Annotated in this window: 100 protein-coding genes, 1 pseudogene and 1 riboswitch (1 of these 102 running past the window's edge); of the genes and pseudogenes, 57 read left to right on the forward strand and 44 right to left on the reverse strand. The window is 60.1% G+C overall.

The features are described 5' to 3' along the window. The 14 genes from AC1DVE_RS06310 to gspM form a co-directional block, all read left to right on the forward strand. A partial coding sequence (locus tag AC1DVE_RS06310) for a hypothetical protein (protein WP_477783847.1) occupies window positions 1-203 on the forward strand: 203 nt, incomplete at its 5' end. 209 nt (window positions 204-412) lie between these two features. Beyond that, window positions 413-1,729 (forward strand): group II intron reverse transcriptase/maturase, encoded by a 1,317-nt coding sequence (gene ltrA, locus AC1DVE_RS06315; RefSeq protein WP_263290229.1) that lies wholly within the window; start codon window positions 413-415, stop codon window positions 1,727-1,729. A gap of 323 nt (window positions 1,730-2,052) precedes the next feature. Next, complete coding sequence (gene gbpA / locus AC1DVE_RS06320) at window positions 2,053-3,519, forward strand: N-acetylglucosamine-binding protein GbpA (RefSeq protein WP_223542832.1); 1,467 nt, start codon at window positions 2,053-2,055, stop codon at window positions 3,517-3,519. Between the two features lie 58 nt (window positions 3,520-3,577). After that, window positions 3,578-4,132: a type II secretion system protein N gene (locus AC1DVE_RS06325; protein WP_317848687.1), complete on the forward strand. Its 555-nt coding sequence runs from the start codon at window positions 3,578-3,580 to the stop codon at window positions 4,130-4,132. An 8-nt stretch (window positions 4,133-4,140) separates the two neighbouring features. Continuing rightward, the gene (gene gspD / locus AC1DVE_RS06330; RefSeq protein ID WP_223534698.1) at window positions 4,141-6,057 is read left to right on the forward strand and encodes a type II secretion system secretin GspD; all 1,917 of its coding nucleotides are present in this window, start codon (window positions 4,141-4,143) and stop codon (window positions 6,055-6,057) included. 4 nt (window positions 6,058-6,061) lie between these two features. Further along, a complete protein-coding gene (gspE, locus tag AC1DVE_RS06335) occupies window positions 6,062-7,534 on the forward strand; it encodes a type II secretion system ATPase GspE (RefSeq protein ID WP_223457642.1) in 1,473 nt (490 codons plus the stop codon). A 3-nt stretch (window positions 7,535-7,537) separates the two neighbouring features. After that, entirely contained in the window at window positions 7,538-8,746 is a 1,209-nt protein-coding gene (gspF, locus tag AC1DVE_RS06340; protein ID WP_223457644.1) for a type II secretion system inner membrane protein GspF, read from the forward strand. Between the two features lie 3 nt (window positions 8,747-8,749). Next, entirely contained in the window at window positions 8,750-9,205 is a 456-nt protein-coding gene (gspG, locus tag AC1DVE_RS06345) for a type II secretion system major pseudopilin GspG (protein ID WP_223457646.1), read from the forward strand. A gap of 3 nt (window positions 9,206-9,208) precedes the next feature. Then, on the forward strand, window positions 9,209-9,676 hold the full coding sequence (gspH, locus tag AC1DVE_RS06350) for a type II secretion system minor pseudopilin GspH (protein ID WP_223457648.1): 468 nt from the start codon (window positions 9,209-9,211) through the stop codon (window positions 9,674-9,676). Beyond that, the gene (gene gspI / locus AC1DVE_RS06355; protein WP_223457650.1) at window positions 9,669-10,052 is read left to right on the forward strand and encodes a type II secretion system minor pseudopilin GspI; all 384 of its coding nucleotides are present in this window, start codon (window positions 9,669-9,671) and stop codon (window positions 10,050-10,052) included. The genes gspH and gspI overlap by 8 nt, the downstream gene beginning before the upstream one ends. Beyond that, on the forward strand, window positions 10,045-10,587 hold the full coding sequence (locus tag AC1DVE_RS06360) for a type II secretion system protein GspJ (protein WP_223457652.1): 543 nt from the start codon (window positions 10,045-10,047) through the stop codon (window positions 10,585-10,587). The genes gspI and AC1DVE_RS06360 overlap by 8 nt, the downstream gene beginning before the upstream one ends. Next, window positions 10,584-11,435, forward strand: a complete 852-nt coding sequence (locus AC1DVE_RS06365) for a type II secretion system minor pseudopilin (RefSeq protein WP_223534701.1) — start codon at window positions 10,584-10,586, stop codon at window positions 11,433-11,435. The genes AC1DVE_RS06360 and AC1DVE_RS06365 overlap by 4 nt, the downstream gene beginning before the upstream one ends. Beyond that, on the forward strand, window positions 11,432-12,538 hold the full coding sequence (gene gspL / locus AC1DVE_RS06370) for a type II secretion system protein GspL (protein ID WP_223534702.1): 1,107 nt from the start codon (window positions 11,432-11,434) through the stop codon (window positions 12,536-12,538). Before AC1DVE_RS06365 ends, gspL begins: the two co-directional genes overlap by 4 nt. Then, window positions 12,535-12,966, forward strand: coding sequence for a type II secretion system protein GspM (gene gspM, locus AC1DVE_RS06375; RefSeq protein ID WP_223534703.1), 432 nt, complete (start codon window positions 12,535-12,537; stop codon window positions 12,964-12,966). The genes gspL and gspM overlap by 4 nt, the downstream gene beginning before the upstream one ends. On the opposite strand, the gene AC1DVE_RS06380 is transcribed toward gspM, so the two are convergent. After that, entirely contained in the window at window positions 12,959-14,197 is a 1,239-nt protein-coding gene (locus AC1DVE_RS06380; RefSeq protein WP_411741673.1) for an MFS transporter, read from the reverse strand. The two genes, gspM and AC1DVE_RS06380, sit on opposite strands and share 8 nt — an antisense overlap. 150 nt (window positions 14,198-14,347) lie before the next feature. Between AC1DVE_RS06380 and AC1DVE_RS06385 the strand changes: the two genes are divergently transcribed. The 3 genes from AC1DVE_RS06385 (at window position 14,348) to AC1DVE_RS06395 (ending at window position 16,353) form a co-directional block, all read left to right on the forward strand. Beyond that, complete coding sequence (locus AC1DVE_RS06385) at window positions 14,348-15,250, forward strand: LysR family transcriptional regulator (protein WP_223447451.1); 903 nt, start codon at window positions 14,348-14,350, stop codon at window positions 15,248-15,250. Window positions 15,251-15,774: 524 nt separating this feature from the next. Further along, a complete protein-coding gene (locus AC1DVE_RS06390; RefSeq protein ID WP_223534707.1) occupies window positions 15,775-16,041 on the forward strand; it encodes a DUF6124 family protein in 267 nt (88 codons plus the stop codon). A gap of 75 nt (window positions 16,042-16,116) precedes the next feature. Further along, window positions 16,117-16,353, forward strand: a complete 237-nt coding sequence (locus AC1DVE_RS06395; RefSeq protein ID WP_223534709.1) for a helix-turn-helix domain-containing protein — start codon at window positions 16,117-16,119, stop codon at window positions 16,351-16,353. Between the two features lie 52 nt (window positions 16,354-16,405). On the opposite strand, the gene AC1DVE_RS06400 is transcribed toward AC1DVE_RS06395, so the two are convergent. Together AC1DVE_RS06400 and AC1DVE_RS06405 are read right to left on the reverse strand one after the other, a co-directional pair. Continuing rightward, entirely contained in the window at window positions 16,406-16,660 is a 255-nt protein-coding gene (locus AC1DVE_RS06400; RefSeq protein ID WP_223534712.1) for a hypothetical protein, read from the reverse strand. A 69-nt stretch (window positions 16,661-16,729) separates the two neighbouring features. Further along, window positions 16,730-17,077, reverse strand: a complete 348-nt coding sequence (locus AC1DVE_RS06405; protein ID WP_223534714.1) for a DUF6124 family protein — start codon at window positions 17,075-17,077, stop codon at window positions 16,730-16,732. 462 nt (window positions 17,078-17,539) lie between these two features. Here AC1DVE_RS06405 and AC1DVE_RS06410 point away from each other — a divergent pair, with 462 nt between their 5' ends. Both AC1DVE_RS06410 and AC1DVE_RS06415 read left to right on the forward strand, forming a co-directional pair. After that, on the forward strand, window positions 17,540-18,136 hold the full coding sequence (locus AC1DVE_RS06410) for a helix-turn-helix transcriptional regulator (RefSeq protein ID WP_477783848.1): 597 nt from the start codon (window positions 17,540-17,542) through the stop codon (window positions 18,134-18,136). Continuing rightward, window positions 18,129-19,001: a queuosine precursor transporter gene (locus AC1DVE_RS06415; protein ID WP_477783849.1), complete on the forward strand. Its 873-nt coding sequence runs from the start codon at window positions 18,129-18,131 to the stop codon at window positions 18,999-19,001. Before AC1DVE_RS06410 ends, AC1DVE_RS06415 begins: the two co-directional genes overlap by 8 nt. Before the next feature lie 41 nt (window positions 19,002-19,042). On the opposite strand, the gene queC is transcribed toward AC1DVE_RS06415, so the two are convergent. From queC to AC1DVE_RS06520, 21 genes are all read right to left on the reverse strand, one after another. Continuing rightward, window positions 19,043-19,741, reverse strand: a complete 699-nt coding sequence (gene queC, locus AC1DVE_RS06420) for a 7-cyano-7-deazaguanine synthase QueC (protein ID WP_477783866.1) — start codon at window positions 19,739-19,741, stop codon at window positions 19,043-19,045. Window positions 19,742-20,002: 261 nt separating this feature from the next. Beyond that, window positions 20,003-21,229: a beta-ketoacyl-ACP synthase gene (locus AC1DVE_RS06425; protein ID WP_477783850.1), complete on the reverse strand. Its 1,227-nt coding sequence runs from the start codon at window positions 21,227-21,229 to the stop codon at window positions 20,003-20,005. Continuing rightward, window positions 21,229-21,957, reverse strand: coding sequence for a 3-oxoacyl-ACP reductase FabG (gene fabG / locus AC1DVE_RS06430; RefSeq protein ID WP_223532283.1), 729 nt, complete (start codon window positions 21,955-21,957; stop codon window positions 21,229-21,231). Before fabG ends, AC1DVE_RS06425 begins: the two co-directional genes overlap by 1 nt. Further along, the gene (locus tag AC1DVE_RS06435) at window positions 21,957-22,415 is read right to left on the reverse strand and encodes a hotdog family protein (RefSeq protein WP_223457687.1); all 459 of its coding nucleotides are present in this window, start codon (window positions 22,413-22,415) and stop codon (window positions 21,957-21,959) included. The genes fabG and AC1DVE_RS06435 overlap by 1 nt, the downstream gene beginning before the upstream one ends. Beyond that, on the reverse strand, window positions 22,412-23,608 hold the full coding sequence (locus tag AC1DVE_RS06440; protein ID WP_223457688.1) for a beta-ketoacyl-[acyl-carrier-protein] synthase family protein: 1,197 nt from the start codon (window positions 23,606-23,608) through the stop codon (window positions 22,412-22,414). Before AC1DVE_RS06440 ends, AC1DVE_RS06435 begins: the two co-directional genes overlap by 4 nt. Further along, window positions 23,605-24,135 carry a hypothetical protein gene (locus AC1DVE_RS06445; RefSeq protein ID WP_223457690.1) on the reverse strand — a complete coding sequence of 177 codons (531 nt, stop codon included), beginning with the start codon at window positions 24,133-24,135 and terminating at the stop codon, window positions 23,605-23,607. Before AC1DVE_RS06445 ends, AC1DVE_RS06440 begins: the two co-directional genes overlap by 4 nt. Next, window positions 24,135-24,860, reverse strand: a complete 726-nt coding sequence (locus tag AC1DVE_RS06450; RefSeq protein ID WP_223457692.1) for a class I SAM-dependent methyltransferase — start codon at window positions 24,858-24,860, stop codon at window positions 24,135-24,137. Before AC1DVE_RS06450 ends, AC1DVE_RS06445 begins: the two co-directional genes overlap by 1 nt. Next, the gene (locus AC1DVE_RS06455; protein WP_223457694.1) at window positions 24,857-26,104 is read right to left on the reverse strand and encodes an NAD(P)/FAD-dependent oxidoreductase; all 1,248 of its coding nucleotides are present in this window, start codon (window positions 26,102-26,104) and stop codon (window positions 24,857-24,859) included. Before AC1DVE_RS06455 ends, AC1DVE_RS06450 begins: the two co-directional genes overlap by 4 nt. Then, a complete protein-coding gene (locus AC1DVE_RS06460; protein WP_477783867.1) occupies window positions 26,091-27,248 on the reverse strand; it encodes a sodium:proton antiporter in 1,158 nt (385 codons plus the stop codon). Before AC1DVE_RS06460 ends, AC1DVE_RS06455 begins: the two co-directional genes overlap by 14 nt. After that, window positions 27,248-29,587: an MMPL family transporter gene (locus tag AC1DVE_RS06465; protein ID WP_477783851.1), complete on the reverse strand. Its 2,340-nt coding sequence runs from the start codon at window positions 29,585-29,587 to the stop codon at window positions 27,248-27,250. The genes AC1DVE_RS06460 and AC1DVE_RS06465 overlap by 1 nt, the downstream gene beginning before the upstream one ends. Then, window positions 29,571-30,275, reverse strand: coding sequence for an outer membrane lipoprotein carrier protein LolA (locus AC1DVE_RS06470; protein WP_477783852.1), 705 nt, complete (start codon window positions 30,273-30,275; stop codon window positions 29,571-29,573). Before AC1DVE_RS06470 ends, AC1DVE_RS06465 begins: the two co-directional genes overlap by 17 nt. After that, a complete protein-coding gene (locus AC1DVE_RS06475; RefSeq protein ID WP_223457699.1) occupies window positions 30,272-30,697 on the reverse strand; it encodes an acyl-CoA thioesterase in 426 nt (141 codons plus the stop codon). Before AC1DVE_RS06475 ends, AC1DVE_RS06470 begins: the two co-directional genes overlap by 4 nt. Next, window positions 30,690-32,234, reverse strand: a complete 1,545-nt coding sequence (locus tag AC1DVE_RS06480) for an HAL/PAL/TAL family ammonia-lyase (RefSeq protein ID WP_223542827.1) — start codon at window positions 32,232-32,234, stop codon at window positions 30,690-30,692. The genes AC1DVE_RS06475 and AC1DVE_RS06480 overlap by 8 nt, the downstream gene beginning before the upstream one ends. Next, window positions 32,215-33,156: an LpxL/LpxP family acyltransferase gene (locus AC1DVE_RS06485; RefSeq protein WP_223457703.1), complete on the reverse strand. Its 942-nt coding sequence runs from the start codon at window positions 33,154-33,156 to the stop codon at window positions 32,215-32,217. Before AC1DVE_RS06485 ends, AC1DVE_RS06480 begins: the two co-directional genes overlap by 20 nt. After that, window positions 33,153-33,887: a glycosyltransferase family 2 protein gene (locus AC1DVE_RS06490; protein WP_223457705.1), complete on the reverse strand. Its 735-nt coding sequence runs from the start codon at window positions 33,885-33,887 to the stop codon at window positions 33,153-33,155. The genes AC1DVE_RS06485 and AC1DVE_RS06490 overlap by 4 nt, the downstream gene beginning before the upstream one ends. Then, on the reverse strand, window positions 33,880-35,559 hold the full coding sequence (locus tag AC1DVE_RS06495) for an acyl-CoA synthetase family protein (protein ID WP_223457707.1): 1,680 nt from the start codon (window positions 35,557-35,559) through the stop codon (window positions 33,880-33,882). Before AC1DVE_RS06495 ends, AC1DVE_RS06490 begins: the two co-directional genes overlap by 8 nt. Next, a complete protein-coding gene (locus AC1DVE_RS06500; protein WP_223457709.1) occupies window positions 35,556-36,101 on the reverse strand; it encodes a COG4648 family protein in 546 nt (181 codons plus the stop codon). Before AC1DVE_RS06500 ends, AC1DVE_RS06495 begins: the two co-directional genes overlap by 4 nt. Continuing rightward, window positions 36,098-36,352 carry an acyl carrier protein gene (locus tag AC1DVE_RS06505; protein WP_007992314.1) on the reverse strand — a complete coding sequence of 85 codons (255 nt, stop codon included), beginning with the start codon at window positions 36,350-36,352 and terminating at the stop codon, window positions 36,098-36,100. Before AC1DVE_RS06505 ends, AC1DVE_RS06500 begins: the two co-directional genes overlap by 4 nt. A 9-nt stretch (window positions 36,353-36,361) precedes the next feature. After that, window positions 36,362-36,622 (reverse strand): phosphopantetheine-binding protein, encoded by a 261-nt coding sequence (locus AC1DVE_RS06510; RefSeq protein ID WP_008047930.1) that lies wholly within the window; start codon window positions 36,620-36,622, stop codon window positions 36,362-36,364. Beyond that, a complete protein-coding gene (locus AC1DVE_RS06515) occupies window positions 36,603-37,412 on the reverse strand; it encodes a lysophospholipid acyltransferase family protein (protein ID WP_223457712.1) in 810 nt (269 codons plus the stop codon). Before AC1DVE_RS06515 ends, AC1DVE_RS06510 begins: the two co-directional genes overlap by 20 nt. Further along, complete coding sequence (locus AC1DVE_RS06520) at window positions 37,388-38,113, reverse strand: beta-ketoacyl synthase chain length factor (RefSeq protein WP_223457716.1); 726 nt, start codon at window positions 38,111-38,113, stop codon at window positions 37,388-37,390. The genes AC1DVE_RS06515 and AC1DVE_RS06520 overlap by 25 nt, the downstream gene beginning before the upstream one ends. 356 nt (window positions 38,114-38,469) lie before the next feature. On the opposite strand from AC1DVE_RS06520, the gene AC1DVE_RS06525 reads away from it, so the two are divergent. Beyond that, entirely contained in the window at window positions 38,470-39,240 is a 771-nt protein-coding gene (locus tag AC1DVE_RS06525; protein ID WP_008016979.1) for a ParA family protein, read from the forward strand. A gap of 121 nt (window positions 39,241-39,361) precedes the next feature. On the opposite strand, the gene trxC is transcribed toward AC1DVE_RS06525, so the two are convergent. The 5 genes from trxC to AC1DVE_RS06550 form a co-directional block, all read right to left on the reverse strand. Next, on the reverse strand, window positions 39,362-39,796 hold the full coding sequence (gene trxC, locus AC1DVE_RS06530; protein ID WP_223457718.1) for a thioredoxin TrxC: 435 nt from the start codon (window positions 39,794-39,796) through the stop codon (window positions 39,362-39,364). A gap of 73 nt (window positions 39,797-39,869) precedes the next feature. Further along, the gene (gene selO, locus AC1DVE_RS06535; protein ID WP_223532277.1) at window positions 39,870-41,333 is read right to left on the reverse strand and encodes a protein adenylyltransferase SelO; all 1,464 of its coding nucleotides are present in this window, start codon (window positions 41,331-41,333) and stop codon (window positions 39,870-39,872) included. Between the two features lie 48 nt (window positions 41,334-41,381). Then, window positions 41,382-44,732 (reverse strand): mechanosensitive channel MscK, encoded by a 3,351-nt coding sequence (mscK, locus tag AC1DVE_RS06540; protein WP_223457722.1) that lies wholly within the window; start codon window positions 44,730-44,732, stop codon window positions 41,382-41,384. A gap of 34 nt (window positions 44,733-44,766) precedes the next feature. After that, window positions 44,767-46,509 (reverse strand): potassium/proton antiporter, encoded by a 1,743-nt coding sequence (locus AC1DVE_RS06545; RefSeq protein WP_223457724.1) that lies wholly within the window; start codon window positions 46,507-46,509, stop codon window positions 44,767-44,769. A 318-nt stretch (window positions 46,510-46,827) separates the two neighbouring features. Beyond that, entirely contained in the window at window positions 46,828-47,253 is a 426-nt protein-coding gene (locus tag AC1DVE_RS06550) for a hypothetical protein (protein WP_223457726.1), read from the reverse strand. A gap of 578 nt (window positions 47,254-47,831) precedes the next feature. Here AC1DVE_RS06550 and AC1DVE_RS06555 point away from each other — a divergent pair. From AC1DVE_RS06555 to AC1DVE_RS06570, 4 genes and pseudogenes are all read left to right on the forward strand, one after another. Continuing rightward, a complete protein-coding gene (locus AC1DVE_RS06555) occupies window positions 47,832-48,041 on the forward strand; it encodes a hypothetical protein (RefSeq protein WP_095943263.1) in 210 nt (69 codons plus the stop codon). Continuing rightward, window positions 48,038-48,340, forward strand: coding sequence for a cell division protein ZapA (locus AC1DVE_RS06560; RefSeq protein ID WP_150754767.1), 303 nt, complete (start codon window positions 48,038-48,040; stop codon window positions 48,338-48,340). Before AC1DVE_RS06555 ends, AC1DVE_RS06560 begins: the two co-directional genes overlap by 4 nt. Window positions 48,341-48,485: 145 nt before the next feature. Next, window positions 48,486-49,514: pseudogene (locus AC1DVE_RS06565) on the forward strand (HAMP domain-containing protein); the annotation flags it as partial. A 132-nt stretch (window positions 49,515-49,646) separates the two neighbouring features. Next, entirely contained in the window at window positions 49,647-50,378 is a 732-nt protein-coding gene (locus tag AC1DVE_RS06570; protein WP_411741674.1) for a methyl-accepting chemotaxis protein, read from the forward strand. 142 nt (window positions 50,379-50,520) lie between these two features. On the opposite strand, the gene AC1DVE_RS06575 is transcribed toward AC1DVE_RS06570, so the two are convergent. Continuing rightward, a complete protein-coding gene (locus tag AC1DVE_RS06575) occupies window positions 50,521-52,323 on the reverse strand; it encodes an acyl-CoA dehydrogenase (protein ID WP_223457730.1) in 1,803 nt (600 codons plus the stop codon). 258 nt (window positions 52,324-52,581) lie between these two features. Next, window positions 52,582-56,532, reverse strand: a complete 3,951-nt coding sequence (gene putA / locus AC1DVE_RS06580; RefSeq protein WP_223457731.1) for a trifunctional transcriptional regulator/proline dehydrogenase/L-glutamate gamma-semialdehyde dehydrogenase — start codon at window positions 56,530-56,532, stop codon at window positions 52,582-52,584. A 461-nt stretch (window positions 56,533-56,993) separates the two neighbouring features. Between putA and putP the strand changes: the two genes are divergently transcribed. From putP to AC1DVE_RS06605, 5 genes are all read left to right on the forward strand, one after another. Next, window positions 56,994-58,478 carry a sodium/proline symporter PutP gene (gene putP / locus AC1DVE_RS06585; protein ID WP_223457733.1) on the forward strand — a complete coding sequence of 495 codons (1,485 nt, stop codon included), beginning with the start codon at window positions 56,994-56,996 and terminating at the stop codon, window positions 58,476-58,478. Window positions 58,479-58,752: 274 nt separating this feature from the next. Then, a complete protein-coding gene (locus tag AC1DVE_RS06590) occupies window positions 58,753-60,174 on the forward strand; it encodes a PAAR domain-containing protein (RefSeq protein WP_223457735.1) in 1,422 nt (473 codons plus the stop codon). After that, the gene (locus AC1DVE_RS06595) at window positions 60,171-60,554 is read left to right on the forward strand and encodes a hypothetical protein (protein WP_223457737.1); all 384 of its coding nucleotides are present in this window, start codon (window positions 60,171-60,173) and stop codon (window positions 60,552-60,554) included. Before AC1DVE_RS06590 ends, AC1DVE_RS06595 begins: the two co-directional genes overlap by 4 nt. Window positions 60,555-62,071: 1,517 nt before the next feature. Continuing rightward, a complete protein-coding gene (locus AC1DVE_RS06600) occupies window positions 62,072-62,395 on the forward strand; it encodes a hypothetical protein (RefSeq protein WP_223532266.1) in 324 nt (107 codons plus the stop codon). Between the two features lie 231 nt (window positions 62,396-62,626). Then, window positions 62,627-63,466 (forward strand): 23S rRNA (adenine(2030)-N(6))-methyltransferase RlmJ, encoded by an 840-nt coding sequence (locus AC1DVE_RS06605; RefSeq protein ID WP_223461449.1) that lies wholly within the window; start codon window positions 62,627-62,629, stop codon window positions 63,464-63,466. Between the two features lie 166 nt (window positions 63,467-63,632). Here AC1DVE_RS06605 and msrA read toward each other — a convergent pair whose 3' ends face one another. The 5 genes from msrA to aceE form a co-directional block, all read right to left on the reverse strand. Continuing rightward, window positions 63,633-64,298 carry a peptide-methionine (S)-S-oxide reductase MsrA gene (msrA, locus tag AC1DVE_RS06610; RefSeq protein WP_477783853.1) on the reverse strand — a complete coding sequence of 222 codons (666 nt, stop codon included), beginning with the start codon at window positions 64,296-64,298 and terminating at the stop codon, window positions 63,633-63,635. Between the two features lie 63 nt (window positions 64,299-64,361). Further along, window positions 64,362-67,055, reverse strand: coding sequence for a putative bifunctional diguanylate cyclase/phosphodiesterase (locus AC1DVE_RS06615; protein ID WP_223461453.1), 2,694 nt, complete (start codon window positions 67,053-67,055; stop codon window positions 64,362-64,364). A gap of 229 nt (window positions 67,056-67,284) precedes the next feature. Next, window positions 67,285-68,679 carry an alkaline phosphatase D family protein gene (locus AC1DVE_RS06620; protein WP_223461455.1) on the reverse strand — a complete coding sequence of 465 codons (1,395 nt, stop codon included), beginning with the start codon at window positions 68,677-68,679 and terminating at the stop codon, window positions 67,285-67,287. Between the two features lie 272 nt (window positions 68,680-68,951). Then, window positions 68,952-70,904, reverse strand: coding sequence for a dihydrolipoyllysine-residue acetyltransferase (aceF, locus tag AC1DVE_RS06625; RefSeq protein ID WP_223461457.1), 1,953 nt, complete (start codon window positions 70,902-70,904; stop codon window positions 68,952-68,954). Window positions 70,905-70,915: 11 nt separating this feature from the next. Further along, entirely contained in the window at window positions 70,916-73,561 is a 2,646-nt protein-coding gene (gene aceE, locus AC1DVE_RS06630) for a pyruvate dehydrogenase (acetyl-transferring), homodimeric type (protein WP_223461459.1), read from the reverse strand. A 383-nt stretch (window positions 73,562-73,944) separates the two neighbouring features. Between aceE and glnE the strand changes: the two genes are divergently transcribed. The 15 genes from glnE (at window position 73,945) to AC1DVE_RS06705 (ending at window position 91,937) form a co-directional block, all read left to right on the forward strand. Continuing rightward, window positions 73,945-76,884: a bifunctional [glutamate--ammonia ligase]-adenylyl-L-tyrosine phosphorylase/[glutamate--ammonia-ligase] adenylyltransferase gene (gene glnE, locus AC1DVE_RS06635; RefSeq protein WP_223461461.1), complete on the forward strand. Its 2,940-nt coding sequence runs from the start codon at window positions 73,945-73,947 to the stop codon at window positions 76,882-76,884. A gap of 194 nt (window positions 76,885-77,078) precedes the next feature. Continuing rightward, the gene (waaF, locus tag AC1DVE_RS06640) at window positions 77,079-78,113 is read left to right on the forward strand and encodes a lipopolysaccharide heptosyltransferase II (protein WP_046039741.1); all 1,035 of its coding nucleotides are present in this window, start codon (window positions 77,079-77,081) and stop codon (window positions 78,111-78,113) included. Window position 78,114: 1 nt separating this feature from the next. Next, the gene (waaC, locus tag AC1DVE_RS06645) at window positions 78,115-79,176 is read left to right on the forward strand and encodes a lipopolysaccharide heptosyltransferase I (protein WP_223461463.1); all 1,062 of its coding nucleotides are present in this window, start codon (window positions 78,115-78,117) and stop codon (window positions 79,174-79,176) included. Beyond that, the gene (locus AC1DVE_RS06650; protein WP_223461465.1) at window positions 79,176-80,297 is read left to right on the forward strand and encodes a glycosyltransferase family 4 protein; all 1,122 of its coding nucleotides are present in this window, start codon (window positions 79,176-79,178) and stop codon (window positions 80,295-80,297) included. Before waaC ends, AC1DVE_RS06650 begins: the two co-directional genes overlap by 1 nt. Next, window positions 80,298-81,104, forward strand: a complete 807-nt coding sequence (rfaP, locus tag AC1DVE_RS06655; protein WP_223461466.1) for a lipopolysaccharide core heptose(I) kinase RfaP — start codon at window positions 80,298-80,300, stop codon at window positions 81,102-81,104. Then, window positions 81,104-81,838 carry a lipopolysaccharide kinase InaA family protein gene (locus tag AC1DVE_RS06660; RefSeq protein ID WP_223461468.1) on the forward strand — a complete coding sequence of 245 codons (735 nt, stop codon included), beginning with the start codon at window positions 81,104-81,106 and terminating at the stop codon, window positions 81,836-81,838. Before rfaP ends, AC1DVE_RS06660 begins: the two co-directional genes overlap by 1 nt. Next, window positions 81,835-82,587: a lipopolysaccharide kinase InaA family protein gene (locus AC1DVE_RS06665; RefSeq protein ID WP_223461469.1), complete on the forward strand. Its 753-nt coding sequence runs from the start codon at window positions 81,835-81,837 to the stop codon at window positions 82,585-82,587. Before AC1DVE_RS06660 ends, AC1DVE_RS06665 begins: the two co-directional genes overlap by 4 nt. Next, window positions 82,587-84,038: a lipopolysaccharide kinase InaA family protein gene (locus AC1DVE_RS06670; RefSeq protein WP_223461470.1), complete on the forward strand. Its 1,452-nt coding sequence runs from the start codon at window positions 82,587-82,589 to the stop codon at window positions 84,036-84,038. Before AC1DVE_RS06665 ends, AC1DVE_RS06670 begins: the two co-directional genes overlap by 1 nt. Window positions 84,039-84,184: 146 nt before the next feature. After that, window positions 84,185-84,520, forward strand: coding sequence for a YceK/YidQ family lipoprotein (locus tag AC1DVE_RS06675; protein WP_223461472.1), 336 nt, complete (start codon window positions 84,185-84,187; stop codon window positions 84,518-84,520). Window positions 84,521-84,686: 166 nt separating this feature from the next. Continuing rightward, window positions 84,687-86,444: a carbamoyltransferase family protein gene (locus AC1DVE_RS06680; protein WP_223461474.1), complete on the forward strand. Its 1,758-nt coding sequence runs from the start codon at window positions 84,687-84,689 to the stop codon at window positions 86,442-86,444. Next, the gene (locus tag AC1DVE_RS06685) at window positions 86,428-87,558 is read left to right on the forward strand and encodes a glycosyltransferase (protein ID WP_223461475.1); all 1,131 of its coding nucleotides are present in this window, start codon (window positions 86,428-86,430) and stop codon (window positions 87,556-87,558) included. The genes AC1DVE_RS06680 and AC1DVE_RS06685 overlap by 17 nt, the downstream gene beginning before the upstream one ends. Continuing rightward, entirely contained in the window at window positions 87,558-88,454 is an 897-nt protein-coding gene (locus AC1DVE_RS06690) for an antimicrobial resistance protein Mig-14 (RefSeq protein ID WP_223461476.1), read from the forward strand. The genes AC1DVE_RS06685 and AC1DVE_RS06690 overlap by 1 nt, the downstream gene beginning before the upstream one ends. Before the next feature lie 8 nt (window positions 88,455-88,462). Then, window positions 88,463-89,905, forward strand: coding sequence for a PIG-L deacetylase family protein (locus AC1DVE_RS06695; protein WP_223532258.1), 1,443 nt, complete (start codon window positions 88,463-88,465; stop codon window positions 89,903-89,905). Next, window positions 89,902-91,056 carry a glycosyltransferase family 4 protein gene (locus AC1DVE_RS06700; RefSeq protein ID WP_223461480.1) on the forward strand — a complete coding sequence of 385 codons (1,155 nt, stop codon included), beginning with the start codon at window positions 89,902-89,904 and terminating at the stop codon, window positions 91,054-91,056. The genes AC1DVE_RS06695 and AC1DVE_RS06700 overlap by 4 nt, the downstream gene beginning before the upstream one ends. Next, window positions 91,053-91,937: a glycosyltransferase gene (locus AC1DVE_RS06705; RefSeq protein WP_223461482.1), complete on the forward strand. Its 885-nt coding sequence runs from the start codon at window positions 91,053-91,055 to the stop codon at window positions 91,935-91,937. The genes AC1DVE_RS06700 and AC1DVE_RS06705 overlap by 4 nt, the downstream gene beginning before the upstream one ends. A gap of 70 nt (window positions 91,938-92,007) precedes the next feature. On the opposite strand, the gene AC1DVE_RS06710 is transcribed toward AC1DVE_RS06705, so the two are convergent. Together AC1DVE_RS06710 and AC1DVE_RS06715 are read right to left on the reverse strand one after the other, a co-directional pair. Continuing rightward, the gene (locus AC1DVE_RS06710) at window positions 92,008-93,231 is read right to left on the reverse strand and encodes an acyltransferase family protein (RefSeq protein WP_223461483.1); all 1,224 of its coding nucleotides are present in this window, start codon (window positions 93,229-93,231) and stop codon (window positions 92,008-92,010) included. Continuing rightward, the gene (locus AC1DVE_RS06715; RefSeq protein ID WP_223532256.1) at window positions 93,228-95,093 is read right to left on the reverse strand and encodes a bifunctional O-antigen ligase/aminoglycoside phosphotransferase family protein; all 1,866 of its coding nucleotides are present in this window, start codon (window positions 95,091-95,093) and stop codon (window positions 93,228-93,230) included. Before AC1DVE_RS06715 ends, AC1DVE_RS06710 begins: the two co-directional genes overlap by 4 nt. Before the next feature lie 154 nt (window positions 95,094-95,247). Here AC1DVE_RS06715 and msbA point away from each other — a divergent pair, with 154 nt between their 5' ends. The 4 genes from msbA (at window position 95,248) to hldE (ending at window position 100,061) form a co-directional block, all read left to right on the forward strand. Further along, window positions 95,248-97,050: a lipid A export permease/ATP-binding protein MsbA gene (gene msbA / locus AC1DVE_RS06720; protein WP_223461487.1), complete on the forward strand. Its 1,803-nt coding sequence runs from the start codon at window positions 95,248-95,250 to the stop codon at window positions 97,048-97,050. Between the two features lie 184 nt (window positions 97,051-97,234). After that, window positions 97,235-97,939: a sulfotransferase family 2 domain-containing protein gene (locus AC1DVE_RS06725; protein ID WP_223535228.1), complete on the forward strand. Its 705-nt coding sequence runs from the start codon at window positions 97,235-97,237 to the stop codon at window positions 97,937-97,939. Beyond that, window positions 97,932-98,537: an adenylyl-sulfate kinase gene (gene cysC / locus AC1DVE_RS06730; RefSeq protein ID WP_223461491.1), complete on the forward strand. Its 606-nt coding sequence runs from the start codon at window positions 97,932-97,934 to the stop codon at window positions 98,535-98,537. Before AC1DVE_RS06725 ends, cysC begins: the two co-directional genes overlap by 8 nt. A 102-nt stretch (window positions 98,538-98,639) precedes the next feature. Continuing rightward, complete coding sequence (gene hldE, locus AC1DVE_RS06735) at window positions 98,640-100,061, forward strand: bifunctional D-glycero-beta-D-manno-heptose-7-phosphate kinase/D-glycero-beta-D-manno-heptose 1-phosphate adenylyltransferase HldE (RefSeq protein WP_223461493.1); 1,422 nt, start codon at window positions 98,640-98,642, stop codon at window positions 100,059-100,061. 64 nt (window positions 100,062-100,125) lie between these two features. Here hldE and AC1DVE_RS06740 read toward each other — a convergent pair whose 3' ends face one another. The 4 genes from AC1DVE_RS06740 to AC1DVE_RS06755 all read right to left on the reverse strand — a co-directional run bounded on the left by AC1DVE_RS06740 (window position 100,126) and on the right by AC1DVE_RS06755 (window position 103,558). Next, window positions 100,126-101,091 (reverse strand): metal ABC transporter ATPase, encoded by a 966-nt coding sequence (locus AC1DVE_RS06740; protein ID WP_223461495.1) that lies wholly within the window; start codon window positions 101,089-101,091, stop codon window positions 100,126-100,128. A 32-nt stretch (window positions 101,092-101,123) separates the two neighbouring features. Continuing rightward, the gene (locus tag AC1DVE_RS06745; protein WP_223461497.1) at window positions 101,124-101,936 is read right to left on the reverse strand and encodes an aldo/keto reductase; all 813 of its coding nucleotides are present in this window, start codon (window positions 101,934-101,936) and stop codon (window positions 101,124-101,126) included. Continuing rightward, entirely contained in the window at window positions 101,933-103,108 is a 1,176-nt protein-coding gene (locus tag AC1DVE_RS06750; RefSeq protein WP_223461498.1) for an NAD(P)/FAD-dependent oxidoreductase, read from the reverse strand. The genes AC1DVE_RS06745 and AC1DVE_RS06750 overlap by 4 nt, the downstream gene beginning before the upstream one ends. 117 nt (window positions 103,109-103,225) lie before the next feature. Beyond that, the gene (locus tag AC1DVE_RS06755; protein WP_223461500.1) at window positions 103,226-103,558 is read right to left on the reverse strand and encodes a DMT family transporter; all 333 of its coding nucleotides are present in this window, start codon (window positions 103,556-103,558) and stop codon (window positions 103,226-103,228) included. 103 nt (window positions 103,559-103,661) lie between these two features. Between AC1DVE_RS06755 and AC1DVE_RS06760 the strand changes: the two genes are divergently transcribed. Both AC1DVE_RS06760 and waaA read left to right on the forward strand, forming a co-directional pair. Continuing rightward, the gene (locus tag AC1DVE_RS06760) at window positions 103,662-104,564 is read left to right on the forward strand and encodes a LysR family transcriptional regulator (protein ID WP_223461502.1); all 903 of its coding nucleotides are present in this window, start codon (window positions 103,662-103,664) and stop codon (window positions 104,562-104,564) included. An 11-nt stretch (window positions 104,565-104,575) separates the two neighbouring features. Further along, entirely contained in the window at window positions 104,576-105,853 is a 1,278-nt protein-coding gene (gene waaA / locus AC1DVE_RS06765; RefSeq protein ID WP_223461504.1) for a lipid IV(A) 3-deoxy-D-manno-octulosonic acid transferase, read from the forward strand. 83 nt (window positions 105,854-105,936) lie between these two features. On the opposite strand, the gene AC1DVE_RS06770 is transcribed toward waaA, so the two are convergent. After that, the gene (locus AC1DVE_RS06770) at window positions 105,937-107,376 is read right to left on the reverse strand and encodes a TolC family outer membrane protein (RefSeq protein ID WP_223461506.1); all 1,440 of its coding nucleotides are present in this window, start codon (window positions 107,374-107,376) and stop codon (window positions 105,937-105,939) included. A gap of 204 nt (window positions 107,377-107,580) precedes the next feature. Next, window positions 107,581-107,686: riboswitch (TPP riboswitch) on the forward strand. A gap of 165 nt (window positions 107,687-107,851) precedes the next feature. On the opposite strand from AC1DVE_RS06770, the gene thiC reads away from it, so the two are divergent. Both thiC and cytX read left to right on the forward strand, forming a co-directional pair. Continuing rightward, window positions 107,852-109,741, forward strand: coding sequence for a phosphomethylpyrimidine synthase ThiC (thiC, locus tag AC1DVE_RS06775; protein WP_223461508.1), 1,890 nt, complete (start codon window positions 107,852-107,854; stop codon window positions 109,739-109,741). 188 nt (window positions 109,742-109,929) lie between these two features. Beyond that, complete coding sequence (gene cytX / locus AC1DVE_RS06780; protein WP_223461509.1) at window positions 109,930-111,222, forward strand: putative hydroxymethylpyrimidine transporter CytX; 1,293 nt, start codon at window positions 109,930-109,932, stop codon at window positions 111,220-111,222. Here cytX and AC1DVE_RS06785 read toward each other — a convergent pair. Further along, complete coding sequence (locus AC1DVE_RS06785; protein ID WP_223461511.1) at window positions 111,191-111,937, reverse strand: RsiV family protein; 747 nt, start codon at window positions 111,935-111,937, stop codon at window positions 111,191-111,193. The genes cytX and AC1DVE_RS06785 overlap by 32 nt on opposite strands. Window positions 111,938-112,163: 226 nt before the next feature. Here AC1DVE_RS06785 and AC1DVE_RS06790 point away from each other — a divergent pair, with 226 nt between their 5' ends. The 5 genes from AC1DVE_RS06790 to parE all read left to right on the forward strand — a co-directional run. Next, complete coding sequence (locus AC1DVE_RS06790) at window positions 112,164-112,781, forward strand: NUDIX domain-containing protein (RefSeq protein WP_008016925.1); 618 nt, start codon at window positions 112,164-112,166, stop codon at window positions 112,779-112,781. Next, window positions 112,772-113,224 (forward strand): DUF1249 domain-containing protein, encoded by a 453-nt coding sequence (locus tag AC1DVE_RS06795; protein ID WP_007977461.1) that lies wholly within the window; start codon window positions 112,772-112,774, stop codon window positions 113,222-113,224. Before AC1DVE_RS06790 ends, AC1DVE_RS06795 begins: the two co-directional genes overlap by 10 nt. Window positions 113,225-113,336: 112 nt before the next feature. After that, window positions 113,337-114,152 (forward strand): 3',5'-cyclic-AMP phosphodiesterase, encoded by an 816-nt coding sequence (gene cpdA / locus AC1DVE_RS06800; RefSeq protein ID WP_223461513.1) that lies wholly within the window; start codon window positions 113,337-113,339, stop codon window positions 114,150-114,152. A 206-nt stretch (window positions 114,153-114,358) separates the two neighbouring features. Beyond that, on the forward strand, window positions 114,359-114,967 hold the full coding sequence (locus tag AC1DVE_RS06805; RefSeq protein WP_223461515.1) for a YqiA/YcfP family alpha/beta fold hydrolase: 609 nt from the start codon (window positions 114,359-114,361) through the stop codon (window positions 114,965-114,967). Window positions 114,968-115,017: 50 nt separating this feature from the next. After that, window positions 115,018-115,343, forward strand: partial view of a DNA topoisomerase IV subunit B gene (parE, locus tag AC1DVE_RS06810; protein ID WP_223532248.1) — the beginning only. The gene runs 1,579 nt beyond the window's last position; the window shows 326 of its 1,905 coding nt (coding positions 1-326); its start codon is at window positions 115,018-115,020; its stop codon lies beyond the right edge, outside the window.

Consider the following 115,343-nt stretch of genomic DNA (forward strand, 5'->3'; position numbering starts at 1 on the left):
TGACCACAGCGAACGAAGCGAAGCGCAACTGTGACCACAGCGAACGAAGCGAAGCGCAACTGCATGAGGGCGACCGAGTGTGGGGAGGAAGCGTGGAGCGAAACCGCGAGCCGATGAACAAGAACCGGATACAAGGCGAAGCCGATCAGGGCGAGCGAGCCATAAATCGCGAAGCTCTTGTGGTCAAAGATCAGGCTGCGTAAATCCGGCGGTTGTGCGGGGAAGGATTGCGTTCTTACCTGGGGAGATCTCGCCTTGTGCCTGAAAGGGCGACGGTGCARGCCGGAGCGAGAAGTCAGCAGAGGCCGTAGTAGTCTTTTTTTTTTTTGACGAAGGGCCGAACGAGAGAAAGCGTCATAGGCCATGTTGATACGAAAGACCGGAAGTCAGATGCCTGCCAAACGCGGGGCGGATGCAGGCTACGAGCGGTGAAACCGTGAGGAATCCCATCAGCGACGAGGTCAATCGTCCGCAAAATGAACCCTATAACGCAGGGCAAGGGCTGCTGGAGCGAGCCTTTGCGAGAGAAAACCTGAAACGGGCGTGGAAACGGGTCAAGGCCAACAAAGGKGCAGCGGGRGTCGAYGGTCTGGACATTGAACAGACGGCCGAACATCTRCTGACCCAGTGGCCAGCGATTTGCGAACAGCTTCTTTCGGGCGTCTACCGGCCCAGTCCGGTACGACGTGTGGTCATCCCCAAGCCTGACGGCGGCGAACGTGAGTTGGGTATTCCAACGGTCACCGACCGCTTGATCCAGCAAGCGCTGCTGCAAGTCTTGCAGCCACTCCTTGATCCGACTTTCAGTGAACACAGCTACGGCTTTCGTCCGGGACGTTGTGCGCAGGACGCCGTTCTGGCGGCTCAGCGCTACGTGTCTTCAGGGCGCAAAGTGGTGGTGGATGTAGATCTGGAGAAGTTCTTCGACCGGGTCAATCACGACATCTTGATTGATCGTTTACGCAAGCGGATTGCGGATCGGGCGGTTATCCGGCTGATTCGCGCGTATCTGGACGCGGGAACGATGATTAATGGCGTGGTCGAGAAAAGCCGCTGCGGGGCGCCGCAAGGCGGCCCGCTGTCGCCGTTGCTGGCGAACGTGCTGCTGGACGAAGTGGATCGGGAGCTTGAACGTCGAGGTCATTGTTTCGTGCGCTATGCCGACGATGCGAATGTGTATGTTCGCAGCCGCAAGGCTGGGCAGCGGGTGATGTCTTTGCTGGAGCGTCTGTATGGAAAGCTGCACTTGAGCGTCAACGAGAGCAAGAGTGCGGTGGCGAGTGCATTTGGTCGCAAGTTTCTTGGGTACGCCTTTTGGGCGTCGCCCAAAGGTGTCAAAAGAGCGGTAGCGGTCAAGGCGCGCAAGCAGTTCAAGCAACGGATACGCGAGCTCACCCGTCGCTCAGGCGGTCGCAGTCTGCGACAAGTTGTCGAGAATCTACGCCCTTATCTTCTGGGCTGGAAAACTTACTTTGGGTTGTCACAAACGCCGAGAATCTGGCGAGAGCTGGACGAGTGGATGCGGCACCGATTGCGAGCGATCCAGCTTAARCARTGGAGGCGTGGWCCGACGATCTACCGTGAACTGCGGGCGTTGGGAGCCAGCAGCCAAACGGCCCGGAAAGTGGCGGCCAACTCTTATAGTTGGTGGCGTAACAGCCGCTTTGAGCTCAATCGAGTGCTGGATGTGGCGTGGTTCGACAGGCTGGGTCTGGTGCGACTCTCATAACCTCAATCTCTCGAACCGCCCGGTGCGGACCCGCATGCCGGGTGGTGTGGCAGGGGTACGGCCTATGAAGGCCGTCCCCTATGCCGATTCCTACAGAAACACGGCCGGATAAAGCGTTTCCTCCTGTAAGAGTGTTTCCTTTCTTTGTGGGAAAACCGAAGGGGCAGACTATTCCCTCCTGGTTCGATGATTACTCCTACATAGAACTCTTCGTCATCCCCGTAAGGTTCCAGACCCCTGTTCAGCGCAATTCTGAACAATAACGAAGGGAACATCGCTGCCTGCAAGGTGCGTTGTTTTCGATAAGCAGTCTGGAATACGTCATGAAAATTACATTTGATAAAAGAAGTGCTTTAACGGCCTGCACTTCATCGATGATCCTGTTATCGGCAATGCTGGCCTCTCAAACCGTTTCCGCCCATGGCTATCTGGAAGTGCCGCCTTCGCGTGCGCTGGCTTGCCAGAAAGGTTTGAACACCAACTGCGGTGGCGCCCAGTACGAGCCGCAGAGTGTCGGTGAAACCTTCAAAGGCTTTCCGGCAGGCGTCGGCGGTGCTCCCTTGCAGGGGCCGGTCGATGGCAAGATCGCCAGCGGTGGTCACTCGCTGTTCTCTGCCATGGACGCACAGTCCGCCACCCGCTGGCACTTGACGGAAATCAAGGACCGCAACATCGATTTCAAATGGCATTACACAGCGGTTCACCCAGCGACCAAGCACGAGTATTTCATCACCCGCAACGGCTGGAACCCGAATGAGTCGCTCAAGCGCGCCACCTTTGAAAGAACGCCGTTCTGCACCATCAACGGCGACAATCAGCGTCCGGAGTCCAGCGACAAGCACAACTGCAGCATTCCGACAGACAAGTCTGGCCATCACGTCGTCCTGGCCATCTGGACCGTGGGCGATACCGATGCCGCGTTCTACAACGCTACGGATCTGAACATCCTGGCGGAGCCTGAGCTGCCTGGCGGCTGGTCCTCCGTAGGCAGCATTGCTCCTTCGACTGCGTTGCTGGTGGGCGACAAGGTCAAGGCCCGCGCGTTCACCGCCAATGGCGAGAGCCCGGACTACAGCGTCGAAATCAGCATCGATAACGCTGAAGACGGCACGCCGCAAAACTGGTCGTTCAAGCTGGCCGAAAAAATCAACCAGACCCACACCCTTGTTCGCGCCGGTATCCGCGACGAGAGTGGCAATGTCGAGCCGGTCAAAGGCACCAACAGCCTCTACGCACAAAAAGAAAGCGGGGTAGTCCGCTACGAAGTGCAACTGGACATGAAGGAAGACACCGCTGCGCGCATGACGGTAGCCTCGCAGCAAGCCGAATACGTTCTGGATAAAGGCCGGGCGAAGGTCGAGTTCAGCATGATTGCGAACCGTGCGATGAACGTCGAAGCCACCTTGCTCGACCAGAACAACAAACCGGTAGGCGCCACCTCTACACAAGTGGCCAGTGGCTCCACCTCGCTGTCCATGGATGTGAGCAGCAACCCGGGCGCGCACACTCTGACCCTGGTCGGCACCACCCTGGATGGCCGCACGACCCGTCAGGACACCCAGACCACTCAACTGACTGGTGAAGGCGCCGGTATCGAATACGACTTCGTGTTCCCAGAAGGCCTCAGCGGCTACACCGCCGGCACCAAGGTGTTGCAACCGAAGACCAACGAAGTCTTTGAGTGCAAGCCATTCCCCCAGTCGGGTTATTGCAAGCAGTACAGCCCATCCGCCAACGGCTTCGAACCGGGTAGCGGTGCTCACTGGCACATGGCGTGGGACAAGTTGTAAGTCCTCGCAACTGGCCTCAGGCGACCTCAAAAAGGTCGCCTGAGGCCAGGCGCCTCTGTTGAGTACCGAATTGAAAATGAAGGTTTCGAATTTCTCCGTACAACGCTTTCGGGCGTGCCTGAGCAGCGTTTGTTGGCTCGCGTTGCCAGTGGGCGGTGCAGTGTTTCTGGCGTGGCAGGAAAAGGAATTTCGCGAGCATCTGGCTTCACCGTCGTCCGACATTGCAACCCTGGTGACGGTGCCTGTACGTGAGCCGCTCGAAACAGCATCGATTGCCATCGTGTTCGGCCTGACGACGGAGACCACACCGCAGCCCAGCGCCGAGCCGCTGACTTTGCAAGCGAGCTTTGTCAGCAACGGATTATCCAAGGCACTGCTGGCCAATGCACAAGGCTCTCGTCTCTATCAGGTGGGTGAGCGCTTGCCTGGCGGCAGCGTCCTGCGTCGTATCGAGACCCACCAGGTTGCACTGTGGAACAAGGGGCGAGAAGAGCTGCTAACGCTCGTGCCTTCTGGCGCACGTTTTCTGAAGGGACTCGAATCATCCGTCGATTCTCAACCGGTTAACACGACCACGCGTTTTTTACGCCCGCTCTCCGGGCAACCAGAGTGATGAATTTCATGAACAGCTTTGTCGGTGTGCATTGGTTGCGCTCCATGTTTCTGCTTGCCGTTTTGGCGGCTGCAGCCTTTTCGGGCACGCTTCGCGCCGAAGAAAAATGGCAGCTGGCGATGAACAACGCAGAGCTGCGCGACATCGTCGAAGAGATTTCCAACATTCTCGGGACCACCGTGGTGCTGGACCCAAAAGTCTCCGGTCGAGTCACGGTCATGTCCCGGCAGGCCCTCGATCGTGAAGGGGTGCGTCGGTTGTTCTATTCGGTGCTCGACGCCCACAACTTCACGGTGATCGATGAGGGCGACCGGATCCTCATCACCCCGGTTGCCGAGGCCAAGACCCGGGCCGGCCAGGGCACGGTGAAAACCACCACGGCGTCGCAGTTCGTGACCGAAGTCATCGGCTTGAACACCAGCAGTGCCTCCGATATTGCCGGGCTGGTGCGACCGTTGGTGTCTGCCAATGGTTATGTCGGCCCTTCGGTGTCGGCCAACGCCTTGGTGCTGACCGATACGGCTGCCAATGTGAAGCGTATCGCCCGGGTGATACGCGAGCTGGACTCCGGTCAGAACAACCTGCACGCGGTGGTTCAGCTCAAGCATGCCCAGGCGGGCGATGTCGCGCCGGTGATCGAGGCGTCCATGGGCAAGCGCAATGCCGAGTCAGCCATACAGGTACTGGCCGACACCAGGACCAATCGCCTGATTTTCATCGGCCCGCCGGTCGTTCGCCAGCGCTTGATCGAACTGGCCCGAGGTCTCGATACGCCGGCCACCACAACGCTCGACAATGCCCGGGTGATTCGCCTGCGTCACAGCGATGCCAAGCAGTTGGCCGAGATTCTGGAGTCGATGGGGCAGGGCAGAAAGCAGACATCCGCCGCCGGCAGCGCCAAGGACACGTCTGGTGGTGCAACCTTCATGATCAATGCCGACGAAAGCCAGAACGCGCTGGTGCTGATCGCCGAGCCGGCGCAGGTGCGGACCATCGAAAACATCGTGCGTCAGCTGGACCAGCCACGAGCCCAGGTGTTGATCCATGCCGCCATCGTCGAAATTTCCGGCGACATCGCCGAGGCCGTCGGTGTGCAGTGGAATCTCAACACGGGGGACGCCAAGGGCTTCATCAACTTTCCCGGCACCGACATTCCGATCGTCGGCGGGCTGAAGTTCGACGAGAAAAGATCGGCGCCGGAAGGGGCGATCCTGCAACTGGGCAGTGACCGCTTCGGCGCGCTGATTTCGGCCCTGGCCAGCAACACCCACAGCAACCTGCTGTCCACGCCAAGCCTGTTGACCCTGGACAATCAGGAAGCCGAGATCATCGTTGGCCAGAACGTGCCGTTCAAGACCGGTTCCTACGCCACCAACAGCAACGGCGCGGAGAATCCGTTCACCACCGTCGAGCGCAAGGACGTTGGCATCAGCCTGAAGATCAAGCCTTACATCAACGAAGGCTCGACGTTGCGCCTGGAGGTCGAGCAGGAAGTGTCGGACATCGCACCGTCGGTGTCGGGCATCGATTCCTCGGACCTGATCACCAACAAGCGAGCGCTCAAAAGCACCATCCTCGCCGACGATGGCGAAATCATCGTGATCGGCGGCCTGATCAGGGACAGCGTGCGCACCCAGAAAAGCGGCGTGCCGCTGCTGCGTGACATTCCCTACCTCGGCGCGATGTTTCGCTGGAGCCGCGACACCCAGACCAAAAGCAACCTGATGGTGTTCTTGCGCCCGACCATCGTGCGCAGCAAGGAAGATCTGTCCCAGGTCAGCCAGCAGCGTTACAACGCGCTGCGTGACTTGAGCAAATCAGGGGCGGGGGAAAACAATTCGTTGTTGCTGCCATCCGAGGCGCGCGGGTTGTTTGAACCGGCCAGCGATGCGCCAGTGTTCGATTTGCGCAGCAAGGCGCAGTAAATCCATGAGCGAACTCTGCGAGCAATTGCCCTTCGGCTTCGCCCGGCGTTTTGGCGTGTTGCTGGAGCATGACGGCGACGACTTGCGCCTTGCCCTGCGTAGCGATGCGCCGCTCACCGCATTGGCGGAAGCGCGCCGGGTGTGCGGGCGGGCATTGCCGTTTCAGATCGTCGGGGTCGATGAGTACGCCTCGCGTCTGGCAGCGGCCTATCGCGAGGGGCACAGTGCGGTGGAGCAAGTTGCCCAAGGGCTGGACGAAGAACTGGACTTGCTCAGCCTGGTCGATCAGGTCCCGCAAACCGCCGACCTGCTGGAGCAACAGGGCGACGCACCGATCATTCGCCTGATCAACGCACTGCTCGGTGAAGCGGTGCGTGAGCACGCCTCGGATGTGCACCTGGAAACCTTCGAGCAGTACCTGTCGGTGCGCATGCGGGTGGATGGTCAACTGCGTGAAATGCTCAGGCCCAAGCGCGAACTGGCGACGCTGCTGGTGTCGCGGATCAAGGTCATGGCGCGTCTGGACATCGCGGAAAAACGCGTGCCCCAGGATGGGCGAATGGCCTTGCGCCTGGCCGGGCATGAAGTGGATGTGCGGGTCTCGACGCTGCCTTCGGCCCATGGCGAACGCGTGGTGCTGCGCCTGCTCGACAAGCAGGCCGGACGCCTGGATCTGCAACGGCTGGGCATGCCGGACGACACCCTGGCGGCCCTGCGCCAGTTGTTGGGCAAACCCCACGGCATCCTGTTGGTGACCGGGCCGACCGGTTCCGGCAAGACCACCAGCCTGTACGCCGCGCTGAGCAGCCTGAATGACCAGACCCGCAACATCCTGACGGTCGAAGACCCGATCGAGTATCACCTGCCGGGTGTCGGCCAGATGCCGGTCAATCCGAAGGTCGACATGACCTTCGCCCGAGGTCTGCGGGCGATTTTGCGCCAGGATCCGGACGTGGTGATGGTTGGCGAAATCCGTGACCGCGAAACCGCCGAGATCGCTGTCCAGGCGTCTTTGACCGGGCATCTGGTGCTCTCGACCCTGCACACCAACAGCGCGGCCGGCGCAGTCACGCGGCTTGTGGACATGGGCGTCGATGCCTATCTGCTGGCGTCCTCGCTGGTGGGTATTCTGGCCCAGCGCCTGCTGCGCACCTTGTGCCCCCATTGCAAGGTTTCGTACCTCGCCGACGCAGCGGCCTGCCAGCGCCTGGGGCTCGACACGAGCACGCCGCACACCCTGTTCAAGGCCTCGGGCTGTGAACAGTGCCAGCACGGCTATCGCGGACGCGTCGGCATTTACGAACTGATCAGCGTGACACCCGCCGTCTCGGCGCTGATCCATCAGGGCGCCCGCGAGCAAATCCTCGTCGACGAAACGCGCAAGGTCTCGCGCAGCCTGTTCCAGGACGGGCGCCAGCGGGTGCTGGACGGATTGACCAGCCTCGATGAGTTGCTGCGTGTGACCCAGGAGAACTGACCGGTGCCGACCTTCGACTACCGCGCCCACGACGCCCAGGGACGATCCTGCAGGGGACGATTGGAGGCCGATGGACCCCGCCATGGGCGACAGTTGTTGCGTGAGCGTGGATTGTGGCCACGTGTCTTGATCGAGGTGAGGGTCGGCGGCGGTGCGGGCCAGCAGTCGCGAGGTGGACGCCTGAGTGCTGCTGATCTGGCGCTGTTGACGTTGCAACTGTCAACGCTGGTTCAGGCCGGACTGCCCCTGGAAGAAGCGCTCGATGCGGTGGCGAAGCAGAGCTCAAAGCGCAAGGTTGCGGGTTTGCTCTCGGCGGTCAGGAGCCGGGTCATGGAAGGCCACGCCCTGGCCTCGGCACTGGGGCAATTTCCACGGGCCTTCCCCGAGTTGTTCCGCGCCACCGTGGCCGCTGGAGAACGCTCGGGGCATCTGGGCCAAGTGCTGGAGCAACTGGCGGCCTACACCCAGGCCCGCCAGGCCTCGCGGCAAAAGATCCAGATGGCTCTGGTGTATCCGTTGATCCTGATGTTGGCCAGTGTGGCGATCGTCGGTTTTCTGCTCGGTTATGTGGTGCCGGATGTGGTGAAGATCTTCGTCGACAGCGGCCAGCCGTTGCCCTGGCTGACCCAGGCGCTGATCGGCGTGAGTAACGGCCTGCGCGACCATTTCCTGTTGTTGATGAGCGTACTGGCGACGCTGTTCGGCCTGTGGCGCTGGAGCTGGCAGCGGCCGCAGTGGCGTTTGCGCTGGCATCGTTGGGTGCTGAATGCGCCAGTCATCGGTGAAGTGCTGCGTGCCATGGAAGCCGCGCGGTTTGCCAGCACCCTGGCAATCCTCGGCAAAAGTGCCGTGCCCTTGGTGGATGCCCTGGAAATTGCCGCCGCGGTCATCGGCAACCTGACCATCCGCGCGCGGATGGTCGATGTCGCCCGCTCGGTCCGTGAAGGCGGAACGCTGACCCGTGGCCTGGAACTGAGCGGGGACATCCCGCCGATGATGCTGCACATGATCGCCAGCGGCGAACGTGCCGGTGAACTCGACCGCATGCTGGCCCGGGCCGCCGAACAACAGGAAAGCAGCCTCGCCGCGCGCATTGCGCTGGTGGTGAGCCTCTTCGAGCCAGCGATGCTTGTACTGATGGGCGGCGTCGTGCTGCTGATCGTCATGGCCATCCTGCTGCCGATTCTCAGCCTCAACCAATTGGTGAATTGATCCATGCAACCTGTCCGCAAAAACCTTTCCCGTGCGCAACGCGGTTTTACCCTGATCGAAATCATGGTGGTGGTGGTCATCATCGGCGTGCTGGGGGCCATTGTGGTGCCGCAGTTCATGAGCCGCCCCGATCAAGCCAAGGTCACCGCCGCCAGAATCGATATCCAGGCCATCGCCACTGCCCTGGAAATGTATCGCCTCGACAACGCCCATTACCCTTCGACCCAGCAAGGCCTGGAAGCGTTGGTCAAACGTCCATCCGGACTGCCCGCGGCACGGGGCTGGAACCCTCAGGGTTACCTCAAGAGCATGCCGGTCGACCCGTGGAACACGCCTTATCAGTACATCAATCCGGGTGTGCGATCGGTAGACGGCACTTACGATCTGTATTCCCTGGGCGCCGATGGCGTAGCGGGCGGCGAAGGGTTTGCAGCCGAAATCGGCAATTGGGGGCATTGATCCGTGGGCTACCGCTGCCGGGGGTTTACCTTGCTGGAATTGATGATCGTGATTGTACTGGTCGGCGTTTTGCTGGGCATGGTGAGACTTGCCGGTGGGGGCAGTCCGGCGCGTGAGGTGAAGCAGGAAGCCGAGGCGATGATGCAGGTGATCCATCAGTTGCGTCAGCGCGCCGTGTTCGAAGGTCAAGAGTACGGCCTAAGGCTGAGTACCGATGGCTACCGGGCGATGCGTCTGGAAGTGCGCGGGTGGGAGCCGGTGGCGGCGCTTTCTCGCTGGCCCCGGAACGTGCGAGTACGTTTTCAGCAGGACGGCTATGCGGTAGAGCCGGACGCTGAAGAAGGACCACCGCAGTTGCTGTTGCTCAGCAACGATGAAACCAGTGCCTTCACGCTGACATTCGAGTCCGGCAACAGGACCTGGCTGAGCCTGTCCGGCGATGGCATCGGCGAGGTGGCGATCGATGACTAGCCGGCCATCATTGTCGTCCATGGACGGCTTCACGCTGCTGGAGATCATGGTGGCCCTGGCGGTCTTCGCGACACTGGCGGCAGCCGTGCTGTCGGCCAGTCAATACGCGGTGAAGCAGCGCGGCGCCGTTGAGACTCGCCTGTTCGCGGCATGGCTGGCGGACAACCGGTTGAACGAGTTGCGCCTGCAACCCGGTTTGGCGGCCGGCCAGCAGCAACAGGTCGTGTCGATGGATCAGCGTGACTGGGTGCTGCATCAGCACATCAGCGCCACCCGCGATCCGCGTTTGCTCCAGGTCGACATTCAGGTCAGCCCGGCGAACAGTGCGCACGCCGTGCATCGTGCCAGCGGCTGGATACTCGCGGTTCATGAATAAGCAGCGCGGATTCACCTTGCTGGAGCTGGTCATCGCCATGGCCATCTTCGCCGTGCTGGGGCTGGCCAGTTGGGGCTTGTTCGATAGCGTGCTGCGAGTGCAACAGGGCACGACGGCCCACGAGCGAGAGCTGAGGAACCTGCAACGAGCGGTGGCGGTGATCGAGCGGGATCTGCTGCACGTCACCGCACAGCCGATGGTGCTCGCACCGCCGCTTTTGCAGTTCCAGCGCAGTCACTGGCGCAATCCTCTGGACCAGCCGCGCAGTGAGCGCCAGACGCTGACCTATCGACTCGACGGCGGCGTGCTGTGGCGCGAAAGCCAGGGTGAAGGTACGGAGTTCGTGCAGCGGCAAAAACTGCTCGAAGACATTCGCGAATTGGGCTGGCGTCTGTTCGACAGTCAGTCCGGCTGGGTTGCTCATTGGCCGGCCGGGCAGGGCGCGAAGGCGCCCATGGCGCTGGAAGTGCAAGTGTCTGTCGGGCGCTTCGAATCGATTCGTCGGGTGTTGCCGATGCCGGGTGCATTGCCGTGAATGGGCGCCAACGCGGCATTGCGTTGATCAGTGTATTGCTGGTCATGAGCCTGGCACTGCTGATCATTGGTGGCGTGTTGCGCAGCCATCACCTTTCGCTGCAAAGCAGTGGGCAACAGTTACAGCAGATACAGCTGCGGCAACTCGCATTGGGCGGGGAAACCTGGGCGTTGTTGCTGTTGCGCGACGCGTTGCAGGACGCGAAAAAACCCGTCGAGCGGATTCAAGGCTGGACAGCCATGGCAGCGGGTTTCGAGGTTGAAGATGCGCAGATCCGAATCGATATCGATGACCTCGCCGGGCGCTTCAATCTCAATGCGTTGTTACGCCAGGGGCAGGTGGATCAGGTCACCCTCAACCGGTGGGCGCGCCTGCTTGAGCTGCTCGATCTGCCTCCTCTGCAACTGAGTCAGGTCGGGCCGTTGCAGGAACTTAGCCAGCTGCGCTTGCTGCCTGACATTGACGTTCGCCTGCTGCGGCGGCTGGAGCCCTGGGTGGCGCTGTTGCCCACCGACGCCGCCTTGAACATCAACACCGCACCGGCGCTGCTGTTGAGAACGCTCGGCGAAGTGGACGCCGCGACCGCCGATGTGCTGGCGCGTCAGGCGGCAACAACGCCCTGGGCGAGCGTCCAGGCGTTTACGCAGGACCCGTTGCTCTCCGGGCAAGGCCTGAGCAATCACGGACTTGGTACCCAAAGCCGCTGGTATCGGATAAGGGTGCAGGTGACCCGGGGCGGGCGCGAACTGCACCTGGCCACGGATGTCGGGCACGACCCCAAAACTCGACAGCTGACGGTGCTGCAACGACGTTTTCTTCCCACGAATAGCCACGAGAGACCGCGATGAACACTTGGCTTTACCTGACCGCCGAAGGCCAGGACGCGCCATCGAGCCTTTGGCCTTGCGTCCTGTGGTCACAAACCGGTCAACGCCAGCCGATGCCACTGAATCAGGTGGCCTCGGCATTGCAGGGGCAGGCGGTCGATGTGCTACTGCCCATGGAAATGTGCAGTTGGGTACGCAGCGAGCCATGGCCGGCGCGGCGTAAACCTGAGGCCCAGGCCGTTGCCTTCGCCGTGGAAGATCAACTGAGTGAAGCGCTGGAGAGGGTGCATCTGAGCGTTGGTGCTCGTGATCGTGACGGCTGCTACCCGGTCATGGTCATTGGCCGCGAACGGTTGGCCGCCGTGCTCGACTTGCTGCGCGAGGCGGGTATTGAGGTGCGCGGGGTGTTCGTCGATGCCGATGTGTTGTCCGGCGATCAGCCGTGCGGCGCATGGTGGTTCGGTCGCTGGTTGTTGGGTGCAGGCCTGTCGGCGCGTCTGGCGTTGTCCCAAGACCACCTGGCGCTGCTCGCCCCGTTATTACCCAAGGACATGCAATGGCTGGACGAGCGTGAGGACCCCGCTGTCATTGACCAATGCCTGACCCGCCGCCCGCCCCGGGCCATCAACCTGCTGCAAGGCGCATTCGCCCCGCGCGGCAAGCGTCTGCCCTGGCGTGCCGGCGGGTGGGCGCTGTTGATGCTGGCGCTGTTGACCTGGGGTGCCAGCGAGACGCGGATCCGCTTCCTCGACAGCGAAGCCCGCCGCCTGGCCACCCAAAATGAACAGCGATTCAAGGCGCTTTACCCGGAACAAAGCCGCATCGTCGATATGGCAGCGCAACTCAAGGCCCTGCAAAACCAGCCTGTGGACTCGCAAAACACCCGCATTGCCGGGCTGGTCCAGTTGATTGAGCAGGTGATTGGCGCCAGCCCGGTCGAGGTCCAGCGCATCGAGTTTCGAGCAGGCGAAGGCTGGAAAATCCAGCTGACCGCTAGCGGCTTTACCGAGCTGGAGCAGTTGCGGGAGCGCGGGCGACAACAAGGCATGCCCGTCCGGCTTGATGGCGCAAATAAAGCCGCTGACCGGGTGCACGCCACCCTCACCGTGGAGGACGAGGCATGAAGCAGGCATGGCGGCGCATTTCCTTGCGCGAACAACGGCTGTTGCAGGTGTTGGGGGCTTTTTTGTTGGCGGTCGTGGCTTTCAGCCTGATCTGGCAACCAACCCGGCAGCGGCTGGAAACAGTCGAGCGTCAGTATCAACAGCAGGCGGGGCTGGCCGCGCAACTGCAGCGGGCGTTACCGCGCAGCCACGTCCCCGTCGACAGCGAAAAACCGCTATCGCTGCGTATCAGCGAAAGCGTCACGGCGGCGGGGCTGGAAATCCGTCAGATGGAGAGCGACAGTGATCTGCTGCGCGTGACCCTCAATGGCAATGCGCAGCCGTTGATGCAGTGGCTCGACGGCATGGAGCGCAACGGTGTCGCGTTGCAATCGCTGACCCTGGAAAAACGCGACGATGCCCTGGAGGCGCGGGTGGTGCTCAAGTAGCCGAGGTGTTCTGCGGCAACTTCGCCAGCTTCAACGCGACCAGCAGCGCAATCACCAGCAGCGTGCCGATGAACAACCCGATGCCGTTCCAGCCGCCCAGGTGCCAGAACACGCCACCCGCCGTACCGGCGATGCTCCCCCCGGCGTAGTAGCTGAACAGGTACAAGGACGATGCTTGCCCCTTGGCCCTGGTGGCGCGGCGGCCGATCCAGCTGCTGGCCACCGAGTGGGCGCCAAAGAAGCCGAAGGTAAAGATCAGCATGCCGATGATCACCAGCGGCAATGGCGTAAACATCGTCAGGGCGAGACCACCGATCATCAGCGCGATGGTGCTCCAGAGTACTTTGCGGCGACCGAGTCTGTCGGCTAGCGAGCCGATTTTCGCTGAGCTGTAGATGCCCGACAGGTACACCACCGACAGCAAGCCGACGAAGGCCTGTTCCATATGGTACGGCGCGGCCAGCAGGCGATAGCCGATGTAGTTGAACAGCGTGACGAACGCGCCCATCAACACAAAGGCTTCCAGAAACAGCAGCGGCAGGCCGGCGTCGCGAAAGTGCATGGTGAAACCGTCGAGCAGGCTGCGCGGGTGCAGCGAGCGGGCGCGGAAGTTGCGCGATTCGGGGAGGATTTTCCAGAACACCGCCGCGGCAATCAGGGCCAGGCCACCGATCACCAGCATCGCCGTGTGCCAGCTAACGAAGTCGATCAATACCCCGGTGATCAAGCGCCCGCTCATCCCGCCAATCGCGTTGCCACCGATGTACAAACCCATGGCGAGGCCGATGTGCTGTGGGTGGATCTCTTCGCTCAAGTAAGTCATCGCAACCGCAGCCAGGCCGCTCAACGACAATCCGATCAGCGCACGCATCAGCAGCACACCGTGCCAGCTCGGCATCATCGCACTGGCCATGGTGCACAGCGCAGCGGCGAACAGTGCGGCCACCATCACCGGTTTACGCCCGATACGGTCGGAAATCGGCCCGGTGATCAGCAGGCCGATGGCAAGCATGCCGGTGGCGATAGACAGGATCAGGCTGCTTTGCGCCGCGTTGATGGAATACTCGTGGGACAGCAGCGGCATCATCGGCTGCACGCAGTAGAGCAGGGCGAAAGTCGCGAAGCCACCGCAGAACAATGCGAGCACTGTGCGCATGAACGCCGGGGTGCCTTTTTCGATGTAGATCTCCGCCAGCTCAGCGGCGATAGCGTCCGGCGCTGAAGGTGACACTTCATGGGCGAGTGGGGCGACAGCAGTTTTCACGGGGACCTCGGAGGGCGCAGCCGGTCAGGCAATGAAAAAAGCATATAGCTGGCTAATGATTCAATCCAATATATTGTTCGACCTGTTTGATAGCTTTTACGACCTAATGGGGTTTCCATGGAATTGCGTCATCTGCGCTACTTCATCGCCGTTGCCGAAGAACTGCACTTCGGCCGCGCCGCACAGGTGCTGGGCATCTCCCAGCCACCGCTGAGCCAGCAAATTCAGGCGCTGGAACAGGAGGTCGGCGCACGGCTGTTCGAGCGTACCAATCGTCGGGTCGAGCTGAGCGAGGCCGGTCGGCTGTTTCTGCAAGAGGCGCGGCTGGTGCTGGCGCAGGTCGACAAAGCGGCGGATGTCGCGCGAAGGGCGCAACTGGGCGAGTTGGGTGAACTGAAAATCGGCTTCACCTCGTCGGCACCCTTCAACTCGACCATTCCCCAGGCGATTTTCTCTTTCCGCCAGCGCTTCCCGGCGGTGCACCTGAACCTGCGGGAAATGAGCAGCACCCAGGTGGCCGATGCGCTGGTGGACGAGTCGATTGAAGTCGGCATCATGCGCCCGCTTGGTCTGCCGGATTGCCTCAGCGTGGTCGAATTGATGCGCGAGCCGCTGGTCGCGGTGCTCAGCTCCAAGCACCCCTTGGTAGAGGGCAGCGAGGAGGGCTTGTTTCTGTCAGCCCTGGCCCTTGAGCCCTTTGTGTTTTTTCCGCGCAGCTATGGCAGTGGTCTGTATGCGCAGTTGCTCAGCTTGGCGCGGGATGCCGGTTTCACTCCGCATTTTGCACAAGAGGCTGGCGAGGCGATGACCATCATCGGGTTGGTCGCAGCGGGGCTCGGTGTGTCGGTGATGCCGGCGTCTTATCAGCGGATGCGTATTGACGGCGTGGTCTATCGACCGTTGCTCGATCCGGCGGCGGTGTCGGCGGTATGGCTGGTGCAGCGCAAGGACCAGAAGTCGGCGATGGCGCGGGCGTTTGTGGAGTTGTTGACCAGGAAGGTCGAGCCGTTAGAGGCGTGACTGCTGCGCAGTCAATCGCGAGCAAGCTCGCTCCCACAGGTTTCAGCGGTGTGAACACGATTTTGGAAGCGCCGGGAAACCCTGTAGGAGCGAGCTTGCTCGCGATGGCGTCCGAGAGAACACCAAAAAGACCCGCTGTATGGAGCAAGAAGCATCAGTCCTGCCGGAAGCTTCACCACCCGCCGTGGGACATTTCCGAAATCCCTCGCAACGGCTACAGCGTCTTGCGACGTTGCCTGCAACTACTCCAGAATCCGCCGGCTTGTGCGCTTTGAGGGCCATCGCTAACTTGATTCGTGTCACTGATGGTCAGTGATCGGGTTTAGCAGCCCGTGTCCACGATGAAGTGCATTTGCGCTCCTGATAGGCAGGTATATCCATACCTGCTTTTGACGGTAGCTGTGCGCAGGGCGCCTTCGGGCGCGCCGGTTTCATCGTGGCCCGGTCTGCTAACCTGCGTACAGCTGCCACCCTTTTGATTTGTAGCGACTCGGTGTCGGCTCCTCTTTTCTGGGCACTGAATCATGACCAATAAAGCAAAAAACCGGTCGGACACCGATCCGGATACCTCACGCCAACCCAGCAAAATCTTTCTCGTCGCTCCTGAAGTCGACAACCACACTCTGCTGGAGTACGCATGTGTGTCACTGGCATCTGCGAATGCCATGGCGAGCGACTTCGCAAGGAGTCTGAACGGAGCGCAAGGCAACACCCTGCTGGGCATTCAGCAGTCGATCATGCTGGGGGAAATGGCGGTGAATCGGGTGTTGGATAATCTCGATCCACCCTGAATCACCCAATTGATTGTTCCCATACGTAGTAACGATCAATTCGCCTTGCATCGTGCAACCCGGTTGGAGCAAATCATGACAGGTCAATTCCGCCGCTGGGACTCTGCCGAATACTTAAAGACCGAAGAGGACTTGGCTGATTATCTGGCTACTTGTATGGAAGTGGCGGGAGAGGATCCAGAATTCGTTGCCAAGGCGCTTGGGACAATTGCGCGTGCTCGCGGATCACACCCAATGTTCCCGAAAAGGGCTTGTGAGACTCTGAAGATCCTGGGCAACCAGCCATCGCAGAGCCAGACAGGTAAAGGGTGATGACAAGCCGACCTGCTTGTGACGGGGCGCCGAAAGGCGCCCTTCGTCTTTCTTACGCCAACACTTCCATCTGCAATCGTCGCCCGATGACATCCATCAAATCGCAGCCATCACGCAATGAAGTGACCAGCACCCGCGCCAGTTCGCTGTAAATGCCTTCGTCAAACGCAAGGCTTTCCAACAGTTGAGTCGCGGTGCGAATGCGGTAGGCCGCTGTTTCGTGCAAGACGTCCAGCGGTGCTTCGGTGTCGATCACCAACGATGCAATGGTGCAGTCGATGCCGGTGATAGGCATATATCGATCCATGACGAAAAACCTCCATTTGTAAGAACGCGAACACACCGTGCTCGCGGTTGGATGAACTTCAGGCGATCCCTAAGGTGGGTCCAGGTTGTCTAACGCTCGGTTTACCAGTAACTCGCCTAACACCGCGAGTTGCTGAATGGCCAGCGCCACGTTGCGACGCGAACCTTCTAGTTCACCAGCAAGATCGGTGGTCATGACATTCAGCGAGGCGAGGGTTTCGCAGGCATGGCAGAGCAAAGACTCGGTGTCGATACCCGGGACGATGGCGAACACGTGGCTAACAGGATCGGGGCGGTCCGGGTTGCGCAGTCGAGCACTGACGAGACGTTCGGTGATATCGGAGAGTTTGGACAGTTCGACGAAGTCAGCGGGTGGAAGGTCTGGCGATTGCGAAGGGTTGGGGGTGGTCTTTTTCATCGTGGTGCTCCCTGCAGGGTTTAAGAAAATATCAAACCAATGCTGCTCAGCAGCAGTTTTTAATAGTTGGACTAGGGTGGGTATGCAGGTGGATGTATTACCAGAAAATTCTGATTTATTAATCAAAAAAATGAACATTGGTTAAATTAAATGATTCAAAATTTGTATTGCGTAGGAGTCGTCTTACATTGTTTTTGAGTGCTGTTGCTTTTCCTGTTTGTGTAAGTTTTTTCTGTAGGTTAAGTCCGCAATAGATTGTTGTGGATCTATTGTGGGTGCCTTCCGATTAGGATGTCGGAAATATCCCGGTGGAAATATTATTTAACGGTTGTCGTGCGCGTTTTTTATATTTGCTTTTGTACCGTGCTTCGCTATGTAGGATGCTGGTCTCACAAGAAGCCTCGGTAGCGGTCAAGCCGTAGCGGCTACCTGATGTAATCGGAAATGTGAGTGGTAAGTTTGATGTACAAAAAAGAAAAGACGGAAAATCTGAAAAACAATATCAAATACTTGATAAAAAGCCGTGGGGAGACGCAGCTGTCGCTGTGTAATTCCAGTGGTTTGACCAGAACTACGATATATAACATTCTCGAAGGGAGGGTTGTAAACGTTCAGCAGTCGACGATTCGCAAAATTTCTGATTTTTTTGGTGTGTCATATAAAGAGATAGAAACTGTTGATTTTGAAGAGAGAGAAATAATTGAAAGCGATGTTTCTCCGGAAGGGAATATGAATCCGGCCGCTGTTCCTGTGATCAAGGAAAGCGATTTGATTCGGAGTTTGGATAAAAGAATTGGCGAGCTCTGCACGATTTACCCGTTGACATACTATTTTGGAGCGGCTTGCAATTTAATAGGTGTTCTTCTGGAAAATGAAATTGCCGGTGTAAATGACTCGGGAGATTTGTTGATCGTAAAGAAAGGTCTGTCGATTTGCGGTAAAGATCAGTTGGTGTACGACACCGAGATGAAGAGGCTGCGTATAACAGCTGAATGTTGTGTTGAGTCAGATGTTGTTCGTGTTGTAGGCGAAATCATAGAGGAAAGATTTAATGGATAGTGATTGTGAGAACAGTAAGTATAAGTTGTTAGGTTTTGAGAGTAATAAAAGTCTAGCTGTAATTATGGTTATCTCTACTGGGAAAGTCATTAAGATTAAGATAGGTGAAGTCCTGAAGAGCGAAATTATAGACGATTTAAATAAGTCTGAAGTTAAAGATCTGTACAAAAAATATTACTCGGCTGGAGCGGCATTGACCACTTATGAGCTACATGATCGCCACGAACGCTCGTGGATGGTTTATGTTGTTTTGAATCTTCTTCTGCTTGCTTTGTACATATTTTCAAATATTGGTGCCACAAAGCTTGTTTATTTGGAAGTGTTTGATCTTGTTGTCACTCCAGGGGTGTTTTTATTTCCGTTGACGTTTTTGATAGTCGATATGTTAAATGAATTTTATGGGCTTCGACTTGCAAGGAAAGCAATATTGTTTGCATTTGCAAGCAATGCCTTAATTATCGTTTTGTTGAGTGCTGTGGCGCACCTTCCTGGATTGCCTGGGTGGGAATTAGATGTTCCTTATGGTGCAGTTGTAGCTCAGGTTTCGTCGGTATTGGTGGCATCGTCTGTTTCATTTCTCTTTTCTGAATACGTAAACTCATATCTGTTGTCTAAAATAAAAGAGCTGACAAACTCTCGGTTTTTGTTTTTGCGGGTGTTTTTCAGCACTTTTTTTGCGGTGATAATAGATAGCTTTATTTTTTGCTATATCGCATTTTATGGAGTTATGACGAATGCCGAGGTACTTTCAATCATTTCTGTTCAGGTCGCTATAAAAATGTTTTTTGCTTTCTTTAATGTTTTGCCTGCTTATGGCGCAAGATCATTGTTCAAGCGGTTTGTGGCTGAAGGGCAGGTGTCGTGAGAAGGATCATTTTTAATGACCCTTCTTGGACGGCAGGAAACCTAGTTCAGATTTAGCTTGTTTTTTAGGCTGCTCAGAATTTCTGTTTTGTTTTCCAAATAAGTGCTGAGCCCTTTTGTACGAAGGCTGCATGCGTCGCAGTTCCCGCAACCGTTTCCCTTGACGCCGTTGTAGCAAGTCAGCGTGTTGTCGCGAATCAGATCGAGTTGTTTGTGGTGGTCAGCCAGCGCCCAGGTTTCTGCCTTGTTCAAGTACATGAGTGGAGTTTCAATGCGTAATTTGTAATCCATGCCCAATTCAATTGCGTTATTCAGTGATCTAACAAAATCATGTCGGCAATCCGGATACCCCGAGAAGTCCGTTTCACAACCCCCCGTAATGACGGCCTCAGCGCCCACCTGATAGGCATAAATAGAGGCTAAGGTTAAAAACAGAATGTTCCTGCCTGGCACGAAGGTGTTGGGCACACCGCCGTCGGTGCTGTTTGCGCTAGGCACTGGAATGTTGTCGCGTGTCAGGCTGCTGATAGCCAAGTCATTCAGCAACGAAGCGTCCAGTACCTTATGCGCTGTCACGCCAAGCTTTTTTGAGAGTTGCTGCGCCACTTCAATTTCCGCTCGATGACGCTGGCCATAGTCAAACGTAATGCAGTGGATTTCGTCGTATTTCGGTAAAGCGTGGATCAAGCAGGTCGTTGAGTCTTGCCCGCCACTAAAAGCGATAACGGCCTTTTTTGTCATGGTTTGTTCTTCCTTGGGATGCCCTGACGGGGTGTCTGGGGGCATTGACCCTACCGGGAAGCTCAAACGCTGACTGTGGGACGTTTCCGAATTTACGTACTCCGGTTTCCGGTTATGTCATTTCTTTGCGGGACAATGTTTGTGGCGAGGGAGCTTGCTCTTGCGGGGTCGGGCTGGCGCTCCAGCGCGCAGCGACCTCAAAGGGGGCTGCTTCGCAGCCCAACGGGGGCAAGCCCCCTCGCCACATTTATCGCGTAGGGCTCAAGACCAGCGCTTGAAAATCAGCGAAGTATTCACCCCGCCAAACGCAAAATTATTGTTCATCACGTACTGGTTGCTCATCTGCCGAAACTCGCCGCGCAGGTAGTCGAGCTTGCCGCAGTGCGGGTCGACTTCGTCGAGGTTGAAGGTGTGGGCGTACAGGTCGCGGTTCATCATTTCAATGCTGAACCACGACTCCAGCGCACCGCAGGCGCCGAGGGTGTGGCCGAGGAAGCTTTTCTGCGAGCTGATCGGCATGTGTTCGCCGAACAGGCTGCTGGTGGCCAGGGTTTCGGCGATGTCGCCCTGTTCGGTGGCGGTGCCGTGACCGTTGACGTAGCCGATGTCCGAAGGTTTCAGCCCGGCGTCTTCCAGGGCCAGTTCCATGGCCCGGCGCATGGTGATTTGTTCGGGACGGGTGGTGTGCTGGCCGTCGGCGTTGCTGCCGAAACCGACGATCTCGGCATGGATGCGCGCGCCACGGGCCAGGGCGTGTTCCAGTTCTTCGAGCACCAGCATGCCGCCGCCTTCGCCGATCACCAGGCCGTCGCGTGCGGAGTCGTAAGGGCGCGGGCTGCGTTGTGGGGTGTCGTTTTTCAGGCTGGTGGCGTAGAGCGCGTCGAAGACCATGGCTTCGGTCGGGCACAGTTCCTCGGCACCGCCGGCGAGCATCAGTGGCAGGCGCCCGAACTTGATCGCCTCGTAGGCATAGCCGATGCCCTGGCTGCCGCTGGTGCAGGCGCTGGACGTCGGGATCAGGCGACCGGTGAGGCCGAAGAAGATGCTGATATTGGCTGCCGTAGTGTGCGGCATCATGCGCACGTATGAGTTGGCGTTCAGGCCTTCGGCCACCGAGTTGAGCAGCATGTTGCCGAACGCCTTGATCTCGTCGGTGCTGCCGGTGGAGGAGCCGCAGGCGACGCCCATGCGCCCGTCCTTGATCGACTCGTCGCCCAACAGGCCGGCGTCGGCCAATGCCATCTCCGCCGCACCCACAGCCAGCCGTGAAACCCGGCCCATGCTGCGCAGTTGCTTGCGGGTCCAGTGGCTCGGCACCTTGAAGTCATCGATGGGGCCAGCCAGGCGCGTGTTGAGCTCGGTAAAACGATCCCACTCGTCCATCCGGCGGATGCCGCTGCGGTTGGCCGCGAAGTTGCCGGCGATGGTCTCCCAGTCGCTGCCCAGTGAGGTAATGCCGGCCATGCCGGTGACGACGACGCGCTTCATCAGCACAGGCCTCCGTTGACGGCCAGAACCTGCCGGGTGATGTACGAGGCTTCCGCCGACATCAGGAAATTCACCGCGCCGGCCACCTCTTCAGGGGTGCCCATGCGTTGTGCGGGGATCATTTTCATCAGTTCTTCCACCGGCACGTTTTCGTCGAGCATGGCTGTGTCGATCAGGCCGGGTGCGACACAGTTAACGGTGATTTTGCGCTTGCCCAGCTCGATCGCCAATGCCTTGGCCGCGCCGATCAACCCGGCCTTGGAGGCGCTGTAGTTGACCTGGCCACGGTTGCCGATCAACCCGGATACCGAGGTGATGCAGACAATCCGCCCGGCGGCGCGGCGACGGATCATCGGCATCATCACCGGGTGCAGCACGTTGTAGAAACCGTCGAGATTGGTGCGCATCACCACATCCCAATCCTCCTCGCTGAGGGCCGGAAAGGCTCCGTCGCGGGTCAGGCCGGCATTGAGCACCACGCCGTAATAGGCGCCGTGGATTTCCACGTCGGCTTCGAGAATTTCTTTGCAACGGGCGCGGTCGGACACGTCGAACTGCAGGATGCGCGCACGACGGCCCAAGGCCTCGACTTCGGCCCTGACAGCTTCGGCGTCCGCCAGGCCGCTGCGACAATGCAACACGATGTCGTGCCCGGCCTGGGCCAGGCGCAAGGCGATGGCGCGGCCGATGCCACGGCTGGAACCGGTGACCAGTACGGATTCAGTCATCACTGGACTCCTTCGGGTTCATGGAGATATTGAGCGGCCTGGGGTGGGCGGAATACGTTCAGACGAGCGGTAACATGGATCCCGGGGGCGTTGATGTGGCACTCGAACACGCCCATGCCGTTATCGTCTTCCAGGGAGCGAATCCCGTGGATGGTCAACTCGGTGCCGGCCGGAAAACTTTCGACGTTGCATTCGAATTTTCGGCTGCCGAGCAGGAAGCCCAACTCCACCGCATCACCGCGCTGGCGCGCATGGCAACCGGCGAAGGCGGCCACGCTCTGGGCCATCAGTTCGATGCCGACCCAGGCCGGCAGGCTGCCGTCGGGGAGATTGAACAGGCCATCGGGCTTGACGGTCAGGCGCGTGTGAATCTGCTCTTCATCGAACGCCAGGATCTGATCGATAAGGATCATGTCGCCAGCGTGGGGCAGCAGTTCGGCGATCGGCCAGTCAATCATGGGGCGTCTCCGATAATCAGGCTGACGTTGTTACCACCGAAGGCAAAGGAATTGCTCATCAGGTAGCGGGGTGCAATGGACGTCAGGCGAGTGGCCGGGGTCACCCATTGCAGCGGCGGCAATTCGGGATCGGGCTGTCCGTCCCAGACGTGGGGCGGCAGGGCATGCCCGAGGTTGTCGGCGCTCAGGCTCAACCAGCAGAACGCCGCTTCCAGCGCCCCGGCGGCACCGAGGGTGTGGCCGGTCATGGGTTTGCTCGACGAACTGGGCACGCCGGCCGGGAACAGTGTCGCCACGGCCTGGCTTTCCATGGCGTCGTTGTGTTGGGTGGCGGTGCCGTGCAGGTTCAGATAAGCGATCTGCTCCGGTTGCAGGTTGGCGCGGCCCAAGGCTTTGCGCATGGCTTGCAGGGCGCCACGCCCGGTCGGCTCCGGGGCGGATATGTGATGCGCATCGGAACTGGCGCCGCTGCCGAGCAAGGCAATCGGTTGGTTGTCGCCTGCACGTTTGGTCATCAGGAACAGCACCGCCGCTTCGCCAATGTTGATGCCATTGCGGTTCACCGAAAACGGATTGCAGCGTTGTTCCGAGACCGCTTCCAGCGCCGAGAAACCGTTGAGGGTCAGCTTGCACAAGGTGTCGACACCACCACACAGCACCGCGTCGCAAATGCCCAGGTCCAACAGGCGCTGGGCGCTCATCAAGGCCCGGGCACTGGAGGTGCAGGCCGTGGAAATGACATAGGCCGGCCCGCTCAATTGCAGCCACTCGGCGAGGAAGTTCGCCGGTGCCCCGAGTTCCTGTTGCTGATAGTCGTACTCGGCAGGGAACTGTTTTTCGCGCAGGTAATGCGCCAGGCCCTGGCTGGCCTCGTCGATGCCCGAGGTGCTGGTGCCCAGCACGACACCGATGCGGTCACGGCCGTAGGTCTGGATCGCGCTGTCGATCTGCGGGCGGATTTGCAGCGTGGCTTCGAGCAACAACTGATTGTTGCGACTGTGATGGCGCGACATCTCGGCTGGAATGGATGCCAGTTTGCCCTGGACCGCACCGACCGGCAGCGTGCGTTGCGGCACCCACCCGGCTTGCTCGCGCATGCCGCCGCAGTCGCCGGCAAACAGGTTGCGGGCAACCTCCTGCTTGTCGCGGCCCAGCGCGCAGACCAATCCGAGGGCATTGAGGTAAGCGGTCATGGCGTTTCACCGCTCAGGGGGGTGACTTGATAGGCCGGACCATGCGGTAGCTTCAATTCAAAATTCTGCGGTTGTGCGTAGTGGATGTCCCAGCGCTCGGGCAGGTACCGTTGCCTGCCGTGCTGCCAGGCGCCGGGATAATTGGCCGCCAGTTCATCTTGCGGCGTCAGCGCAAACAGCAGCGCCGCGAACAGCTCCCGGGCTCGCGGATTGGGCGGTAGTAAACCATCGGACTCCCAGGTTTTATCGACCAATTTCTGGCGGGCCTGGGGAATGCCCAACAGGTCCATCATCGACCAGCGGATACCCGCCTCTTCACGCTGGATCACCAGCACCCAGTCCTCGCGTTCGTCAGCCTGCCCGCGCTGGATGTGCAATTGCAGCGGCAGCGGCAGATCCGGATTGTGCTCGGGCAGCGGCGCCCGGCCGGCGCAGGCGCTCAGCAGCAGGGTTGCGGCGATCAACAGATATCGCATAGCACCGTTTCCCCCACAGGCTTGGTGTTTCAAGCGGCTGGCAATGAACATCACACAGTTCCTTCAAAAGGTTTGCGCGCCACCACATTGACCAGGGTTTCTTCCCGTTGGCCAAAGGGTTTTGGCTTGCACACACCCAAGTGTTCGAGCAGGCCGAAATCCTTGGCGCGACTCCACCACAGGTACGGATAAGACACGTTTTGCGCGGTAAATTCGAAGCCCTGCTGGCCAATCATTTGCAGGTACTGCGCAGCGCTTTTCTGCACGTGCATCGGGTGGCGGAACAACCAGCGGATCACCCAGGTATCAATGTAAGCCTCGGTGGATTCGGCGAACAGCAGATAACCACCGGGTTTGAGCACGCGGTAGAACTCGGCCAGTGCCTGTTCCTGCTCCACCAGATGATGGAAGGTCTGGTGACAGAACAGCAGGTCGATACTGGCGTCCGGCAGGTCGAGGCTGGCGCAGTCGCCGCCGATCAACTCCACTTCCATGCCCTGTAGGGCCGCTTCTGCGCGGCTCTGGTTAAGGCTCTGGGGATCAGCATCGATGCCAATTAGACGACCGGGCGCAAAGGCCTGGCGCAGCAGCGCGAATGACTTGCCCTGGCCGCAACCGGCATCCAGCAGCACCGGGCTAACCGGTAGCGCTTCGCTGAACAGGTTGCGCAAATCGTCGATCGCCAACCGCAGCACATAGTGTTGCCAGATCTGGCTGCGCAGGAACCACAACCCGAAACGGGTCTCTTCGACGTACTTGTCGCTCAAGTAGTTCATGACGCATCCCTTGCACAGAATTCGGATATCGCCTTCAACCGGCGCCTGGCTTCGCTGACGAACGGGTTGCTTGGGTCCCAGGCATATCCGGCAAGAATGGAGCTGATCATCCCGCGGATTTCCGGTGAACTGCTCTCATGGAAAATCACATCCTGGAAGGTCCCGGCGTACCAGCCTTCGACATAGCAACGGAATGTGTCGACGCCGCGCTTGAGCGGTTCGGCGAACTCGGTTTGCCAGTCGACGGCTTCGCCTTGCAGCTGACGGTGCAAAACCCCGGCGGCCATGCTCGCCGAACGCATGGCGATGGTCACGCCGGAGGAAAACACCGGGTCGAGGAATTCCGCGGCATTGCCCAGCAGCGCGAAGCCCGGACCGTGCAGGGTTTTGACGTTGGCCGAGTAACCGCCGATGGTTCGGGCCTCGGTGTCCCACTGCGCATTTAGCAACACGCCAGCCAGGCTTGGCGTCTCGGCGATAAAGCTGCGCAGGCACTCATCCAGATTGTCGCTGCGGCCGGCGAAACGTTCCTCTGTGGCGACCACGCCGACCGAGCAGCGCCCGTTGCTGAACGGGATGGTCCAGAACCATACGTCGCGCTGGGTCGGATGAGTGGTCACGAGGATCTTGCTGCGGTCGAAGGTCGGGAGGTCGATACAGTCTTCGACGTGAGTGAACACGGCCTGACGCACCGGGAAGTTCGACGGCGCCTCGAGGTCGAGCAAGCGCGGCAGCACGCGCCCATAACCACTGGCATCGAGCAGGAAATCGGCTTCGACGCGATACTCGCTACCGTCCTCGCGGCGCACGCCGAGCTGCGGTTTTCCGGGGGCAATGTCGACGCTGACGATGGTTTCGCCATAGCGGATCTCCACGCCTTGCAGCGTGGCCTGATCGGCCAGCAGCTTATCGAAATCGGCGCGCTGGACCTGATACGTCGTCGATTTGCCGTGGCTGAACGTCTCGCCGAAATCGAACGCGCTGTAGCGCTCGCCCCAGGCAAACGCGGCACCGGTTTTCAGCTGGAAGCCGGCGGCGTTGACGGCGTCGAGCATGCCCGCTTCTTCGACGAAGTCCAGGCAATGGGCCAACAGGCTTTCACCGATGGAAAACCGTGGGAAATGCTGACGCTCGATCACCAGCACATCGTGTCCCTTGCGCTTGAGCAGCGCGGCGGCGATGGCACCGGATGGACCGGCGCCGATGACCACGACCTGACGACATTCCATTTCAACGGTTGGCATGGGGGCTCCTTGCCGGGACAGCGGCTTTCAGGGGGATTCGGTGCATGCCGGTCAGGGCTGGTAGCAGTGTAGCGATCAGGCCCATGAGCATCAGGCCAAAGTACAGCGGCGGGCTGATGAGTTGCTGTTGCAGCAGCAGGTTGAGAAAAACGATCTCGCTCAAGCCGCGGATGTTCAGCAGCACACTTTCCCGCCAGCGGCTGGCGCCTTGGAACGAGGCCCCGGCCCAGCCGAGGCCGAGCCAGTTACCCAGCAGTTTGCTCAGCATCGGCAACAGCAGCAGGGCGAGCAGTTGCACCCAGCCGAGGCTGTCCATCGCGCTGTGCACGTTGATCTGCACGATGCCGAACGTGAGGATCAGCGGGATGGCGATGTACGTCTGCAAACGGCTCATCCACACGGCTGGCAGCGGCAGGAGCAGTGGTGCTTTCAGCGCGGCCATGATCAACACATAGCCGATGCCGAAAATCAGCGCATTGAGCTTGTAGTGTTCAGCGACGACCAGCAGGGCGAAAAAGCACAGGCTGTAAAGCCATGTCTGGCGCAAGCCGAGCAACCGCAGCAGCACCGGCAGGCACGCACCGGCCAGGGGCAGCAACAGGCTGCTCAAGTGCAGACTGCCCTGGGCGATGCCGAATAGCGTCCAGCAGGAGAGGTCGATGAGGATCGCAGTTTGCACCAGTCGCCGGGTGGCGGCGGGTGGGTAATCGATGTGCCGCAGGTACAGGTACAACACCGGAATCGCGGTGATGGCGAACAACAGGCCGACGGCCAGCGAGCTGATCCACGGTTGCGGCGGCAATAACCAGATCGCCGTGGCCAGGCCGCAGGCAAACGGAATGCAAAAGCTGGGCAGGGCGATTTTCAGGCTTTGGCGATCCAGTTGCAGGTCGATCACATCGCTGAGGATGTAGCCCAGCAGCAGGGCAAAGCTCAGGCTGTAGAGGTTCTTCAGCCAGCCTGGCGACACCAGCAGCGCACCGCTCAATTGCCAATGGGGCTCGATCCAGAAATACATCAACAGCGGCAAGCCGAGGGTCGCCAGCAACAACTGGCTGACGATGGGAATCAGGCCGAAATGGCGGCCGACGCGGGTCGCAAAGGCAAACAACACCAGCGCCATCACCCAGAACAGAACGACCATCATGTTGCCCGCTCCACGGCCGTGGGCTCATGCACCTGGCGACCGGCCCAGGGCGCGAGCAGGAAGCTGAAGATCAGGCCCAGGCTCACCGACAGTCCGAAGTTGCTCACCGCCGGGGTGCTCGACACCGCCAGCAGGCCGAACGACAGCCAGGTGGTCAACGCCGCCAGCAAAGTACCCAGCAGGCTCACGGCTGCGCCGCCGACCTGTTCGCGCATCAGGATCGCGTAATCGACGCTGATCGCCGTCACCAGCAGCAGGCCGAACAGGCTGAACAGGGTCAATGGCTGCCCCAGCCAGCCGAGGCTGGCCAGGCTGCACAACGCCGCCAGCAGGGGCAGGGACACGATACGCAATGCGCCGCCGAGGCCGAATGGCAGGATCAGCACCAGCACGATCAACACGCAGGAGGCGAGTTTCAGTTCCGCGGCACTGATTTGGGTGGCCGCGAAGACGTTGTTCAATTCACCCAGTCGATCCACCAGTGTCACGCCGGGTAAATCCTCACCCTGGAGCCGCAGCAGGGCCGGGTTGTTGATGCCTTGCAGGCTGACCATCGCCGCGACGCCGTCATCGGTCGGCCCCAGCCACAGAGGCCGGTAGGGTTCTGCCAACGGGCCGCTGAGCGCTGCGTCGATGTCCACGGTCGGCAATGCCTGTAGCTTCGTCAGCTCGGCTTGCAGCGCCTCGGCCGGTACGCCGATGTCGAGCAATGGTTGCCAGAACGAAGGCAGTTTGTTCAACGCCTCGCGCACCTGTTGCTGTTCGTTCGGCGGGCTGACCAGTTGATTGAGCGACAGATAACCCTGGAGCTTTTCCAGGCCAATCAATTGATCCAGTCGCTCTCTCAAGGCGGTTTGGCGTTCGAGCAACTGCTGCTGATTGGCGGCGCGTATCAGGAAGAACTGGCTGGTGGGCTGATAGCCGGTGATCCGGGCAATGGTCCGGGCTTCGTCGGTCAATTGTTGCGGCGCGCTGATCCACTGGCGGATGTCGTTTTTGCTGCTCAGCTGCAACAGGCCGCCGACGCAAAAGGCAATCAGCAGTGCCAGCAAGACTGGCGTTTTCAGCTGTTTGAGCAGCGCTTCACGACAGTCCAGCAATAACTCGCAAATGCGCAATGGCCACTGCGCCGGGCGCAGGTCTACGCCCTTGAGCAATGCCGGCAACAGGCACACGGCGGACAGATAGGCGCCGAGCAAACCGGCGGCAGAGAATGCGGCAATCTGGGTCAGTGCCGGGAAGGGTGTCCAGGCCAGGGCCAGATAACCGATGCCGCTGGTGATCAGGCTCAGGGTCAATCCGGGCAAGGTCATGCGCAGGGCAGGCCAGCTGTGCCAGGGTTTTAGGCTCCAACTCTTGGACAGGTAGTGCAACGGGTAATCGACGGCAACACCGATCAGGCTCGAACCCAGCACCAGGGTCATCACGTGCATATGGCCGAACAACGCTACGCAGGCCACCGCACCGAAGAGCATCCCGACCAGCACCGGCACGAAGGCCAGCAAGACGCGCCAGCGCCGGAAGGCCAATAGCAGCAACAGCAAAATCCCGACGGTGGCACCGCCACCGACCCAGGTCATCTCCCGGGCAGCCTGCTGTTGCCCGCTGGCTGCGTACAACAGGCCGCTGGCGGCGAGCAGTTGCACGTCGTGCCGGGTGGCTTCTTCGCGGCTGTGCTCGAGCAGGTCGGCCACTTGCAGCGGCAGGTTCATGTCGAAGGCGTTGCCGGTGGTGCGCGCGCGCAGCAGCACCCAGCTCTTGCCATCGGCATCGGCGACCAGGGCGCCGCTGCCGATGTCCAGTTGTACCGAACCGCGTTGCGGCTGGCTGTTCTGTATGCGCCCGGTCAGGCCCAGCCAGTCGTCCTGGCTGGGCACCAGGCTATAGCCGTTGAACGGGTCGAACAACGCCTGCACCCGTTGCTGGATAAAGGTGTCGGGGTGCTCGATCAGCAGTTGTCGGTCCGCTGCCTGGAGCATCGCCAGGCGACCTTGCAGCAACTGCGTGCGCAGCGCCGGCAAGTCGGCTTGCAGGGTCCACTGGACCTTTTCGAACAAGCCGCTGGCCTGCCATTGCTCGCCGAGTGTCTGCGCCATGGCGACGGCCTGCTGGCGATCGGTGTGGCCGACCAGCACCAGCATTTCGCGGTTCAACGGTTCTTGCATGCGTTGTTCGGCGCGCAGTTCCAGGGCATCGGGCGCCGTGCCGGGCACCAGATCCATCAGGTTGGCCGACAGCGGCGCGGCGTCACGCCATTGCCAACCGGCGAGCGCCAGTACTGCCAGCAGCAGGAGCAGAAACAGCCGTGGCAACCACCGTTCACTCGGCAAAGTCATGTTGCTCCGCGTCGCTCAATGGTTGGGCGCTGGTGCTGTCCTGCATGCGCAACAACGTACTGTCGCCCTGGGTTTCGAGCAGTTCGATGCTGTGCACCAGTTCTGCGCCGGTAATGTTGATCTGGTTGAACACCTGCTTGAGCAGCATCGAGCGCGGCAGCAGCGTGAGCTTCCAGTTCTGCGCATCGCCGCTCAGGGACAGCTCGAAATCCCGTTGCAGGCCACTGCTGTCGCCTTGCAGCACGGCGAGGAATAAACGGTTCTGCTCGGCACCGGCGCTTTTGCCCGGCAGCATTTGCCAGACAATGCCGTCACGCCGGGCAATGCCTTTGGTGGTGATGCGATAGTCCTGTTGCAGTGGCGTTTTCAGCAGCCACAACAGGCCGTGGTTCTTTGCCAGCACGAACGTGCCCTTGCTGGTCAACGGCTGGGGCAGGGCGCGCAGGTGTTTTTCCTGGATGAAACTGCCGTGGATCACCTCGGGCCGAGCCAGTTGATCGCTGAGTTGTTGCAGGTCGAAGGCATGGGCCAGTCCAGGAATGCCCAGTAGCACGCAGAACACTGTAGGAGCGAGCTTGCTCGCGAAAAACCTGAGGGCGCCGCGGACTGTCAGGTGCCCAGTGTCATCGTTAACGACCATCGCGAGCAAGCTCGCTCCTACAGGGGAGCGGGAGGGGCAGAAAATCATCGCAGAGCTCTCTCTACGGCGTCGGTGAACACTGTCGGCGAGGCCAGTTGCATCTCGCGGCTGGCGATGTCGACGGCCACCTGTACCGACAGGGCCCGGGTCAACCGCTCACCGGTTTGCAGGTCGCTGATCAGGTAGTTGATCTTCAAGCGGTTCTCCCACTCCACCAGGTTGGCACGCACGTTGAGTGTCTGGCCGAACACCGCACCGCGCACGTAGCGCAATTGCAGGTCGATCACCGGCCATGCATAGCCGGATTCGTTCATCGCGGTGTAGTTGTGGCCGATCTTGTCCAGCAGCGCACAGCGGGCGACTTCCAGGTATTTGACGTAATGGCCGTGCCAGACCACGTGCATGCTGTCGACATCAAAGAACGGTACGACGATTTCCGTGTCGGTGTAGAGAAATCCCTTGCTACGCATGCAGCCTCCAGTGTTGTTCGGCGATGCGTTGCAGGCACAGGCGCAATTCGCCTTCCAGCGCGCGGTCTTCGATGACCGGTGGGAAGTCCTTGGCCAAGGCTTCATGCATGGCGGCCAAGGCGGGTGGCAGTGGTCGTGCATCTTCGGCCTGGCCGCGCAGCCAGACGCCCTGATTGGCCGCCAGCAGCGTGGCGGCCGCCACCTGTTCGGTGAGTTCCAGCACGCGGATCGCGTCCCGGGCGGCGATGGTGCCCATGCTGACTTTGTCCTGGTTGTGGCATTCGGTGGAGCGCGAGAAAACGCTGGCCGGCATGGTGTTTTTCAGCGCTTCGGCGGTCCAGGCGCTGGTGCCGATCTGCACCGCCTTGAAGCCGTGGTTGAGCATGGCGCGGTCGGCCGTGGCGCCCGACAGATTGCTCGGCAAGCCATGGTTGTAGCGCTCGTCCACCAGCAGCGCGAGTTGCCGATCCAGCAGGTCGGCGACGTTGGCCACGAGGTTTTTCAGGCTGTCCATGGCGAACGCGATGTGGCCGCCATAGAAGTGCCCGCCGTGCAGCACGCGCTCGGCTTCGGCGTCGATGATCGGGTTGTCGTTGGCGCTGTTGAGCTCGATTTCGATGAACGAGCGCAGCCAGTTCAGGCTGTCGGCCAGCACGCCCAGCACATGGGGCGCGCAGCGCAGGGAATAGCGGTCTTGCAGGCGATGCAGCGGCGCGGTCGGCGCGTCAATGGCCAGATCCTGGCGCAACCACGCGGCGACCTGCATCTGCCCCGGGTGTGGCTTGGCGGCGAACAGGCGCTCGTCGAAGTGCTCCGGGTTGCCTTGCAGGGCGACCACGTTCAGCGCGGTGATGCGCGTGGCCAGATGCAGCAGGTAATCGGCGCGTGCGTACGCCAGGCAAGCCAGACCGGTCATCACAGCGGTGCCGTTCATCAATGCCAGGGCTTCTTTCGGACGCAACACCAGTGGCTGCCAGCCGAGTTCGCGGTGCACATCGGCAGCCTGCCGGCGCTCGCCGCGGAACATCACCTCGCGTTCGCCGGACAGTGTGGCGGCAACGTACGAAAGCGGCGTCAGGTCACCACTGGCGCCCACCGAACCTTCTTCCGGAATCAGCGGCAGGATGTCGTGTTCAAGGAACGCCTGCAGGCGCTCCAGCAGCTCCACGCGCACTCCGGACACACCGTGGCACAACGACTGCAAACGCGCCGCCAGCACCGCGCGGGTGGCCTGGGCGTCGAGCAGTTTGCCCAGGCCGCAGCCGTGGAAGGTGTACAGGTGACGGGGCAGCGCCTCGACGTGATGCAGCGGCACCGCGACCACGCAGGAATCGCCGTAACCGGTGGTCACGCCGTAGATCACGCCTTCCTTGTCCAGCAGAGAGTCCAGAAAACGCGCGCCCTTGGCGATGCGCTCGCGGTAGGCGGGATCGCTTTGCAACTGCGTCGGCACCTTGCGGTTGGCCAGTGCCAGCACGTCTTCAATGCGCAAAGGGTGTTCGCCGAAGGTTACCGGCTCAAGCGTTGGCGTCGTCATCGGTCTTCCAGAAAGGGTAAAAGTTGAACCATTGTTGGGGCGCTTCGAGGCAATAGTGACCCAAGCGTTCGGCGTAGCGGGAGGTCCACTGATGAATGACCTGTTCGCGGTCGCTGCGCTTCCAGGTGATTGCGTCAGCGAAGGGTTCAATGCTCAGTCGATAGTCGCCGTCGGGCTTTTTCAGGCACAGCAGCAGGTTGACCGGGCATTTCAGTAGGCCGGCCAGCAGCCACGGGCCCTGGGGGAACCTGGCCGGATGACCGAGGAAGTCCACGGTCGCGCAACGTCCGCCATGCAGCGGCACGCGGTCGCCGGCAATCGCCAGCCACTCGCCGCGCTCCAGGCGTTCACTCAGTTGCAACATGATCCCGGGGTCCAGTTCGCTGACCTGGATCAGGCGCAAATTGGTCGCCCCGGCTTCGCCCAGCAAACGGTTGAACTGTTCGGCGTGCTTGGTGTGCACCAGCACGTTCATCGTGACCTTCTCGCCGATCTCCGCCAGTGCGCGGCAGACTTCCAGATTACCCAGGTGTGCGCCCACCAGCATCTGCCCACGGGCACCGCGCAACTGGTCACGCAGCAGCGCCGGGTCGATGATTTCGATTTGTTCGATGCTCAGCTTGCCGTTCCAGACGTCGAGTTTGTCGAGCATGGAATCGGCGAAGGCCATGAACTGGCCGAACACCCGCCAATGGCTCGGGCGCAATTCGCTGCGACCGCTCCATTCGGTCAGGCGTTGCTGGTATTGCCAGGCACTGTGTCGAGCGCTGCGGCCGAACAGGAAAAAGTACAGCACGATGCCATACAACACTGGGCTCAGTACCCGACGGCCCAGCACTTTGGCGCCGAACGCGGTGAGCTTCATCAGCCAGAAACTGCCCCGTTCTTCGCGGTCGGCCCAATGCTGCTTGTCTGCGCTCATGCCCGCCACCGTCGCCAGAGGATCACTGGCGCACGCAGTAACATGCCGAAGAACAGTCGCGTGTGCATGCTGGAAATCAGGACGTTGTCGTGGAACATCCGAAAATGCGAAACGCCGTCCAATGGATAGTGGACCTTGGTTTGCAGCCATTGCATCGGCTGATTGCGCCAGGCCAGGCGCACCAGAATGTCCGAGTCGAAGTCCATGCGCTTGCCGATTTTCGCTGATTCGATCAATGCCAGGACTGGCGGCAATGGGTAAACCCGGAAACCGCACATGGAGTCGCGAATCTGCAACGACAGGGTGTTGATCCAGACCATGACGTGAGTCAGGTAGCGCGCATACAAACGGCCCTTCGGCACGCTGGCGTCGTATTGCGGATAACCGCAAATCACCGATTGTGGGTAGCGGCGCGATTGTTCGATGAAGCGTTTGACGTCCTGCAAGTCGTGCTGGCCATCGGCATCCACCTGCAAGGCATGGCTGAAACCCAGGCGCGAAGCTTCGCGCAAGCCGGTCATGACCGCGCCACCCTTGCCCTGGTTTTCGGCGAGGCGGATCAGGTAAACCATGTCACGTTGGGCCAGGCGATCCAGCACCCGGGCGCAGCGCGGGCTGCTGGCATCGTCCACCAGGATGCACGGCAGATGGCTGGCGATCAGCGCATCGACCACCGTGGTGATGGCAGTTTCATGGTTGTACACCGGGACGATGGCGCAGGGGCTATGCATGCGCCGCCTCCAGCAAGACCCGCCCGCTTGAGCAGGTGGCGGTTTCGTTGCGATAGGCGAAATACAATTTGCCGCGCGCCGGATCGAAGCGCAGGTGCAGCTGGATTTCATCTCCCGGGCGCACCAGTTGCTGGAACTTCAAGACTTCCATGCCGGCGAATTTTTTTGGCAGGTTCATCAGTTGCTGGCCCAGGCTCAGCGCCCAGTCCACCTGCACCACGCCAGGCAACACCGGCGCCTTGGGGAAATGCCCGCTGAAATAGGCCAGGTCCGGTGGCACGGCCAGTTGCAGGCTCCACTCGCCATTGCTTTCGACTTGCTCCAGCACCTCGGGCGCTTTTGGACGCGGCGCCAACAGCAGGGCGTCGACGTCGGCCTGGGGCAGTTTGCCCTGAGTGTTCAGCGGCAGTTGTCGCAGCAGGCGCCAGCGTCTCGGCAGGGCCAGCGCTTCGCAGTGTTGGCTCAGTTGCTGGCGCAATTGCTCGGTGAGGCTGCGTCGGCCCTGATTGCGCAGCACATGCAAACCGGCCTCGCTCAGCACCAACAACGCCCCCAGGGAGGCGCGGTTTTCCTGAACGACGCCGAGCCGCGCTTCGACGACCCATTCATGGGCTGTCAGCGCCTGTTCCAGCATCGGCAGCGAGATGCGTTTTTCTTCCAGTTTGACGATCCGGTCGAGTCGCCCAAGCAATTCGAAGCGGCCATCGACGGCGATGCGTGCTGAATCGGCAGTGTGTTCGACATGGCCATTGGGCAAATACGGCGAAGCGATCAGCAGGGCGCCCTCACTGTCTTGGGTCAGCGTGACATCGGCAAAGGGTTGCCAGAGTTCCGCGCCCTGACGCCAGGCGATGCCGCCGGTTTCCGAACTGCCGAAGATTTCCGTTGGCCATTGCCCCAGACGCTCATGCAGGTTCTGTGCGGCCTCGACCGGCAATGCGCCGCCGGAGGAAAACACCCGGCGTACAGAACTCAAGGCCGGCCAGTCGAGGTTGTCGCTCATGCGCTTGAGCAGCGCCGGGCTGGCCACCCAGGCGAAAGCCGGGTACTCGCGGCTGGCGCGTTGCAGGTCTTCCGGAAAGGCCAACTGCCGACGTACGAACGGGCGCCCGGCGCACAGCGGCCACAGCACCCGAAACAGCAGACCGTAGATGTGCTGGGTGGCGACGCTGCCAATGATGCATGCCGGGCCCAGGTCGGCGCCCCACAGCTGTTCCAGGGCTTCGACTTCATTGGCCAGTTGGCGCAGGTTTTTTTCGATGCGCTTGGGTTCGCCACTGGAGCCGGATGTGCACAGGCTGAGTCGGCAGTTATCCAGGTCCAGCGCGGCGGCACTGAGCGGCGGCTGTTGGAGGTCGCCAAGGTGCGCATCGTCGGGCTGATCGCTCAGCCACAGATCAACTTCAACTGACCAGCGTTGGCGGGTCTGCGGTTGCAGGTCGGACGGCAGCAGCACGCTGACCCCGGCACGCCAGGCGCCGAGCAGGGCAATCGCCAGGTCGGCGGCATCCTCAAGGTGCACGGCCATCTGCCGGACACCCCGGGCTTGCAGGCCGGCGGCCAGGCGCAGTGCCTGTTCGCACAGTCGGGCGTGATCCAGTGCCGGAGCAGTCGTTACGGCACGCTCCACCTGGGCCTTGAGCAGCAGGAGCTCAAGTTTTATCCAATTCATGGGTGGCCTCGTACCCTAAGTCGTATGAGCCATTCAATGGCAAACATCAGGCCTATCAATCCGTAGGAAATCAGGCCGGTGTACAGCGTCCACCAGCTCAGCGGTGCCCAGAGGGTAAGGACGGCGGCACACAAACCGTTGCATAGAAAAAAAACGCTCCAGGCGATGGTTACCTGACGGGTATAGCGAATGCCCTCGGCCGGCAATTGCGGCTCGCGTACCCGGGCCAGGCGTTCAACGATCGGTGGGCCGAATGTCAGGCTCGATCCGAACAGCACCAGCATGAAGCTGCTGATCAACACCGGATACCAGCGCAGCAGCGCCGGGCTGTCGAATAGCGCCAGCAACAGACAGAACACAATGGCCACCGTGGCCATCCACAGGCTGCCAGGCCGTCGTTTGCCGGTCAGCGCCCGGGCCAGCCACAGTCCGCCCAGCAGCAGCCCGAACTGCCACGGGGCGAAATGCTCCATGCCGAAATACACCGCAAAGGGATACAAAAGGCCCACCAGCAGCAGGCCGAGGCCAATCAGTCGATTCATGCGGCCGGTTGAACCAGACGGTAGACCGCCTCGACCACGTCACTGACGGTACGCACCGATTTGAATTCTTCGGCGGCGATTTTCTTGCCGGTCTGACGTTTGATGTGATCAATCAGGTCGACCGCGTCGATGCTGTCGATTTCCAGGTCCTGATACAGGTTGGATTCCAGGCTCACACGCTCCGGGTCCAGTTCGAAGAGCTCGACCAAGGCATCGCGCAGGGTGTTGAAAATGTCGTCACGAGTTTGCATGGTCCGGTCTCAAGCTGCCTGTTTTGCGGTGACGAACGCCGCAAGGCTCGCCACGTTACTGAAGTGATTACGTGTGTCCTTGGCATCGGCGTCGATTTTGATGCCGTACTTTTTCTGGATCGCCAGGCCCAGTTCCAGGGCGTCCACCGAGTCCAGGCCCAGGCCTTCGCCGAACAGGGTCTGGTCATTGCCGATGTCGTCGGCACTGATGTCTTCCAGGCCAAGGGCGTCGATGATAAGCATTTTGATATCACGGTGCAGATCGCTCATCTTCGGCGAGCTCCTTAATAAAGTAAGAATGTAGATATTCGTTGAGCTTGCGCGAGGCCTGCGGAGCCGGCCCCTGCGTGGCGAAGGTCTGTGGGTCTATATCGGCCCCGACCCGGAAACTGAAGTGCACGCGCCGCTTGGGGATGCGATACCAGGGTTCGGCCTTGGTCAATGTGGTCGGGCTGACCTTGATAATGACCGGGGTGAGGATTTTCGCACCACGCAGGGCGATTGCCGCGCCGCCCCGATGAAAGGCCGGCGGCTGGCCGGGTTGGGTGCGCGTACCTTCGGGGAAAATGATCAGGGTCTGGCCGTCTTTCAGCGCGTCGGCAGCGGCGTCGAGCATGTCCATGCTGCCGTCGTTGCTGATGTATTCGGTGCAGCCCAGCGGTCCGCGGGTGAAAGGGTTTTCCCAGAGGCTTTGCTTGACCACGCAGTTGGCGTGACGCACCAGGCCGATCAGAAACACCACATCGATCAGCGACGGGTGATTGGCAATGATCATTTGTCCCGGACGACCGAGTTTTTCCGCGCCTTCAATGTTGTAGGTCAGCACCCCGGTACGGGCCATGAAACGCACAAAAATCCAGAAACAGCGGCTGACCGTTTGCCGGGCCCGCAGCCGATGGGTCCGGGCGTCGCCCGGCAGGCAGTTCAGCACGGGGAAAATCACCAGGCGCAGGCACAGCCCGCCCAGCCCGAACAGGGCAAAGCTCGCGGCGGTGGCCAGCAAGCGCCAGTAATAGGCGTCGCGGTTTTTCTCGGTCACGGGTTGCGTTGCCAGGTCCATACACGATTTTTCCAGGCATGTTGGCAGGTGGTTTGCTGGCCGAGCAGCGCACACAACAGATTCAGCGCGTGGGGCCAGCGGGATTTGGACAACGCATCCGAGGAGCTGTTCAGGGACAACTGCCAGTCGGTGCCAGGGGTAATCAGCAGGCCGACGGCATAAGGGAACGGCACGTCGTCGATCCAGGTTGAGTAAGCCTCGGGCGGCTGCTCTTCGGTGACCACCAGCAGTACCGCGCGAGCACCTTCAGCCAGCAGCGCGGCAGCTTCCAGCATGCCATGTTCCAGGCCATCGCCTGCGGCAGCCAGGGCCGTCATTTCGCTGGTTTCACCTCGCATGATCGACCACAAGCCAATGATCGCGTTATGCACGGACAAGCTGAACTGGGTCGGCGACAGCGGCTGATCGGCGGCCAGATCACTGAGAATGTCGACCGTGCGGGGCGTTTCGCCGTGACGGGAAACAAAGACCAATGGCAGATCCTGCCGACCTTCGGCCAATGGCCAGCCGACACTGAAGGCCATCCGCGCCAGACGGCTGAGTCGCCGACGCTGCATGGCCGGCAGAAAGGAAACGTCGGGAGCGGCATCGCTGTCCGGCAGCACGACCGGTTGTCGGCACCAGGCCTGCCAATCGGTCACGCTATCAAGCCCGGGGGCCCAGGCGCGCCATTGGGCGATGTTGAAGTTGATCACAGACATTCATCCCACCCTCACGGGCTTACTTGACGCGGGGGAGTGGCCGAGAGCCGGAACTTACCCTGCGTGGCGTTTGGCGCCGAGTGGGGCGCATTATCCCGGTGCCGGGAACGTGTAGCAAATGCTGGTTACATTTTGCTCAGCAAGCTGAAGCGGCTGGCTCGCAAAAATTGAACGATTGGTAATTATTCACAGAATTATGACTCCGTCTGTCGGTTCTGGCGTTGAATCACCGAGCCGTTCAGGGTTTTTCAAGCAAGAGAAGGCAACTGACTGTGTAGTCCATTTGCCGACAAGGTAGCGAAGCAACGCGGTGGACCACTACACTCGGTCATTCTTTGGTACACGGAGGTTTTGACATGCGGCGCGTGGTGTTCAATCAGAAAGGTGGCGTTGGCAAATCCAGCATTGCCTGCAATCTGGCGGCGGTCAGTGCCAGCGAGGGTTTTCGCACCTTGTTGGTGGATCTCGATGCCCAGGCCAACTCCACTCAGTACCTGACGGGGCTCACTGGTAACGACATCCCGATGGGCATCGCCGATTTCTTCAAGCAGACGCTGTCTTCCGGGCCGTTCTCCAAAAAGAATCAGGTCGACATCTACGAAACCCCGTTCGATAACCTCCATGTCATTACCGCCACCGCCGAGCTGGCGGACTTGCAGCCAAAGCTTGAGGCCAAACACAAGATCAACAAGCTGCGTAAGTTGCTTGAAGAGCTGAGCGAAGACTACGACCGGATTTACCTCGATACCCCGCCAGCGCTGAATTTCTATGCGGTTTCAGCGTTGATTGCCGCCGATCGTGTATTGATCCCCTTCGATTGCGACAGTTTTTCACGCCAGGCACTGTACGGCCTGATGGCGGAAATCGAAGAGTTGAAGGACGACCATAACGAAGGCCTGGAAGTCGAAGGCATCGTCGTCAACCAGTTCCAGGCCCGCGCCAGCCTGCCCCAGCAAATTCTCGATGAACTGATCGCCGAAGGCCTGCCGGTGTTGCCGGTGTACCTGGCCAGCTCGGTACGCATGCGCGAATCCCACCAGGCCAATACGCCGCTGATCCATCTCGACCCGCGGCACAAGCTGACCCAGCAGTTCGTAGAGCTGCACAACCTGCTGGAAAACGCCTGATTTTATTGACTGCACATAACTCTGTAGGAGCGAGCTTGCTCGCGAAAGCGGTGTATCAGGCGACATCTTTCTTGAATGTCAGTCCGCCTTCGTCGGATCGCCGCCCGGAGCAAGCTCGCTCCTACATCCCCTGACTACGCAACCAGCTCATCAGTTGCGGTAGCGGGAAAGCCCCGCTCTGCCGTGCGACTTCCCGGCCGTTCTTGAACAGGATCAGGCTCGGAATCGAGCGAATCCCCAATTGCGCCGACAACTGCTGGTTCGCCTCGCTGTCCAGCTTGGCCAGCCGACACTTGCCCGCCAGTTGGCCGGCCGCTTGCTCGAACACCGGTGCAAACGACTTGCACGGCCCGCACCAGTCCGCCCACACGTCCACCAGCAGCGGCAGATCGCCCTTGATCTGGCTGGCATAGTCACCTTGCTTCAATTCAAACGGTTTGCTCAGCAGGACTTCGGCCTTGCAGCGCCCGCATTTCGGGTGGTCGTTGAGGCGCTCGGCGGGAATGCGGTTGAGGCCGTTGCAATGGGGGCAGGGGATGAGGAGTGGGTCGGTCATGACAAGTCGTCCAGTCGAAAGCGAGTGATCCTAATATGGAGACTGACCTCCAGATTTTCAATTGTGCAGTGCCTCACGACGAACAACTGATCTCCAGATGCTTGCCCCATTCTGGTGGTTGCTCGGCATAGCTTTCCATCCCCGGTTGTTCCTCGAACGGGTTGCTCAACACAGCGTGCAGCCGACGGACTTCCGAATAGTCGCCGCTCTGCGCCGCCTCGATGGCCTTTTGCGCCAGGTAGTTGCGCAGGATGTACAGCGGGTTGGCCGCGTGCATCCGCTGGCGGCGCTGCTCTTGATCCAGTGCGCCTTCACGGGCCACCCGGGCGACGTAGAGCTCGCCCCAGGCATCAAAGCCCTTGAGGTCGACAAAGTCGTCACGCAAGCGGGTGATGGCCTGTTCCGGCGCTTCATCACCCAATCGGCGGAAAAACAGGCTGTAGTCGACGCCGCTGTTTTGCATCAGTTGCAGCAGGTTCTCCAGCAGTTTCTGGTCGTCATCCTCCGCGGTGGTCAGGCCGAGGCGGCGGCGCATCAGGTCCAGGTAATGGGCCTGGAACAGCGGCAGGTACAGGCCGAGGGTTTCGCGCAGGGCTTCGACGCTGATGAACGGCGTCAGGGCCTGGGCCAGGGCGCTGAGGTTCCACTGGCCAATCGGCACCTGATTGCTGAAGGAGTAGCGGCCCTGGTCGTCGGAGTGATTGCAGATGAAGTTGGCGTCGAAGTCGTCGAGGAAGGCGAACGGGCCGAAATCGAAGGTGATGCCCAGGATCGACATGTTGTCGGTGTTCATCACCCCGTGGCAGAAGCCATAGGCCTGCCATTTGGCGATCAGTTCGGCATTGCGCTCCACCACTTCGCGGAACATCGCCAGGTACGGCTCCGGTTGTTCCAGGCACTGCGGGAAGTGCATGGCCAGCACGTGATCACCCAGCTCTTTCTGCTGCTCGGGGCGCTTGGTGTAGTAGAAATATTCGAAGTGCCCGAAGCGCACATGGCTCGGCGCCAGGCGCAGGACCATGGCCGCGCGCTCCTGCTTTTCGCGCCACACCGGGGTGTCGGAGCCAATCACGCACAGGGCGCGGGTGGTCGGGATATTCAGGGCATTCAGGGCTTCGGAGGCGAGAAATTCGCGGATCGACGAGCGCAGTACCGCCCGGCCATCGCCCATGCGTGAAAACGGCGTCTGGCCGGCGCCCTTGAGGTGCAAGTCCCAATGTTCGCCGGCTTCGTTGTACACCTCGCCGAGCAACAGGCCGCGACCGTCGCCCAGTTGCGGGTTGTAGGAACCGAACTGATGCCCGGAATAGACCATCGCCCTTGGGATCGCGTCGGCCCAGAGCTTGTGGCCGCTGAACAGTTCGGCGAACTCCGGGGTTTCGGCCACGACCGGGTCGAGGTCCAGCAGCGCCATGGCGGCGGGGCTGGCCACGACCAGGCGCGGATTATCGATGGGCTCGGGTAGCACATGGGCGGAAAACGCATCGCCCAAACGGTCGAAGCGGTTATCGAAAGTGAGTTCGTCGAGGGCTTTCAAGGGCCGGCTCCAGCAGAATGTCCGAGCATTCTGCTGGGGAATGGCTGGTTAGTCGAGTTCGGCGGCGGGCGGCTCTTTCGGTGGCTTGCCGTCGACCAACGGCACGATGGTCTTCGCTTCCGGCTCGATCGGCACCATCTTGTATTCCTGGCCGTGCAGGTTCTTGAGGTAGACCTCCATCTGCCGGAACGAGATGTTGATGTGCTGCTTCTTGAACTCGCGGTTGATGAAGCGGTTGACCTCGTCGAGCACCGGGTTGCGGTCGCCGAGGTCGCGCACGTGCATGCGCAACTCGTGGTCGAGGGTGCTTTCGCCGAAATTCAGGAAGTACACGTGCGGTTCCGGGTCTTTCAGTACGCGCGGGTTGTCGCGTGCGGCCTTGAGCAGCAGCTCTTTCACCAGGTCCAGGTCCGAGCCGTAGTCGACACCGAGCTTGAGGGTCACCCGGGTGATGGTGTCGGTCAGCGACCAGTTGATCAGTTGCCCGGTGATGAACGTCTTGTTCGGGACGATGATGTCCTTGCGGTCGAAGTCGGTGATGGTCGTGGCACGGATACGAATCTTGCTCACGGTGCCCGACAGGTTGCCGATGGTGATGGTGTCACCGATCCGCACCGGACGTTCGAACAGGATCATGATGCCGGAAATGAAGTTGGCGAAGATTTCCTGCATGCCGAAACCAAGGCCGACCGACAGCGCCGCCACCAGCCATTGCAACTTGTCCCAGCTCACGCCGAGGGTAGACAGCGTCGAGACGAAACCGACGCCGGCGATCACATACGACAGCAACGTGGTGGTCGCGTAGGCGCTGCCCTGGGCCAGGTTGAGCTTGGATAGCACGAACACTTCCAGCAGCCCCGGCAGGTTGCGCGCCAGGGCGAAGGTGATACCGACGATGATCAGCGCTCCGAGCATGTCGCCAATGCTGATCGGCACCATGCTCATGTTGGCGCCGGTACCGCTGGTGTATTCGTAGAGGGTGACGTTGTCCAAGTACGAGAACACCGTGATCAGGTCGGCCCAGACCCAATACAGTGCCGCCATGAAGCCGCCGAGCAGCGCCAGACGGATCAGGCGCAGGGACTGTTCGTTGACCTTCTCGATGTCCATGGTCGGCTCTTCGATCACGGCTTCGCCATCGCCGGCCTCCTTGGCGGCCAGTCGTTTGGCCCGGGCGCGCTGGTAGGCCAGACGCCTGGCCGCCACGCTGAGGCCGCGCACGAAAGTGGCTTCGATCACCAGCCAGAACATCAGCAGGTACAGGGTGTTGATCAAGCGGTCGCTGAGCTTCAGTGCGGTGTAGTAGTAGCCGAAGCACACCGCCACGAACAACGCGACGGGCAGGGCGGTGAACAGGATCCCCACCAGTTTGCGGAACAGCGAGGCGTTTTCGTGGGTCGGGCTGCTGATGAGCAAACGGCTGAGCAGCAAAGTCATCAAGGCGTAGCAGATGAGCACCACCGGCATGCCGATCACGTCATCGGCCAGCGCCGCCGGTTGCAGTTCGGCAACGGCGACGACGGTCACCAGTGCCATGACCACGATGCCGAGGCGGCGGATCCATCTACGCAGGAACTCCACCTGGGGCTTTTCCCAGCGGAAATGCAGTTCTGCCACACCACCCGGCGCGAGGATTCGGTAGGCGGTGTAGAACACCAGCCAGGCGCCGGCCATTTGCAGCAGCGCCGCGCCCATATTGGCGTTCTGCCCACGGGCGTCGATTCGCAGGGCCAGCCCGCACAAGGCGAGGCCCAGGGAAACCGGCATCGCCAGCAGAATATTGATCAGAATCGCCTGCGGCGTGTGCCACTGGCTATCGCGTTTGAAGTGACCGATGTCCTGGTGAACCTTGTTCAGTCGCGCGTACAGATTCTTGCGGCGCCACAGCAGAGCGCCGATCAAAAACGCCAGCGGCAGGAACAGCAGCGGGCGCTGGGTCAGGCCGTCGGTCAGTTCGCTCAGGCTTGAAAGTACCGGTAGTGAATCGAGTTGACGCTGGAGGCGATCCGGCACACTGCGGATCCACTCCAACTCCAGCGGCTTGTTGCTGGGAATCCAGAACATCTGTTCATCAAGCGTCGCCCGCAGGCTTTGCGCGGTGCTGAGCAATTGCTTCTGGTTCAGTTGCAGGGTGATGGATTCATTGAGTACCGCGCTCAGTTCGCGGTTCAGTCGCTCCAGCAGGTCGGCGCGGGTGGTGGCCAGTTCCATCAGGCTTTTGCGCAGCTGCGCCGTGACTTGCTCGGGGGGTTGGGTCGACAGCAGGTTTTCGACGTAGGTGGCCGGATTGCTCAGCAATTCCCGTTGCTGGCTGACTTCGAACTGATACAGGCGAATGTCGGCGATCTGATCGGCGAGGTTGCGGTCGAGCCGCAGGCGCGGCAACGCCTGTTTCTGTTTGTAGAGAATCTTCGAGAGCAGCAGGCTGCCTTTGAGCACGTTGATTTGCTCGTCCAGGGCCGCATCGCTCTGGGTCAGGCTGTCCAGCTGTTGCTTGGTCTGCAGGTTCTGCTGGGTGACTTCGTTCAGGCGGTCGGTGCTTTTGAGCAGGTAGTCCGAGAGCTTCAGGTTGGTAGCGCTTTCGGTGGCCAGCAGGCTGCTGCCGCCGGCCTTCTGCGCTTCGATGGATTGCTGGGTGACCGTTTCCTGGGACAGAGCCAGACGCTTCTGGTTGATCAGGGTCTGTAGTTCCTGGATTTCCTGATCCAGGCGGTCGGATCGCTCCGATAACAGGTCATGCTGGCTGTTGCCGAGGTCTTGCAATTGGGTATTGCCGGCCAGTTCCTGGCGCCGCAGCGGGATCAGGGCGTTCAGCGCTGCAAGCTCGGCATTGAGCTGGTCGCGTTGCTCGGCGCTCAAGGTCTTGCCGGCGTCCTTGCCGTTCTTGAGGATGGTGTTGATCTGCTGGATGCGCGTCTGGCTGCTGGAAATCTCCGCCTGGGCACGCTCGGGGCGGGTCTGGGCGGTGATGATCAGGCTGTTGGCATCGGCCAGGGCCTTTTGCAGGTCGCTTTGCTGGGTGGAGCGCTCGGTGAGCAACTGTTCAAGCTGCTGGATCGGTTCTTTGGCGAAACGCTGCGCCACCGGCGCCACGGTACTGGCCTTGAGGCGGGTCAGTTCACGCTGGTTCTCGATCGTCTGTTTGGGCGCACTGTTCAATTGCTGTTTGAGTGCGGCCAGTTTCTGCTCGTAGTCACGCTTGTTGTTGAGCTGGTTCAGCGTGCTTTGCAGAACGGTTTGCAGGGCCTTCTGATCGGCTTCCGGCAGTTTGCGGTCGGCGATCTTGTCCAGGCTCGCCTGCACGGCTTCGCTGGAAGGCGGTTCGGCCGCTTGCAAAGTACTGACAGAGAGACTCAAGCCCAATAGGGCGATGGCGAAAATGGAGCGCAGGTTAGGCATAAAGACCGGTCAAGCAAGTGATAGTGGAAGCAGTTTAGAGGAAGAGTCCGGGACCCGGGCGACTTCCTTCGGGGAATCTGACGCCCACTTTGCCGATCTTGTTCCCGTCCATGACTGCCACGGTCCAAATGGTGTTGTTCCATTCCACCTGGTCGCCTACCACCGGCGCGCCGCCGACCTTCTGGGCAATGAAGTGGCCCAGGGACATGTCCGGATCGATTCCTTCGACCTTCAGGCCATAGAGGGCCGCAACCGCGGCCAGCTGGGCGTCTCCTTCGAGTACGAAGTCGCCGAAGAAGCGTAGATCGAGGCCCCGTTGTGGCGCCTGGCTGAAGAGTTTTCCGAGGGCCGGCAGGTTGTGTTCATGGCCGATAACACACAGCAAATCATCGACTTCCAGCACCGTACTACCCGACGGATGGAGCAATTGTTGACCGCGAAAGAGGGCGGCGATACGAGTGCCCTCGGGCATTTTCAGCTCGCGCAGGGGCGAGCCGATGCACCATTTTTCCGCGCCGAGGCGATAGACGAACAGCTCCCACTCGCTGGTGACGTGCACTTCCAGGGCCGAGCGGGAGATGGGGGCAGGCTCCGGGGGCACCGTCACCTTCAGCAGCTTGGCGACCCACGGCAGGCTCGTACCCTGAACCAGCAGCGACACCAGCACGATAAAGAAGGCGAGGTTGAAGTACAGCTGGGCGTTGGGCAGGCCGGCCATCAGCGGGAACACCGCGAGAATGATCGGGACCGCGCCGCGCAGGCCGACCCAGGAAATGAACGCTTTCTCGCGACCATGGAACGCTTTGAACGGCAGCAGGCCAACCATCACCGACAGTGGCCGGGCAAACAGAATCATCCAGAGTGCCAGTGCCAGTGCCGGCAGGGCAATCGGCAGCAAGTCGTGGGGTGTGACCAGTAGGCCCAGCACCAGGAACATGCCGATCTGCGCCAACCACGCCATGCCGTCGAGCATGTGCAGAATGCCGTGACGGCTGCGCACCGGGCGGTTGCCGATCACCAGGCCGCAGATGTATACCGCCAGGAAGCCGCTGCCGTGCAGGGCGTTGGTCAGGGCAAATACCACCAGGCCACCGGCAATCACCAGGATCGGATACAGGCCGGTGGCCAGGTTGATGCGATTGACCAGTTGCAGCATGAGCCAGCCACCGCCCAAGCCAATGACGCCACCGATACCGAACTCGCGCAGCAGATGGGTCAACAGGCTCCAGTGCAGACCGGTCTGGCCGCTGGCGAGCATGTCGATCAGGGTGACGGTGAGGAACACCGCCATCGGGTCGTTGCTGCCGGATTCGATTTCAAGGCTGGCGGTTACCCGTTCGTTCAGGCCTTTGCCGCCCAATAGCGAGAACACCGCCGCGGCGTCGGTGGAGCCGACGATGGCGCCGATCAGCAGGCCCTGAATCAGGTTCAGGTTGAACAGCCACGCGGCCGCCATGCCGGTCAGCCCGGTGGTAATCAGTACCCCGACCGTGGCCAGGGACAACGCCGGCCATAACGCCACGCGGAAACTCGACACCCGGGTGCGCAAGCCGCCGTCGAGCAGGATCACCGCCAGCGCGAGGTTGCCGACCAGATAAGCCGTGGGGTAATTATCGAAAATAATGCCAGCGCCATCGACACCGGCCGCCATACCGACGGCCAGGATGATCACCAGAATCGGGATACCGAGGCGGGACGAAAGTGAGCTCACCAGAATACTCGCACCTACCAGCAACGCGCCGATCAAGAACAGGCTGTTGATGGTCGTCGCATTCAAAGGCAGTACTCCAGAAAGCTGAAAGGCGGGCGCAAACTGACCATGCAGTCTGCGTGCCAGCGATTCTAACCTGTTGAATTGCGTCGCTGTCAAAAAAGGTTTTGAGGGCGCCTGCCCAGGTGCTGTCTCTATGATTGGCTTACTGTTGCGTCGATGAAAGATCCATTCGAGCGGGGCATTGGTTTTCCGCCCCGGACTTAAATTGAGTTGGATTTTTAATTGGCAAAGGTCAATAGGCTTTCAAGGATGAGGCGACTGTCTTGTTAGATCTTTGAGTCCGCTTTTGATAAGTGCTGGCAGATTGTTTACTACGATGTGTCAGGACCATCCAGAATCGACGATATCTCCCAGGCGTACGAGGCCTGTCACCGAAATGACCATCATTGATTTAGCGCTTTCAACTTTTACGAGAATATTGCTCTGGTTGTTGTGAGGTAAGTAATCCAGAAATGCATCGCCTGGGTTCTTGAAATCAGAGATGTCCGAAAGATTAAAATTCAATGAGCTCACTCCGGCATTTTTTAGGGCTATTGACATGTCGATGCGGTCTTTACCAGTTTCGAAGTTAGAGATGTATTGAGGTTTTCTGGACACCTCGAGAAATTCGACGATGCCATAGGTGACGCCGCCTCTATCGTTTGATGTCAAGGTAATGCCAGGGCTTGTTGCGGTAGCAGTGTGCTGTGGAGCGGGGTCTGCAGTTACTGAAGTAGGAGGGGTGAAGTTTTTTTGATTGTCTATCATGATGAGTCAACTCTCGTTGGGTATGTAAATAAAGTTTTTTTGATGAGTTTTTAGTTTGATCCGCTATTCGGCGGTGAATAAATTATTCCATAGTCTTAATTGTCATTGCGAGCGCGGGTTTTATTCGAGGTGTTTCTTGGTTGTTTTATTGTGTTGGTGGGTGGTTTGAATACTTATTTAAGTTTGTCGGGGCTTGTCTGAAGTGCAGAGTTCTTCAGTGTGCTATTTTCTTTATATTGAATTGGCGTTGTGACGTCGAATAGAGGTAAGTTGGATAGGGTGAAATGAGGGTGTGGGTATATTTATTGATTTCGTTGTCCGCCGTGGCGTCCCGTTCGATTTCATTGTTCTGCCGGGTCAGAGAGGCCAAATGGAGGGAGGCGGAAATCCGCAGCAGGGGTGTCGCACAAACGCCACGGCGACGAAGTGCAGGAACCAGATCGGGCAAATACAGTCTCTACAGTTCGCGAGAAAGGTCACTCGTCAGCAAAATCAAGGCTTTGCGCCTGTATAACCCTGGCATCCAGGGTGACTTTTCTTTATCGTACGCGCCCTTTGAAAAAGCCCGGAAAATCAAAATGTTGGAAGCATCCCTAAGCCAATTGGAACAACTGGTCAGCGACCTGGTGCAACAGAACCAGAACCTGACCGCGGAACTGGCCCAGGCCAAAGATGAAAACGAAAGCCTGCAACTGAGCCTGATGGAACACGAAGAGAAGCAAGGCGCCACGGCGGCTCGCATCCAGGCCCTGGTTGAGCGCGTCAGCGCAGGTCCTGTCAGCGCATGAGTTACAACGCCGCAGGGGTAAAAGTCGTCTCGATCCTGGGGGAGGACTATTCGATCAAGGCACCGGTCGGGGAAGAGCAGACCCTGCTGGACGCTGCGATGATGTTGAAGGCAGCCCTGGCCGAAACCAAGAGGAAGTACCCGACGCTGATCGGTGACCGACTGCTGGTGCTGGCGGCGATGAATCTGTGCTCCCAGCAGATCGAAATGCAAAAGCAGCACAAGCTCGAACTCGACCGTTACCAAGAGCAAGTCAGCGCCACGGTTGAAGTGATCTCCAAGACGATCAATCAGGCCTGATCGGCTTTGCGCACAACCAAAGAATAGATTGTCGGTTTGTTTGTATACAATCGGCACGGCTGTTGCAGTGTTTCAGCCTCTTATTCTTTGGGGGTGCTCCATGCAGTTCTGGCGACGCAGTATTCAATGGCAATTGATCCTGAGTATGGGCAGCGCCTTGCTGGTCAGTATTCTGATCGTGGTGGGCATCTATACCCTGGTGGTTAACCGCCTCGCCCAGAGCTATCTGGTCGAGCAAGCCTTGCCGTCGAGCATCGAAGCGATGCGCAACGACATCGAACGCATCCTTGTCCAACCGCTCACCGCCGCCAAGGACATCGCCAGCAACAGCATGGTGCGCGACTGGCTGGCCGGGGGGGAAGACCGTGCCCAGGCTGGCACGTTCACTACCTATCTCGAAGGTGTTCGCGCCGAGCACAAAGCCTTTACCGCGATTATTGTCGGCACCGCGTCCAATCATTACTTCACCGAAAAAGGCCTGGACCGGACCCTCAGTCGTTCCAATCCGAAAGACGCCTGGTTCTACTCGTTCCTCGACAGCAACCAGCCGCGCACTCTCAACATCGATAACGACACAGCCACCGGAGAATTGGCGCTTTTCATCGACTTCAAAGTCGAGCAGGCCGGTAAAGTCGTGGGCGTTGCCGGGCTTGGCTTGAGCATGAACGAGCTCTCGGAGCTGATCCACAACTTCAGCTTCGGAGAGCGCGGCAAGGTCTATCTCGTGCGTTCCGACGGTTTGATCCAGGTGCATCCCGAGGCGCAATTCAGCGGCAAACGCACTTTGACCGAGCAGATTGGTGCTACGGCGGCACAATCGGTGATGAGTCAAAAAGCTGCCACCAGCAGCGGCTTCCAGCGTGACGGTGAAGACTTCCTCGCGTTAAGCCTGCCATTGCGTGATCTCGGCTGGACCCTGGTGGCCGAAGTGCCGCAATCGCAGATCTACGCCGAAGCCCGCCGCGCCATGTGGATGAGCAGTGGCATCGGCCTGGCGGTGGCGATTGTGTGCTTGCTGCTGGTGGTGTTGCTGGCCCGTGGGTTGGTACGACCGATTCGTCAGGTAACAGCGGCACTGGTTGCCATTGGTAGCGGTGGTGGCGATTTGACCCGCCGGTTAGATTCCAGTCGCGCCGATGAGCTGGGCGATCTGGCTCGCGGTTTCAATCGGTTCCTGGATAGCCAGCGCGACATGATCGGCGAAGTACTGACCACCAGCGAGCGACTGCGCACCGCTGTCGGTCAGGTTGCACGGGTCGTGGATAACACCGCTGAACGCTCCGGTCGCCAACAGGAAATGACCGACATGGTCGCAACTGCGGTTCACGAAATGGGCCTGACCGTTCAGGAAATCGCCCAAAATGCCGGCAATGCGGCGGTCGCGTCGCAAACGGCTCGGGATGAGGCGATGCAGGCACGGGAAGTGGTGGGTGGCTCGATCCGGCATATTGAAAGCATGTCCGACGAAATCGGTGTCGCCGCCAGCGCTGTGGGTGAATTGGCGCATCAGGTGGCGTCGATCGACCAGGTGCTGGCGGTGATCCGCGGGATTTCCGAGCAGACCAACCTGCTGGCGCTCAACGCTGCCATCGAAGCGGCGCGGGCCGGGGATATGGGGCGTGGGTTTGCCGTGGTTGCCGATGAAGTGCGCACCCTGGCGCGGCGTACGCAGTCGTCCACCGATGAAATCCAGCAGATGATCGGCAGCCTCAAGCAAGGTGCGGAAAACGCGGTGTCGTCGATGCATTCCGGGCAAGCCGCGACGGGCACGGGTGTCGAGTCGAGCCAGCGTACCGGCGCCTCGTTGACCGCGATTACTGGGCAAGTGGAACGCATCAGCGACATGAACCATCAGGTGGCGGCGGCGACGGAAGAGCAATCGGCGGTGACTGAAGAAATCAATCGCAACGTGCAGGGGATTTCCGATCTGGCCCGGGCGACGGCGGGGGAGGTCAGAGCCTGTCGGGATGATTGTCAGACGTTGCAGCGGTTGGCGGATGATCTGGCGCGGCAGATGGGTGGGTTCAAGCTGAAGTGATGTGTTGGTAGTGCTGACGCCATCGCGAGCAGGCTCGCTCCCACAGGGTTTGGGTGTTGAACACAGGATTTGTGATCAACAGAGATACCTGTAGGAGCGAGCCTGCTCGCGATTGGATTTCAGCTACACCATAGATCCGGGATCAGAACCACTCATCCTGCATCCCCAGGCAAACATCATCCCGAGCTTCAAGAATCGCCAGCTCATGGTGGCAACCCGGCACTTCCCAGGTCAGGAAGTAGCGCGCCGCCTGTAGCTTGCCTTTATAGAAGCTCACATCCGCCGCATCGCCCTTGGCCAGGCCTTCCTCGGCGCGAATCGCCTGTTCCAGCCAGCGCCAGCCAATCACCGTGTGCCCGAACACCTTCAGGTACAGCGCCGAATTCGCCAGGCTGCTGTTGACCTTGCCTTGTGCCAGATCAGTCAGCAGGCCGATGGTCACGGTTTGCAGGCGCGCCACCAGTTTTTCCAGCGATTCACGCAGCGGTGTCAATGAATCAAACGCCTGTGCTCGCTCTCCAGTGGCAGCGATCAGACGAATCAGCTGCTTGAGCCCCGCGCCACCGTTCTGTGCCAGTTTGCGGCCCAGCAGGTCCAGCGACTGAATGCCGTGGGTGCCTTCGTGGATCGGGTTCAGGCGGTTGTCGCGGTAGTACTGCTCCACCGGGTATTCGCGGGTGTAGCCGTGGCCGCCGAGGATCTGGATCGCCAGTTCGTTGGCCTTCAGGCAGAACTCCGACGGCCAGGATTTGACGATCGGCGTCAGCAGGTCCAGCAATTCATGGGCCTGCTTGCGCTCGGCTTCGGTCGCAAGCGTCGTTGTGTCATCGAATAGCCGCGCCGCGTACAGGCCGAGGTCGAACGAGCCTTCGACGTAAGCCTTTTGCGTCAACAGCATGCGTTTCACGTCAGCGTGCTGAATGATCGCCACCGGCGCGGTGTTCGGGTCCTTGCTGTCCGGCACGCGGCCCTGCGGACGCTCGCGGGCGTATTCCAGCGAATACAGATAGCCCGCGTAACCAAGCATCACCGCACCCATGCCGACGCCGATCCGTGCTTCGTTCATCATCTGGAACATGTAGCTCAAGCCATGGTGCGGCTTGCCCACCAGATAGCCGACGCACTCGCCGTTATCGCCGAAGTTCAGCGCGGTGGACGTGGTGCCACGCCAGCCCATCTTGTGGAACAGCCCGGCCAGCAACACGTCGTTGCGCTTGCCGAGACTGCCGTCGTCGTTGACCAGGAACTTGGGCACGATGAACAGCGAAATGCCCTTCACCCCGGCCGGCGCATCCGGCAGCTTGGCCAGCACCATATGCACGATGTTTTCCGACAGCGAGTGATCGCCACCGGAAATGAAGATCTTGTTGCCCTTGAGGCGATAGGTGCCGTCGGACGCAGGTTCCGCGCGGGTACGAATATCCGACAGCGATGAGCCCGCGTGGGGTTCGGTCAGGGCCATGGTGCCGAAGAAACGGCCATCGATCATCGGCTGCAGGAAGCGGCGCTTCTGCTCATCGGTGCCGAAGCTTTCGATCAGGTTCGCCGCGCCCATGGTCAGGAACGGATACGACGTCGAAGCCGCGTTAGCCGATTGAAAGTGCGCGAAGCAGGCCTGGGACAGCAGCGTAGGAAGCTGCATGCCGCCAGCGTCGAAACTGCGCGCGGCGTTGAGGAAGCCGGCTTCGAGGAAGGCATCCACCGCCGGTTTCACTTCCGGAATCAGAATCGCCTGGCCGTTCTCGTAGCGCGGCTCGTTCTCGTCGCCCTTGCGATTGTGCGGGGCGAAGAACTTCTCGGCGATGCTGCGGGCGGTGCCAATGGCCGCATCGAAGGTTTCGCGGTTGTGCTCGGCGAAACGCTCACGCTGGGTCAGGCCCTCGGCATCAAGGACTTCATACAGCTCGAAAGCCAGATTACGGGAGCTGAGCAACGTCTCGGACATGGCGGCCTACCTTTTGTTGGAATGGGCCGAGTCTAGTCTTGTGAATTTATGCTGAATAGCATGATTGATGAGCGTGATGGTGGGGCAGAGCAGCGACTTAGCAGGCACCACAAAACAAATGTGGGAGCGGGCTTGCTCGCGAAGAGGCCGGCACATTCAACATCTATGTTGAATGACACACCGCCTTCGCGAGCAAGCCCGCTCCCACAGGGTTTTTGTATTTCAGGCGCCCATTACGGGCGCCTGATTTGTTGCGGTTTAGCCGATGGTCATCAGGCTGGCATTACCACCCGCCGCCGCAGTGTTAACGCTCAACGCACGCTCAATCACCAAACGTTCCAGCGCAATGTTGGTTTCGCCTTGCGACAGACCCTGAACCCCGACGATGGCGCCGGCACGCTTGGCAACCTGCTGGCACACCGCACGCAACTGGTCGGAGTGGCCATGATGCACAACTGCATCAAACACCACTTCGTCCTTGTTCCAGTCGGAAACCAGCTTGATGCGTGCCTGAATGTCCTTCGGCAGGCGTGCGAACAAGGCTTTGGTCATGTCAGCTTCCGGCCACACCGCTGAACCACCGACAGCCAATACCGCCGCCAGTTGAGTCAGCAGGTCGCCTTCGACTTCCGTCAGGCACAGCACGTGTTCCCGTGGCAGGATCGCGTAGCTGTTGCGCTCGCCAGTCGGGCCAGCCAGTACGCGGGTGATGCCGCTTTGCGATTGCGCGGCGAACTGCACGCACAGGGTGCTCAGGTCGGCGAACTTGTGGCTGTCGGCCCAGGCTTTCAGGGCAGTCAGCGGCTTGCTCATGGCATCGCGCAGACGAACGTCCGGTGCTGCGGCAGCATCACCGCGAGCGAAGGATTTTTCGATCGCATCCGCAGGGCGGGTCGACAACAGGCGGTACAGGTACAGCGGGCCGCCGGCTTTCGGGCCGGTACCCGACAGGCCTTCGCCGCCGAACGGTTGAACACCGACCACGGCACCCACAATGTTGCGGTTGACGTAGACGTTACCGGCGTTGACGTTGTCGATCACCTTGGCGATGGTCTCGTCGATGCGGGTGTGCACGCCCAGGGTCAGGCCGTAGCCGGAAGCGTTGATCTGGCCGATCAGTTGATCGATGTCCTTGCGCTTGTAGCGAACCACGTGCAGCACCGGGCCGAAGATCTCACGCTGCAACTCGTCGAAGCTTTCCAGTTCGATCAGCGTCGGCATCACGAAGGTGCCGCGTTTGACTTCTTCGGCATCGGCGATGGCCACCTGATACACGCTGCGACCTTTGTCGCGCATGGCCTGGATGTGCTTCTCGATGCCGGCCTTGGCTTCGGCGTCGATCACCGGGCCGATGTCCACGGACAGACGCTCAGGGTTGCCGAGACGGCTTTCGGCCATGGCGCCCTTGAGCATTTCGATGACGCGGTCTGCGGAATCTTCCTGTAGGCACAGCACACGCAATGCCGAGCAACGCTGACCGGCGCTGTCGAACGCCGACGAAACCACGTCGATCACGACTTGTTCGGTCAGTGCCGAAGAGTCGACGATCATCGCGTTCTGGCCACCGGTTTCAGCGATCAGCGGGATCGGACGACCCTGGCTGTCCAGGCGACCGGCGATATTGCGTTGCAGCAAGCGCGCGACTTCAGTGGAGCCAGTGAACATCACGCCTTTGACGCGCTCATCACCCACCAGGCCGGCACCGACGGTTTCACCGCGACCCGGCAGCAGTTGCAGCACGCCCTCCGGAATGCCGGCTTCGAGCAGCAGGCGTACGGCCTGAGCCGCGACCAGCGGAGTTTGTTCCGCAGGCTTGGCCAATACCGGGTTACCGGCGGCCAATGCTGCAGCCACTTGACCACTGAAGATCGCCAGCGGGAAGTTCCACGGGCTGATGCACACCACTGGGCCCAGCGGACGGTGAGCGTCATTGGTGAAGTCGTTGCGTGCCTGCACCGCGTAATAACGCAGGAAGTCCACGGCTTCACGCACTTCGGCGATGGCGTTGGCGAAGGTCTTGCCGGCTTCGCGAGCCAACAGGCCCATCAGCGGCTGGATCTCGGCTTCCATCAAATCAGCAGCACGCTCCAGAATCGCGGCGCGCTCGGCTGGCGGGGTGGCCTGCCAGATCGGCGCAGCGTTGAGGGCGCACTGGATCGCGTTGTCGACGTCTTCGACGGTCGCTTCCTGCACATGGCCGACCACATCACGCAGATCGGATGGGTTCAAGACCGGTGCCGGCGCTTCGCTGCTGGAGGCGCAACCGAGCATCGGCGCCGCTTTCCAGTGGTTGTGCGCGGTAGCGAGCAAGGCGCAGGACAGGGACGCCAAACGATGTTCGTTGGCCATGTCGATGCCGCTGGAGTTGGCGCGCTCGGAACCGTACAGGTCACGCGGCAGCGGAATGCGCGGGTGTGGCAGGCCGAAGCCACCTTCCACGGTTGCCATCTGCTCGATGCTGGCTACCGGATCGGCTACCAGTTCCTGGATCGAAATCGACTGATCGGCAATGCGGTTGACGAACGAGGTGTTCGCGCCGTTTTCCAGCAGACGACGCACCAGGTAAGCCAGCAGGGTTTCGTGGGTGCCGACCGGTGCGTACACACGGCACGGACGGTTCAGCTTGCCTTCGGAAACTTTGCCTACAACCTGTTCGTACAGCGGTTCACCCATGCCGTGCAGGCACTGGAACTCGTACTGACCCGGGTAATAGTTCTGACCGGCGATGTGATAAATGGCCGACAGGGTGTGGGCGTTGTGCGTGGCGAACTGCGGGTAGATGACTTCCGGCACCGACAGCAGTTTGCGCGCGCAAGCGATGTAGGACACGTCGGTGTACACCTTGCGGGTGTAGACCGGGTAGCCTTCCAGGCCTTCGACCTGGGCGCGCTTGATTTCGCTGTCCCAGTACGCGCCTTTCACCAGGCGGATCATCAGGCGATGACGGCTGCGGCGAGCCAGGTCGATCACGTAGTCGATCACATACGGGCAACGCTTCTGGTAAGCCTGGATGACGAAACCGATGCCGTTCCAGCCAGTCAGTTGCGGCTCGAAGCACAGGCGCTCGAGCAGATCCAGCGACAGCTCGAGGCGGTCGGCTTCTTCGGCGTCGATGTTCAGGCCGATGTCGTATTGCTTGGCCAGCAGGGTCAGCGACAGCAGGCGCGGGTACAACTCGTCCATCACGCGCTCGTACTGCGCACGGCTGTAGCGCGGGTGCAGGGCGGACAGCTTGATCGAGATGCCCGGGCCTTCATAAATCCCGCGACCGTGGGAGGCTTTGCCGATCGAGTGGATGGCTTGTTCGTACGAGGCCAGGTACTTCTGGGCGTCGTGCTCGGTGAGTGCGGCTTCACCCAGCATGTCGTAGGAATAGCGGAAACCCTTGGTTTCGAACTTGCTGGCGTTGGCCAGGGCTTCGGCGATGGTTTCGCCGGTCACGAACTGCTCGCCCATCAGGCGCATGGCCATGTCGACGCCCTTGCGGATCATCGGCTCGCCGCTCTTGCCGATAATGCGGCTCAGGGACGATGTCAGGCCGGCTTCGTTGTGGGTCGACACCAGTTTGCCGGTCAGCAGCAAGCCCCAGGTGGCGGCGTTGACGAACAACGACGGGCTGTTGCCCAGGTGCGGCTGCCAGTTGCCGGTGCTGATCTTGTCGCGGATCAGCGCATCGCGGGTGCCTTTGTCCGGGATGCGCAGCAGCGCTTCGGCCAGGCACATCAGCGCCACGCCTTCCTGGGACGACAGGGAGAACTCCTGCAGCAGGCCCTGAACGATACCGGCACGGCCGCCGGCGCTCTTCTGGTTGCGCAGTTTTTCAGCAATCGAGGTGGCGAGTTTGTTGGTGGCGTCGCACATCGGTGCCGGCAGGCGCGCCTGCTCGATCAGCATCGGCACGACTTCTGGCTCAGGGCGACGGTAAGCGGCGGTGATCGATGCGCGCAGTACCGATTGCGGCAGGATGCTTTCGGCGAATTCGAGGAAGCACTGGTGGGCGTGATCCAGAGGCGCGTCGACGCTGTCGTCGGAATCCTTGGTCAAACCGCTCAGCTCGGTCAGGGTTGCACCACCCTCGAGTTTTTCCAGGTAATTGAAGATTGCCTGCTTGATCAGCCAGTGCGGCGTGCGATCAATCGAGGTCGCGGCGGCCTTGAGGCGTTCGCGGGTCGGGTCGTCAAGTTTGACCCCAAGGGTGGTGGTAGCCATGTTTTTATCCTCATGTTTGCCACGACTGCGTGGCATCAGCTGGCGGCAAGATTAGCCGTGCGACTGTTGAGGTGCAACCGGGTGCAACCCTTTTTTTGTCGGAATATTACGCAGCTCGTCAGGAAATAAATTCTGGTACGGCTTTGCTGCATTTGCTTGGTGCTTTTTCAGAGAGTTAACACTCGTTTTTGCTCCGAAAAGGAGCAAAAAACGATTTTTAACGTTTATTTCCGCCTAGGTGCAACTTATTCCCAAGAAACTGGTTGCACCTTATTTGCTTTGTTGAATAGCATTCGCGCCCAAGGTGCAACCCGGACAAAATCCGGGTGCTCCGGCTGATGGCTTTCCTGGGGAAACATCAGTCATAAATGCGCGGGAATCCGGATCGTCTGTCAAACGTATGCGTTTGCGAGCGGTTCACCAGCCGCCGCTACATAAAAACAAAGCCAGGGCGTAACTTAATGAGCGTAAGCAATCCAACCCTGATCACGTTCGTGATCTACATCGCAGCAATGGTGCTGATCGGCTTGATGGCCTATCGCTCCACCAACAACCTTTCCGACTACATTCTGGGCGGCCGTAGCCTGGGCAGCGTCGTGACTGCACTGTCCGCCGGTGCCTCCGACATGAGCGGCTGGTTGTTGATGGGTTTGCCCGGCGCGATCTACATGTCCGGCCTTTCCGAAAGCTGGATCGCCATCGGCCTGATCGTCGGCGCCTACCTGAACTGGCTGTTCGTCGCCGGCCGTCTGCGTGTACAGACCGAGCACAACGGTGATGCACTGACCCTGCCGGACTACTTCGCCAGCCGTTTCGAAGACAAAAGCGGTCTGCTGCGGATCATCTCTGCGGTCGTGATCCTGGTGTTCTTCACCATCTACTGCGCTTCTGGCATCGTGGCCGGTGCCCGTCTGTTCGAAAGCACCTTCGGCATGTCCTACGAGACGGCGCTGTGGGCCGGTGCTGCGGCGACGATTGCCTACACCTTCATCGGCGGATTCCTGGCCGTGAGCTGGACCGATACCGTACAAGCCACCCTGATGATCTTCGCGTTGATCCTGACGCCGGTTATCGTGCTGCTGGCCACTGGCGGCGTCGACACCACTTTCCTGGCCATCGAAGCGCAAGATCCAAGCAACTTCGACATGCTCAAGGGCACCACTTTCATCGGCATCATCTCGCTGATGGGCTGGGGTCTGGGCTACTTCGGCCAGCCGCACATCCTGGCGCGTTTCATGGCTGCCGATTCGGTTAAATCGATCGCCAAGGCCCGTCGCATCTCCATGACCTGGATGATCCTGTGCCTGGGCGGTACCGTGGCTGTCGGCTTCTTCGGTATCGCCTACTTCTCGGCGCACCCGGACATGGCTGGCGCAGTCTCCGAGAACCACGAGCGTGTGTTCATCGAGCTGGCCAAGATCCTCTTCAATCCATGGATCGCGGGTATCCTGCTGTCGGCCATCCTGGCTGCGGTGATGAGCACCCTGAGCTGCCAGTTGCTGGTGTGCTCGAGCGCCCTGACCGAAGACTTCTACAAGACCTTCCTGCGTAAATCCGCCTCCCAGGTTGAACTGGTGTGGGTCGGTCGTGCCATGGTGCTGTTGATTGCTCTGATTGCTATCGCACTGGCGGCCAACCCGGAAAACCGTGTACTGGGTCTGGTGAGCTACGCCTGGGCTGGTTTCGGTGCCGCATTCGGTCCGGTCGTGCTGATCTCCGTGATCTGGAAAGACATGACCCGCAACGGCGCACTGGCCGGTATCCTGGTCGGTGCGATCACCGTGATCGTCTGGAAACACTTCGAATTGCTGGGCCTGTACGAAATCATCCCTGGTTTCATCTTCGCCAGCCTGGCGATCTACTTCGTCAGCAAAATGGGCACGCCGACTGCTGGCATGTTCCAGCGTTTTGCGGCTGCTGAGAATGATTATCGTCTGAACAAGTAATCGATTGAAGTCATCCCGTCGCGGATGAAAGAGCGGCTCGCAGCCTTTGGGTGCGAGCCGTTTTTTTTGCGTTCACTTTGGTTCCTATTTCCTCTTCGTAACCCTTTTCTACAGGGCTTGTAGGAGGTTTCCTGATTTGCCCAGATGCCTTGAATTACCTCTCTGCTCACGTACTTTGCGCTAGCCCGACTCATTTCCGAACCGGGATAACTCATCGTATACAACGGCGCATTTCCCCAAGGGATGGGGCGCCAGTTGAAAGGGATATCAAGACATGGCTATCGGGCATTACATTGGGCTAGGTGACAAAACTGACTGCGGCGGTACCGTTCTGGAGGGGGACCACACATTCAATTTCGGTCTCATCCATGCTCGTGAGGGTGATCTGGTCAGTTGCGGAAAAGACAAGAAGAGCTACCGGATCATCGGCGGCGTCTCTCACGTCCTGAGCGAGGGTCGACGAGTGGCTGGCACGCTGGACAGTTTCAGTGGTTGCCCTTGTCGAGCCAAACTGCTCCCTTCGAATTTCGAGGGGAGTTATGTCAATGAACCCCCTGCACCGAAAGCAGCCAGGGCAACCGCTCAATCGGCCGCGACTGCGCCTTCGATGACAGCCTCCAGCAATTCGACCGCGCAGCGTCCATCCAGCTTTACGTCAGTGCCAAGTGCGTCGTCTCGATCACAGCCCACCGGTCTCGACGTTCCGGAACCCGGCTTTTATATCGTGCCCAAAAGCACAACCCGCGAACAACTCGAAGCCTCGCTATTCACCCTGCGCGACCCGGCGGTGATGGGCAAATTCAAACTGCTCAATCCCAATCTGCGCGACGTTAAAGCCGGCTCGATGATCGTGCTGAGCGATCCCAACAACTTCCAGTGCACCCGTGAAGAAGCGCTGCTCATGGATGTGGCGGCCAAGACCAATCAGGTGCTTGAAACGCTTAGCCCGGAAGAGGCTGATTTCATGGTGGAACACCGGGATGCCTTCCAGGCCCTCTTGACATATAGCTCTGGCGCTATTGGCGTCGGCGCAAGTATTTTCAAAAATAATCTGGATAACGTCGGCTATGCCTTGAGGGAAATTGAAGCGTTACAACGTAGAACACTCGAAAGAGATGGGCACCTGCGCTCGCCGACCTTTTTTGTCGAGCGACAGCGTTTGCTTTCAATACTTAACCGCCACATGACGACGCTGACCCGCAAGGGGATTGGTTTTCCTCACCACATCAACTTGAAAAAAATGTTGGGCATATCCAGTCAAAGCCTGGTTCACCACTGGACCCATGCCAGCCCCGGAGGGCAAATACCTGGTCATGCCACTCATCTTGAAGGTGTAGCGAAGGCTTCAAAATACGTCCAGTACGGCGGTTGGTTAGGGACTGCCGTCGGCGGAGGAGCTTCTGCTGCGAAGGTTCAGGATGTGTGTGCTGCGGGAAATAGCGAAGCGTGTAGACGAATCCGGCTTACTGAGTCAGGCAGTTTCACGGTAGGAGTGGCTGCTGGCATGGCCACAGGCAGGATCTTAACCGCGCCGGTAGTAGGAGGCCTGTGCGTTGCTCTGGGAGTTCCAACAGGCGGCTTTTTAACGCTTGCTTGCAGTATCGTTGCGGCGGGCGCTGGCTCGTATGCGGGGGGTACGTTGGGAGAAATGAGTGGCGAGTTCATAGGCGAAGTGATTTACGAGTCGACGAAATGACTACTGCCGAAATGATTGCTGGCGGCTTGTGCGGCTTGGCGTTTGTATTCGTACTTGTCGGCAACTGTTTCGCATTACACTTGGGCTATACGAAAAGAGAATTATTATTGGAGCATTTCAAGAATAGCTCTCCAAGCATATCTAATGCTGTACGCATACATAAAGGTTATTGGGGTAGGCTTCAGCTCGTGGGAAGCGCTTGTATGGTTCTTACTTTTCCAGATTTTTTCATCAGGCACGACGTTCTAAGTGTTCAGGACTTTGAAGATTTTCCCCGTCCACTAAGATGGAAGTTAGTCGTGTTGCAATGGAGTGTTATCGCTTCATTCACTGCTATGGCCTTACTGGTCGCGTTATGGAAATCAGGAGCGCTGAAATAGCTGGCTAAGACGCGATAACGCCGCGGTTGCCTAGCGCCGGCTTTGCGCGATTAGCATGTAGTATTCTGGTCGTTGGAGTTAGTTCTTATGCTGGAGGAGAAATTGGTGGTGCATTTGGCGAAATGGTCGGAGAACAGATTTACGAGGCAGTGAAGTGATTACAGCTAAACTAATCATCGGCGGTTTGGGTGGCGTGGTCATTATCTGCCAATTCATCTGCATTGGAGTAGCTTTGTATCTGAGCTATACGAAGGGTGACTTGATGTCGTCGCACTTCAAAAGTAGCTCGTCTCTGCTGGCTTTCGGGATATATAAGAGTACGAGTCTTCATGGCAGATTGCTGTTGGTAGGAAGCATTTCTAGCATTCTTACGTTTCCAGGGTTCTTCCTTATGCGAGGTCTAGCCAATGCTGAGGATATAGATAGCTTCCCCCTCCCGCTTAAGCGCAAGCTTGTAATGTTGCAATGGAGCTTTATTGGGCTTGTAGTTTCAATGATATTGCTTGTCGTGATAGGGAAAGCGGATCTCCTCCATTAGTCGAAAAGTTGGCAGCCGACCTGGTGGCGTGCCCATTATTTACACCCGTTCGCTGCTCGGCCTGAACAGATGGATCGAAAATAAATGAAGCCCAGAGTAAAGAAATGCAAAAAATGTGGAGTGCTGGATAGAGACGGCTTATCGCTAATAGAAGGTGGGTGCTGTCTTTCGTGCCGATTAAAAAAATATGAGATGGGAAGCTTTAATATTTTGAAGGAGGCACCACTTCGATTAAAAATCCTACTTGGTGGGGTTTCGTTGATTTTTATAATGCTTTCAATTTACGCAATATATCATCAACATCTACTTTTGCCTGGAGGCGCTCGCCATCAACCATTTTTGGTAGAATTTTCAGGGCGTGGAGTGCTGATGCCGGTGTTTTCATTAACGATGTTTTCGATAAGCTTTTTGTCGTTAATTGTTTCCAATTGCCTTCGGCATTCTAGCGACCATATTTATAAAAAAATAATAAGGTACAGCTTTCACGCTGGTTGGATTTTGTATTTAGTTTCGATATTCTTTTTTCGGAAATAATCAGGCAGCCAACAGCTGGCGATTTACAAGCGCATCGCAAGTCGATCGACAAGGTTCTCCCTTTGCGCCATTCAGCCTCAAATTAATTTGATAAATTGTAGCTGTTACGGCTTTTTCGGGTGAGGTCCTAGGACGTTTCCTTCAAAACCTAGCGGTTTTCATGAAGTGGTGCGATGCGAGTGCCGTCGATAGTCTTTGGCAGCCACTGACAACTCAGTGGTGGGGTGTAGGAACCTCTCAAGGCCGATGGGAAGCACTTAGCGTCAATACTTGGTTTGTGGTCGTTTACATGCGCCCGTAAGATCAGTTGCGGCAGCTATGTGCGGGCACGCTTCGGCGTGGTCGGGTTTTCCCAAAGGTCTCGATATTCCTACCCCGCGCTTAGCTGCCACCCTAGCCTGTAGGAAGGCTGATGGCAGCTCCGATTCATCTTTGGGAGCTACTAATGAAAACAATTCACCCCGATCCACCCTACGAAAAACCAATCCCCCATCCCGACAACCGCTTCATGGCATTGACCAGCAACTGCACCGATATGCCTACCCTGTTCGTCGACACCCACGCGCCACTCGACATCCTCACCGACGCCGCCAACTACAGAATTCGCGCAGTCACCCAAGTGCTWGAGAACCTGTCCATGCGCGGTTCGATCGAGTGCGAGTCGTTCATCCTCAGCGACTTTGCCTTGCTCTGCGCCATTTCGTTGCGCGATGGCTGTGATGTGCTGGAAGTGGTTGGGCGGCGGTTGCGGGCGCGGCCTTCGGCGTAGCGCAGAGGGCTTTCGTGGCGAGGGAGCTTGCTCCCGTTCAACTGCGAAGCAGTTGTAGAACAGGTGGAGTGAAGCGTGTCAGACCAGACCGGGGTTCAGGTTTTGGGGCCGCTTCGCAGCCCAGCGGGAGCAAGCTCCCTCGCCACAGGGGGTGGTTACGGCCACTCAGCTGCGAACCCCTGACTTGCCGGCCGGTAAAAGGTAAACTTCCCGGCCTTCGCAGGAGCAGCCATGAATTATCGTCACGCCTTCCATGCCGGCAATCACGCCGATGTGTTCAAACACCTGACCTTGACCCGCCTCATCGCCCTGATGTCGCGCAAGGAGCAGCCGTTTGCCTATCTCGACACTCACGCCGGCATCGGTCTGTATGACCTTCAGGGTGATCAGGCCAACCGTACCGGCGAGTACCTGGAAGGCATTGCGCGTTTGTGGGATCAGCCGGATCTGCCGATCCTGACCGCTGATTACATGCAAGTGCTGCACGAGATGAACCCGGATGGCCAGTTGCGCTATTACCCGGGGTCACCGGAGCTGGCACGACGCCTGACTCGTCCGCAAGACCGCGTGTTGCTCAACGAGAAACACCCGGAAGACGGCTTGCTGCTCAAGGACAACATGGCCGGTGATCGCCGGGTCAAGGTGCACCTGGGTGAAGGCTGGCATGTGCCGCGAGCCTTGCTGCCGGTGCCGGAGAAGCGTGCGGTGATGCTGATCGATCCGCCGTTCGAGAAGCTCGACGAGATGCAGCGCTGTGCCGCGTCGTTGAAGGAAGCGATTGGCCGGATGCGCCAGACAGTGGCGGCGATCTGGTACCCGGTGAAGGATCAGCGCGCGCTGCGCCGCTTCTATCAGGACCTGGCCGGTACCGGTGCGCCGAAGTTGTTGCGGGTGGAGTTGCTGGTGCATCCGCTGGATACGCCCAACAGCCTGAACGGTTCCGGGCTGGCGATTGCCAATCCGCCGTGGGGGTTGGAGGAAGAGTTGCGTGAGTTGCTGCCGTGGCTGTCCCAGAAGCTGGGGCAGACCCAGGGTGGGTGGCAGATGGATTGGTTGATTGCCGAGAGTTGATCAGCAATCAACAACCTGTGGCGAGGGAGCTTGCTCCCGCTGGGGTGCGAAGCACCCCTAAAAACCGGTAACTGCGTTCTTTCAGTAAGAACCGGTTCTCCGGTTCTCCGGTTTTGCGATTGCTGCGCAACCGAGCGGGAGCAAGCTCCCTCGCCACAGTTCAGGGTTAGTTACCCGCCAGGCTCAGTGGCATGCACACGCCGGTACCGCCAATGCCGCAATAGCCTTCCGGGTTTTTCGCCAGGTATTGCTGGTGATACGTCTCGGCAAAGTAGACGGTCGGGGCCTGGTCGATTTCGGTGCTGATTTCACCGAGACCGGCCTTGGATAGCTCGGCCTGGTAGGTTTCCTTGCTCTTGAGCGCCGCGTCCAGTTGTTCCTGGCTAGTGGCGTAGATCACCGAACGGTACTGGGTGCCGATGTCATTGCCCTGGCGCATGCCTTGCGTCGGGTTGTGCAGTTCCCAGAACATCGCCAGCAGTTCTTCGTAGCTGACCTTGGCCTTGTCATACACCACCAGCACCACTTCGGAGTGGCCGGTCAGGCCCGAGCAGACCTCTTCGTAGGTCGGGTTCGGCGTGTAGCCGCCGGCGTAGCCGACCACGGTGCTGACCACGCCTTCACGCTGCCAGAAGCGGCGTTCCGCACCCCAGAAGCAGCCGAGGCCGAAGATTGCGAAGTCGACATCTTCGAAGAACGGGCCGAGCAAGGGGGTGTCTTTAAATACAAAGTGCTTTTCAGGCAGGGGCATCGCGGTTTCGCGGCCGGGCAGGGCTTGTTCTTTAGTCGGGAGCACGTTTTTGTTCACCAGAATTTCCGAGCGCAGAACCATGATCAGTCCTCTCAGTCAGGATAATTAGACAGGCAAGCAGTTTGCCCGAGAGTTGGATCGCTGTCAGGCGATTGGACCACGCGGGTAGCGTTTGAGCTTGTCGATCAGTTCATTGCCCGGGATCGGACGGTCGAACAGGTAGCCCTGGCCGACGTCGCAGCGGTGACGGCGCAGGAACGACAACTGCTCGGCGGTTTCGATGCCTTCAGCCACGACCTTGAGTTTCAGGTTGTGGGCCATGGCGATCACCGCTGAGGTGATTTCCATGTCGTCCTGGTTGTCCGGGATCTCGTGGATGAAGCTTCGATCGATCTTGATGATGTCGATGGGGAATTTTTTCAAGTAGCTGAGCGACGAGTAACCGGTGCCGAAGTCGTCCATGGCTAGGGTCAGGCCCAGGCGCTTGAGCTGGTCGAGCTGCAAGTGGGTGTCTTCGGTGGCTTCCAGCAGCAGGCCTTCGGTCAGCTCCAGCTCCAGCAATTGAGCTGGCAGGGCTTCTTCCTTGAGGATGTTGGCAATGGAGGCCACCAGGTCCGGATCGGAGAACTGCTTGGGCGACAGGTTGATCGCCACTTGCAGGTTGCCCAGGCCGGCGGCGGTCAGCGCTTTGCTCATGCGGCAAGCCTGGCGGGCGATCCATTTGCCGATCGGAATGATCAGCCCGGTTTCTTCGGCGACGCTGATGAACTGATCCGGGCGGATCATGCCCTTTTCCGGATGGTCCCAGCGCAGCAGGGCTTCCATCCCCAATAGGCGACCGCTGCGCAGGCACAGTTTTGGCTGGTAGAACACGTCGAGTTCGTTCTGGGTCAGGGCGCGGCGCAGGTTGTTTTCGACGAACAGCTTGTAGCTGGCCTCGGCGTTCAGCGCTTCGGTAAATACTTGCACCTGGTGTTTGCCGTTGGCCTTGGCCTTGTGCAGCGCCAACCCGGCGTTGCGCATCAGGGTTTGCGGGTCGCGCCCGTGCAGCGGCGCGCAGGCCAGGCCGACGGAGCCGGTGACGCTGATCAACTGATTGTCGACGAACATCGGTTTGTCGAGGGTCGCCAACAACTGGTTGGCCACTTGCTGGCCTACCGTGAGGTCGCTGTTGTCCAGCAACACGGCGAATTCGTTACTGGCGAATCGCGCCAGGCTGCCGCTCGGGATCAGGCTGTTGCGCAGGCGCCGGGCCAGGCTGATCAGCAGTTTGTCGCCGGTCTGGTGGCCGAGGCTGTCGTTGATCCGCTTGAAGTTGTCGATGTCCACCAGCAACAGGCTGATCGGCGCGTCGCTGTCCCGGGCGAAGCGTTCATCGAGGTTGCGAATGAACGCCGGGCGGTTGCCGAGATTGGTCAGGTTGTCGGTGTAGGCCAGGCGCTCGATGCGCTGCTGAGCGAGCTTGGTCTGGGTGATGTCTTCGTAGATGCCGATGTAGTGGGTCAGCTCGCGGTTGTCGCCGTAAACCTTGGAGATCGACAACTGGCCCCAGTAGGGTTCGAGGTTTTTCCGGCGGCTCTTGAACTCGCCCTGCCAACTGTTGCTCTTGGCCAGCGCCGAAGGCGCGTCGAACAGCAGTTCGCTGAGGTTCTCCAGGGCCGGCAGTTCTGACAGGCGCTGACCGTGCACTTCTTCGGTGGAATATTGGGTGATCGCGGTGAAGCTCGGGTTGACGTATTCCACCACGCCGTCGCAGTTGACCAGCAAAAAGGCGTTGGCACTTTGTTCGACCGCACGCTGGAACAGGTGCAGGGCGCTGGTGGCGGTTCGCCGGTTGTGGTTACTGATGACCTGGGCAAACTGGTCCGCCAGCTCTCCGGCGAAGGCGATTTCATCCGACTGCCAGGCGCGGGTCGCACCGGTCTGCTCCAGGCACAAAACGCCGACCACCTGGCCATCGACGCGGATACTGGCGTCGAGCATCGCGTTGACGTCGCGCGGGCGCAGGCTTTCGGCCATCTCCCGGGTGCGCGGGTCGCGCATGGCGTTATGGGCGTCGATGGCGCGGCCGGTGTGCAAGGCGTCGAGGTAATCGGGGAACACGCTGACGTCGATTGGCTGCGGCAGCAGGTATTCCTGAGTCGTGCGGTGATAGGCCGAGATCGGCACCAGCATCGAGCCTTCGAGGTGCCACAGGCTGGCGCAGTCGATTTCGTAGATGTCGCAGGCGCTGCGGGTGATCAGCTCGGCGGCTTCGCGCAAGGAGTTGTTGCTGCTGTAGCGTTGACGGGTGAGGAGCAGGATCAGGTCCTGCTGGGCACGCACCCGGTCCAGATGCAGCAGTTGTTCCTGCTGGGCACGCTGATTGAGTTCCAGGGCGATTTGCAGGCGCGAGTTCTGGGTTTCCAGATCCAGGGCCGGTTGCAGCTGGTCATCCTCGAACAGGCCGTCGATGACCAGCAGATAGCCGCGCAACAGGTGGCGATTGTGTTGTTTGTAGGCTTCGCCCAGTTCCAGCAGATTCAGGGAACCAGAGGCGGTGTGCAGGGTGTAGCGGATCAGGTAATGCGTGCTTTCGCTCAGTTGCTGCTGGATCGCGTCGTGCAGTTCATAGCGCGCTTGCGGCTCCATCAGGCTGGCGTACGGCGAGCCCACCAGCGCGCACAGCTCAACGGCGGGCAGGCCGAACTGGCGTTCGCAATTGGGATCAAGAAACAGCAGTGCCCAGCTGGGTTCATTTAGCCGTTCGAAACGCAGCATGCCGAGCCGCGAGGGCACAGGCAACTGCGTCACTACCTCGGCCACCATACGGCTGGCGGCATCGGGTTGGCTTTTCATGGAGGGAAACTCGCTTCGAATATGCTGAACGCGCTGGGCTCTCGCCCTCTTGACTGTTGCCTGCGGCAAGGTTGCATCATTGCGACACCGACTGACAAGAGAGATGAAGGCCAAGTGCTATAAGAATATGTCGGCAGGCACGAAGATTTCTGCAGTTCCCGGCTGAAAGTATTGTTATTGATCAGATCGCAGCCTTGGGGGGCGTCCCGAAGGCTGTGATTTTTTGCCATCAGCGCAAATTAATGCCTGTCGATTGCAGCAACTTGCCATCCCGATCGTGGTAATTCACCTGAATGTGTTCTGCATCGATGACCAGGTGCGCGAAGTTATCCTGACTGATGACTTTGCCGGTCAATTCCTGTCGATATTCGCCTGCGGCGTTGCGTGCCAACGGCCGGTCGAGGATAAAGCTGGATTGACTGGCATAGGGCAGCAGTTTGATGTTGCACAATGGCGACGACACGATGGTGTGCACCTCAAAGTCCGGGTCTTCGCTGTGGGTCAGTCGACTGGTCAAGGAGCCGTGGACGTCACCGGAAACGAAAATGACATTCTTCAGCCGGTGCGAACGAATGGTCTCCAGCAACCGCAGACGTTGCCCGGGAAAACCGGCCCAGGCGTCATCCCCGTTGTGTTTGGCGTCGGGATAGAGCATCACGCTGGTGACCACCAACTTGACCCGGGCGGGGCTGTGGATCAGCCATTGGCACAAGGCATATTCCTGCTCAACATCAAGGATGTGTCGATCATCGGCGGACAGATTACGCTGGGTACGGCTATCGGTGACGAACCATTCGATATCGCCATCGGTGAACTGATACCAATAGTGCTTTGGATGCCGGCTGATCCGTCCATCGGCAAGTAATTCAAATGCCGGGCTGTGGCTGGCTTGATATAACTCATAAGCAGTGATGGCGTTTTTATATAGAACATCATCGCCTGATCTTTTCTTGGTCGGCCAGTTATCTTCAATTTCGTGATCGTCGAGGATCATGTAAGTCGATACATTGGCCATTAACCTGGAAATATGCGGCTGGGAGAAAGCTACACGGTATTTTGCGAGTATTTTCTGATATTCGCGGTCAGGCGCGAAAAAATTCAAATCGTCGACATAGATCTGATCGCCAGTCATCAACATCGCGCTGACCGGCGGGTCGGCTTGCTGTGCCAGTTGTGTAATCGAGGCAAATATCCGGTCACCCAGATGTGGCGCCGACGGGATACCGGCGGTCATCCGCAAGTAACGACATGAGCCAACGAAATAGGCTCGTGGCGTTCCGATCGTGCCGGATCGGGTGCGCAAGCGATAGAGTTCTTGCGGCCATTGCAGCGGCAGTTCTTGCAGCGAATCCACAGAGTGCCCGGCACTCGTGGTGCTGAACCTGCCGGCCTGGTATTCGTATTCGGTATCGGCCGCCAGGTTATTGAGAACAATGACATCGGACATGTCCTGCAGGCTTGTCAGCCTTACAAAGATACTTTTAAGCCATTGTTCATGCCCGGACTGCCGATAACGGATGCCGGCAAATACGGGTGCATCTTTTTGCGCTTCGCCGCGCACAAAGATACGCGCGTGATCAGTTGTAGTGTGCCCAACTATTGGGCCGACAGAGAGTTTTAGCATGTTCGAATCCATTCGAATAATGAACTAATCAACCAGTGGCTTTAAAAGTTGCCAGCGTAGTTTTGGGCGTTAAGGCTAAGTGTTTGCAGGCGGGAAAATGTCGGGCAAAAAGGGATGGGGTGTGTGGGGCAATCAAACCAGGCATGTAGGACATTGCCTGCGTTTCGTGCAGGCAAAAAAAGCCCCGCCAAATTGGCGGGGTTGAGGTACGAGCGTGGCGCTCGGAAACGTGGAACGCGATCGGCCCTCCGGTGAAGGAGGGCCGGTCGGTGTTACAGGAGCATGGTGCGGATGTCGCCCAGCAGATCGCTCAGACGCTTGGTGAAGCGTGCAGCAGCGGCGCCGTTGATCACACGGTGATCGTAGGACAGCGACAGCGGCAGCATCAGTTTCGGCTGGAAGGCTTTGCCGTCCCAGACTGGCTGGATGGTTGCCTTGGAAACACCGAGGATCGCCACTTCCGGCGCGTTGACGATCGGCGTGAAGCCGGTGCCGCCAATGTGGCCGAGGCTGGAAATGGTGAAGCAGGCGCCTTGCATCTCGTCCGACGAGAGCTTCTTGGTCCGGGCTTTTTCAGCCAGGGAAGCAGCCTCGGCGGCCAGTTGCAGCAGACTCTTCTGGTCGACGTTCTTGATGACCGGTACCAGCAGGCCATCCGGGGTGTCGACGGCGAAGCCGATGTTCACGTATTTCTTGCGGATGATCGCTTTGCCGCTTGGCGCCAGCGAGCTGTTGAAGTCCGGCAGTTCCTTGAGCAGGTGCGCGCAGGTCTTGAGCAGCAACGGCAGGATGGTCAGCTTGACGCCAGCCTTCTCTGCAACGGCTTTCTGGGCAACACGGAACGCTTCGAGTTCGGTGATATCCGCCGAGTCGAATTGCGTCACGTGCGGCACGTTCAGCCAGCTGCGGTGCAGGTTGGCGGCGCCGACCTGCATCAGGCGGGTCATCGGCACTTCTTCGATTTCACCGAAGCGGCTGAAGTCCACGACCGGAATCGGCGGGATGCCCGCGCCACCGGTTGCGCCAGCAGCAGCGGCCGGTGCTTCCTTGGCCTTCTGCATCATGGCCTTGACGTAAACCTGCACGTCTTCTTTCAGGATGCGACCGTGCGGACCGCTGGCACCCACTGCGTTCAGCTCGACGCCGAATTCGCGGGCCAGTTGACGCACGGCAGGGCCGGCGTGAACTTTCGCGCCAGGCTTGGCTGGTGCGGCGACCGGGGCAGAAGCAGGTGCAGCGGCGGCAGGAGCAGCAGCGGCTGGAGCAGGTGCGCTCGGAGCAGCAGCGGCAGGTGCCGGAGCAGCGGCCGGAGCGGCGCCTTTGACTTTCAGCTTGAGGATCAGGTCGCCGGTACCGACTTCGTCATCGAGCTTGATGGAAACGCTTTCCACCACGCCAGCGGCAGGCGATGGAATTTCCATGCTCGCCTTGTCGGATTCCAGGGTGATCAGCGACTGGTCGGCCACAACGGTGTCGCCGGCCTTGACCAGGACTTCGATGATCTTGGCCTTGCCCGCCGAACCGATGTCCGGAACGTGGATGTCCTGAACGCTGTCGGCAACCGGTGCAGCCGGAGCTGCTGCAGGAGCAGGCGCAGCGGCGGCAGCTGGAGCGGCAGCCTGGGCCGGAGCAGCAGCCGGTGCAGCAGCACCTGCCACTTCCAGATCCAGGATCAGGTCGCCGGTGCCGACTTCGTCGTTGAGCTTGACGCTGATGGCCTTGACCACGCCAGCGGCAGGCGACGGGATTTCCATGCTCGCCTTGTCGGATTCCAGGGTGATCAGCGACTGATCAGCTGCGACGGTGTCGCCGACCTTGACCTGGATCTCGATGATCTGGGCCTTGCCCGACGAACCAATGTCCGGCACGTGCACTTGCTGAACGCTGGCGGCAGCCGGCGCAGCAGGAGCAGGGGCGGCGGCAGGTGCAGCAGCCGGTTTGGCTTCAGCCTTGGCCGCCGGTGCGGCTGCCGCAGGGGCCGCAGCAGCGGCACCTTCGACTTCCAGCTCCAGCAGTTCGTCGCCTTCTTTCAGGCGATCGCCCAGCTTCACTTTCAGGCTCTTGATGATACCGGCCTTCGGCGCAGGCACTTCCATGCTCGCCTTGTCCGACTCAAGTGTCAGGATGCTCTGGTCGGCTTCGATACGGTCGCCGACCTTCACAAACAGTTCAATTACTTCACCTTCACCGCTGCCGATGTCAGGTACGCGAATGAGTTCGCTCACAGAATCTCTCCTCAGCAGTCCAGTGGGTTGCGTTTTTCCGGGTTGATACCGAACTTGGCGATGGCTTCGGCCACAACCTTAGGTTCGATGTCACCACGGTCAGCCAGTGCTTCCAGGGCTGCCAACACCACGAAATGACGGTCGACTTCGAAGAAATGACGCAGTTTCTTGCGGCTGTCGCTGCGGCCGAAACCGTCGGTGCCCAGGACTTTGAATTCCTTGGACGGTACCCACTGACGGATCTGCTCGGCGAACAGTTTCATGTAGTCGGTCGATGCGATGACCGGACCTTTACGGCCGTTCAGGCACTCTTCGACGTAGCTCAGCTTAGGCTTCTGGCCAGGGTGCAGACGGTTGGTGCGCTCAACGGCCAGGCCGTCGCGACGCAGTTCGTTGAAGCTGGTAACGCTCCACACGTCGGCGCCGACGTTGAACTCTTCACGCAGGATCTTCGCCGCTTCACGGACTTCACGCAGGATGGTGCCAGAGCCCATCAGCTGAACGTGGTGCGCCGCTTCGCGGTTGTCTTCTTCGAGCAGGTACATGCCTTTCTTGATGCCTTCCTCGGCACCGGCCGGCATGGCTGGCTGCTGGTACGACTCGTTCATCACAGTGATGTAGTAGAAGACGTCCTGTTGCTCTTCGGTCATCTTCTTCATGCCGTCCTGAATGATCACCGCGAGCTCGTAGCCGTAGGTTGGATCGTAGGTGCGGCAGTTCGGGATGGTCGCGGCCAGCAGGTGGCTGTGACCGTCTTCGTGTTGCAGGCCTTCACCGTTCAGGGTGGTACGGCCGGCGGTGCCGCCGATCAGGAAGCCACGGGTGCGGCTGTCGCCAGCGGCCCAGGCCAGGTCGCCGATACGCTGGAAGCCGAACATCGAGTAGAAGATGTAGAACGGCAGCATCGGCTGGTTGTGGCTGGAGTACGAAGTACCGGCAGCGATGAAGGAGCTCATGGCGCCCGCTTCGTTGATGCCTTCTTCGAGGATCTGGCCCTTCTGGTCTTCCTTGTAGAACATCACCTGGTCTTTATCGACTGGCTCGTAGAGCTGGCCGACGGAGGAGTAGATGCCCAGCTGACGGAACATGCCTTCCATACCGAAAGTACGGGCTTCGTCCGGGATGATCGGCACGATGCGCGGACCGATTTCCTTGTCCTTGACCAGTTGCGCGAGGATCCGCACGAAGGCCATGGTGGTGGAGATTTCGCGGTCGCCCGAGCCGTCCAGGATCGCCTTGAGGGTATCGAGTGGCGGGGTCGGGATGTTGAAGCTCTTGGCGCGACGCTGAGGCACGAAACCGCCCAGTGCGGTACGGCGCTCGCTCAGGTAACGGGCTTCGGCGCTGCCTTCTTCCGGTCTGAAGAACGGCAGGTTTTCCAGTTCGTCGTCCTGGACCGGGATGTCGAAACGATCGCGGAACAACTTCAGGCTGTCGACATCGACCTTCTTGGTGTTGTGCGCGGTGTTCTTCGCTTCGCCGGCGCCGGTGCCATAACCCTTGATGGTCTTGGCCAGGATGACGGTTGGTTGTTCTTTGTGGTTGACCGCTTCGTGGTAGGCCGCATAGACCTTGTACGGGTCGTGGCCGCCACGGTTGAGCTTCCAGATCTCGTCGTCGGACAGGTCTTCGACCATCGCCTTGAGTTCAGGCGTGTTGAAGAAGTGCTCGCGGACGAACGCGCCGTCTTTGGCTTTGTAGTTCTGGTACTCGCCGTCGATGACTTCGTCCATGCGACGTTGCAGGATGCCGTGGGTGTCCTTGGCCAGCAGCGGGTCCCAGAAACGGCCCCAGATGACTTTGGTCACGTTCCACTGAGCACCGCGGAACACGCCTTCGAGTTCCTGGATGATCTTGCCGTTGCCACGAACCGGGCCGTCGAGGCGCTGCAGGTTGCAGTTGATGACGAAGATCAGGTTGTCCAGCTTCTCGCGGCCAGCCAGGGAGATCGCGCCCAGGGATTCCGGCTCGTCGCACTCGCCATCGCCCAGGAAGCACCAGACTTTCTGCTTGCCGGCAGGAATGAAACCACGGTGTTCCAAGTACTTCATGAAGCGTGCCTGGTAGATCGCCTGGATCGGGCCCAGACCCATGGATACGGTCGGGAACTGCCAGAAGTCAGGCATCAGCCAAGGGTGCGGGTAGGACGACAGGCCCTGACCGTCGACTTCCTGGCGGAAGTTGTTCATCTGGTCTTCGGTGATGCGGCCTTCCATGAATGCACGGGCGTAAACGCCTGGCGAGGTGTGGCCCTGGAAGTAGATCAGGTCGCCGCCGTGTTCTTCGGTCGGGGCCTGGAAGAAGTAGTTGAAGCCGATGTCATACAGGGTCGCACTGGAGGCGAAGCTGGAGATGTGACCGCCGAGGTCAGAATCCTTCAGGTTCGTACGCATTACCATGGCCATCGCGTTCCAGCGTACCAGCGAGCGAATGCGGCGTTCCATGAACAGGTCGCCAGGCATGCGTGCTTCGTGGGTTACCGGGATGGTGTTGCGGTAAGGCGTGGTGATGGCGTAAGGCAACTGCGAACCGCTGCGGGTCGCCAGTTCACCCATACGGGTCATCAGATAGTGAGCACGGTCTTCGCCTTCTTTGTCGAGAACCGATTCCAGGGCGTCCAGCCATTCCTGGGTTTCGACGGGATCGAGGTCTTGCATGGCTTGCTCCAGGGCGGAAAGGCTTCCAGAATCGGTTGCCTGAGTTTGCGACTGGCCTTGTGGGCAGACGATATAAATTCTTGGATTGCCGATAGGTTGTTCCGGCGGCGTGTAGTTTTACTACAAATCTTCCGGCATTTCAGCCCGGCTAATGTATATACGAGTAGTAAAACTACAGGAGAGCGGCTTGTGGCCCCCGGCTGCGTTGTGAGAATAATCGTTAAGGTTGGTCTTTTTCCAACTACAAAAGGTAAAGGCTTGATGCTGGCTGCCAAAATTAAAGAAATTTCAGCTATTTCTAACTTTTGTTCGACACTCCCTCAGGTAGTGGGTTTTCGAAAACCACTACATGCAGTCCGTTGTACGCCGATCAAGGATAGACCATGAGCCTCCCTTCGCTTGCCGAACTGCCCGCCATTCTCCTGCCGTTTGTCACCCGCGCCGAGCAGTCGTTCCGGGCTGCCGTCGCCGCTCTGGACGATGCCCACGGGCTGTCTGCCTGGACGCCAGAACGCTGGGCGCAATTTGCCCGCGTCACCGCCGCCAGCGATTTCGTGATTGAACAGTGTGTTCGTGACCCTTTGATGTTGCTGGAGCTGGTGCAGTCCGGCGAACTGGACCGCCGCTTCGCCCCCGGTGAGTTGTGCGGGCAGATCGCGGCCGCCGCGAACGTGGCCGAGACCGACGATCTGCTTGGCCGCGCCTTGCGCCGCCAGCGTGCACGCCATCAAGTGCGGATCATCTGGCGCGACCTGACCCGCCAGGCCGATTTGATCCAGACCTGCCGCGACCTTTCGGACATGGCGGATGCCAGCATCGATCAGGCCTATCAATGGTTGTATGTGCGGCATTGCCAGCAGTTCGGCGTGCCGACCGGGCGGCGCAGCGGCGAGCCGCAGCAAATGGTCATTCTCGGCATGGGCAAGCTCGGTGCCGTGGAGTTGAACCTGTCGTCGGACATCGACCTGATTTTCGCCTATCCCGAGGGTGGCGAAACCGTCGGCGTGAAACGCCCGCTGGATAACCAGGAGTTCTTCATTCGTCTGGGTCAGCGGCTGATCAAGGCCCTGGACCCGATGACCGTCGACGGCTTTGTATTCCGCGTCGACATGCGCTTGCGTCCCTACGGTTCGGCGGGCGCACTGGTGCTGAGTTTCAACGCGCTGGAGCAGTATTACCAGGACCAGGGTCGCGACTGGGAACGCTACGCGATGATCAAGTCGCGCGTGGTGGCCGGCGATCAGGTGGCCGGGGCGCAACTGCAAGACATGCTGCGGCCATTCGTTTACCGGCGTTACCTGGACTTTTCGGCCATCGAAGCGCTGCGCACCATGAAGCAGCTGATCCAGCAGGAAGTGCGGCGCAAGGGCATGGCCGACAACATCAAGCTCGGTTCCGGCGGTATTCGCGAAGTCGAGTTCATTGCCCAGGCGTTCCAGCTGATCCACGGCGGCCGCGATCTGAGCTTGCAGCAGCGCCCACTATTAAAGGTGCTGAGCACGCTGGAAGGTCAGGGTTACCTGCCGCCGGCCGTGATCAGCGAGCTGCGTGAAGGTTACGAATTCCTGCGTTACACCGAGCACGCGATTCAGGCGATTGCCGATCGCCAGACGCAAATGTTGCCCAATGGCGAGCAGGATCAGGCGCGTATTGCCTTTATGCTGGGTTTCGCCAACTGGACGGCGTTCCACGAGCAACTGATGTACTGGCGCGGCCGTATTGCCTGGCACTTCGGGCAGGTGATCGCCGATCCCGATGAAGAGCAGGGCGCCGAAAGCGAAGTGGTGGTCGGTGGTGAGTGGTTGCCGCTGTGGGAAGAGGCCCAGGACGATGAGGCCGCCTGCCGCCAACTGGAGGAAGGTGGTTTCAAGGATGCCCCAAAAGCCTTGAGGGCCCTGGCCGGCTTGCGCAGCAGCCCGCAGTTGAGGGCGATGCAGCGTCTGGGTCGCGAACGTCTCGATGCTTTTATTCCGCGTTTGCTGGCGCAGGCCGTGGAACATGACAATCCGGACCTGGTACTTGAACGGGTGCTGCCGCTGGTCGAAGCCGTGGCCCGTCGTTCCGCGTACCTGGTGCTGTTGACCGAGAACCCCAGTGCGTTGCGGCGCTTGCTGACGCTGTGCGCGGCGAGCCCGTGGATCGCCGAGCAAATCACCCGCTTCCCGCTGCTGCTCGACGAATTGCTCAACGAAGGCCGGCTGTTCAAGCCGCCACTGGCGCCAGAACTGGCGGCAGAGTTGCGCGAGCGCCTGACACGGATTCCCGAGGATGACCTCGAACAGCAAATGGAAGCCCTGCGCCACTTCAAACTGGCGCACCGCTTGCGGGTGGCTGCCTCGGAAATCGCCGGCAGCCTGCCGCTGATGAAGGTCAGCGATTACCTGACCTGGCTCGCCGAAGCGATCCTGGAGCAAGTGCTGGCACTGGCCTGGCGCCAGACCGTGGCCAAGTACGGCACGCCGCTGCGCACCGATGGCACTTTGTGCGATCCCGGGTTCATCATTGTCGGTTATGGGAAAGTCGGCGGCCTGGAACTCGGGCATGGTTCGGACCTGGACCTGGTGTTCATCCACGACGGCGATCCGCAGGCTGAAACCGATGGCGTCAAACCCATCGATGGTGCGCAATTTTTCACCCGGCTGGGGCAGCGGATCATTCACTTGCTGACGGCGCAGACCAACTCCGGGCAGCTGTATGAAGTGGACATGCGTCTGCGGCCGTCCGGGGCGTCGGGGTTGCTGGTGAGTTCCCTGGGGGCGTTTGCCCGTTATCAGGAGAACGAAGCCTGGACCTGGGAACACCAGGCGCTGGTGCGGGCGCGGGTGTTGGTGGGCAGTCAGGATGTCGGCCAGGCCTTCGAGAAAGTCCGCGCTGCGATATTGGGCAAGACCCGTGATCTGCCGACCCTGCGCCAGGAGGTCAGTGAGATGCGCGCCAAGATGCGCGATAACCTTGGCAGCAAGAGCACGGCGGCCGGCACCGGGGCAAATGCCTTCGAAGCCACGGTGCCGTTCGATATCAAGCAGGACGCCGGAGGTATCGTCGATATTGAATTTATGGTGCAATACGCGGCCCTGGCGTGGTCCGAAACACACCCGCCATTGCTGCGCTGGACGGACAACATCCGCATTCTGGAAGGGCTGGAGCATGAAGGGCTGATGCCCGTCGAAGATGCCAGCCTGTTGCGTGAAGCGTATAAAGCTTACCGCTCCGCCGCCCACCGGCAGGCCTTGCAGAAGGACCCCGGGGTGATACCGGGCGACCAGTTCGCAGACGAACGGCAGCAGGTCATGCGGATCTGGCGTGAGCTGGGGCTGAGCTGAAACGCTCCGGTTGGAACGAAGAGATTCAAATGTGGGAGCGAGCCTGCTCGCGATGAAGTCGTCACAACCAGCATCTATGCTGACGGTCAGGCCGCTTTCGCGAGCAGGCTAGCTCCCACGGTAGATCTGCGGTGTTTTGTAGAATTCTCGAGGCGGGGAGGCATAGGCCTCCCCGGTTCGTTTATGGAAACCACATGAAAATTCTGATCGTTGGGCCCAGTTGGGTCGGTGACATGGTGATGGCGCAGACACTTTTCCAGTGTCTGAAACAACGCCACCCGCAATGCGAAATCGACGTGCTGGCCCCCGAGTGGAGCCGGCCGATTCTTGAGCGCATGCCCGAAGTTCGCCAGGCCTTGAGCTTTCCGCTCGGTCACGGTGTCCTGGAGCTGGCAACGCGTCGGCGCATCGGCAAATCCCTGGCTGGCCAGTACGACCAGGCGATCCTGTTGCCCAACTCCCTGAAGTCGGCGCTGGTGCCGTTCTTTGCCGGCATCCCGAAGCGCACCGGCTGGCGTGGCGAATTCCGCTATGGCCTGCTCAACGACGTGCGCACGCTGGACAAGGATCGTTACCCGTTGATGATCGAGCGCTTCATGGCCTTGGCGTTTGAGCCGGGCGTTGAGCTGCCAAAGCCGTATCCGCGTCCGAGCCTGCAGATCGACCCGGTTACCCGCGAAGCTGCACTGGCCAAATTCGGCCTGGCCCTCGACCGTCCGGTGTTGGCCCTGTGCCCCGGCGCCGAGTTTGGTGAGTCCAAGCGCTGGCCGTCCGAGCATTACGCCAAGGTTGCCGAAGCGAAGATCCGCGAAGGCTGGCAAGTCTGGCTGTTCGGTTCGAAAAACGATCACGCCGTGGGCGAAGACATCCGCGCGCGGCTGATTCCCGGCCTGCGTGAAGAGTCAGTGAACCTCAGTGGCGGCACCTCGCTGGCCGAAGCCATTGACCTGATGTCCTGTGCCGATGCGGTGGTGTCCAACGACTCCGGATTGATGCACGTTGCCGCCGCCCTGAATCGCCCGCTGGTCGCGGTCTACGGCTCGACGTCACCAGGTTTCACACCACCATTGGCCGAGCACGTTGAAGTCGTTCGCCTGGGTATCGAATGCAGTCCATGCTTCGACCGCACCTGCCGTTTCGGCCATTACAACTGCCTGCGCCAACTCATGCCGCAAGCGGTGAACGAAGCCCTGCAGCGGTTGCAAGGCACTCCGGTCGAGGTCAAATAGCTTGCGGGTTCTGTTGATCAAGACTTCTTCGCTGGGCGACGTCATTCATGCGTTGCCGGCGTTGACCGACGCGGCGCGGGCGATTCCCGGCATCAAATTCGACTGGGTGGTGGAAGAAGGCTTTGCCGAAATCCCGACCTGGCATCCTGCGGTGGGCAAGGTGATTCCGGTGGCGATCCGTCGCTGGCGCAAAAACATCTGGCAGACCATCAAGAGCGGTGAGTGGAAACGCTTCAAGCAAAGCGTTCGCGCCACCAAATATGACTTGGTGATCGACGCCCAGGGCTTGCTGAAAAGCGCCTGGCTGACCCGTTACGTCAAGGCCCCGGTGGCCGGTCTCGATAAAAACTCGGCGCGCGAGCCCATCGCTGCGCGCTTTTACGATCGACGCCTGGCCGTTGCCCGTGGGCAGCACGCGGTGGAGCGAGTGCGTCAGTTGTTCGCCATCGCGCTGGGCTATGACTTGCCCAAAGGCCTGGGCGACTACGGCCTGAATATCGAGCGCCTGGTGGAATTGCCGCGCAAGAACCCGTACGTGGTGTTTCTGCATGGCACCACCTGGGACACCAAGCACTGGCCCGAAGCCTATTGGCGCGAGCTGACCGAACGGGTCGGCTACCTGGGCGTAGGGGTGAAGCTGCCCTGGGGCAATGCCCTGGAGAAAGCCCGGGCCGAGCGCATCGCTGCCGGTTTCAAACACGCCGAAGTGTTGCCCAAATTGAACCTGGCCGGTGTCGGCAAGGTGCTGGCGGGCGCGCAAGCCTGCGTGGCGGTGGACACCGGCCTGGGCCATCTGGCCGCCGCGCTGGATGTGCCGACGCTGTCGCTGTTCGGCCCGACCAACCCGGGCCTGACCGGCGCCTATGGCAAAGTGCAGATTCACATGGCCAGCGACTTCCCTTGTGCACCGTGCCTGCAAAAGAAATGCACTTACCAACCGACGGCCGAAGATGGCCGTCAGTTTGACCTGAAACGCGAGTGGCCGTTGTGCTTCACGCGTCTGAATCCCGAGCGTGTCGCGAGCCGACTGAGCACGTTGTTAATGGCTGAGGAGCTGCGCTGATGCAATTGGCATTTGTCCTGTACAAATATTTTCCGTTTGGCGGCTTGCAGCGCGATTTCATGCGAATCGCCCTGGAGTGCCAGAAGCGCGGCCATCAGATTCGCGTCTACACGCTGATCTGGGAGGGCGACGTACCGCCGGGTTTCGAAGTGCTGGTGGCGCCGGTCAAGGCGTTCTTCAACCATCGCCGCAACGAGAAGCTCAGCGAGTGGATGGAAGCGGACCTGGCCAAGCGTCCGGTCGACCGCCTGATCGGCTTCAACAAGATGCCGGGCCTGGACGTCTACTACGCCGCCGACGGCTGTTTCGAAGACAAGGCGCAGAACTTGCGCAATTCGCTGTATCGCCGTTGGGGCCGTTATCGCCACTTCGCCGAATACGAGCGGGCGGTGTTCGCCAAGGACGCCAAGACCGAAGTGTTGATGATTTCCGAGGTCCAGCAACCGCTGTTCATCAAGCATTACAACACGCCGCTGGAACGCTTCCACCTGCTGCCACCGGGCATCGCCCAGGACCGTCGCCGACCGGTCGATGCCGATGAAATTCGCGCAGGGTTCCGCGCGGAATTCGACCTCAAGGACGACGAACTGCTGTTGGTGCAGATCGGCTCCGGGTTCAAGACCAAAGGTGTGGACCGCAGCCTCAAGGCATTGGCGGCATTGCCCGCTGATCTGAAGAAGCGCACTCGCCTGTTTGTAATCGGTCAGGACGACCCCAAATTATTCCAGATGCAGAGCGCGACACTGGGGCTTGGCGATAACGTCACGTTCCTCAAGGGGCGTAGCGATATCCCGCGCTTCCTGCTGGGCGCCGATCTGTTGATTCACCCGGCGTACAACGAAAACACCGGCACGGTTTTGCTCGAAGCGCTGGTGGCCGGCTTGCCAGTGCTGGTGAGCGCAGTGTGCGGTTACGCCCATTACATTGCCGAGGCCGACGCGGGCCTGGTGCTGGACGAACCGTTCGATCAGGCACAGCTGACGCAATACCTGACCGGCATGTTGAACGACACTCAAGCAAGGGCGGCCTGGAGCCGCAATGGTCTGGCCTTCGCCGAAACAGCCGACCTCTACAGCATGCCGCAGCACGCGGCCGATGTGATTCTGGCGGAGCACGCTTAAATGAAGTTGATGCTGGCTGAACCGTTCAAGAGCCTCTGGGCCGGACGCGACCCGTTCGCCGAAGTCGAGGGGCTCAAGGGCGAGGTGTACCGCGAGCTGGAAGCGCGCCGGACATTACGCACGGAAGTCGACGGCAACGGGTTTTTCGTGAAAATCCACCGTGGCATCGGCTGGGGCGAAATCTTCAAGAACCTGCTCACTGCCAAGCTTCCTGTACTGGGTGCCGGTCAGGAGTGGCAGGCCATTCAGCGCCTGCAGGAAGCCGGCGTGCCGACCATGACTGCCGTCGCGTATGGCGAGAAGGGCAGCAACCCGGCCGACCAGCACTCGTTCATCGTCACCGAGGAGCTGGCGCCCACGGTCAGCCTCGAAGACTTCAGTATCAACTGGATCAAGCAGCCGCCCGAGCCAAAACTCAAGCGCGCGCTGATCGCCGAAGTCGCACGCATGACCGGCATGATGCACCGCGCCGGGGTCAACCACCGCGACTGCTACATCTGCCATTTCCTGCTGCACACCGACAAGCCGGTGACCGCCGACGACTTCAAGCTTTCGGTGATCGACCTGCACCGCGCCCAGACCCGCCCGGCGATCACCTCGCGCTGGCGTAACAAGGACCTGGCCGCACTGTACTTTTCCGCGCTGGACATCGGCCTGACCCGCCGCGACAAGCTGCGTTTCCTCAAAGGCTATTTCCAGCAGCCGCTGCGTCAGATCCTGATTGAACAGGCGTCTTTGCTGGCATGGCTCGACGGCAAGGCCAACAAGCTCTATGAGCGTAAACAACGATACGGGGATGCGCTCTGATGTCGGGTTGGAAACTGGAACCGGCCTACAGCGACCTGGCCGATGACTTTGGCAGCCTCGAGGCTGTGTTTGCGCTGCAAGGCGAGCGCTTGACCAGTGACCTGCTCTCGGAGGTCATCCGTGTCGAGCGCAATGGCGTCAACTATTACGTCAAACGGTATGTGGGCGCTGGCAAAGGCTTGCGGCGTTACCTGGGCAAGCCTCGGGTGAAGATGGAATGGCAGAACCTCAAGCGCTTCGCCAAGTGGGGCATCCCCACTGCCGAAGTGGTGGCCTGGGGGCTGGAACGACGCGGTGTGGCCTACGCTCGCGGCGCGATGATTACCCGGGAGCTGCCTCGTACCGAAGACTTGTCGGCACTGGCCGAGCGTCGCGACCCGAAACTGTCGGATCGCGCCTGGGTCGATACCGTCAGTCGTCAGCTGGCCGAATACACCCGGACCATGCACGACCACCGCTTCACCCATAATGATTTGAAGTGGCGCAACCTGCTGATCGACGATGAGGCTCGAGTGTTTTTGATCGATTGCCCCAACGGCGATTTCTGGCGCGGTTTCTGGCTCAAGTACCGCATCACCAAGGATCTGGCGTGCCTGGACAAGGTCGCCAAGTATCAACTGTCGGCGACCCAGCGCCTGCGCTTTTACCTGCAATACCGCAACCGGCCCCGGCTCAATGCTGCGGACAAGAAACGCATCCGGCACGTGGTGAGATTTTTCGAGGGGCGCGAATGACTGATTTTCTGGCCGCTGAAGACCGTGCGCTGCTGGAGCGCCATGGCCTCGGCACGTTCGAGGCGCTCTGGGCCAAACAGCTCGATGCGGTGGACGAGCCAAACACCGGTCGCGGCGGCTGGAGCAGCGTGTTTCGGCTGGATCTGGAAGGTCAGGGTTTCTATCTCAAGCGTCAAAGCAACTACCTGACCCGCACCTTGCGCGCACCGTTCGGCGAACCGAGTTTCGCTCGCGAGTTTCGCAACATCTCCCGTTACCGGAAGATGGGGATTCCGGCGCTGGAAGCGGTGTTCTACGGGGAGCGCAAGGTCGATGGTGAAGTCCGGGCGATCCTGTTGACCCGCGCCCTGGATGGTTGGGACGACCTCGAATCGCTGTTACAGCGCTGGGATGAACTGAGCCCTGAGCAGCACTCGGAAATCCTCAAGGCCAGTGGCGAATTGGCCAGGCAACTGCACGCTGCACGCCAGGTGCACGGATGCTTCTATCCCAAGCATATTTTCATGCGCGCCACCGGCAACGGCTATCAGGCTCAATTGATCGATCTGGAAAAGACCCGACCACTGCTGTACGGGCAGCGTGACCGAATCAAGGACTTGGAACCGCTGGCGCGCCGCGCGCCCGAGTGGGGAGAGTCGCAACTGCGGCAATTGCTGGCCGCCTATCTGGATCAACCACAGGACAGCTCGTTGATCGACAGCTGGCTGGGGCGTTTGACGACGCGGCGCAGCCAAAAGGGACCACGCTGATGCGTTTATCCGAGTTGAAGTCCGCCGGCCGCAACCCGGCGTTGCCGCTGAGCGTTTCGCTGGCTGATGCCGCCGGCCCCGCCGAGTTACAACTGCTGAGCCTTTTGCGGGTATTGCCGGGGCAGCGTTATGTCGGTGCCGGTGTCTGGCGTGGCCGACCGGTGTTGGCCAAGTTGCTGGTCGGCAGCAAGGCTGCGCGGCACTTCCAGCGTGAGCTGGACGGCGTGCGTTTGCTTGCCGCTCAAGGATTGACCACGCCGCAGCTGTTGGCCGATGGCCTGAAAGAGGGTGAGGGTGGTTGGCTGCTGTTCGAGTTTCTGGAAGGCGCCGAAAGCCTGGGTGATACCTGGAAGCAGGTTGAGCAGCAGCCCGTGCTGTCCGATGGGCAAGGAGCGGTGCTGGCCGAGGCGTTAGGTGCCATCGGTCAAATGCACCGCAAAGGACTGTGGCAGGAAGACCTGCACCTGGACAACCTGCTGCGTCAGCGTGGTCGTCTGTACTTGATCGACGGCGCCGGGATTTGCTCCGAAACGCCGGGGCAGCCGCTGTCACGGCAGAAGGTCCTGGAGAACCTCGGGGTGTTCTTCGCCCAGTTGCCGAAGTCGATTGAGCCCTTCATTGAAGAGTTGCTGGTGTATTACCTGCTGAGCAACGGCGAACACGCCTTGCCCATGGAGGCGCTGCAGAAGCAGATCGACAAGGTCCGCAGCTGGCGCCTCAAAGACTTCCTGATCAAGGTCGGCCGCGAGTGCACGCTGTTCAGCGTCCAGCGCGGGGCGTTCGGCTTGCAGGCGATTCGCCGCGAGGAAGAAGCGGCCATGCTACCGGTGCTGGAGCAGGCCGATGACTTGCTTGACCAGGGGCATCTGTACAAGACCGGCGGTGCGGCGAGCGTCGGCAAGGTCGAGGTCGATGGCCGCACGCTGGTGATCAAGCGCTACAACATCAAGGGTTTTGCCCACTGGCTCAAGCGTTTCTGGCGCCCGAGCCGAGCCTGGCATTCGTGGCGCGAAGGCAATCGCCTGGCGTTCTTCGGGATTGCCACGCCCAAGCCGCTGGCGTTGCTGGAAAAGCGTTTTCTGTGGCTGCGCAGTCGGGCTTACCTGATCACCGAGTATCTGCCGGGGCCGGACATCATCGAGCGTTTTGCGCCCTATGTTGAACGTGGCGATGCACCGGAAGCCGAGCTGGTGGCGCTGGATCACCTGTTCTCCGAGTTGATTCGCTTACGCATCAGCCACGGCGACTTCAAGGGACATAACCTGTTCTGGCAGCAGGATCGCTGGGCGTTGATCGACCTCGATTCGATGTGCCAGCACGGCTCCCTCGGCAGTTTCGCCCCGGCGTATGCCAGGGATCGCGCGCGGTTCATGCGCAATTGGCCTGAAGGTAGCGCCCTTTATCAGGTCATCGATCAGCGTTTGCCCAAAGACATCTCCAGCGCCGGCTGAATCGGACCTCCGGTCCTTTCGTCGGAACTGCCAGCCGAGAAGGGCGACAGGTTCTTGTGATCCGTCCTACGCGATCTTGGGAAATCATGAACTGTGGCCGAAATCGCCCCGATGCTAGTTTGCCTGACGTTCTCGGAGGTCAGGCTGTGACGATCAAAATGGCAGTTTCAGCGGGTGTTTTATCAGTGTCGCTAATGGGCTGCGGGACCGCCGCCACCGTCCTGCAGGATGAAGCCGAAGCCGCGCAGGGGCTGCGCCGGCAAAAGACCTATTGCCAGTCCATTCCCCGGGTCTACAGCGGCCTCGCTTACGACTTCTGTGTATTAAATGCGCCGCCAGACCCTACGGGTTTCCTTGTACCACTCGTATTGCTGGACTTGGCCGTGTCTGGCGCGCTGGACACCGTTGTCTTGCCGTACACGATTTACCGGCAAAGCGTGGACGGCAATATCCTTGTCTACTGGCGGCCTTCGCGTGGTTAAAAGTAATCTCAACGTCGCCCCCGCAGTTGCTGGCCGCTTGCGGCTAGAGGCTTGCCGCTGCTTTTACGCTATAATCCCGCCCTTTAGCTGTCTCTCGCCCATTGCGAGGGCACATTAATTTTTGAGGCGCTTGCGCCTGCATGCAGACTAAAGAGGCTAGACCCCTGTGGCATTGACGATTCTTGGCCTGTCCGGCGCCCTTAGCCATGATCCTTCCGCAGCCCTGTACATCGACGGCAAGCTGGTCGCGGCGGCTGAAGAGGAACGCTTCGTACGCGATAAACATGCAAAGAACCGCATGCCCTACGAATCGGCAAAATTCTGCCTGGAACAGGCCGGTATCAAGCCGTCCGATGTCGACGTGGTAGCGATCCCATTCGCACCGATCAGCCTGTTCGGCAAGGCCCGCTGGCAGTACGCCAAGCGTTACTGGTACGCCCCGGACCGTGCACTCGACGCGATCCTGATGGGCAATCGTCGCTACAAGCGCTATCGCAACAAGATCGTCTGGTGCCTGGAGCAACTGGGTTTTGATCCGAAGAAGATCAAGATCGAGCCGGTCGAACACCACCTGGCCCACGCCTCCAGCGCTTATCACTGCTCCGGTTTCAAAGAGAAAACCGCGATCCTGGGCATTGACGGCAAGGGCGAGTACGCCACGACCTTCTTCGGTTATGGCGAAAACGGCAAGATCCACAAGATCAAGGAATTCTTCGATCCGGACTCCCTCGGCGGCCTGTACGGCGCGATTACCGAGTTCCTCGGTTTCGATATGCTCGACGGTGAGTTCAAGGTCATGGGCATGGCGCCGTACGGCGACGCCAGCAAATACGATTTCTCGCGCCTGGCTTCGTTCGAAAACGGCGAGCTGGTAATCAACACCGACTACGCCAACGTCATCGGCCTGCGTCGCTACAAAGAGAAGGGCAAGGGTTATTACTTCTCGCCGAAGCTGATCGAGTGGCTGGGTCCCAAGCGCGAAGGCGACATCGCCGACGAGCCTTACATCCACTACGCCGCGAGCATTCAAGCGCTGTTCGAAAAAATTGCGCTGCAGATGATCGACTACTACCTGGGTGACGTGCTCAAGGAAACCGGCAAACTGGCCTACGCCGGTGGCTGTGCGTTGAACGTCAAGCTGAACCAGAAGATCATCGCCCGCGACGACGTCAAAGAGCTGTTCGTACAGCCGGCGTCCGGCGATGCCGGCACCGCGGTCGGCGCGGCAGCCTATGTTTCCCATGCCCGTGGCGTACCAGTCGAGAAGATGGAACACGTCTACCTCGGCCCGTCGTACAGCAACGAAGATGTTATCGCTGCGTGCGCCCGTCACGAGAACAAGCCAACCTGGCGCAAGCTCGACAACATGCCGGAGCAGATCGCCAAGATCATGGTCGACGGCAACCCGGTGGCCTGGTTCCAGGGCCGCATGGAGTTCGGTCCGCGTGCACTGGGTGGTCGCTCGATCATCGGTTGCCCGAGCATTGCGGGCGTGGCTGACCGGATCAACCACCAGATCAAGTTCCGCGAGCGCTGGAGGCCTTTCTGCCCGTCGATGCTCGACACCGTGGCGCCGCAGATGATCAAGATCGATCACCCGGCTCCATTCATGACCTTCACCTTCGAAGTGGCGGAAGAATGGAAAACCCGCGTGCCGGAAGTCGTCCATGAAGACGGCACCTCCCGTGCCCAGGTGCTCAAGCGCGAATACAACCCGCGCTACTACGACATGATGAAAGCGCTGGAAGTGCTCACCGGCAACGGCGTGTCGCTCAACACCTCGCTCAACCGTCGCGGCGAGCCGATGATCTGCTCGCCGACCGACGCCCTGAACATGTTCTTCGGTTCGGATCTACAGTATCTGATCATGGAAGACATCCTGGTGGTCAAAGAGGGCGCGAACGCCTATGACACGTTCGGCTGAACGTCATGTGCTGCAGTTCTGCCACGGCTATGACGGGCCGTTCCTGGACTGCGCACGGCAGTACGCCAGCCTGTTCGCGGGGACCGGTTATCGAGTGACCACGGTGTTTCTCACCGGGGTTGCCGATGCCGAAGTCGCCGCGGGCTGCGCTTCCGATGAAGTGCTGTTCATGGAGTACAGCTCCAAGGCCATTCGCGGCTTGAAGCTGGGAGCCATCGGCGATCTGCGCAAGATCGCCGCGTCGCGCAACTTCAGTTTCTGCATCGCTCACCGCTTCAAGCCGATCTATATCGCCTTGCTCGGTACGTCGTTGCCGGTGATTGGCGTGCATCACGCTTTTGACGATTACAAACGTGGCAGCCGTAAACTGTTCGCGCATATCTTTCGCAGGCGTCTGAGCCTGCTCGGTGTGTCCGACGCGGTGCGCGACGACATGCGCCAATGCCTGCCGAAGTGGCCGGCTTCGCGAATTCAGACCTTGTACAACCGCATCGATGTGGACGCCTTGCAGGCGACCCAGGTGTCGGCTCGCGAGGCCCGGGAAACCCTCGGGCTGGCGGCGGATGCCTGGATCGTCGGCAACGTCGGACGGCTGCATCCGGACAAAGACCAGGCTACGTTGCTGCAGGGTTTCGCCGAGGCGTTGCCGGGGTTGCCGGCCAACAGCCAGCTGGTGATTCTCGGTAAGGGGCGTCTGGAGGAGAACCTCAAGGCTCAGGCCCGGGAGCTGGGTATCGGTGACCGGGTTCTGTTCCTCGGTCAGGTGCCGGATGCGCGCAACTACTTCCGGGCCTTCGATGTGTTCGCCCTGAGTTCCGATCACGAACCGTTCGGCATGGTGCTGCTGGAGGCCATGGCCGCTGGCGTACCCTTGCTCGCCACGGCCTGCGGCGGAGCGAAAGAGGTGGTCGAAAGCGTGGGCATCCTGTTCCCGTTGGGCGATGCGGAGCGTCTGGCCCAGGGGCTGCAACATCTGGCCGGCATGGATGATCAGCAACGCCGGCAGTGTGCCGAGTTGATGCTCGAGCGCTTGCGCGAACGCTTCTCCGATCGCGCAGTGCGCGATGCTTTCTGGCACTTGCCGCACGTTACCGAACTGGCACCGAGGGGCTGATGCTCAACCGATTTCAAGGCTGGCGCGAGCGTGGCTGGGCGGTAGTCGACGCCTCGACTTACGCCGAAACCTGGCAGCGTTATGGCGGCAGTGTCGCGACTCATCCCGTGGTGGTCGAGCGGCTGGCGCAACTGGCCGACATTCCGGTGCGTTACCTGGCTTGGGTACAGGGTGAAGAGGTCAAGGCGGCGATCCCGACCTGGGGCCGCGACCTGGCCTTGTCCAAGGACGTGCTCAAGCGTCGTGGCAAGAAAGGTCTGTTCGATCTGGGCAACGCCGAAATCATCCTGCCGGCCGCTGCCGATACCCAGGCGCCTTTGCGCCATCGCGCGCGGTACCTGTCGGCGCTGAACGAAGGCCGTTTCACTGGCATCAAGTTGCAGACCGAACAACTGGCCATGGCCCGCACACCCGAAGAACTGTCGAAAAAATTTCGCTATAACCAGCGCCGCGAATTGCGCTTGCTGGAAGAGGCCGGTGGCGTGGTGCGGCCGGTGTCCGAATTTTCCAGCTTCGATCTGGCGGCGATTTACTGCGACCTGTTCCAGCGCCGCTGGGGTTTCCCGGCGACGGGTGCCGAACGCATGGCCGAGGTCATCGAGTTGCTGCGCGAGTTGCTGATCGGTTCGGTGATTTTCCTCAACGATGCGCCGATTGCGATTCAGCTGGTATACCGAGTCGAAACCCCGCAATGGATCAGCGTCGAGTACATCAACGGCGGGGTCGATCCGCAAACCCGTGAGTTCAGCCCCGGCAGCGTGCTGAGTTTCCTCAATACGCAAAGCGCCTGGGAGCATGCCCGGGCGCAAGACAAACCGTTGCGCTTTTCCTTCGGTCGCGCCGACCGTGAATACAAGGATCGCTGGTGCAACCCCGTGCCGGTCTTCACCGTATGAGCCAAGCCATGAGCCGCAAACAGCAACTGCTCAAGCGCCATCGGCGCAATAAACGTATCGGCCTGTTGATTGCGCTGGCGTTGTTGATCGTCATGGGTGTGACGGTGGCGTGGTGGTTGCCGCTGATGCTGGCGGTTCTGGGCTGGATTGCCCACGAAGCCTGGTTTGCCGATCATCTGTTCTACTCACCGAAAGACGATTACCAGTACAGCTTTCCTCCCTACACGCCCCAGCCCAAGGTGCACCTGAGCGGTGAACATTTGCGGCTGGACGAAGGGGTGATGCTGGTCGACGACGCGACGCTGGTGCTGGCCCTGCGGGTGAAAAGCACCTGGCTGGGTCGTTTTCTCGATCCGGTGGTCGAGTTGGCGGGGGGCGAAAACCCTGACCGACAAACCTTCGAACGGGGCGTGAACGGCCTGCGTTACCTCAATCTCAGTGGTCAGGCTCAGGCGCTGTCCCGTGGTGACCTGCGCTTGCGCGGGCGTTTCTGTCGTGTGTTCGGTGAGCCTGTGCTGTGGGCACTGGAACATCCGGATTACCGGCGTCAGCGGGTCATGGTCATCGCGCCCCACGCCGATGACGCCGAACTGGCGGCCTACGGTTTGTACAGTCAGGCCGACGAAACCTGGATCGTCACACTGACAGCGGGTGAAATCGAAGCCGAACACTTTCAGCAGATGGGCCTGAACAAGGTCGATGCGGCCCGCTTGAAGGGTCGTCTGCGCACCTGGGACAGCATCGCGGTGCCACGTTGGGCCGGTGTACCCGAGGCTCACTGCGTACAACTGGGTTATTTCTGCCTGCAACTGGCGAGCATGCAGGCCGCGCCTGCGGTGGCGGCGGGATCGCGGGAAGCGGACCTGGGCGACACCCGGCTGTTCCGTCAGTTGAATCCTTTCACGCTGCCCGGCGATACCGATGGCGCGCCGACCTGGAACAATCTGCTGGCGGATCTGCGTGAGTTGCTGCTGCGGGCCAGGCCCGAGGTCATCGTCCTGCCGCATCCGACCCTCGATCCGCATCCCGATCATATCTGCGCCCAGGCAGCAGTCCTCGAAGCCTTGCAAGGGCTGGACTGGCAGCCGACCACGCTATTGGGCTATGCCAACCATCTGCACGACAACGATCGCTGGCCGATGGGCGATACCGGTGATGGCATCGCCTTGCCGCCCGCCTTCGATTCGTCCCAGCCGATGCAGCCTTATTGCCTGCCGATGCCGCTGGAGCAACAGCGAGACAAAGCCATGGCGTTGGGCATGATGCACGACCTGCAACCGGCGATGCCGTTCAAGCGCCGCTTGCGTCGGTTGATTCAACGGATGTTGACCGGCCGGTTGCCGCCCACCTATGGCCAGAACGAATTCTTTCGCAAGGCAGTCCGGCGCCACGAGCTTTTGTGGTCCCTCAAGCACACACCAGGCAATGTTTCTCAGCGGGGAGAGTTATGAGTCAGCGGTTAAAGGTCCTGCAACTGCAGCCTGACTACAACGTCAAAGCCCATGATTTCGCCGACCTCGCGGAGCAAATCGTCAAGGCCCTGCCCAGTGATCGCTATGAAGTGACCGCCGCGTTTCTGCGCGGCAAACCCGGGCCGGGTGAAGCGGTGAGCCGGGCCGACCGTTCGGTGTACTTCGAGTTTTCCGACAAGTCCCTCAAGGGCATGCGCCTGCGGGCCATGTGGCAGCTGTACAAGTTCTGCCGTCGGGAAAAATTCGATGTGGTGATCTGCAACCGCTTCAAGCCGGTGAACATGATGCTGGCGCTCAACCGCTGGTTGAAAGTGCCGTTGTGCATCGGCATTTCCCACGGCTTTGGCGAGTACGACCGTTTTTATCGGCGCCGCCAGACCCAGCGCCTGATCGATCGTCACTGGCGTTTCGTCGGCGTGTCGCCAGCGGTGAAGCAGTATCTGCTGGACTGTGACTGCGGCTTCACTGACCAGAATACCTACGCCATCACCAATGCCATCGACATCGAGCAAGCCGAAGGCCTGCAACACAGTCGTGAAAAGGCCCGTGAACTGTTGGGCATCGATCCGTCGGTGCGACTGATCGGTGCGTTGGGGCGACTGGTGCCGGTCAAGGGGCATATCTATTTGCTGCAAGCCTTTGCCGCGCTCAAGGACAAATACCCGAATACCCAGTTGGCGATCATTGGTGCCGGCCGCGAAGAATCGCGCCTGGCTGCGGAAATCGACCGCCTCGGCCTCAGCGGTCGCGCGCATTTGCTGGGTTTCAAGGAAATCGCCCTGCAGTACATTCGCGCTTTCGATATCTGGACCATGCCTTCTTTGGCCGAAGGCCTCGGGCTGGCGCTGCTTGAAGGCATGAGCGGGCATTTGCCGGTGATTGCTTCGAACGTGCCGGCCATGTTGCCGCTCATCGAGGGCGCCGGCGGCCTGGCGATTACGCCGAAGGATGTGCCGACGCTGCAGGCGGCGCTGGACACTTACCTCGGGCTGTCGGATGACGAGCTCAAGGCCAAGGGCGAGCAGGCCTTCCGTTATCTGCAGCAACACCATGACATCGAGGAGTTCCGTCGCGAATACCTCAATCTGATCGACTCCGGCCTGGAACAGGCCCGCAAGGAGCAGCCATGAACGACGCGCAACCCATCGTCACGGTCATCATCGCGTCTTACAACCACGCCCCTTACATCGAGGAAAGCATTCTCAGCGTCCTCAACCAGACCTATCGGAACATCGAGTTGCTGGTGGTCGATGATGGCTCGAAAGATGACAGCGTCGAGCGGATCAAGGCGTTGCAGGTCATCCATGGTTTCGACTTCCGGGTTCAGGAAAACCAGGGGCTGACCAATACACTCAACGGTGCGATTGCCCGGGCAAAGGGCAGCCTGATCGTGCCGTTCGGTTCGGATGACATCATGCTGCCGGAGCGAATCGCCACCCAGGTCGCTCATATGGACGGCAAGCCCGAGGTCGGCATTTGTGCCGGTAACATCGAGCTGATCGACGCCGACGGCAATCTCTACCCCGAGAAGCGCCAGCGCCGGGATGTGCCGTTCCGTCGCCTGGACTTCGATGACATGTTCCTGGAGCGCAAGCCCTATCCTCCGGCCCCCACCCTGATGATCCGTCGCGAAGCGCTGGACAAGGTGGGCGGTTTCGACCCGACCATTCGCTTGGAAGACTTGCTGATCGAGTTGAAGGTGACCCATGCCGGTTACTTCATCGACGGTCTGAACGTGTTGATGGCGCGCTATCGCAAGCACGCCACCAACTCCTACAAGAACCACCGCTTCATGATCGACAGCATCCTGCGCACCTACGCGCTCTTCAGCGATCACCCGCTGTATGACGAGGTGCGCTACAAGTTTCTCAATTCCATGTTCCTCAAGACCGCCAACCGTGATCGCAAGCTGGCGCGGGAGTTGCTGGCGCAGATTCCGTTCAAGGCCTGGAACAAGAAAACTTGGCGTGGGTTGGGCCGGATGTATTTCTCACGGTTGGAGAAAGACTGAGCCATAGGCTGGATTCAAGGGGGAGAGCGCAGGCGCGGGATGTTTCGCGGCGACTTGCCACGACGATTGCTCAACGTTGTTGAGCCGTCTCCTCCAAAAGTTCTTTCCTCGGCTTCCTGTTCTGGCGTAACCAGTGCAGGGTTTTCTTGCCAGCATTGATACCGGGCATTTCGATGTACAGGTAAGTCAGGCTGCTGATGATGATCAGCAGGCAACTGCACACGGCCAGCAACGGCAGGAAGACCCAGGCTTCCCGGGCGTCAAGATGCAATATCGGCGGCAGTCGCTGCACCAGTATCCAGAGCACGAAACCGTGCAGCAAATACGTGCTGTAGCTGATTTCCCCCAGCCAGCGGATGCTGCGTGGCCTCAGGGCGCCGAACAAGGTATTGCCGGACGCCACGATCACAAAAAACAGTGAAAGCAGCAGCAGCGCTCCCGGATTGAATGCCCGGCTGAACACCGTAAAGGCGATCGCCAAAGCGAGCAGGGCGATGATGCCCGCCAGCGGAGACAGGCTCCAGGCGACCCATTGTGGACGGCGAATCCAGTACGCCGCGGCAATGCCGCCGAGGAAACTGGCCAGGATGTGCTTCTTCAGCGAGTGTTCCCAGCCGACCATCTGGTACAGGGCGTAGATGCCGATCAGGCACAGCACCGTCTGCATCCGGCCGCCGCGATAAATGAACACCATGCCGGCCAGTGGCAGGGCCAGGTAGAAAAACACCTCGTACCCCAGCGTCCAGGTGACGTTGGAGATCAACATGCCGGTCTGGTGGTACTGGTTGACGTCTGGCCGCTCGAAGGTCAGCCAGGCCAGGGTCTGACCAAAGAGTTGGGTGACGGAATCCTTGAGTTCCCAGCCCTGCAAATAAAACACGCTGACAAACACGGCCAGCATCAGCGGCAGGTAGAGCGGGTAGAGGCGAAACAGCCGCGATAGCGCAAACGCCAGCCAGTCGTGTTGCCGTCCGTGGGTGAGCAAGCGGTCCCAGAACAAAAACCCGGTGATCATGAAAAAGAGGGCAACGCTGCCTTGGCCGAGCTGCGAGTAGAAATTGCTCGGCGGAAAATCGATCACACCGGTCTGCAGAAAGATCCAGGTAATGATCGAGTGGTGCACAAACACACCGAAGGCCAGATACCCGCGTAAGCCGTCGATGCCGGCAAAGCGGCTTTCACCGCGATGCTCCAGCTGTCGGGTGAATCTCGGCACGGTGCGCAGCAGTAGAGCAGCGGTCGCGATGGCGAGCAGGTAGGCCGTCATCGCGATAAGCGGGTTGGTTTCTGTCATCGGTGAGCCTGGGCCGGAGGGCTTCCGGCCAGCACTTGCCTGTGCAAATTATCCACGTCGGATTTTGAAGCCGCCGCGGCGTATCCCTGCAGCAGCGCTTCGAAGTGGTCGTCGAACAGCCAGTGCCGATCTTCTGCGTAGCGCTGCATATGGCGCAGATTACGTCGGCGCAGGGAAGGGCTCAACGATGAAGGGTATATTCGCAGGTCGGCCAGGTCGATCAGGCCGAACTCGCCGTCCTCCAGCACCAGCACATTGCCCAGGTGCAGAGAGCGGAAGTAGACCCCTTGCTGATGCAATTGAGCCATGAACTTGCCGAAACGCTCCACCAGTGCCTGGCGCACCGCTGGTGCGGTGATGCCTTGCAGGATCTGGCGCAGCGTGTTGCCTGGCAACGGAGAGTAGTGGACTGCGGTGCTGCCGTCTTCGAACCGGTAGAGGTCGAGGATGTGCGGTGTCGGGATGCCCCTGTTGCGCAGTTGCACGCTGTTGACGGCAAAACGCTCGGAATAGGGCGTGAAACTGCCCGAGGTATACCAGCGGCGGCGGCGGAACAGCTTGAGAAAGCTGCCATCGCTCAGGCGCAGGACTTTGGGGCCCAAACCATCCTCTTCGATGATCCGGGCATCGGCAGTCAGCTGTTGCAGGGCGCTTGGCGTCGCGCTCTTGATCGGCCTGTCCAGCAGGCGCCTGGCCCGTTGATTGATGCTCAATGCGGCAATCAGTGCCAAGGGGATCCACAGCAGGTACCAGTGCTCCTTGGGGCGAGAGATAATCCCGCCACCTTCGGTCAGGCCCGCACCGATACCGAAGGCCAGCCAGGCTGAGGCAATGATAAACAGCGGTTGCACGCGATGGCGCCAGCTACTGATGAAGCTCCACGCGAGGAAGAACAGCCATGGCAGCAGTCCGATAATGCCGACGTAGTAGAGCACGCCCAGGGCAAAGCTATGGGGCTCCTGAAGGCTGTAGCCGACGCCTGGGTCCAGGGCCAGCTCGGCGTTGTAGCCGTGCCCGATCCATGGATGATCTGCGATCTTGTCCAAGGTCATCTGCCAGATCTCGATACGGAAGGAGCTGCCTCTTTCGATGATTTTGTGTGTAAACAGCACGAACGTCGCCGTTCCGGCGATGAGCATGGAGCCGAGCATGAAGACCGAGCGTCGATTCCAGCAGATGAAACACAGCCACAGCGCAGCCAGCGTCAGTGCAACCAGTGGGGTTCTGGAGCCGGTGGCCAGCACTGTGGCGAACATGATCACCATCGCCGGTATGCTCAACCAGAGTACCTGGCGTCGCTTGCAGGTCATGCTCAGGCTCAGCCAGTAGGTACAGAAAAAGCCGAAAACGTGGGAGCTGAGCAGTGGACTGTCGAACGCGCCTGCACCGATCAGGCGCATTTCCGGTTGGTAGATCTGGCCGAACCTGTACAGGTTGTAGACAGAGGCGATCAGCGCCGCCATCGCGGCGCAAAACACCAGGGGCTGAATGATTTCGCTGCGATAGCGTACCAGCAGGTAGCAGCCGACGAACAACATCAGGGTATGCAATGGCGGTTTGAACTCACCAAACCCGATGTCGTCGCCTGGCCCCCAGTACAGGCTGAGCAGTGCCCAGGCCAGAAATAGCAGGACTGCGATGGCGATCGGTTCGTGCAGCAGTTCTTTGCTGAACCGCGGACGCAGGCACAGTGCAATCAGTGTCGGAATGCTGAACAGGCCATAGTAAAGCTTGTGATGCACGCTGCGCCCCGGCAGGAAAAACAGTGCACAAAGCAGCAATAAATAACCGAGCGGAAGGATCCACAAACAAATGAAATCGAAGATTCTATTGGACGTGCTGTACAAAGCGTTTAATTGCATGCTGAGTAACTTATTCCTAAATTGAGCGACCGTACCAAGGCAGGGACATCTGGTGGCGAGTTAACGCGCCACAATACACAGACTGTATGCGATTGCCAGAACCCAGGGGAAGCTGTGCTAAAGTCAGCGTCCTTTTCATCGACATTCGCGTGATATGACCGACTCCAGTCTCTGCGCAAGCCCATCGAGCTTGAAAATCTACTTCCGCCTGCTCGGCTATGTTCGGCCGTACATCAGCCTGTTCCTGATCAGCATCGTCGGTTTTCTGATTTTCGCTTCGACTCAGCCAATGCTGGGCTACATCCTCAAGTACTTCGTCGACGGTCTATCCAACCCTGAAGCGGCGCTGTTTCCAACCGTGCCCTACCTGCGGGATCTGCAACTGCTGCAGGCGGTGCCGTTGTTGATCATCCTGATCGCCGCGTGGCAGGGGTTGGGGTCGTACCTGGGCAACTACTTCCTGGCCAAGGTTTCCCTTGGTCTGGTCCATGATTTGCGGGTCCAGCTGTTCAACAACCTGCTGGTGTTGCCAAACCGGTATTTCGACAAGCATAACTCGGGGCACCTGATTTCACGTATCACCTTCAACGTGACCATGGTCACGGGGGCGGCAACTGATGCGATCAAGGTCGTAATTCGTGAAGGCATGACGGTGATCTTCCTGTTTGCCTCGCTGCTGTTCATGAACTGGCGTCTGACGCTCGTCATGGTCGCCATCCTGCCGTTGATTGCCATCATGGTGCGTACGGCCAGCAAGAAATTCCGCAAGCAGAGCAAGAAAATCCAGCTGGCCATGGGGGACGTGACGCATGTAGCGTCCGAAACGATCCAGGGTTATCGCGTGGTACGCAGCTTCGGCGGTGAAAAGTACGAAGAAAAACGCTTCTTCGACGCCAGCCAGGGCAACACCGACAAGCAATTGCGCATGACCCGTACCGGCGCCATCTACACGCCGCTGCTGCAATTGGTGATCTACACCGCCATGGCCGTGCTGATGTTCCTGGTGCTGTTCCTGCGGGGCGATGCGTCCGCCGGCGATATGGTGGCCTACATCACCCTGGCCGGCCTGCTGCCCAAGCCGATTCGCCAGCTGTCCGAAGTCAGCTCGACCATCCAGAAGGGCGTGGCCGGTGCTGAAAGTATCTTCGAGCAACTGGATGTCGAGCCTGAAGTCGATACCGGCACCGTCGAGCGTGATGTCGTCAGCGGTCGCCTGGACGTGCGCAACCTCAGTTTTACCTACCCTGACACCGAGCGTCAGGTACTCAATGACATCAGTTTCTCGGTCGAGCCCGGGCAAATGGTGGCATTGGTGGGCCGTTCGGGCAGCGGCAAGTCGACCCTGGCCAACCTGATTCCGCGCTTCTATCACCACGACAAGGGCGAAATCCTCATCGATGGCGTCGAAGTGGAGCAGTACAAGCTGTTGAACCTGCGTCGGCATATCGCCCAGGTGACTCAGCACGTGACGCTGTTCAGCGACACCGTGGCCAACAATATCGCCTATGGCGACCTGGCCGGCGCACCCCGCGAAGACATTGAAAAAGCGGCCAAGGATGCCTACGCGATGGACTTCATTGCTCAATTGCCTGAAGGCCTGGACACCCAGGTCGGGGAAAACGGCGTGCTGCTGTCCGGTGGCCAGCGCCAGCGCCTGGCGATTGCCCGTGCACTGTTGAAGAATGCTCCGCTGCTGATTCTCGATGAGGCGACTTCGGCACTCGATACCGAGTCCGAGCGGCATATTCAGGCAGCCCTGGATCAGGTCATGAAAGGTCGCACCACGCTGGTGATCGCTCACCGGCTGTCGACCATCGAGAAGGCCGATCTGATCCTGGTCATGGATCAGGGGAAAATCGTCGAGCGCGGCACCCATGAACAACTGCTGGCGCAAAACGGCTACTACTCGCGCCTCAACGCGATGGGCCTCGACGCCCCGGCCGAAGACATCGCCTGATCCTGAAAGGGCGAGCCTGGCTCGCCCTTTCGCATACCCGGCGTGCAACGCGTCCGGTGATTTGTATCCAGACCTTTACGCTTCTTGACCAAACCGGAATAAATCTCGGAAACGTGCTTGTTAAGGTTCCTGAACGAACTTTGACTTGAATCGAGAGGGCCATCCCTTTCCCGCGGGTGTCTGCATGTTGCAACGTTATCTCTGGAAACTGTTGCCCAAGCCGCAACGGGCTTTTCTGCTGGGGCGCCTGTCGGTCGTGGACCGTCAAGTGGTGAACAAGTCGATGTCGGCCAGCGTCAGTTTCCCCAAACCCTTCGAGCTGCGTTCCTGCCTGTTCATCCACGTCCCCAAATGTGCCGGCAGCAGTGTCTGTGCGGCCATGTTTGACGACTGGAGTCCGGGCCACTTGCCGTTGTACTGGTACGAGCAGCAATTTCCCGAGCAGTTTGCCGCCAGCTTCAAGTTCGCGTTCGTTCGCGATCCGCTGGAAAGGGCTTACTCGGCTTACGCATTCCTGCGGGGCAATGCCTTGGGGAAACGGGATCACGCGGCGCAGAAACTGGTCAGCCACTACCGTGACTTTGATGACTTCGTCGGCCGCTGGCTGCACCCGGAAACGATCCAGCGACAGTTGCACTTCGCCGCGCAAACGGACTTCCTGACGGACTCCATGGGGCATCTGGCGCTGGATTTCGTCGGCTACCAGGAACACCTGGAGCGGGATTTCAGGCAGGTTTGCGAGCAATTGGGCTATCCGGTGGAACTGCCCCACGTGAACCGGTCGCAGCAGCGGCGCCCGACGCTGGCGCGCGAGTTCTGCACGGTACGCACCCGCAGGCTGGTACGGCGGGTCTATCAGCGTGATTACGAGACGCTAGGATATGAATGAAGCCGTGTCGTTGTCCCGCCACTCGATCAGGCCCTACCCGTTATTGCTGTCGAGCGAGGACCGTGCTGCCCTCAAGTCGCAGACACCACGCTGTCTCTGGTTGACGGGGTTGTCAGGGGCTGGCAAGTCGACCCTGGCCAACGCACTGGAGCTGCAACTCAATCAACAGGGGCTGCACACGTTTGTGCTCGATGGCGACAACCTGCGTGCCGGTCTGTGCCGTGACCTGGGGATGGGGGCTGAATGCCGTCGGGAAAATATCCGGCGCACTGCCGAGGTGGCGCGCCTGATGGTCGACGCGGGGCTGATCGTGATCGTCGCGGCAATCTCGCCGTTCCGGGCCGAACGCGAGGCTGCGCGTCGATTGTTTGCCGATGGAGACTTCATCGAGGTGTTTGTGAGCACGCCGTTTGCGGTTTGCGCGCAACGTGATCCCAAGGGTTTGTATCGGGCTGCCCGTGAAGGCCGGATCAAGGATTTCACCGGCATCGACAGTCCCTATGAGGCGCCGCTGCACGCGGAGTGCGAAATCGATACACAGACGATGGAAATGAGCGAGGCGTGCTGTCGTCTGGCCGGTTTTCTGCTCAAAAAATGAGCAATAAAACCCGGCGAATCATCCGGTTGCAGCCACCGCACAAGCCGACACCAACCCTGTGTTAATATCGCGCCCCTGTTCATTCTGTATGTGGGTTGCACCATGAAGTTGTCCATGCCGCGATTCGATCAAGCCCCTGTCTTGGTAGTCGGCGATGTCATGCTCGACCGTTACTGGCATGGTGGTACCTCACGGATTTCTCCTGAGGCGCCGGTGCCGGTGGTCAAGGTCGATCACATCGAAGACCGCCCGGGCGGTGCTGCCAACGTTGCCTTGAACATTGCCGCCCTGGGGGCTCCGGCCTCGCTGGTCGGTGTAACCGGCGACGATGAAGCCGCCAACAGCCTGGTCAACAGCCTCAAGGGCGCCGGCGTGCGGGCCATCTTCCAGCGCATTGCGCACCAGCCGACCATCGTCAAGCTGCGGGTCATGAGCCGTCACCAGCAGCTGCTGCGTATCGACTTCGAAGAGCCCTTCGCCACCGACGCGCTGGCGCTGGCCGCTCAGGTCGACGAGTTGCTCGAAGGCATCAAGGTGGTGGTGCTGTCCGACTACGGCAAAGGCGCGCTGAAAAACCATCAGGCGCTGATCCAGGCCGCCCGTGCCCGTGGCATTCCGGTGCTGGCCGATCCGAAGGGCAAGGATTTCTCGATCTACCGCGGTGCGAGCCTGATCACACCAAACCTCAACGAATTCGAAACCATCGTCGGTGGTTGCGCCGATGAGCACGAATTGGTGAGCAAGGGCGCGCAACTGATGCACGACCTGGAACTCGGTGCCTTGCTGGTGACCCGTGGCGAGCACGGCATGACCTTGCTGCGCCCGGATCATCCGGCGTTGCACTTGCCGGCCCGTGCCCGTGAAGTGTTCGACGTGACCGGTGCCGGCGATACGGTGATTTCCACCCTGGCGGCCGCGATTGCCGCTGGCGAAGAGCTGCCCCACGCGGTGGCGTTGGCCAACCTGGCGGCGGGTATCGTGGTCGGCAAGCTCGGTACGGCGGCCATCAGTGCGCCGGAACTGCGTCGTGCGATTCAGCGCGAGGAGGGTTCCGAGCGCGGTGTGCTGGGTCTTGAGCAACTGTTGCTGGCGGTCGATGATGCCCGTGCGCACAACGAACGGATCGTGTTCACCAACGGTTGCTTCGACATCCTGCATGCCGGCCACGTGACCTATCTGGAACAGGCGCGGGCCCAGGGCGATCGCCTGATCGTCGCGGTCAACGACGATGCATCGGTCAGCCGCCTGAAGGGGCCGGGCCGTCCGATCAACAGCGTCGACCGGCGCATGGCTGTGCTGGCCGGTCTGGGTGCGGTGGACTGGGTCATCAGTTTCTCGGAAGGCACTCCGGAAAACCTGCTGAGCGCGGTCAAGCCGGACGTGCTGGTCAAGGGCGGCGACTACGGGATCGACCAGGTGGTCGGCGCGGACATCGTGACGGCCTACGGCGGTACCGTGAAAGTGCTGGGGCTGGTGGAAAACAGCTCGACCACGGCGATTGTCGAGAAGATCCGCAAGTCCTGATTGTGGCGTGGGTTTGTTGTGGCCAGGGGGTAAGCCCCTAGCCACAAGAGCCCACTTGATCTTGCTATCGTGCCGCCTTGCGCGGCACGATTTTCTTCAGCAGCAATTTGGCCTTCCCGCGCAACCGCGCCAACCCTGAATCCTTCACCGGCGGGGTCAGACCCTGCTGCCTCACCCAGTCCTTCCAGCGAATTCGCTCATCGCGAACCAACCAACCTTCCTGTCGGGCAAAGCTCTCGGCCAGATACAGTCCGCGCGTGCTGGCCGGGTACAGCTGATCCTTTTTCAAGGTGTAGAGCTCAGCCATCGGGTGTCCGTCCTGCAAGGGCATCAAGTACAGATCGGGGCGCTTGCGGTCGAGGCGGGCAACGAGTTGATCACCTTCCAGTCGCTCATCGACATGGAACAGGCTCAGGGATTTGGCTTCCTTGGGAACGTCCAGGCGCAAGTCGTAAATCAGTTGCAGTGACGCCGTTGGCAAATGCACGTAAGCCCGCGGGCGCTCTATCAGCATCAGGTTGGCGCAACGTACCGGCCGCGCCGAGCCGGACAGTGGCGACAAGCGAAACGGCAGGGCTTCACGGTAATGCAGGGCGGCTGAGTAGGGCGCTGGCAGCCAGGTGTCATTGAATCGTCCACCGAGCCAGCCTTCCGGGGTTTCCAGCAGGCATTCTTCGGCTATCTCCTGGATCGCCGTGTGCAAGGGCAGGTTCAGTTCATGGGCCGGCACGTAACCGGAGATCAGCTTGAGCACCACATCGCCACGGTCCTGCCGGCGTTGGCGCACCAGCACCCAATAGTCGCGATTCTGCCAATGCAGGGTCAGGCGCACCGAAACCCCGAGGTTGGCCAGCTCCAGGGCAAACCGTTCGCTGTCGCCGACCGTCACCGGCCGACGACGTTGCAGGGTCTGGGAGAAATTCAGCGGCCTGCCGACGCTCTGATAAGCCAGGCCTTCGGGGGTCGCTTCGACGAATAACGGCAGGGTCTTGAAGTTGCTCGGGTTCTTTCTGATGAGCGTACGCGACATGTCGGCTCCTGCTTAAGGCCGCGTGGGCGGCGTCAGTGGCTACGTAGGACCTGGGCAACGGTCGCGACATTGTGGGCGAGGTGCAGCGGATTGATGGTCCCGACAATAGCACTGGCAACACCCGGATGTTCAAACAACAACTCGAAACTGGCGCGCACCGGATCCACGCCCGGACTCAGGCATACATGACCACTGGCGAGGGCTTTTTTGACCAGAATGGCTTTGCCGTGTGCAGCAGCATAGTCAATGACGGCCTTCTCGTTTTGTTCGTTGAGATTGTAGGTGACCATCGCGCAGTCGCCTTGCTCCAGCGCCTTCAAGCCGCCGTCGACGGTTTTGCCAGAAAAGCCGAAACCGCGAATCTTGCCTTCGGCCTTGAGCTCGGCGAGGGTTTCGTAGACTTCGCAGTCATTGAGGATCGCCAGGTCGTTACCGTCGGAGTGCACCAGCACCAGGTCGATGAAGTCCGTTTCCAGGCGTTGCAGGCTGCGTTCCACCGACATACGTGTGTGTGCGGCGCTGAAATCGTGATGGGACTGGCCGTCGGCAAACTCTTCGCCGACCTTGCTGACAATCACCCAGTCCTGACGCTGGCCGCGCAGCAACGGGCCGAGGCGTTCTTCGCTACGACCATAGGCCGGGGCGGTGTCGATCAGGTTGATGCCCAGGTCGCGGGCGAGTTTGAGCAGCATGCGTGCTTCATCGTCATCGGGAATCCGGAAGCCGTTGGGGTACTTCACCCCTTGGTCGCGGCCCAGTTTCACGGTGCCCAGGCCCAGGGGTGAAACCAGCAGGCCGGTGCTGCCCAACGGGCGATGCAAGTCGTGCAGGGTCGGTTGGCTCATGGCAGCAGTTGCTCCCAGGCAGGTACGCCCATCGGCGGCTTCGGCAGGTCAGGCAGTGCTGCCGGGTGGCTTGGCTGGATACCGTCGCGGGTCAGGCTGGCGATCACACGGTCGGCGAAGTCCGGCGCCAGGGCGAGTTTGGTCGGCCAGCCCACCAGCAGTCGGCCTTCCTCGGCCACAAAGGCGTTGTCGGGACGGGTCAGGCCTGATTGCAGCGGTTCGGCGCGATCCACGCGCAAGGTGGCCCATTGCACCGTGCTCAGGTCGATCCATGGCAGCAATTGGCCGAGTTCTTTCTGTGCGGTGGCGATCTGCTCGGCGGGCTCACGGGTCACGCCTTCGGATTCCGCGATATCGCCGCCCAGGTACCAGACCCACTGGCCATCCGCCGCCGGGTGCGTGGTCACAGTGATGCGCGGCTTGGTGCCGCCGCCCAGGCAGTGGGCGTACAGTGGTTTGAGGCTTGGACCCTTGGCGATGATCATGTGTAACGGGCGGCGCTGCATGGCGGGCTGGCTCAGGCCCAGCGATTCAAGCAATGCCGCGGTTCCGGCGCCGGCGCTCAGGACGATGCGCTGGGCACGGATCTCGCGCTCGTCCACCTTCAGGCCGACCAGCACGCCGCCTTCCAGCAGCGGCTCGATCTTCTGCCCGGCGAGCAAGCCATCGCCGGCCAGATCGGCCAGGCGCTGGATCAGGCTCGGCACATCGACCACCAGTTCCGCCAGGCGATAGACCTTGCCCTTGAAGCGCTTGTCTTGCAGGGCTGGCGGCAATTGTTCGCCCTTGACCTGATCGACGCGACCGCGCACGGCTTTGCTGGCAAAGAAACTGGTGAGGTTGCCGGCGAGGGTGCCGGGGGACCACAGGTAATGGGCTTCGGACAGCAGGCGCACGCCGGTCAGGTCCAGCTCGCCGTCACCGGCCAGGGCTTCACGCCAGCGGCGCGGCATGTCGGCGATGGCTTCCGAGGCGCCCGTCAGGGCGCCATGCAGCGCGTATTTGGCGCCGCCGTGGATGATGCCCTGGGACTTCACACTCTGCCCGCCGCCGAGGCTGGCGCTTTCCACCAGCACGGTCGAAAACCCCTGGCGACGCAGGCGCGCATTCAGCCAGAGGCCGGCGACACCAGCGCCGACAATCAGCACGTCGGTGGAAATAACGGATGGCATTCGGCGACCTCTGTGTTCAAAGCGAAGCCGCAAGTTTCAAGCTTCAAGCTTCAAGCTGCAAGCAAGAGTGGGAGAATATCCCTCTTGCAGCTTATGGCTTGCAGCTTGTAGCTGCTCTTAATGCCCCGCAGTTTTGGAGAACAGCTGGATGACCACAACACCCAGCACAATCAACGCCATCCCCAGCATCGCTGGCACGTCCAGCTTCTGCCCATAGACAAACAGCGCCGCGACGCTGACCATCACGATCCCCATGCCGGCCCACACGGCGTAAGCCACGCCCACCGGAACGCTGCGCACCACCAGGGTCAGCATCCAGAAGGCAATGCCGTAACCGACGATGACCAGCACCAGTGGCAGCGGGGTGCTGAGACCCTTGACGGCTTTCATCGAAACAGTGGCAATCACTTCGGCGCAGATGGCAATGGCCAGGTAGTAGTAGGCGGTCATGGGTCAATCCTCGTGTGAAGTGTTGCTCTCTGAGGTCGGCATTCTAGAGATTCGCCAGATGCGGTAAAGTCATTACCTATCTGCTTAGAAGATGGGTTGAGCCATGAACATGCAATGGAATCTGGAGCAGCTGCGGTTGTTTGTCAGCGTAGCGGAGCAGCGTTCGTTTTCTGCCGTGGCGCGGGATCAGCGCAAGGCGCAGTCGGCGGTCAGCAGTTCGATAGCGTTGCTGGAAGAAGACCTGGGTGTCAGCCTGTTCGACCGCAGCAGCGGCCGTCAGCCGAAACTCACTGAAGCCGGCACGGCTTTGCTGGACGAAGCGCGGGAGGTGTTGCGCCAGTGCGAACGGCTCAACGGCCGGGCGCTGGCGATGATGCGCGGGCAGGAGGCGCGACTGCGTGTGGCGCAGGATGAGGCGATGCCTTATCAACCGATCATCGAAAGCTTCGAGGCCCTGGCGGAAAAATTCCCCAGCCTTGAAGTGCAACTGACCAGCGCCGCCCAAGGCGATGTCGCGCGCAAGCTGGTGGAGCGGCGCGCCGATCTGGGGCTGCTGTTCTTTCACGATCAGATTCCCGAGGCACTAGAGCGGCGGGTGCTGGGCAGCGTGGAAATGGTCACAGTGTGCGGCAAGGATCATCCGTTGGCGCGCAAAGGCGCAGTGGACGGCCAACAACTGGCGCAACATCGGCAGTTGCTGATGTCCACGGAGTCGAGCATTTATCCCGGCAGTGATCCGGCCAGCCCACAGGTGTGGCGTGCCGACAGTTTCTATGTGATGGCCGAATGGCTGGTGCGTGGCCTCGGCTGGGCTTGGTTGCCACGCCACGTGGTGCAGTACCCGACCTATCAGAACCAGATGGTCGAACTGGTCAGCGAATGGACCCCGCCGGCCCTGGTGGTGGAACTGGTATGGCGCCGGGATGAGCCGCTCGGTCCGGCCGCGCGCTGGCTCGCCGAACGTTTTGCCGTGCACTTGCAGGCGATTGGCGAAAAAAGCCGATAAACTCCGCCGCCATGAATAGAACTCTCTACACCGTGCTGTTTTATCTGGGGCTGCCATTGGTAGCGATTCGGCTTTGGCTGCGCGCGCGCAAGGCGCCGGCGTATGCCAGGCGCATCGGCGAGCGCTTTTCCTGCGGGATGCCGTCGATGAAGCCGGGCGGCATCTGGGTGCACGCCGTGTCGGTGGGCGAAAGCATAGCGGCCGCACCGATGATCCGCGCCTTGCTGGCGCGTTATCCGGATCTGCCGATTACCGTGACCTGCATGACGCCGACCGGTTCGGAACGCATCCATGCACTGTTCGCCAATGAGTCGCGCATCCAGCACTGTTATCTGCCCTATGACCTGCCTTGCGCTGCCCGGCGCTTCCTCGATCGGGTCCAGCCGAAACTGGCGGTGATCATGGAAACCGAACTGTGGCCCAACCATATCCATCAATGCGCCAAACGCGGGATCCCCGTGGCGCTGGCCAATGCGCGATTGTCCGAGCGTTCGGCCAGGGGCTACGGCCGGTTCCGCAAACTGACTCAGCCGATGCTGGCCGAAATGAGCCTGTTCGCGGTGCAGACCGAAGCCGAAGCCCGGCGTTTTCTTGACTTGGGGGCGCGGGCGGAAACCGTCGAAGTGACCGGTTCGATCAAGTTCGACCTGACCATCGACCCGCAACTGCTGGCGCGCGCCGTTGAGCTGCGAGGGCAATGGCAGGCGCTGGAGCGACCGGTGTGGATCGCGGCCAGTACCCATGACGGCGAAGACGAGGTGGTGCTGGCGGCCCATCGTCAGTTGTTGGTCAATCACCCCGATGCTTTGTTGATTCTGGTGCCGCGTCATCCGGAACGCTTCAATTCGGTGTACGGGTTGTGCCAGCAACAAGGGTTTGCCACGGTCCGGCGTTCCAGCGGCGATGGAGTCAGCGCGAATACTTCAGTGCTGCTGGGCGACACCATGGGCGAGTTGCTGTTTCTCTACGCCTTGGCTGACAGTGCATTCGTCGGCGGCAGCCTGGTGCCGAATGGCGGTCATAACCTGCTGGAGCCGGCGGCCCTCGCTAAACCGGTGCTGAGCGGGCCGCATCTTTTCAACTTCCTCGAAATCGCCGCACAGTTGCGCAGTGCCGGGGCGTTGCAGGAAGTGGAGGATGCCGAAGGGCTGGCGGTGGCGGTGCAGCGGCTGTTCGAACTGCCACGTGATGCGCAGCGCATGGCAGAGGCCGGGTTGAACGTGATGCGCGCCAATCAGGGCGCATTGCAGCGCTTGCTGGATGGGTTGGGGCGGTTGATCGAGCGTTAGACCGAGTTGTATTCATTCGCGAGCAGGCTCGCTCCCACACTCGAAACGCTGTGGGAGCGAGCCTGCTCGCGAAGCTTTTGCTTTTACTGCTCCGGTCGCGCTTTCAACTGCTCCTCCGCAGCCTTGGCCAGATCCGGCGGCAGGAAGTCCTTGTCCGGGTTGTAGTTTGGATTGAGCCAGCGTGCCAGGACTTGCAGATCCCCGGGGTTCAACGTGCCGGCCTGTTGCTTCAAGCGCAGGTTGTCGAGGATGTAGTCGTAGCGGGTGTTGTTGTAGTCGCGCACCGAGGTGTAGAGCTGACGTTGCGCATCCAGCACGTCGACGATGTTTCGCGTACCCACCTGATAGCCGATTTCAGTCGCTTCCACCGCGCTCTGGTTGGAGATGATCGATTGCTTGCGCGCCTGTACCTGCTCGACATCGGTGTTCACCGCGCGGTGCAGGTCGCGGGTGTTTTCCACGATTTGCCGGCGCAGGGATTCGCGTTGCTGCTCGGTCTGGTCCAGTTGTGCATAGGACTGACGCACCTGGGAGTTGATCAAACCACCACTGTAGATCGGGATGTTCAGTTGCAGGCCAACGGTCGTTTGCTCGACGTTGCCGCCGTACGGCAGGGGCTGGTTGTTCGGGTTGCTGAAGCCCAGTGCGTCGTTGTCGCCTTTCTCGTACTTGGCGATCGCGTCAACCGTTGGCAAGTGCCCGGACCTGCGTTGCTTGAGGGTTTGCTCGGCGGCGCTAACGGCATAGTTGCTGGCCAACAGATTGAGGTTCTGCCTGCCCGCGGTTTCGACCCAGGCCTTGGCGTCGTTCGGTACTGGCGGCAGGATCGGCAAGTTATGGCTGATGCCCCAGATCGAGTTGTACTGGCGGTTGGTCAGGGTGATCAATGCTTCAAAGGCGTCGTCCACCTGGCGCTGCGCAACGATGCGGTTGGCGCGTGCGGTGTCGTAGCTGGCTTGTGAGTTCAATACGTCGGTCTTGTCCGAGAGACCGACATCGAAACGCTCGTTGGATTGATCGAGCTGGCGTTTGAACGCCGCTTCTTCGGCCTTGGTCGAGGCCAGGTTGTCCTGGGTGCGCAGCACGTTGAAATAGCTGTCAGCGGTTTGCAGGATCAGGTTTTGCTCGGTCGCCGAGAGTTGCAGGGCGGCCTGTTCGTTGACTTCCTTGGCGGCCTGGAACTGGAACCAGCGGTCAGCCCGGAACAGCGGCTGCGCCAAAGTGGCCTGGTAGGAATGAGCATCGCGGTTGGACGTGGCGGACGGCTGATCGAGATCCGTACGCACCTCTGAAATATTCGCGCCGCCCGAGAGGTTCGGCAGCAGCCCGGCGCGGGCCTGGGGTACGACTTCTTTCTGCGCGCCGTATTGGGCGATGGCAGCCGCCAGATCGGCGTTGTTGTTGACGGCTTCCTGATAAACGCTGACCAGGTCCGTCTTGGTCGATAAGGGCGCATCTGCTGCCCAGGCCATTCCGTTGGACGCACAAGACACGGCGAGGGCCAGTGAGAGTTTGCGCAGCATAGACGATCCCTAGAATTGATATTACAGAGGTAATTTGAGCGCCAAGGCTAAGGCCCCGCTTTGACAGCGTCAATGCCGGCTCAGCGTAGCGAGTGTAGTTGTGCATCGGGGCTGCAACAATCCTGATACTGCGTGTAATTACGCCATTCATCATGGTATTTGCCGTGGGGTTGGCGTTCTTTGCCAGTTGTGTCTAGACTGGCCGGGTTCTTGTCGGGGTGCCTTGCTATGAGGCTGAGATCGAATAAATTCGGATCCCGTTGAACCTGATCAGGTTAGCGCCTGCGTAGGGAACAAGATTTCTCGTCACCCGGCGAGTCCTCTTGTGCTTCGTCCGGGATGTTGTTCGACAATCGAACACCCCTCGAGCACTGAGCACAGCACAGCTGGCTTTCCCAGCGCCCGTGCGTCCATTCGTTTACAGGTTCGCTCCGACAAAAATCCACTGCCTGGATGTGTGTCTGGAGAGCCCGTGATGACTACAAAAGCAAAAAACGCCACCAACCTGAGTGACTCGGCCAAGGTCGATCAGCAATCGGTTCAGCCGTTTACCCGCTCGCAAAAAATCTATGTTCAGGGCACTCGCCCGGACATCCTCGTGCCGATGCGCGAAATCAGCCTCGACGTGACGCCGACCGACTTCGGCGGCGAGGTCAACGCACCGGTAGTGGTGTATGACACCTCGGGCCCCTACACCGACCCCAATGTCATCATCGATGTGCGCAAGGGCTTGGCCGACGTGCGTTCGCCGTGGATCGAATCCCGTGGCGATACCGAGCGTCTGAGCGGCCTGAGCTCGAATTTCGGCCAGGAGCGCCTTGCCGATCCGGAGCTGACCAAGCTGCGCTTCGCTCACGTCAACAACCCGCGCCGCGCCAAGCCGGGTGCCAACGTCAGCCAGATGCACTACGCGCGCCAAGGCATCATCACCGCCGAGATGGAATACGTTGCCATCCGCGAAAACATGAAGCTGGAAGTGGCCCGCGCCGCCGGCCTGCTGGACCAGCAACACGCCGGCCACAGCTTCGGCGCCAGTGTGCCGAAAATCATCACCCCCGAATTCGTCCGTGACGAAATCGCCCGTGGCCGCGCGATCATTCCGGCCAACATCAACCACACCGAACTGGAACCGATGATCATCGGCCGTAACTTCCTGGTGAAGATCAACGGCAACATCGGTAACAGCGCACTGGGTTCGTCGATCGAAGAAGAAGTGGCGAAACTGACCTGGGGTATTCGCTGGGGTTCGGACACGGTCATGGACCTGTCCACCGGCAAGCACATCCACGAAACCCGCGAGTGGATCATCCGTAACTCGCCGGTGCCGATCGGTACGGTGCCGATCTACCAGGCCCTGGAAAAAGTCGGCGGTGCGGCCGAAGACCTGACCTGGGAGCTGTTCCGCGACACGCTGATCGAGCAGGCCGAGCAGGGTGTCGACTACTTCACCATCCACGCTGGCGTGTTGCTGCGCTACGTGCCGATGACCGCCAAGCGCGTGACCGGCATCGTCTCCCGTGGCGGTTCGATCATGGCCAAGTGGTGCCTGGCGCACCACAAAGAGAACTTCCTCTACACCCATTTCGAAGACATCTGCGAAATCATGAAGGCCTACGACGTCAGCTTCTCGCTGGGCGATGGCCTGCGTCCGGGTTCGATTGCCGACGCCAACGACGAAGCGCAGTTCGGCGAACTGGAGACCCTCGGCGAGCTGACCAAGATTGCCTGGAAACACGACGTGCAGTGCATGATCGAAGGCCCGGGCCACGTGCCGATGCAGTTGATCAAAGAGAACATGGACAAGCAGCTGGAGTGCTGCGACGAGGCGCCGTTCTACACCCTCGGCCCGCTGACCACCGACATCGCGCCGGGCTACGATCACATCACCTCCGGTATCGGTGCGGCGATGATCGGCTGGTTCGGTTGCGCCATGCTCTGCTACGTCACGCCGAAGGAGCACCTGGGCCTGCCGAACAAGGATGACGTGAAGACCGGGATCATCACCTACAAGATCGCTGCGCATGCCGCCGATCTGGCGAAGGGTCACCCGGGGGCACAGATCCGCGACAATGCCTTGAGCAAGGCGCGTTTCGAGTTCCGTTGGGAAGACCAGTTCAACCTGGGCCTCGATCCGGACACCGCTCGTTCGTATCACGATGAAACCCTGCCGAAGGATTCGGCCAAGGTCGCGCACTTCTGCTCAATGTGCGGGCCGAAATTCTGCTCGATGAAGATCACTCAGGAAGTCCGTGAGTACGCGGCCAACCAACGGATCGAAGCGGTCGACGTGGACGTCGCCCAAGGCATGGCCGAACAGGCCGAGCGCTTCAAGCAGGAAGGCAGTCAGCTTTACCAGAAAGTTTGATCTGACCTGGGATTGACGGTGCCTTTGGTGCCGTCTTCGCGAGCAAGCCCGCTCCCACATTTGATCTCCTGTGAACACAGATTTTGTGTATGACAGAGGCCAAATGTGGGAGCGGGCTTGCTCGCGAAAGCGCCAATTCAGACACCGAAACTCCCAATAACAAAATGTGTTCCTCTGAGATAACACCCTTGAGCATTCAACCCAGTACTTACTCTCCCGATATCGCGGTGCCGAGCGACAAACGTGTGTTCGGCGGCCGCGATCTGTTTTCCTTATGGTTCTCCCTCGGCATCGGCCTGATGGTGTTGCAGACCGGCGCATTGCTCGCGCCAGGCCTTGGCTTGTCCGGTTCGTTGCTGGCGATTTTTCTCGGCACCCTGGTCGGCGTTCTGCTGCTGGCGGCGGTCGGGGTGATCGGCAGTGACACCGGCCTGTCGTCGATGGCCGCGCTCAAGCTCAGCCTCGGTACCAAAGGCGCGAGCCTGCCGGCGGTGTTGAACCTGCTGCAACTGATCGGTTGGGGTTCGTTCGAAATCATCGTCATGCGCGATGCCGCCAGTCTGTTGGGCGCCAAGGCCTTCAGCGAAGGCAGTCTGCTGTCAAATCCCGTTCTGTGGACGCTGTTCTTCGGCGCACTGGCGACCTTGTTGGCCGTTAGCGGTCCATTGACGTTCGTGCGGCAGATCCTGCGCAAATGGGGTATTTGGCTGCTGCTGGCCGCATGCACCTGGCTGACCTGGAACCTGTTCGCCAAGGCTGACCTGGCCGCGTTGTGGGCCCAGGCCGGTGACGGTTCGATGCCGTTCGCCGTGGGTTTCGACATCGCCATTGCCATGCCGCTGTCGTGGTTGCCGCTGATCGCCGACTACTCGCGCTTTGGCAAACGGGCGAAAAACGTCTTCGGTGGCACCGCCATCGGTTTCTTCATCGGTAATTTCTGGCTGATGAGCCTGGGCGTGGCCTACACCCTGGCGTTCGCGCCGAGCGGTGAAGTCAATGCCTTGCTGCTGGCGCTGGCCGGCGCCGGCCTGGGGATTCCGCTGCTGCTGATTCTTCTGGATGAATCGGAAAACGCTTTTGCCGATATTCACTCGGCGGCGGTGTCCAGCGGGATTCTGTTGCGCGCCAAAGTCGAGCATCTGGCGTTGGCCATCGGCGTTATCTGCACGCTGATTGCCCTGCTGGCGCCGTTGGCCCAGTACCAGAACTTCCTGCTGCTGATCGGTTCGGTGTTTGCGCCGTTGTTCGGCGTGGTGCTGGTGGACCACTTCATTCTGCGCAAGCGCAGCGCCCAGGTGGCCTCGGCCGCACTGCGCTGGCCGGCACTGCTCGCCTGGCTGGGCGGGATCAGCACCTATCATTTGTTGGCCAACCTGTATCCGGATGTCGGTGCAACCCTGCCGGCACTGGTAGTGGCAGGGTTGCTCCAGCTAGTGCTGGGCCGGGCCTTCAGTTACGGCCGGGAAACAGCTCGGGCTTGATGATGCCGTTCAGGCGAGGGTAGGGGATCTTCAGTTCGACATGGCCCAGCGCGTAAGGCGCGATGGTGCTGGTTTCGTACTTGAGGATCACCCCACCGTAGGTCAGCGCCACGTTCTGGGTTTTCTGGAACGGCCAGCTCTTCACGAACTCCGGTTCCTGATCGAGCTTGGTGCTGATCAACCAGCTGTTGTGTGCCACCTGCGCGGCTTTCCAGAACGCGTCTTCCTGCCCCGGCACCAGCATGTCCGACAGCGTCAGCACTTTATGCTGCTGGCGCGAATAGTTGATGAAACCTCGACCTGGGGTGCCATGGGCACCGCCAGTGTCCAGATAGCTGGACAACTCGACGATCACCAAGCCGTCATGCTGCTCACGTACCTTTGCCTGTAAGTAGCTGCTGTTGCGCGGGCCGGCGGTGCGCAAAAACTCTTCGCGATAGGCTGCCAGGGTCGGGGCGACCGGCGCGTCGGGCGAGGTGCGGGTCATTTGCAGCAGGCGTTTTTCGATGATGCCGTCCAGTGCAGGCTCGTCCGCAAAGTGCAGGGTGTCGATGTTGACCAGCGGGCAATCGGGGTTGCTGCAACCGGGCTTGAGTTGCTCGGAGGCGTCGCGGGTGGTTTCCAGCGGCGTCCGGTAGTTGGGCTGGAACAGGCTCGCGCAAGCGCCCAGGGTCAGGGCGATAGCGGCCACGGAGGCGATTTTGAAAAGCGACATGAGCGTCCTTTCTGAAACAGGGGAAGGCAAAAAGTTACCGGCTTCGACTCTCAACAAAGCAGTCAGTTCGCCACTAAGCTAATTAGAGTGGGTTTCGCCCTCACCGTCCATCCCGCTGACGGGAAAGGGGCTGCATCAAACGTCACGGGCGCGTTAGGATGGCGCGAAGTCGAGGCCCAGGAAAAAAAGCAGCCTCGAACAGGATTTGCAGTAAAAGAGGATAGTCATGACGGATTTTGCCAACGCCATTCCGACCGCCGTTGATATCGTGCGGCGCGAAAAGTGCTACGAGGGCTTCTACAAACTCGAACGCGTGCACTTGCGCCACGAATTGTTCGCCGGGGGCATGAGCCGCGAGATCAATCGTGAAGTATTCGTTCGCCATGACGCGGTATGCATGCTGCCTTACGATCCGCAGCGCGATGAAGTGGTGCTGATCGAGCAGTTTCGCGTCGGTGCCATGGGCAAGACCGACAACCCGTGGCTGATCGAACTGGTCGCTGGTCTGATCGACAAGGATGAAGTGCCGGAAGCAGTTGCTCACCGCGAGGCGCAGGAGGAAGCTGGGCTGGTAATCGGGGCGCTCTGGCCGATGCTCAAATACTTTCCATCGCCGGGCGGCAGCAACGAGTTCGTGCATTTGTACCTGGGGCGTTGTGACACCACCGGGGTTGGCGGCCTGCATGGGCTGGAGGAAGAGGCAGAAGATATTCGCGTCACGGTCTGGGCTTTCGAAGATGCCCTGCAAGCCGTGCGCGACGGGCGTATTGCCAACGCGGCGAGCATCATTGCCTTGCAATGGCTGGCTTTGAACCGTGTTGAAGTGAGGGGGTTATGGTCGTAAACAAGCTGCGCGATCGCTATCGGGTGGACCTGGTGGGGCTGCAAGCGTCCTGCGAGGCGAACTACGCACGCCTGATGCGACTGCTGCCGGACATGCGCAGCGAGCCTGCCGCGCGGCGCATCGCCGTGACCCATGGCGACCAGATGCTCGGTGTGCTGGCACTGGAGGTGCTGCTGACCTGTCCTTACACCACGACCCTGCAAGTGCGTCAGGAACACAGCCTGCCCTGGCTGCCGGTGCCGCAACTGGAAGTGCAGGTCTATCACGACGCGCGCATGGCCGAAGTGGTCAGCGCCGAACATGCACGACGCTTTCGCGGCATCTATCCTTACCCGAACGCCTCGATGCACCAGCCGGACGAAAAGGCCCAGCTGAACATGTTTCTGGGCGAATGGCTGAGCCATTGCCTGGCGCTGGGGCATGAGTACGAAGTCGTACGGTAATTGAGCAACGCAGTTGTGAACTGCGTCAGGTTCAACGATTTCCCCTTTCGATCGTCCCCCAGCATAATTGCGGCACTTACCCATCCCCGTGATCACGCCCTGGGAGAACGCCTTGCCGAGCGTATCCACATTGACCACCGCCGATCCGGCGTTGCTGGTGCAACTCTCCGACAGCCACCTGTTTGCCGAAGCGGACGGCGCGTTGCTGGGCATGAATACCCGCGACAGCCTGCAAAAGGTCATCGAGCTGGTGCGCGCGCAACAGCCGCGGATTGACTTGATCCTGGCCACGGGTGATCTGTCCCAGGACGGGACGCTGGAGTCCTACCAGCAGTTTCGCGACATGACGCGCCAGCTCGATGCGCCGGCGCGCTGGATTCCCGGCAATCACGATGAGCCGTGGATCATGGCTGAGGCGGCGGTGCAGAGCGCTTTGCTCGAACCGGTGGTGGATATCGGCAACTGGCGGGTCACGTTGCTCGATTCGGCGGTGCCAGGCTCGGTGCCGGGTTATTTGCAGGATGAACAGCTGCAGTTGCTCGCCCGCTCGTTGAGCGAAGCGCCGGAACGTCATCATCTGGTGTGCTTCCACCATCACCCGGTGTCCATCGGTTGCGCATGGATGGAGCCGATTGGCTTGCGCAATCCCGAGGCGCTGTTCGCCGTGCTGGAGCGTTTCGAACAGGTGCGCGCGGTGTTGTGGGGGCATGTGCATCAGGAGATCGACCAGATGCGCAATGGCGTACGTTTGATCGCCTCGCCCTCGACTTGCATCCAGTTCGAGCCCGGCAGCGAGGATTTCAAGGTCGGGGAACAGGCACCGGGCTATCGCTGGTTGCGGCTGCTGCCCGACGGGCGGCTGGAAACCGGGGTGGAGCGGGTCACCGGGTTTGATTTCACTGTGGATTACGGTTCCAACGGCTACTGATTTTTTCATTTTTTCTGGAAAACCTGGTCGCGCCCTTCGCGAGCAAGCCCGCTCCCACAGGGGGGCTTGTGACCGACGCAGGTCCAGTGTGGGAGCGGGCTTGCTCGCGAAGGCGTCTACACAGACGCCGTGAATTCTGCGGATATCCCCGATTCTCCCGAGTCCCTGTAAACTCCGCCTCTTTAGCCGACGCACAGGGAGCTCAAATGTCCGGTTCGATCCTTTATATCCACGGCTTCAACAGCTCGCCGTTGTCGAAGAAGGCCTGCCAGTTGATCGACGTGATGGAGCGCCTGGGCCTGAGCGAACACTTGCGCGTTCCGGCATTGCACCACCACCCGCGCCAGGCTATCGAGCAGCTGGAGCGGGCGATTACCGAGCTGGGGCGGCCACTGCTGGTCGGCAGCTCGCTCGGCGGCTACTATGCCACTCACCTGGCCGAGCGCCATGGCTTGAAAGCCCTGTTGATCAACCCTGCCGTCAGCCCGCACCGGATGTTCGACGGCTTTCTGGGGACGCAGAAAAACCTGTATACCGAAGAGACCTGGGAAATGACCCACGACCATGTGACGGCCCTGGCCGAACTGGAAGTGCCGGCGCCCCAGGAGCCGCAGCGTTATCAGGTATGGTTGCAAACGGCTGACGAAACGCTGGACTATCGCCTCGCCCAGCAGTATTACCGGGCATGCGCCTTGCGTATCCAGGCCGGAGGCGACCACAGTTTCCAGGGTTTAGCCGGGCAATTGCCGGCCATGTTGAGTTTTGCCGGCATTGGCGCCGATTTGTATCAGGCAATCGATTTCACCGCATTGTGAGCGATAGCCCCATGAATTCTTTTTTCACCGAACACTGACGACGAGACCCCATGGCCACTCCCAGCGCTAGCTCTTATAACGCAGACGCCATCGAAGTCCTCTCGGGCCTCGACCCGGTGCGCAAACGCCCCGGCATGTACACCGACACCAGTCGGCCGAACCACCTTGCCCAGGAAGTCATCGACAACAGTGTCGACGAAGCCTTGGCCGGGCATGCCACATCGGTGCAAGTGATCCTGCATGCCGACCATTCCCTGGAAGTCAGCGACAACGGCCGTGGCATGCCGGTGGACATTCACCCCGAGGAAGGTGTTTCGGGCGTCGAGTTGATCCTCACCAAGCTTCATGCTGGTGGCAAGTTTTCCAACAAGAACTA

Source organism: Pseudomonas sp. P4_B4, from assembly GCF_056402255.1.

Coding starts and splice junctions, on each gene's coding strand:
- gbpA (WP_223542832.1), top strand. CDS start 2,053: ATGAAAATTACATTTGATAAAAGAAGTGCTTTAACGGCCTGCACTTCA.
- gspD (WP_223534698.1), top strand. CDS start 4,141: ATGAACAGCTTTGTCGGTGTGCATTGGTTGCGCTCCATGTTTCTGCTT.
- gspE (WP_223457642.1), top strand. CDS start 6,062: ATGAGCGAACTCTGCGAGCAATTGCCCTTCGGCTTCGCCCGGCGTTTT.
- gspG (WP_223457646.1), top strand. CDS start 8,750: ATGCAACCTGTCCGCAAAAACCTTTCCCGTGCGCAACGCGGTTTTACC.
- gspI (WP_223457650.1), top strand. CDS start 9,669: ATGACTAGCCGGCCATCATTGTCGTCCATGGACGGCTTCACGCTGCTG.
- AC1DVE_RS06360 (WP_223457652.1), top strand. CDS start 10,045: ATGAATAAGCAGCGCGGATTCACCTTGCTGGAGCTGGTCATCGCCATG.
- gspL (WP_223534702.1), top strand. CDS start 11,432: ATGAACACTTGGCTTTACCTGACCGCCGAAGGCCAGGACGCGCCATCG.
- gspM (WP_223534703.1), top strand. CDS start 12,535: ATGAAGCAGGCATGGCGGCGCATTTCCTTGCGCGAACAACGGCTGTTG.
- AC1DVE_RS06385 (WP_223447451.1), top strand. CDS start 14,348: ATGGAATTGCGTCATCTGCGCTACTTCATCGCCGTTGCCGAAGAACTG.
- AC1DVE_RS06390 (WP_223534707.1), top strand. CDS start 15,775: ATGACCAATAAAGCAAAAAACCGGTCGGACACCGATCCGGATACCTCA.
- AC1DVE_RS06395 (WP_223534709.1), top strand. CDS start 16,117: ATGACAGGTCAATTCCGCCGCTGGGACTCTGCCGAATACTTAAAGACC.
- AC1DVE_RS06400 (WP_223534712.1), bottom strand. CDS start 16,660: ATGGATCGATATATGCCTATCACCGGCATCGACTGCACCATTGCATCG.
- AC1DVE_RS06405 (WP_223534714.1), bottom strand. CDS start 17,077: ATGAAAAAGACCACCCCCAACCCTTCGCAATCGCCAGACCTTCCACCC.
- AC1DVE_RS06410 (WP_477783848.1), top strand. CDS start 17,540: ATGTACAAAAAAGAAAAGACGGAAAATCTGAAAAACAATATCAAATAC.
- AC1DVE_RS06415 (WP_477783849.1), top strand. CDS start 18,129: ATGGATAGTGATTGTGAGAACAGTAAGTATAAGTTGTTAGGTTTTGAG.
- queC (WP_477783866.1), bottom strand. CDS start 19,741: ATGACAAAAAAGGCCGTTATCGCTTTTAGTGGCGGGCAAGACTCAACG.
- AC1DVE_RS06425 (WP_477783850.1), bottom strand. CDS start 21,229: ATGAAGCGCGTCGTCGTCACCGGCATGGCCGGCATTACCTCACTGGGC.
- fabG (WP_223532283.1), bottom strand. CDS start 21,957: ATGACTGAATCCGTACTGGTCACCGGTTCCAGCCGTGGCATCGGCCGC.
- AC1DVE_RS06435 (WP_223457687.1), bottom strand. CDS start 22,415: ATGATTGACTGGCCGATCGCCGAACTGCTGCCCCACGCTGGCGACATG.
- AC1DVE_RS06440 (WP_223457688.1), bottom strand. CDS start 23,608: ATGACCGCTTACCTCAATGCCCTCGGATTGGTCTGCGCGCTGGGCCGC.
- AC1DVE_RS06445 (WP_223457690.1), bottom strand. CDS start 24,135: ATGTTCATTGCCAGCCGCTTGAAACACCAAGCCTGTGGGGGAAACGGT.
- AC1DVE_RS06450 (WP_223457692.1), bottom strand. CDS start 24,860: ATGAACTACTTGAGCGACAAGTACGTCGAAGAGACCCGTTTCGGGTTG.
- AC1DVE_RS06455 (WP_223457694.1), bottom strand. CDS start 26,104: ATGCCAACCGTTGAAATGGAATGTCGTCAGGTCGTGGTCATCGGCGCC.
- AC1DVE_RS06460 (WP_477783867.1), bottom strand. CDS start 27,248: ATGGTCGTTCTGTTCTGGGTGATGGCGCTGGTGTTGTTTGCCTTTGCG.
- AC1DVE_RS06465 (WP_477783851.1), bottom strand. CDS start 29,587: ATGACTTTGCCGAGTGAACGGTGGTTGCCACGGCTGTTTCTGCTCCTG.
- AC1DVE_RS06470 (WP_477783852.1), bottom strand. CDS start 30,275: ATGATTTTCTGCCCCTCCCGCTCCCCTGTAGGAGCGAGCTTGCTCGCG.
- AC1DVE_RS06475 (WP_223457699.1), bottom strand. CDS start 30,697: ATGCGTAGCAAGGGATTTCTCTACACCGACACGGAAATCGTCGTACCG.
- AC1DVE_RS06480 (WP_223542827.1), bottom strand. CDS start 32,234: ATGACGACGCCAACGCTTGAGCCGGTAACCTTCGGCGAACACCCTTTG.
- AC1DVE_RS06485 (WP_223457703.1), bottom strand. CDS start 33,156: ATGAGCGCAGACAAGCAGCATTGGGCCGACCGCGAAGAACGGGGCAGT.
- AC1DVE_RS06490 (WP_223457705.1), bottom strand. CDS start 33,887: ATGCATAGCCCCTGCGCCATCGTCCCGGTGTACAACCATGAAACTGCC.
- AC1DVE_RS06495 (WP_223457707.1), bottom strand. CDS start 35,559: ATGAATTGGATAAAACTTGAGCTCCTGCTGCTCAAGGCCCAGGTGGAG.
- AC1DVE_RS06500 (WP_223457709.1), bottom strand. CDS start 36,101: ATGAATCGACTGATTGGCCTCGGCCTGCTGCTGGTGGGCCTTTTGTAT.
- AC1DVE_RS06505 (WP_007992314.1), bottom strand. CDS start 36,352: ATGCAAACTCGTGACGACATTTTCAACACCCTGCGCGATGCCTTGGTC.
- AC1DVE_RS06510 (WP_008047930.1), bottom strand. CDS start 36,622: ATGAGCGATCTGCACCGTGATATCAAAATGCTTATCATCGACGCCCTT.
- AC1DVE_RS06515 (WP_223457712.1), bottom strand. CDS start 37,412: ATGGACCTGGCAACGCAACCCGTGACCGAGAAAAACCGCGACGCCTAT.
- AC1DVE_RS06520 (WP_223457716.1), bottom strand. CDS start 38,113: ATGTCTGTGATCAACTTCAACATCGCCCAATGGCGCGCCTGGGCCCCC.
- AC1DVE_RS06525 (WP_008016979.1), top strand. CDS start 38,470: ATGCGGCGCGTGGTGTTCAATCAGAAAGGTGGCGTTGGCAAATCCAGC.
- trxC (WP_223457718.1), bottom strand. CDS start 39,796: ATGACCGACCCACTCCTCATCCCCTGCCCCCATTGCAACGGCCTCAAC.
- mscK (WP_223457722.1), bottom strand. CDS start 44,732: ATGCCTAACCTGCGCTCCATTTTCGCCATCGCCCTATTGGGCTTGAGT.
- AC1DVE_RS06550 (WP_223457726.1), bottom strand. CDS start 47,253: ATGATAGACAATCAAAAAAACTTCACCCCTCCTACTTCAGTAACTGCA.
- AC1DVE_RS06555 (WP_095943263.1), top strand. CDS start 47,832: ATGTTGGAAGCATCCCTAAGCCAATTGGAACAACTGGTCAGCGACCTG.
- AC1DVE_RS06560 (WP_150754767.1), top strand. CDS start 48,038: ATGAGTTACAACGCCGCAGGGGTAAAAGTCGTCTCGATCCTGGGGGAG.
- AC1DVE_RS06570 (WP_411741674.1), top strand. CDS start 49,647: ATGGTCGCAACTGCGGTTCACGAAATGGGCCTGACCGTTCAGGAAATC.
- AC1DVE_RS06575 (WP_223457730.1), bottom strand. CDS start 52,323: ATGTCCGAGACGTTGCTCAGCTCCCGTAATCTGGCTTTCGAGCTGTAT.
- putA (WP_223457731.1), bottom strand. CDS start 56,532: ATGGCTACCACCACCCTTGGGGTCAAACTTGACGACCCGACCCGCGAA.
- putP (WP_223457733.1), top strand. CDS start 56,994: ATGAGCGTAAGCAATCCAACCCTGATCACGTTCGTGATCTACATCGCA.
- AC1DVE_RS06590 (WP_223457735.1), top strand. CDS start 58,753: ATGGCTATCGGGCATTACATTGGGCTAGGTGACAAAACTGACTGCGGC.
- AC1DVE_RS06595 (WP_223457737.1), top strand. CDS start 60,171: ATGACTACTGCCGAAATGATTGCTGGCGGCTTGTGCGGCTTGGCGTTT.
- AC1DVE_RS06605 (WP_223461449.1), top strand. CDS start 62,627: ATGAATTATCGTCACGCCTTCCATGCCGGCAATCACGCCGATGTGTTC.
- msrA (WP_477783853.1), bottom strand. CDS start 64,298: ATGGTTCTGCGCTCGGAAATTCTGGTGAACAAAAACGTGCTCCCGACT.
- AC1DVE_RS06615 (WP_223461453.1), bottom strand. CDS start 67,055: ATGAAAAGCCAACCCGATGCCGCCAGCCGTATGGTGGCCGAGGTAGTG.
- AC1DVE_RS06620 (WP_223461455.1), bottom strand. CDS start 68,679: ATGCTAAAACTCTCTGTCGGCCCAATAGTTGGGCACACTACAACTGAT.
- aceE (WP_223461459.1), bottom strand. CDS start 73,561: ATGCAAGACCTCGATCCCGTCGAAACCCAGGAATGGCTGGACGCCCTG.
- glnE (WP_223461461.1), top strand. CDS start 73,945: ATGAGCCTCCCTTCGCTTGCCGAACTGCCCGCCATTCTCCTGCCGTTT.
- waaF (WP_046039741.1), top strand. CDS start 77,079: ATGAAAATTCTGATCGTTGGGCCCAGTTGGGTCGGTGACATGGTGATG.
- AC1DVE_RS06650 (WP_223461465.1), top strand. CDS start 79,176: ATGCAATTGGCATTTGTCCTGTACAAATATTTTCCGTTTGGCGGCTTG.
- rfaP (WP_223461466.1), top strand. CDS start 80,298: ATGAAGTTGATGCTGGCTGAACCGTTCAAGAGCCTCTGGGCCGGACGC.
- AC1DVE_RS06660 (WP_223461468.1), top strand. CDS start 81,104: ATGTCGGGTTGGAAACTGGAACCGGCCTACAGCGACCTGGCCGATGAC.
- AC1DVE_RS06665 (WP_223461469.1), top strand. CDS start 81,835: ATGACTGATTTTCTGGCCGCTGAAGACCGTGCGCTGCTGGAGCGCCAT.
- AC1DVE_RS06670 (WP_223461470.1), top strand. CDS start 82,587: ATGCGTTTATCCGAGTTGAAGTCCGCCGGCCGCAACCCGGCGTTGCCG.
- AC1DVE_RS06685 (WP_223461475.1), top strand. CDS start 86,428: ATGACACGTTCGGCTGAACGTCATGTGCTGCAGTTCTGCCACGGCTAT.
- AC1DVE_RS06690 (WP_223461476.1), top strand. CDS start 87,558: ATGCTCAACCGATTTCAAGGCTGGCGCGAGCGTGGCTGGGCGGTAGTC.
- AC1DVE_RS06695 (WP_223532258.1), top strand. CDS start 88,463: ATGAGCCGCAAACAGCAACTGCTCAAGCGCCATCGGCGCAATAAACGT.
- AC1DVE_RS06700 (WP_223461480.1), top strand. CDS start 89,902: ATGAGTCAGCGGTTAAAGGTCCTGCAACTGCAGCCTGACTACAACGTC.
- AC1DVE_RS06705 (WP_223461482.1), top strand. CDS start 91,053: ATGAACGACGCGCAACCCATCGTCACGGTCATCATCGCGTCTTACAAC.
- AC1DVE_RS06710 (WP_223461483.1), bottom strand. CDS start 93,231: ATGACAGAAACCAACCCGCTTATCGCGATGACGGCCTACCTGCTCGCC.
- AC1DVE_RS06715 (WP_223532256.1), bottom strand. CDS start 95,093: ATGCAATTAAACGCTTTGTACAGCACGTCCAATAGAATCTTCGATTTC.
- msbA (WP_223461487.1), top strand. CDS start 95,248: ATGACCGACTCCAGTCTCTGCGCAAGCCCATCGAGCTTGAAAATCTAC.
- AC1DVE_RS06725 (WP_223535228.1), top strand. CDS start 97,235: ATGTTGCAACGTTATCTCTGGAAACTGTTGCCCAAGCCGCAACGGGCT.
- cysC (WP_223461491.1), top strand. CDS start 97,932: ATGAATGAAGCCGTGTCGTTGTCCCGCCACTCGATCAGGCCCTACCCG.
- hldE (WP_223461493.1), top strand. CDS start 98,640: ATGAAGTTGTCCATGCCGCGATTCGATCAAGCCCCTGTCTTGGTAGTC.
- AC1DVE_RS06740 (WP_223461495.1), bottom strand. CDS start 101,091: ATGTCGCGTACGCTCATCAGAAAGAACCCGAGCAACTTCAAGACCCTG.
- AC1DVE_RS06745 (WP_223461497.1), bottom strand. CDS start 101,936: ATGAGCCAACCGACCCTGCACGACTTGCATCGCCCGTTGGGCAGCACC.
- AC1DVE_RS06750 (WP_223461498.1), bottom strand. CDS start 103,108: ATGCCATCCGTTATTTCCACCGACGTGCTGATTGTCGGCGCTGGTGTC.
- AC1DVE_RS06755 (WP_223461500.1), bottom strand. CDS start 103,558: ATGACCGCCTACTACTACCTGGCCATTGCCATCTGCGCCGAAGTGATT.
- AC1DVE_RS06760 (WP_223461502.1), top strand. CDS start 103,662: ATGAACATGCAATGGAATCTGGAGCAGCTGCGGTTGTTTGTCAGCGTA.
- waaA (WP_223461504.1), top strand. CDS start 104,576: ATGAATAGAACTCTCTACACCGTGCTGTTTTATCTGGGGCTGCCATTG.
- AC1DVE_RS06770 (WP_223461506.1), bottom strand. CDS start 107,376: ATGCTGCGCAAACTCTCACTGGCCCTCGCCGTGTCTTGTGCGTCCAAC.
- thiC (WP_223461508.1), top strand. CDS start 107,852: ATGACTACAAAAGCAAAAAACGCCACCAACCTGAGTGACTCGGCCAAG.
- AC1DVE_RS06785 (WP_223461511.1), bottom strand. CDS start 111,937: ATGTCGCTTTTCAAAATCGCCTCCGTGGCCGCTATCGCCCTGACCCTG.
- AC1DVE_RS06790 (WP_008016925.1), top strand. CDS start 112,164: ATGACGGATTTTGCCAACGCCATTCCGACCGCCGTTGATATCGTGCGG.
- AC1DVE_RS06795 (WP_007977461.1), top strand. CDS start 112,772: ATGGTCGTAAACAAGCTGCGCGATCGCTATCGGGTGGACCTGGTGGGG.
- AC1DVE_RS06805 (WP_223461515.1), top strand. CDS start 114,359: ATGTCCGGTTCGATCCTTTATATCCACGGCTTCAACAGCTCGCCGTTG.